General features: G+C 44.9%; 102 protein-coding genes and 2 pseudogenes (2 of these 104 cut by a window edge). 33 read left to right on the top strand and 71 right to left on the bottom strand.

The window, feature by feature from the left end; translation table 11 throughout:
- The 8 genes from ACAN54_RS14975 to ACAN54_RS14940 all read left to right on the top strand — a co-directional run.
- Positions 1–642: the 3' portion of an AIM24 family protein gene (locus ACAN54_RS14975; protein ID WP_379156358.1), read on the top strand. Its footprint begins 153 nt before the window's first position; only the last 642 of its 795 coding nucleotides appear in the window; the start codon falls outside the window, past its left edge; its stop codon occupies positions 640–642.
- A 120-nt stretch (positions 643–762) separates the two neighbouring features.
- Complete coding sequence (locus tag ACAN54_RS14970; protein ID WP_379156355.1) at positions 763–1,305, top strand: MerR family transcriptional regulator; 543 nt, start codon at positions 763–765, stop codon at positions 1,303–1,305.
- Positions 1,306–1,529: 224 nt separating this feature from the next.
- Complete coding sequence (locus ACAN54_RS14965; RefSeq protein ID WP_379156352.1) at positions 1,530–3,341, top strand: sensor histidine kinase; 1,812 nt, start codon at positions 1,530–1,532, stop codon at positions 3,339–3,341.
- A 5-nt stretch (positions 3,342–3,346) separates the two neighbouring features.
- The gene (locus ACAN54_RS14960) at positions 3,347–4,936 is read left to right on the top strand and encodes a response regulator (RefSeq protein ID WP_379156348.1); all 1,590 of its coding nucleotides are present in this window, start codon (positions 3,347–3,349) and stop codon (positions 4,934–4,936) included.
- A gap of 108 nt (positions 4,937–5,044) precedes the next feature.
- Complete coding sequence (locus ACAN54_RS14955) at positions 5,045–6,394, top strand: ABC transporter substrate-binding protein (protein ID WP_379156345.1); 1,350 nt, start codon at positions 5,045–5,047, stop codon at positions 6,392–6,394.
- A 105-nt stretch (positions 6,395–6,499) separates the two neighbouring features.
- Positions 6,500–7,381 carry a carbohydrate ABC transporter permease gene (locus tag ACAN54_RS14950; RefSeq protein WP_379156341.1) on the top strand — a complete coding sequence of 294 codons (882 nt, stop codon included), beginning with the start codon at positions 6,500–6,502 and terminating at the stop codon, positions 7,379–7,381.
- Positions 7,382–7,395: 14 nt separating this feature from the next.
- Positions 7,396–8,241 (top strand): carbohydrate ABC transporter permease, encoded by an 846-nt coding sequence (locus ACAN54_RS14945; protein WP_379156338.1) that lies wholly within the window; start codon positions 7,396–7,398, stop codon positions 8,239–8,241.
- 133 nt (positions 8,242–8,374) lie between these two features.
- A complete protein-coding gene (locus ACAN54_RS14940) occupies positions 8,375–9,742 on the top strand; it encodes an erythromycin esterase family protein (protein WP_379156335.1) in 1,368 nt (455 codons plus the stop codon).
- A 99-nt stretch (positions 9,743–9,841) separates the two neighbouring features.
- Here ACAN54_RS14940 and ACAN54_RS14935 read toward each other — a convergent pair whose 3' ends face one another.
- The 5 genes from ACAN54_RS14935 to ACAN54_RS14915 form a co-directional block, all read right to left on the bottom strand.
- Positions 9,842–13,147, bottom strand: coding sequence for a glycosyl hydrolase 53 family protein (locus ACAN54_RS14935; protein ID WP_379156331.1), 3,306 nt, complete (start codon positions 13,145–13,147; stop codon positions 9,842–9,844).
- Positions 13,148–13,385: 238 nt separating this feature from the next.
- Positions 13,386–14,303 (bottom strand): HPr(Ser) kinase/phosphatase, encoded by a 918-nt coding sequence (gene hprK, locus ACAN54_RS14930; RefSeq protein WP_379156328.1) that lies wholly within the window; start codon positions 14,301–14,303, stop codon positions 13,386–13,388.
- A 560-nt stretch (positions 14,304–14,863) separates the two neighbouring features.
- Entirely contained in the window at positions 14,864–16,051 is a 1,188-nt protein-coding gene (locus tag ACAN54_RS14925) for a glycosyltransferase family 8 protein (protein ID WP_379156325.1), read from the bottom strand.
- Positions 16,052–16,170: 119 nt separating this feature from the next.
- Positions 16,171–17,211, bottom strand: coding sequence for a sugar phosphate nucleotidyltransferase (locus ACAN54_RS14920; RefSeq protein ID WP_379156322.1), 1,041 nt, complete (start codon positions 17,209–17,211; stop codon positions 16,171–16,173).
- 249 nt (positions 17,212–17,460) lie between these two features.
- A complete protein-coding gene (locus ACAN54_RS14915) occupies positions 17,461–18,984 on the bottom strand; it encodes a malate:quinone oxidoreductase (protein WP_379156318.1) in 1,524 nt (507 codons plus the stop codon).
- 222 nt (positions 18,985–19,206) lie between these two features.
- Here ACAN54_RS14915 and ACAN54_RS14910 point away from each other — a divergent pair, with 222 nt between their 5' ends.
- Complete coding sequence (locus ACAN54_RS14910) at positions 19,207–20,076, top strand: GNAT family N-acetyltransferase (protein WP_379156315.1); 870 nt, start codon at positions 19,207–19,209, stop codon at positions 20,074–20,076.
- 85 nt (positions 20,077–20,161) lie between these two features.
- Here the strand turns inward: ACAN54_RS14910 and ACAN54_RS14905 are convergent, their stop codons facing one another.
- Both ACAN54_RS14905 and ACAN54_RS14900 read right to left on the bottom strand, forming a co-directional pair.
- Entirely contained in the window at positions 20,162–20,599 is a 438-nt protein-coding gene (locus ACAN54_RS14905; protein ID WP_379156312.1) for an EVE domain-containing protein, read from the bottom strand.
- Between the two features lie 40 nt (positions 20,600–20,639).
- Complete coding sequence (locus ACAN54_RS14900; protein WP_379156309.1) at positions 20,640–21,179, bottom strand: DinB family protein; 540 nt, start codon at positions 21,177–21,179, stop codon at positions 20,640–20,642.
- Between the two features lie 293 nt (positions 21,180–21,472).
- Between ACAN54_RS14900 and ACAN54_RS14895 the strand changes: the two genes are divergently transcribed.
- Complete coding sequence (locus ACAN54_RS14895; protein WP_379156306.1) at positions 21,473–22,399, top strand: helix-turn-helix transcriptional regulator; 927 nt, start codon at positions 21,473–21,475, stop codon at positions 22,397–22,399.
- 109 nt (positions 22,400–22,508) lie between these two features.
- Here ACAN54_RS14895 and araA read toward each other — a convergent pair whose 3' ends face one another.
- From araA to ACAN54_RS14880, 3 genes are read right to left on the bottom strand one after another with little or no spacing between them, the layout of a single operon-like run.
- Complete coding sequence (gene araA / locus ACAN54_RS14890; RefSeq protein ID WP_379156303.1) at positions 22,509–23,933, bottom strand: L-arabinose isomerase; 1,425 nt, start codon at positions 23,931–23,933, stop codon at positions 22,509–22,511.
- 36 nt (positions 23,934–23,969) lie between these two features.
- Positions 23,970–24,665 carry an L-ribulose-5-phosphate 4-epimerase gene (locus ACAN54_RS14885; protein WP_379156299.1) on the bottom strand — a complete coding sequence of 232 codons (696 nt, stop codon included), beginning with the start codon at positions 24,663–24,665 and terminating at the stop codon, positions 23,970–23,972.
- Between the two features lies 1 nt (position 24,666).
- Positions 24,667–26,280 carry a xylulokinase gene (locus ACAN54_RS14880; protein ID WP_379156296.1) on the bottom strand — a complete coding sequence of 538 codons (1,614 nt, stop codon included), beginning with the start codon at positions 26,278–26,280 and terminating at the stop codon, positions 24,667–24,669.
- A gap of 291 nt (positions 26,281–26,571) precedes the next feature.
- Here ACAN54_RS14880 and ACAN54_RS14875 point away from each other — a divergent pair, with 291 nt between their 5' ends.
- A complete protein-coding gene (locus ACAN54_RS14875) occupies positions 26,572–27,654 on the top strand; it encodes a GntR family transcriptional regulator (protein WP_379156293.1) in 1,083 nt (360 codons plus the stop codon).
- Positions 27,655–27,680: 26 nt separating this feature from the next.
- Here ACAN54_RS14875 and ACAN54_RS14870 read toward each other — a convergent pair whose 3' ends face one another.
- Entirely contained in the window at positions 27,681–28,976 is a 1,296-nt protein-coding gene (locus ACAN54_RS14870; protein ID WP_379156289.1) for an amidohydrolase family protein, read from the bottom strand.
- Positions 28,977–29,275: 299 nt separating this feature from the next.
- Here ACAN54_RS14870 and ACAN54_RS14865 point away from each other — a divergent pair, with 299 nt between their 5' ends.
- On the top strand, positions 29,276–30,799 hold the full coding sequence (locus ACAN54_RS14865; RefSeq protein WP_379156286.1) for a methyl-accepting chemotaxis protein: 1,524 nt from the start codon (positions 29,276–29,278) through the stop codon (positions 30,797–30,799).
- Between the two features lie 117 nt (positions 30,800–30,916).
- Here ACAN54_RS14865 and ACAN54_RS14860 read toward each other — a convergent pair whose 3' ends face one another.
- From ACAN54_RS14860 to cysC, 5 genes are all read right to left on the bottom strand, one after another.
- On the bottom strand, positions 30,917–31,420 hold the full coding sequence (locus ACAN54_RS14860; protein WP_379156283.1) for a hypothetical protein: 504 nt from the start codon (positions 31,418–31,420) through the stop codon (positions 30,917–30,919).
- A 182-nt stretch (positions 31,421–31,602) separates the two neighbouring features.
- The gene (locus tag ACAN54_RS14855; protein WP_379156280.1) at positions 31,603–35,394 is read right to left on the bottom strand and encodes a carboxypeptidase regulatory-like domain-containing protein; all 3,792 of its coding nucleotides are present in this window, start codon (positions 35,392–35,394) and stop codon (positions 31,603–31,605) included.
- 36 nt (positions 35,395–35,430) lie between these two features.
- Complete coding sequence (locus tag ACAN54_RS14850; protein WP_379156277.1) at positions 35,431–36,342, bottom strand: hypothetical protein; 912 nt, start codon at positions 36,340–36,342, stop codon at positions 35,431–35,433.
- Positions 36,335–38,551 (bottom strand): preprotein translocase subunit SecA, encoded by a 2,217-nt coding sequence (locus ACAN54_RS14845; RefSeq protein ID WP_379156274.1) that lies wholly within the window; start codon positions 38,549–38,551, stop codon positions 36,335–36,337. The genes ACAN54_RS14850 and ACAN54_RS14845 overlap by 8 nt, the downstream gene beginning before the upstream one ends.
- Positions 38,552–38,555: 4 nt before the next feature.
- A complete protein-coding gene (gene cysC, locus ACAN54_RS14840) occupies positions 38,556–39,080 on the bottom strand; it encodes an adenylyl-sulfate kinase (protein ID WP_379156270.1) in 525 nt (174 codons plus the stop codon).
- Positions 39,081–39,227: 147 nt separating this feature from the next.
- Between cysC and ACAN54_RS14835 the strand changes: the two genes are divergently transcribed.
- The 5 genes from ACAN54_RS14835 (at position 39,228) to ACAN54_RS14815 (ending at position 43,636) form a co-directional block, all read left to right on the top strand.
- Positions 39,228–40,094 carry an FRG domain-containing protein gene (locus tag ACAN54_RS14835; protein ID WP_379156267.1) on the top strand — a complete coding sequence of 289 codons (867 nt, stop codon included), beginning with the start codon at positions 39,228–39,230 and terminating at the stop codon, positions 40,092–40,094.
- A 95-nt stretch (positions 40,095–40,189) separates the two neighbouring features.
- Entirely contained in the window at positions 40,190–40,432 is a 243-nt protein-coding gene (locus ACAN54_RS14830; protein WP_379156264.1) for a hypothetical protein, read from the top strand.
- Between the two features lie 44 nt (positions 40,433–40,476).
- A complete protein-coding gene (locus ACAN54_RS14825; RefSeq protein WP_379156261.1) occupies positions 40,477–41,028 on the top strand; it encodes a DUF6143 family protein in 552 nt (183 codons plus the stop codon).
- 213 nt (positions 41,029–41,241) lie between these two features.
- Positions 41,242–41,928: a DUF6273 domain-containing protein gene (locus ACAN54_RS14820; protein WP_379156258.1), complete on the top strand. Its 687-nt coding sequence runs from the start codon at positions 41,242–41,244 to the stop codon at positions 41,926–41,928.
- A 214-nt stretch (positions 41,929–42,142) separates the two neighbouring features.
- The gene (locus tag ACAN54_RS14815; RefSeq protein WP_379156255.1) at positions 42,143–43,636 is read left to right on the top strand and encodes a peptide MFS transporter; all 1,494 of its coding nucleotides are present in this window, start codon (positions 42,143–42,145) and stop codon (positions 43,634–43,636) included.
- A 93-nt stretch (positions 43,637–43,729) separates the two neighbouring features.
- Here the strand turns inward: ACAN54_RS14815 and ACAN54_RS14810 are convergent.
- The 4 genes and pseudogenes from ACAN54_RS14810 to ACAN54_RS14795 all read right to left on the bottom strand — a co-directional run.
- Positions 43,730–43,867 (bottom strand): annotated as a pseudogene (locus ACAN54_RS14810) (ABC transporter permease); the annotation flags it as partial.
- A 63-nt stretch (positions 43,868–43,930) separates the two neighbouring features.
- Positions 43,931–44,497, bottom strand: coding sequence for a TetR/AcrR family transcriptional regulator (locus tag ACAN54_RS14805; protein ID WP_379156252.1), 567 nt, complete (start codon positions 44,495–44,497; stop codon positions 43,931–43,933).
- A gap of 394 nt (positions 44,498–44,891) precedes the next feature.
- Positions 44,892–45,728, bottom strand: coding sequence for an alpha/beta fold hydrolase (locus ACAN54_RS14800; RefSeq protein WP_379156249.1), 837 nt, complete (start codon positions 45,726–45,728; stop codon positions 44,892–44,894).
- Positions 45,729–46,083: 355 nt separating this feature from the next.
- The gene (locus ACAN54_RS14795) at positions 46,084–47,013 is read right to left on the bottom strand and encodes a DegV family protein (protein WP_379156246.1); all 930 of its coding nucleotides are present in this window, start codon (positions 47,011–47,013) and stop codon (positions 46,084–46,086) included.
- Between the two features lie 299 nt (positions 47,014–47,312).
- Between ACAN54_RS14795 and ACAN54_RS14790 the strand changes: the two genes are divergently transcribed.
- Genes ACAN54_RS14790 through ACAN54_RS14780 form a run of 3 tightly spaced genes read left to right on the top strand, consistent with a single transcriptional unit; the run spans position 47,313 to position 51,094 of the window.
- On the top strand, positions 47,313–48,983 hold the full coding sequence (locus ACAN54_RS14790) for a DUF6138 family protein (protein WP_379156242.1): 1,671 nt from the start codon (positions 47,313–47,315) through the stop codon (positions 48,981–48,983).
- 51 nt (positions 48,984–49,034) lie between these two features.
- On the top strand, positions 49,035–49,379 hold the full coding sequence (locus ACAN54_RS14785; RefSeq protein WP_379156239.1) for an AbrB/MazE/SpoVT family DNA-binding domain-containing protein: 345 nt from the start codon (positions 49,035–49,037) through the stop codon (positions 49,377–49,379).
- The gene (locus ACAN54_RS14780; protein WP_379156237.1) at positions 49,376–51,094 is read left to right on the top strand and encodes an ABC1 kinase family protein; all 1,719 of its coding nucleotides are present in this window, start codon (positions 49,376–49,378) and stop codon (positions 51,092–51,094) included. Before ACAN54_RS14785 ends, ACAN54_RS14780 begins: the two co-directional genes overlap by 4 nt.
- 45 nt (positions 51,095–51,139) lie before the next feature.
- On the opposite strand, the gene yjeM is transcribed toward ACAN54_RS14780, so the two are convergent.
- A complete protein-coding gene (yjeM, locus tag ACAN54_RS14775) occupies positions 51,140–52,672 on the bottom strand; it encodes a glutamate/gamma-aminobutyrate family transporter YjeM (protein WP_379156234.1) in 1,533 nt (510 codons plus the stop codon).
- A 234-nt stretch (positions 52,673–52,906) separates the two neighbouring features.
- Between yjeM and ACAN54_RS14770 the strand changes: the two genes are divergently transcribed.
- Positions 52,907–53,389: a pyridoxamine 5'-phosphate oxidase family protein gene (locus ACAN54_RS14770; RefSeq protein ID WP_379156231.1), complete on the top strand. Its 483-nt coding sequence runs from the start codon at positions 52,907–52,909 to the stop codon at positions 53,387–53,389.
- A 156-nt stretch (positions 53,390–53,545) separates the two neighbouring features.
- Here the strand turns inward: ACAN54_RS14770 and ACAN54_RS14765 are convergent, their stop codons facing one another.
- The gene (locus tag ACAN54_RS14765; protein ID WP_379156228.1) at positions 53,546–53,899 is read right to left on the bottom strand and encodes a winged helix-turn-helix transcriptional regulator; all 354 of its coding nucleotides are present in this window, start codon (positions 53,897–53,899) and stop codon (positions 53,546–53,548) included.
- A gap of 106 nt (positions 53,900–54,005) precedes the next feature.
- On the opposite strand from ACAN54_RS14765, the gene ACAN54_RS14760 reads away from it, so the two are divergent.
- Positions 54,006–54,395, top strand: coding sequence for a RidA family protein (locus tag ACAN54_RS14760; RefSeq protein ID WP_379156225.1), 390 nt, complete (start codon positions 54,006–54,008; stop codon positions 54,393–54,395).
- Between the two features lie 24 nt (positions 54,396–54,419).
- On the opposite strand, the gene ACAN54_RS14755 is transcribed toward ACAN54_RS14760, so the two are convergent.
- Entirely contained in the window at positions 54,420–54,974 is a 555-nt protein-coding gene (locus ACAN54_RS14755; RefSeq protein WP_379156222.1) for a TetR/AcrR family transcriptional regulator, read from the bottom strand.
- A gap of 158 nt (positions 54,975–55,132) precedes the next feature.
- On the opposite strand from ACAN54_RS14755, the gene ACAN54_RS14750 reads away from it, so the two are divergent.
- Positions 55,133–56,062, top strand: coding sequence for a ketopantoate reductase family protein (locus ACAN54_RS14750; protein ID WP_379156219.1), 930 nt, complete (start codon positions 55,133–55,135; stop codon positions 56,060–56,062).
- A gap of 184 nt (positions 56,063–56,246) precedes the next feature.
- Here ACAN54_RS14750 and csaA read toward each other — a convergent pair whose 3' ends face one another.
- The 10 genes and pseudogenes from csaA to ACAN54_RS14700 form a co-directional block, all read right to left on the bottom strand.
- The gene (gene csaA, locus ACAN54_RS14745) at positions 56,247–56,579 is read right to left on the bottom strand and encodes a chaperone CsaA (protein ID WP_379156216.1); all 333 of its coding nucleotides are present in this window, start codon (positions 56,577–56,579) and stop codon (positions 56,247–56,249) included.
- A gap of 95 nt (positions 56,580–56,674) precedes the next feature.
- Complete coding sequence (locus ACAN54_RS14740; RefSeq protein ID WP_379156214.1) at positions 56,675–56,998, bottom strand: putative quinol monooxygenase; 324 nt, start codon at positions 56,996–56,998, stop codon at positions 56,675–56,677.
- Between the two features lies 1 nt (position 56,999).
- The gene (locus tag ACAN54_RS14735) at positions 57,000–58,079 is read right to left on the bottom strand and encodes an FAD-dependent monooxygenase (RefSeq protein WP_379156211.1); all 1,080 of its coding nucleotides are present in this window, start codon (positions 58,077–58,079) and stop codon (positions 57,000–57,002) included.
- Positions 58,080–58,093: 14 nt separating this feature from the next.
- Positions 58,094–58,945 carry an SDR family NAD(P)-dependent oxidoreductase gene (locus ACAN54_RS14730; protein ID WP_379156209.1) on the bottom strand — a complete coding sequence of 284 codons (852 nt, stop codon included), beginning with the start codon at positions 58,943–58,945 and terminating at the stop codon, positions 58,094–58,096.
- 294 nt (positions 58,946–59,239) lie between these two features.
- Entirely contained in the window at positions 59,240–59,815 is a 576-nt protein-coding gene (locus ACAN54_RS14725) for a TetR/AcrR family transcriptional regulator (protein WP_379156206.1), read from the bottom strand.
- A 114-nt stretch (positions 59,816–59,929) separates the two neighbouring features.
- Positions 59,930–60,376, bottom strand: a complete 447-nt coding sequence (locus ACAN54_RS14720) for an SRPBCC family protein (protein ID WP_379156202.1) — start codon at positions 60,374–60,376, stop codon at positions 59,930–59,932.
- Positions 60,377–60,474: 98 nt separating this feature from the next.
- Positions 60,475–62,718, bottom strand: coding sequence for a U32 family peptidase (locus tag ACAN54_RS14715; protein WP_379156199.1), 2,244 nt, complete (start codon positions 62,716–62,718; stop codon positions 60,475–60,477).
- A gap of 169 nt (positions 62,719–62,887) precedes the next feature.
- A pseudogene (locus ACAN54_RS14710) lies at positions 62,888–63,390 on the bottom strand (DsbA family oxidoreductase).
- A gap of 249 nt (positions 63,391–63,639) precedes the next feature.
- On the bottom strand, positions 63,640–63,807 hold the full coding sequence (locus ACAN54_RS14705) for an NAD(P)H-binding protein (protein ID WP_379156196.1): 168 nt from the start codon (positions 63,805–63,807) through the stop codon (positions 63,640–63,642).
- A 36-nt stretch (positions 63,808–63,843) separates the two neighbouring features.
- The gene (locus ACAN54_RS14700) at positions 63,844–64,503 is read right to left on the bottom strand and encodes an SDR family NAD(P)-dependent oxidoreductase (RefSeq protein ID WP_379156193.1); all 660 of its coding nucleotides are present in this window, start codon (positions 64,501–64,503) and stop codon (positions 63,844–63,846) included.
- A gap of 197 nt (positions 64,504–64,700) precedes the next feature.
- Between ACAN54_RS14700 and ACAN54_RS14695 the strand changes: the two genes are divergently transcribed.
- Positions 64,701–65,294 carry a TetR/AcrR family transcriptional regulator gene (locus ACAN54_RS14695; protein ID WP_379156190.1) on the top strand — a complete coding sequence of 198 codons (594 nt, stop codon included), beginning with the start codon at positions 64,701–64,703 and terminating at the stop codon, positions 65,292–65,294.
- 361 nt (positions 65,295–65,655) lie between these two features.
- Here the strand turns inward: ACAN54_RS14695 and ACAN54_RS14690 are convergent, their stop codons facing one another.
- From ACAN54_RS14690 to ACAN54_RS14670, 5 genes are all read right to left on the bottom strand, one after another.
- A complete protein-coding gene (locus ACAN54_RS14690; protein WP_379156187.1) occupies positions 65,656–66,282 on the bottom strand; it encodes a DUF2306 domain-containing protein in 627 nt (208 codons plus the stop codon).
- A 121-nt stretch (positions 66,283–66,403) separates the two neighbouring features.
- A complete protein-coding gene (locus ACAN54_RS14685) occupies positions 66,404–66,622 on the bottom strand; it encodes a DUF3291 domain-containing protein (protein WP_379156183.1) in 219 nt (72 codons plus the stop codon).
- A 182-nt stretch (positions 66,623–66,804) separates the two neighbouring features.
- Positions 66,805–67,764, bottom strand: a complete 960-nt coding sequence (locus tag ACAN54_RS14680) for an SDR family oxidoreductase (RefSeq protein WP_379156180.1) — start codon at positions 67,762–67,764, stop codon at positions 66,805–66,807.
- A 181-nt stretch (positions 67,765–67,945) separates the two neighbouring features.
- Positions 67,946–68,908: an AraC family transcriptional regulator gene (locus ACAN54_RS14675; protein WP_379157505.1), complete on the bottom strand. Its 963-nt coding sequence runs from the start codon at positions 68,906–68,908 to the stop codon at positions 67,946–67,948.
- A 271-nt stretch (positions 68,909–69,179) separates the two neighbouring features.
- Positions 69,180–70,019: an SDR family NAD(P)-dependent oxidoreductase gene (locus ACAN54_RS14670; protein ID WP_379156177.1), complete on the bottom strand. Its 840-nt coding sequence runs from the start codon at positions 70,017–70,019 to the stop codon at positions 69,180–69,182.
- A gap of 196 nt (positions 70,020–70,215) precedes the next feature.
- Between ACAN54_RS14670 and ACAN54_RS14665 the strand changes: the two genes are divergently transcribed.
- Positions 70,216–71,118, top strand: coding sequence for an AraC family transcriptional regulator (locus ACAN54_RS14665; RefSeq protein WP_379156173.1), 903 nt, complete (start codon positions 70,216–70,218; stop codon positions 71,116–71,118).
- 75 nt (positions 71,119–71,193) lie between these two features.
- Positions 71,194–71,355: a hypothetical protein gene (locus ACAN54_RS14660; RefSeq protein WP_379156170.1), complete on the top strand. Its 162-nt coding sequence runs from the start codon at positions 71,194–71,196 to the stop codon at positions 71,353–71,355.
- A gap of 716 nt (positions 71,356–72,071) precedes the next feature.
- Here the strand turns inward: ACAN54_RS14660 and ACAN54_RS14655 are convergent.
- From ACAN54_RS14655 to ACAN54_RS14635, 5 genes are all read right to left on the bottom strand, one after another.
- The gene (locus tag ACAN54_RS14655) at positions 72,072–74,132 is read right to left on the bottom strand and encodes a serine hydrolase domain-containing protein (protein WP_379156168.1); all 2,061 of its coding nucleotides are present in this window, start codon (positions 74,130–74,132) and stop codon (positions 72,072–72,074) included.
- Positions 74,133–74,256: 124 nt separating this feature from the next.
- A complete protein-coding gene (locus tag ACAN54_RS14650) occupies positions 74,257–75,555 on the bottom strand; it encodes a GHKL domain-containing protein (protein ID WP_379156165.1) in 1,299 nt (432 codons plus the stop codon).
- Between the two features lies 1 nt (position 75,556).
- On the bottom strand, positions 75,557–76,297 hold the full coding sequence (locus ACAN54_RS14645; protein WP_379157502.1) for a LytR/AlgR family response regulator transcription factor: 741 nt from the start codon (positions 76,295–76,297) through the stop codon (positions 75,557–75,559).
- Positions 76,298–76,578: 281 nt separating this feature from the next.
- Complete coding sequence (locus ACAN54_RS14640; RefSeq protein WP_379156162.1) at positions 76,579–77,367, bottom strand: ABC transporter permease; 789 nt, start codon at positions 77,365–77,367, stop codon at positions 76,579–76,581.
- 15 nt (positions 77,368–77,382) lie between these two features.
- Positions 77,383–78,312 (bottom strand): ATP-binding cassette domain-containing protein, encoded by a 930-nt coding sequence (locus ACAN54_RS14635; RefSeq protein ID WP_379156159.1) that lies wholly within the window; start codon positions 78,310–78,312, stop codon positions 77,383–77,385.
- 144 nt (positions 78,313–78,456) lie between these two features.
- On the opposite strand from ACAN54_RS14635, the gene ACAN54_RS14630 reads away from it, so the two are divergent.
- Positions 78,457–78,918 carry a MarR family winged helix-turn-helix transcriptional regulator gene (locus tag ACAN54_RS14630; protein ID WP_379156156.1) on the top strand — a complete coding sequence of 154 codons (462 nt, stop codon included), beginning with the start codon at positions 78,457–78,459 and terminating at the stop codon, positions 78,916–78,918.
- A 423-nt stretch (positions 78,919–79,341) separates the two neighbouring features.
- Here ACAN54_RS14630 and ACAN54_RS14625 read toward each other — a convergent pair whose 3' ends face one another.
- Complete coding sequence (locus tag ACAN54_RS14625) at positions 79,342–80,583, bottom strand: PDDEXK-like family protein (RefSeq protein WP_076105151.1); 1,242 nt, start codon at positions 80,581–80,583, stop codon at positions 79,342–79,344.
- 94 nt (positions 80,584–80,677) lie between these two features.
- Positions 80,678–81,700 (bottom strand): AlbA family DNA-binding domain-containing protein, encoded by a 1,023-nt coding sequence (locus ACAN54_RS14620; protein WP_379156153.1) that lies wholly within the window; start codon positions 81,698–81,700, stop codon positions 80,678–80,680.
- 408 nt (positions 81,701–82,108) lie between these two features.
- Here ACAN54_RS14620 and ACAN54_RS14615 point away from each other — a divergent pair, with 408 nt between their 5' ends.
- Positions 82,109–82,774 carry a hypothetical protein gene (locus ACAN54_RS14615; protein ID WP_379156150.1) on the top strand — a complete coding sequence of 222 codons (666 nt, stop codon included), beginning with the start codon at positions 82,109–82,111 and terminating at the stop codon, positions 82,772–82,774.
- A gap of 92 nt (positions 82,775–82,866) precedes the next feature.
- On the opposite strand, the gene ACAN54_RS14610 is transcribed toward ACAN54_RS14615, so the two are convergent.
- The 15 genes from ACAN54_RS14610 to ACAN54_RS14540 all read right to left on the bottom strand — a co-directional run bounded on the left by ACAN54_RS14610 (position 82,867) and on the right by ACAN54_RS14540 (position 96,832).
- Complete coding sequence (locus ACAN54_RS14610; RefSeq protein ID WP_379156147.1) at positions 82,867–83,895, bottom strand: hypothetical protein; 1,029 nt, start codon at positions 83,893–83,895, stop codon at positions 82,867–82,869.
- Between the two features lie 235 nt (positions 83,896–84,130).
- Positions 84,131–85,792 carry a recombinase family protein gene (locus ACAN54_RS14605; RefSeq protein ID WP_379156144.1) on the bottom strand — a complete coding sequence of 554 codons (1,662 nt, stop codon included), beginning with the start codon at positions 85,790–85,792 and terminating at the stop codon, positions 84,131–84,133.
- A gap of 46 nt (positions 85,793–85,838) precedes the next feature.
- Positions 85,839–87,413, bottom strand: coding sequence for a recombinase family protein (locus ACAN54_RS14600; RefSeq protein ID WP_379156141.1), 1,575 nt, complete (start codon positions 87,411–87,413; stop codon positions 85,839–85,841).
- Between the two features lie 18 nt (positions 87,414–87,431).
- Positions 87,432–87,653, bottom strand: a complete 222-nt coding sequence (locus ACAN54_RS14595) for a hypothetical protein (RefSeq protein WP_094869774.1) — start codon at positions 87,651–87,653, stop codon at positions 87,432–87,434.
- Between the two features lie 166 nt (positions 87,654–87,819).
- On the bottom strand, positions 87,820–88,140 hold the full coding sequence (locus ACAN54_RS14590) for a DUF960 family protein (protein WP_379156137.1): 321 nt from the start codon (positions 88,138–88,140) through the stop codon (positions 87,820–87,822).
- Positions 88,141–88,608, bottom strand: coding sequence for a JAB domain-containing protein (locus tag ACAN54_RS14585; protein ID WP_375104397.1), 468 nt, complete (start codon positions 88,606–88,608; stop codon positions 88,141–88,143).
- Positions 88,605–89,021, bottom strand: a complete 417-nt coding sequence (locus tag ACAN54_RS14580) for a hypothetical protein (RefSeq protein ID WP_379156133.1) — start codon at positions 89,019–89,021, stop codon at positions 88,605–88,607. Before ACAN54_RS14580 ends, ACAN54_RS14585 begins: the two co-directional genes overlap by 4 nt.
- Before the next feature lie 97 nt (positions 89,022–89,118).
- Entirely contained in the window at positions 89,119–89,481 is a 363-nt protein-coding gene (locus ACAN54_RS14575) for a hypothetical protein (protein WP_379156130.1), read from the bottom strand.
- A gap of 4 nt (positions 89,482–89,485) precedes the next feature.
- A complete protein-coding gene (locus tag ACAN54_RS14570; RefSeq protein WP_379156127.1) occupies positions 89,486–90,067 on the bottom strand; it encodes a hypothetical protein in 582 nt (193 codons plus the stop codon).
- A gap of 280 nt (positions 90,068–90,347) precedes the next feature.
- Positions 90,348–91,739, bottom strand: coding sequence for a DNA primase family protein (locus tag ACAN54_RS14565; protein WP_379156124.1), 1,392 nt, complete (start codon positions 91,737–91,739; stop codon positions 90,348–90,350).
- 188 nt (positions 91,740–91,927) lie between these two features.
- The gene (locus tag ACAN54_RS14560; RefSeq protein ID WP_379156121.1) at positions 91,928–92,509 is read right to left on the bottom strand and encodes a hypothetical protein; all 582 of its coding nucleotides are present in this window, start codon (positions 92,507–92,509) and stop codon (positions 91,928–91,930) included.
- A gap of 12 nt (positions 92,510–92,521) precedes the next feature.
- Entirely contained in the window at positions 92,522–92,971 is a 450-nt protein-coding gene (locus ACAN54_RS14555; protein ID WP_379156118.1) for a hypothetical protein, read from the bottom strand.
- Between the two features lie 201 nt (positions 92,972–93,172).
- Positions 93,173–94,546, bottom strand: coding sequence for a hypothetical protein (locus tag ACAN54_RS14550; protein WP_379156115.1), 1,374 nt, complete (start codon positions 94,544–94,546; stop codon positions 93,173–93,175).
- Positions 94,547–94,881: 335 nt separating this feature from the next.
- Complete coding sequence (locus ACAN54_RS14545; RefSeq protein ID WP_379156111.1) at positions 94,882–95,412, bottom strand: hypothetical protein; 531 nt, start codon at positions 95,410–95,412, stop codon at positions 94,882–94,884.
- A gap of 22 nt (positions 95,413–95,434) precedes the next feature.
- Positions 95,435–96,832 carry a stalk domain-containing protein gene (locus ACAN54_RS14540; protein WP_379156108.1) on the bottom strand — a complete coding sequence of 466 codons (1,398 nt, stop codon included), beginning with the start codon at positions 96,830–96,832 and terminating at the stop codon, positions 95,435–95,437.
- A 229-nt stretch (positions 96,833–97,061) separates the two neighbouring features.
- Here ACAN54_RS14540 and ACAN54_RS14535 point away from each other — a divergent pair, with 229 nt between their 5' ends.
- Positions 97,062–97,394, top strand: a complete 333-nt coding sequence (locus ACAN54_RS14535) for a helix-turn-helix domain-containing protein (protein ID WP_379156105.1) — start codon at positions 97,062–97,064, stop codon at positions 97,392–97,394.
- 10 nt (positions 97,395–97,404) lie between these two features.
- Here the strand turns inward: ACAN54_RS14535 and ACAN54_RS14530 are convergent, their stop codons facing one another.
- The 6 genes from ACAN54_RS14530 to ACAN54_RS14505 all read right to left on the bottom strand — a co-directional run bounded on the left by ACAN54_RS14530 (position 97,405) and on the right by ACAN54_RS14505 (position 106,221).
- Positions 97,405–97,659 carry a hypothetical protein gene (locus ACAN54_RS14530; RefSeq protein WP_379156102.1) on the bottom strand — a complete coding sequence of 85 codons (255 nt, stop codon included), beginning with the start codon at positions 97,657–97,659 and terminating at the stop codon, positions 97,405–97,407.
- Positions 97,659–98,042 carry a hypothetical protein gene (locus ACAN54_RS14525; protein WP_379156099.1) on the bottom strand — a complete coding sequence of 128 codons (384 nt, stop codon included), beginning with the start codon at positions 98,040–98,042 and terminating at the stop codon, positions 97,659–97,661. The genes ACAN54_RS14530 and ACAN54_RS14525 overlap by 1 nt, the downstream gene beginning before the upstream one ends.
- Positions 98,043–98,445: 403 nt before the next feature.
- Positions 98,446–99,741, bottom strand: a complete 1,296-nt coding sequence (locus ACAN54_RS14520) for an IS110 family RNA-guided transposase (protein WP_379156096.1) — start codon at positions 99,739–99,741, stop codon at positions 98,446–98,448.
- A 307-nt stretch (positions 99,742–100,048) separates the two neighbouring features.
- On the bottom strand, positions 100,049–103,231 hold the full coding sequence (locus tag ACAN54_RS14515; protein WP_379156093.1) for a type I restriction endonuclease subunit R: 3,183 nt from the start codon (positions 103,229–103,231) through the stop codon (positions 100,049–100,051).
- Between the two features lie 90 nt (positions 103,232–103,321).
- Positions 103,322–104,524, bottom strand: a complete 1,203-nt coding sequence (locus ACAN54_RS14510; protein WP_379156089.1) for a restriction endonuclease subunit S — start codon at positions 104,522–104,524, stop codon at positions 103,322–103,324.
- Complete coding sequence (locus ACAN54_RS14505; protein WP_379156086.1) at positions 104,524–106,221, bottom strand: class I SAM-dependent DNA methyltransferase; 1,698 nt, start codon at positions 106,219–106,221, stop codon at positions 104,524–104,526. Before ACAN54_RS14505 ends, ACAN54_RS14510 begins: the two co-directional genes overlap by 1 nt.
- Before the next feature lie 285 nt (positions 106,222–106,506).
- Between ACAN54_RS14505 and kwaA the strand changes: the two genes are divergently transcribed.
- Positions 106,507–107,052 (top strand): anti-phage protein KwaA, encoded by a 546-nt coding sequence (kwaA, locus tag ACAN54_RS14500; RefSeq protein WP_379156083.1) that lies wholly within the window; start codon positions 106,507–106,509, stop codon positions 107,050–107,052.
- Positions 107,052–107,996: a Kiwa anti-phage protein KwaB-like domain-containing protein gene (locus ACAN54_RS14495; protein ID WP_379156081.1), complete on the top strand. Its 945-nt coding sequence runs from the start codon at positions 107,052–107,054 to the stop codon at positions 107,994–107,996. The genes kwaA and ACAN54_RS14495 overlap by 1 nt, the downstream gene beginning before the upstream one ends.
- A 135-nt stretch (positions 107,997–108,131) precedes the next feature.
- Here ACAN54_RS14495 and rlmH read toward each other — a convergent pair whose 3' ends face one another.
- A complete protein-coding gene (rlmH, locus tag ACAN54_RS14490) occupies positions 108,132–108,611 on the bottom strand; it encodes a 23S rRNA (pseudouridine(1915)-N(3))-methyltransferase RlmH (protein WP_379156078.1) in 480 nt (159 codons plus the stop codon).
- Between the two features lie 210 nt (positions 108,612–108,821).
- Here rlmH and infC point away from each other — a divergent pair, with 210 nt between their 5' ends.
- Entirely contained in the window at positions 108,822–109,340 is a 519-nt protein-coding gene (gene infC / locus ACAN54_RS14485; protein ID WP_379156074.1) for a translation initiation factor IF-3, read from the top strand.
- Between the two features lie 123 nt (positions 109,341–109,463).
- Here the strand turns inward: infC and ACAN54_RS14480 are convergent, their stop codons facing one another.
- Positions 109,464–109,814 carry an ArsR/SmtB family transcription factor gene (locus ACAN54_RS14480; protein WP_379156071.1) on the bottom strand — a complete coding sequence of 117 codons (351 nt, stop codon included), beginning with the start codon at positions 109,812–109,814 and terminating at the stop codon, positions 109,464–109,466.
- A gap of 138 nt (positions 109,815–109,952) precedes the next feature.
- Between ACAN54_RS14480 and ACAN54_RS14475 the strand changes: the two genes are divergently transcribed.
- On the top strand, positions 109,953–111,353 hold the full coding sequence (locus ACAN54_RS14475; protein WP_379156068.1) for an MFS transporter: 1,401 nt from the start codon (positions 109,953–109,955) through the stop codon (positions 111,351–111,353).
- Positions 111,354–111,517: 164 nt separating this feature from the next.
- Here the strand turns inward: ACAN54_RS14475 and ACAN54_RS14470 are convergent, their stop codons facing one another.
- From ACAN54_RS14470 to cydC, 3 genes are all read right to left on the bottom strand, one after another.
- Positions 111,518–111,685 carry a CxxH/CxxC protein gene (locus ACAN54_RS14470; protein ID WP_074086447.1) on the bottom strand — a complete coding sequence of 56 codons (168 nt, stop codon included), beginning with the start codon at positions 111,683–111,685 and terminating at the stop codon, positions 111,518–111,520.
- A gap of 93 nt (positions 111,686–111,778) precedes the next feature.
- Entirely contained in the window at positions 111,779–113,563 is a 1,785-nt protein-coding gene (locus ACAN54_RS14465; RefSeq protein ID WP_379156064.1) for a M3 family oligoendopeptidase, read from the bottom strand.
- A gap of 275 nt (positions 113,564–113,838) precedes the next feature.
- Positions 113,839–115,343, bottom strand: the 3' portion of a protein-coding gene (cydC, locus tag ACAN54_RS14460) for a thiol reductant ABC exporter subunit CydC (RefSeq protein ID WP_379156061.1). 292 nt of this gene lie beyond the right edge of the window; the window shows 1,505 of its 1,797 coding nt (coding positions 293–1,797); the start codon falls outside the window, past its right edge; its stop codon occupies positions 113,839–113,841.

Here is a 115,343-nt window from a genome sequence, read left to right as displayed (position 1 = left end):
CGTAACAAGCAGCTCATGATTGAGCTGAACAACAGCGAGGTTACGCTTAGCGCCGGAGCCATGCAGTATATGGTCGGGAATATTGAAATGACCTCAGGAGTCAAAGGGGTCGGCGGGCTGATGCGCAATATCGTGTCCAGTGCCGCAACCGGAACCAGTGCAGTCAAACCGCTCTACAAAGGCACGGGGACGATTCTGCTGGAGACCACCTATAAATATCTGTGGCTGATTGATGTCGACAACGATCATATTGTCATTGATGACGGCCTGTTCCTGGCTTGCGAGTCTTCCCTCCAGCTTGCCGTCACCGCGCGTAAGAATCTGTCCTCTGCGGCACTGGGTGGAGAAGGGCTGTTCAATCTGAGCGCCAAAGGCAAAGGGGTTCTGGCTCTGGAAGCACCTATCCCTTCCGAGGAAGCCGTTGTCGTTGAGCTGCAGAACGATGTGCTGAAGGTCGATGGCAACTTTGCCTTAATGTGGTCCAACACTCTGGACTTCACCGTCGAAAAGTCGGGTAAAACCCGTCTCGGCTCCGCCGCCTCCGGCGAGGGACTCGTCAATGTGTACCGGGGAACGGGTACCGTCTGGCTGGCTCCGCTTACCTCATACAGAAACAGCGTGTTTCAGCCGAACACGCCCTGAATAATTTCTCATAATAGCACTTTGTTTATCGAATCAGCACTTCCTTTGTCACCCATGCAGGGAGCCGCTTATGAAGGGCGAATTGTTCATAACAAGACTACCTGAACTGGAGGAATCGAAATGGAAATGCTGAAAACAAAGGATGCCGCAGAGCTGCTGTCCGTTAGCCAGACTACTATTAAGCGCTGGGCTGCCATGTTCCCTGATTTCTTTCCAAAGGACCGGTTTGGACATTATATATTCTCAGAGCAGGAAATTCGCCGGCTCACACATATTAAAGACCGCATCAATCACGGGGAAGCACTGGAATGCCTGAACCTGGATCCCGTTACTGACACCGCGCAGCCCGTGTCACAGCAGGAAAGCCCACTCCCCCGCACACCGGATGTACCTATGGAAGACATGCTGTCACGGATCGATTATATTGAGCGCTCACTAGAACATAAAGCTGACGAGGTGGTCTCGATACAGCTGCTCCAGCAGCGCGGAGAGCTTGAGGACCTGCGTCAAATGATCAAGCAATTGGCAGTCTCTCTGGAAACCATTCAGGAGCAGAGCGGCCCTTCCCTATCCCCGCTCCAAGAGCATCCCGCTGCAGCCGGGAGGATCCAGAATCCGCCGCGGAAGCGCGGGCTGCTGCGCACCTTTTTCTCATTCCTGTAACTCTACATGGCTGCTTGCAGGTCAAACAAAGAACGGTTGATTCCATGGATCATGGATCAACCGTTCTTTGTTGTAGCTGTCTAGAACAGGCTTTTAGCGGCTTCCATTCGTTGCTCTTTGGTTACTCATCAAAAAACCGTTCTCAGATTGTGTTTTCTTGTTATATACTCAATGGACATTCTATTCTTACACTCTGGTCCATCCATATAAAGGAGCATACATCCATGAGCAATATGCATTTCCGGGGACGCTTATATCCGGGTAAATGGTTCGACAAGCTATTGATCCGCAAAAAGATTATGTATGTCTACATTCCGCTGATTATCCTGCCCTTACTTATTCTAGGTTCTGTTTCGTATCGGGTCTATACGGATGCTATCGTCAAAAAAACAGTGAATAGTGTCTCCGACAATTCAACTCTGATTACCACTCTCATGAACAGCATGCTGACCAATACGGAAAGCGCTGCCAATATACTAACTTTGAATCTAAATAAAGTCATTGCCGAGAAATATTCAGAAGACGGCGGGCAGGTATCTAATCTGCAGCTCTACACCCAAATTACCAATCAGTTAAGCTATGCACTGCTGATCTTCCCGGATGTGGATGCAGCAGCCTATATTAGCCGGAGCGGTATGGTCTATGGCTCGAATCTTGAGATGGAAAGAAATGCTGAACAGCTCCGGGGAAGCGATATGCTGAGCACACTAGAGCATTCCCGCGGCTCCAACATTTGGTTCCCGATGGAGCGCCGCAGCTTTTTGGTCGCAAACCCGGATCAACCCGTACTCTCCCTCGGCAAACGGATTGTCAATATCAATACCGGAGAGACACTGGGCTACGTGATTCTGAATGTGCGGGAGGACGCCTTCTCAGCCATCTACCGCAATATCGGCTCCATCCAGGATGAATCCTTCATGATTGTAGACCCCAGCGGTCTGGTGGTCTCTGCACTGGAGGAGAGCCAGGTCTTACAGCCACTTCCCAAGGGTGCTCTAAGCGAATGGGTGATGGGATCAACGGAACAGAATCTGCTGCAGCCTTCCCCCTCAGGGAGGATGCTTCTGATCCGCGCAGATATTACAAAGCTGGGCTGGCAGCTTATCTCCATGGTTCCCTATAATCAGTTGAACGAAGACACCAAAACCATCACCCAGTTGATCTTCCTCATTGGTTTTATCTGCCTGTCCTTTGCAATTCTCGGAGCGGGCATGTTGTCCAATCTGATTGCGAAGCCGATTATCAACCTCTCCCGTCACATGAAGCATGTGAATGAAGGCAATCTGGACCCATACCTGGAGGTCAAGTCCAAGGACGAAATCGGAATTCTTGCCTCTGGATTTAATATGATGATGTACCGGGTTGAAGAGCTGCTGAGCAATATCAGCAAAGAGCAGCGGGAAAAGCGGGAGTACGAGCTCGCTTTGATTCAGGCGCAGATCAAACCTCATTTTTTATACAATACACTGGATGTCATTTATACGCTGTCGGACATGGGAAGAGCACGGGATGTACAACGGACCACGAAGGCACTGGCAGACTTCTACAGGGTAGTCTTGAGCAATGGCCGGGACCAGATCACGTTACAGGAAGAACTGAACAGCGTTCGGGATTATCTATCTATTCAACAGATCCGGTATTCCGATGTGTTCAATTTTAAAATCGAGGTCGCCCCGGATATTCTACCATGCATCATTCCTAAGCTTACCCTTCAGCCGCTTGTTGAGAATGCGATTTATCACGGACTTAAGACCAAGGGCTCCTTCGGTGAACTCGTAATCAATGGATATAGGGAAGAAAATAAAGTAATCTTGAAGATTACAGATGATGGCGTGGGGATGCCCGAAGAACGGCTGCACGCACTGGAAACCGCTATGAAAGGCCAGGAAAAGCCTGTTGGCTATGGAATAAGCAGTGTCCACGAAAGAATACGGCTGTATTTTGGCTATGAATATGGATTGCACATTACAAGTATACCGGGACAAGGGACAGAGATTGCTGTGAATCTCCCTTATCCGGGCAGAGCAGGAGAGTAATACACATGCAAACAGTAATGATCGTAGACGACGAGAGTATTTTCCGTGAATATTTACGCGGAGCGCTGGATTGGGACACCCTGGGTTTCGAGATTTCGGTCGAAGCGAGGAATGGAGTGGAGGCACTGGAGCTCTGTGCAGCACATCCGGTTGATATTGCGCTGATTGATATTACTATGCCGTTCATGGACGGATTGGAGCTTACCCGGAATCTGAAGAAGCAATACCCTGATATGAGCATCGTGCTCATTACGGGACATAATGAATTTGAATATGCGCGGACAGCACTCAAGCTGGGGGTAGAGGATTATATTCTGAAGCCCTTTTCCAAGGACGAGCTGATGCTGACCCTGCTCAAGCTGCAGCAGGAGCACCGGAAGGTCCAACAGGAGAATCTAACGTATAAGGAGAACCAGCAGCTTGTGAAGGAGAGCTTCCTGAATCAGCTCATCAGCGGAGACTGCATCTTAACCCATGAGGAAATTATAGCGCGCCTTGGGCAGTACAACATTCACATTCAGAGCCCGGTTTTTGTGGTTGCATGCATTGAAATAGACTATATTGACCGGAAATGGGAGAAAGTAAGCGAACGGCTCCTGATGAAATATGCGGTTACGAACATCCTTAACGAAACCCTGGATGACAGCTGGAAACATTATATCTTCAATGGTCCCGAAGGACGGATTGTGGGGCTGATTGAGCATGTGGACCATCATACTCAAATCGCATCTTATCTGGACGGGTACAGAAGACTCGGGGAACTAATTAAGAAATACCTGAATTTCACGATTACGATTGGGATTGGCCGCAGTAAGGAAGGGTTCAAAGATATTCACGATTCCTACAAGGAAGCGCTTGTGGCGCTGCAGAACAAGTTCGTCCTCGGCCATGACCGTGTGATCACTTATGAATCGGTGGCCGCCGAAGTCGGTAAGCAGGCTTTTTACCCCGTAGAGGTTAACGAAAAGCTGCTGATCCAGCTTCGGATGCGAAATTCGGAAGGGGTGCAGCACATACTGGACGGTGTGTTTGACTCCATTCGTGATAAACGGCTGTCGATTGAGCATGTGTATGTCATTTGCATTGGTCTGATAGCGGTGAATCTCGCCTATATCACAGAATCGGGGCATCCGGTTGAAGAGTGCTTCGGAGAGAATTTTTTTCCCTACAATGAAATCCGCAAGTTTGAATCGCTGGATATGACCTTTGAATGGATTAAAGAATTGTTCCATAAGGCCATCCGGTATACGGGCCAGTATAAAAATACAAGAGCCGCCAAAATCGCACAGTCGGCCAAAGCCTATATAGAGCAATGTTATCCCGATCCCGAGCTCCAGCTGGAGCAAGTCGCTCAGCATGTATTTATTAATGCCAGTTATCTAAGGGCTGTATTCAAAAAAGAGTTCGGCATGACACTGAGCGATTACATTACACAGTACCGCATGAAACAAGCTAAGGAACTGCTGAACCGGGGTGGACAGCGCTTATCGGATATCGCCGAGAGTGTCGGTTTTAGCGATGCTGGCTACTTCAGCAAAAGCTTCAAGAAATTCTACGGCTATTCCCCCAGCGAATACGAAAAAAATCGGACGTAGGTTTTTTTCTGCGCGGATTTTACCAGAAGCACTCAGTTTTTGCCTTATCATCGGGGCCTGCTCTAACTATACTTAAGTCAGAAAACAACATTGAAGGGGGTCACCCGAATGAAGAAAATCGCAACAGCTCTAGCGGGCTTAAGCTTGGTATTTGTAAGCGCATGCGGATCAGCGGGCAACAACAACACAGATAAAGCAGCAGACGCAGCCAATGGAGCAAATGCTGAAGCCACTGCTGTAACAGAAACTGCAAAGGCTGACACAGCAAAGGCAGTCAAACTTCGCATTTATGCTCAATATTCTGATGATGACACGAAGCTTCCTTATGATTATGCTGTCGCTGAACTTAAGAAAGAGATGCCAAATGTCGAACTGGAACTCGAGATCCAAGCTCAGGATGATGGGCAAAAGCTCAAAACCTACGCCGCAACCGGAAATCTTCCGGATATTTACCAGGCGGGCACGGACATTATTAATACATTCAAGAAATCCGGCAACATTCTAGAGCTGGATCCATACGCCGATCTATATGATTTTAAAAGCAAAATGTACCCAAGTACGATGAACACGCTAATCAGTGAAGACGGTCATATCTATGCCTATCCTTATGCTGGTAACGAATTCATGCTCCTATACTACAACAAAGAGCTGTTCGAGAAAAACAACGTTAAAGTTCCAACCACCTATGATGAGCTGATGACAGCTGTTGAAACCTTTAACAAAGCGGGAATTACTCCGCTGTCCCTGTTCGCCAAAGAGAAATGGCCAACCGTTGCACTCTATGATGTGTTCGCCACCCGCGCAGAGCCCCAAGGCATTCTGAAGCTTCAAAGCGGAGAGGCATCCCCGAGCGATCCGGCCTACAAGCAAGCAACTGAAGAATTATACAAGCTGATCCAGGCCGGTCTGCTGCCTAAAGGCGCAACCAACCTGAACTTCGATCAAGCGGCATCTTTGTTCTATGAAGGCAAAGCAGCAATGTTCCTGAACGGACAATGGGAAATCGCTACTTCCACAGAGAAGCTTGGAGACAAGGTAGGCTGGATGTACTTCCCGGGTGTTGACGCAGCTTCCTATGAGAAGAACAAATATGCTTTTGTAGGTGGAGGAAATCCTGGAGGATATGCAGTTAATCCGGATACCAAGGATCCTGAGCTGGCAGCCAAAGTTGCAGCTTTCATGTCCTTGAAATATGCCGAATTCAAGTACACCGAACGCGGAAATCCGCTGGTAGCCACCAAAGTGGATAAGCCTATTGTTAAAGAATACCCACCAATGATGAAGCAGCTGTCCGAAGACATTTCCAAGATCACCAGTACTACTGCCTTCGATTGGGGTCTGTCTGATGCTAAATTCAAAGCTGCCATTGAAGATGCAACCCAAGTATTGATGACCGGCGGCTACAGTGTTGATCAATTCATTAAAGATGTATCCAAAGCAGTACCAACCGCCAAATAAGCAGCCAAAGCCTGAATGGGACTCACCTGAGCTTATAACCGGGTGGGTCCTGGCTTTTTCTTCAAAGCTATGGATTGTGCAGCTACCAGCAAGGGATGTGAAGAGATGAAGAAATTTTTAGGGAACAAGATGGCAATTGCTTTATTTACACTGCCTGCGCTCCTATTGTATACAGTCATGGTGTTCTACCCGATCATGCAGACTTTCTTTCGCAGCTTATATGAATGGGACGGCTTAACGGCAGGTACTTTCATTTGGTTTGACAACTACAAGAATTTATTTGACGACAGTGTGTTCTATACCTCACTCTACAATGGGCTGATCTTTGCAGCGATCATTACGGTTACTCAGATCGGTATTGCCTCTATTCTGGCTTTTGTTATCGCTGATGGTGTGGTTAAGGGCCGCCGCCTGCTTAGAATCAGTTATTTCATCCCCGTTGTGCTATCGATTACCGTGGTCTGTCAATTATGGCTGTCGATCTATAACGGACAATATGGACTCATGAACAAACTGTTTGAGCTCCTGGGCATCCATTATCAACAAGACTGGCTGTCGAGCAGCAAGTCTGCCATCTTCGCCATTGCCTTTGTTAATGCCTGGCAGTACATGGGCTATCATTTTGCTCTGATCCTTGCGGGAGTAAGATCCGTACCCGAGCAATATATGGAAGCCGCCCGTATTGACGGTGCCACTAAACTGCAGGCCATCCGCAAAATCATGATTCCAATGATGGCTGAAACCTACAAGTTCTGTCTGGTCTTCGCAGTAACAGGGGGACTGAACGCTTTTGCAAACATGTATATTATGACCGGTGGTGGACCAGGAACTTCAACCTATACACTTACCTATTTGATGTATCGTTCCGCTTTCCGTGTAGGAGAGTTCGGTTATGGAAGTGCGGCTGCGGCTATGCTGGTCATTGAATGCCTGCTTGCAACACTAATCATCAACCGTCTGGTTGCCAGAGAACGAATCACTTATTAAAGGAAGTGTCCAATATGGCCTGGCTTATTAAGAAGGTGCGCAAAAACAACCTGCCCGTCACAGGCTTTATGTGGCTGTATGCAATCTTGTCGGTTTACCCGTTGATCTGGATGATTTTTTACTCGCTAAAAAATAATGACGAGATCTTCGTAACCAATCCCTTTGGATTCCCGACTCATCTGAGATTTGAAAATTATTCGAATGCCTGGTCCAAATACAATGTGCCGGTGTACTTCATGAATAGTGTAATCGTGGCAGGAGCCACTGTTATTGGAGCGATCATTCTGTCCGTCATGTTCTCCTATGCGGCGGCCCGGTTGCAATGGCGGCTGCGCGGCATCGCCCATACCTACATTATGATAGGCATGTTCATCCCTATCCAGGTTATTATGATCCCGCTCGCTATTCTCGTCAGAGATTTCCATCTCGCCAATACTTATGGTGCGCTGATTGTGCCGTATATCGCATTTAACCTGTCTTTTACCTCCATAGTATTCTATGGATTCTTCCGCAGTATTCCGAACGAACTGGAAGAGTCGGCGTGCATTGACGGAGCTTCGATCTACCGGACATTCTTTAGTATCATGCTGCCGATTATCAAACCGGCACTCGCCACGATGGTCATCTTTATCTTCCTGAACTCCTGGAACGAATTCACGATGGCTGTCATCCTGATTACCAAAGAAAGCCTGAAGACGTTGCCGCTGGGTCTGCTATTTTTCCAAGGTCAATTCACAACAGACTGGGGCGCGATGGGAGCAGCTATGACCATTGCCAGCTTACCTACGGTCTTGATCTACATGCTGTTCAGCGAGCAAGTCGAAAATGCACTTACTGTTGGATCAGCAGTTAAAGGTTAATATCTTCAACAACAAAAAGGTATCCTTCACAGGATGCCTTTTTTGTTGTCCCCTTAATCCTTATCAAATCTTTATAAACGGCTCCTATAATGAGGTCAAATGATATACGTAACCCATTTGAGGAGGAACACCCATGTCAATGAAGTTAAGATGGAACCGTAGGGTAATCACTCTATTATCAGCGCTGCTGGTGCTGTTGCCCAGCCAGAGCGCTCTAGCAGGGGATGCACCACAGGCCGTTTCGAAGCCGCTGGCCTATGCACACGAGATCAAGTCACTCCGCGGAGAGGATTATAGCGATTTGGCCTTTTTAAAGCCGCTGCTGGCAGGTAAAACGGTAGTCAGTCTGGGGGAGAACTTTCACCGGGTAGCCGAATATGCAAGTATGAAGACCAAAATGATTAAGTATCTGCACGAAGAGCTTGGATTTGATGTCATTGCCTTTGAATCAGGCCTGGGCGATGCCGAATTCATCAACAACCAGGCCGGTCAATTGACTGCCACCCAGATGATGATGTATTCCGTCCTGCCCGTCTGGCATTCCAAGGAGACGCTTGAGCTGTTCAACTATATCAAGAAGTCACACAAGACAGACAAACCGCTGGAATTGGCCGGTTTTGACAACCAGTTTACTTCGCCTATGTTAACCTACGGTGTGAGAGACTTTATCTCCACCCAGGATAAGGAGTACGGGAAGGCCTTTGAGCATTTTGATCTACAGGCAATTACCGACTTCTATGAGGTCATGAACCAATATGGCTTGAAACCGGAGAGTAAAGAGTATAAGCAGGGGATGGAACAAGTAAACCAGCGCAATGTACCAGAATATGAAAAGTATATCCAGTTCATCCAAGACCGGCGGCAGCAGTTGGCGGCGGCCTATCCCAATGATCCTTATCTCGTCGATGTTGTGCTGAAATCACTGGAGGATCGTGTGCAATTTTTGCAGAGTGGCATGATTGTGAATGTGCAGGAATCCTATGAGATGCGCGACCGGGCTATGGCCGAGCATGTGGAGTGGCTGATGAAGGTCAGATATCCAGGCAAGAAAATCATATTGTGGGCACATAACGACCACCTTGCCAAGAACACCTCTGACATCCGGGTGCTGGAGGGCGGTAAATGGGTGGGCAGCTTCAAGAGCATGGGAGAACTGCTGCACCAAAAGCTCAAAGATAAGATGTACGTGGTCGGCTTCTTTATGAACAGGGGCAAGACGGTTTCCATCACAACAATGAAGCCATTTTCAATTAACCCCATGCCAAAGGGCAGCCTGGAGTATACCATTATGAAGTCTGGTTATACAAATACTTTTGTCGACCTGTCCCACCACACCAAGGCGAAGGCTGCCAACAGTTGGATGTTCAAGCCGATATATGCTGCGGAAGACGGAATGACAAGCGAGGTCATTGCTCCAATGTCGATGAAGTTTGTACCGAAGGAGCAGTTCGATGGTCTGATGGTTATCGACCAGGTTCACCCTCCGACTCCTGCGTATTAGAAGAACGAAAGATCGACATCCTGGCAAAAAGAAAAGGTCATCCTTCAGCACTTTTTTCTGCTTGAAGGATGACCTTATAATACAGTCTACATGAATTGATTATTCAATAGATTCTAATAGTGTTTTAATTTCCAAGTTCGTTTGAAGTGCATGTAAAACAATTGTTAAAGCTTCTGCACGAGAAGAGGGTCTATTAGGCGCAAATTCTCCATTGCCTTCTCCACTAATGATGCCAATCTTTGCAGCTTTCTCAATTTGATCCTTGTTCCATGTACCATCAATATCTGAGAACGCAGATGCTGCAGCAACCTCTACATTATTAATGTTAACAATTTTAGAGATGATAGAAATAATCTCAGCACGGCTAATTTCTTTGTTTGGTTTAAATGTACCATCTGCGTATCCAGAAACAATTCCTTTATCAGTCAAAGCATGAATTGAGCCTGCAGCCCAATGACCGGAGATATCAGATAATGTGTTCCCAGTACCGCTACCGGAAATATCAAATACTTTTGCAATAATCGTAGCAAACTCCGCACGAGTAATTTTTGCGTTAGGTTGGAAGGTACCATCTGCATATCCATTAATTACTCCCAATTTAACGAAGATGTTAACTGTTGAACCGGCCCAATGAGAGGCAGTGTCCTTGAATTGGACCTTAGTAGGATTAGCGTTGGTTTCCTCTAATTTCTTATTAAGACTGGTTAATACTTTTTCAGCTTGGACAACCTTGCCATCAAACGTCACTTCTGGTGTCGCTGTTGGTGTTGCTGTCGGAACTACTGTTGGTACTGGTGTTGCTGTTGCTGTTGGTGTTGCTGTTGCTGTTGGTGTTGCTGTTGCTGCCGGAACCGGTACTGTTGGTTCCGGTGTTGGTGTTGCTGTTGGTGGAGTTCCCGGGGTTTCAGGATTTCCCGGAGTTTCAGGGTTTCCTGGGGTTCCCGGAGTTTCCGTCCCTGGATCCGGCTCCATTCCCTTGGCAAAGCTTAAGTAGAAATCATCGAGGGTTCCCCATGCGCCGCCATCAGCTTTGATATTGGCTCCGATGGTAAGCTTACCATCGGTAACAAGGATATTCCCAATTTCAGGATTATTCCATTGCGCCCACCCGTTAACCCCGGTGTCAGCCTTCACTTCTTGTGTACCAGTTACGGCGAAGAGATTCATCTCGGGATTAACAGCATCTCCCCCCTGAATGAACATGGAAAGATTGTAATATCCCGGCTTAAGCCCGTAGACGGTCTGCACTACACTGAAGTTAACTTTGCTTGCGGAGTAGAAATGAAGCGAATAATTACCTGTTTTCGCATCTGAAACCTTGTTCTGATAGTTCGTATGAGGTGTGCTTCCCTCTCCGTACGTAATCTTCCACATGCTTCTGTCGGTATTCTCAAAGCTTGCGTTAACGATGAAATTCTCTTTTTTAATTTCAAGAAGAGCCTTCACCGCATGCCCGCCTTCTCCGGTCCCGCCGATTACATAGCTGCCCGCACCCTGGCTAACGGCCTGATTAACCGCGGCTTGGTCCCATGTAACCTGCATCTTCCCGGTACTTCCATCATTGTAAGTAACACTTACCACAGTCGGTAAATCAATAGGTTCTCCGGCAATCGCAGTCACCGAGACATCCTGGATTTTATCAATGGCCAGTGGAGCAACGGCTCCTGTATCCACATATTTGAATACATTCAGCGATGAGAGAGGATGTCCGCTGAAATCAAATAATGCCTGGTTGTCGACCGCACTCCCGCCATACCATACTCCTGCATCTTTGGGATCATATTCCTTCGCATAGCTGGCAGCCCAACCTGAACCGTACTTTTCCCACAGCAGTTTATTCTGCTCAAGGTTTGCTTTCGGACCTACCGGAAGCCATGCAGGCTCCCAATAAAAGACACCAATTCCCTTAGTACCGACATTTGATACTGCCTCAATAACATTTCTGACCGAGGTGGCCTGACCTTGAACGCTAATAGGATAGTCTAGGGTCTGTCCGGAGCTCTGCGGCGCAGTGTTTCCATGCCCATCTCCATCCTCAGCGGTATACGCATACGAGGTTTCGGCTACCATTACTTCTTTGTTATAATTATCGGCAACCTGCTTCAGCACGGATGTCAGATTGCTTAATGTGCCATGCCAGAATGGATAATATGAACTCGCAAACACATCATAGTCTACATTATTGTTCTTCAGTGTTTGTGCATAGGATGCATATTTGCCCGCCGACTCCGGGTTCGTAAAATGCAGTGCGATCCGGATAGTAGGATCGACTTCTCTGATCGCTTTGCTGCCCGCGTTGAATAATGCACTCATCTTCACCCAATCGGATTCACCGACGAATTGTCCGTTGGTTTCATTACCTACCTGCACCATGCCAACATTAATCCCTTCATTGAGCAGGGCTTGCAGGCTTCCTTTGGTATAGGTGTACAATGCCGTCTTCTTGTCATCAAAACTTAAGTTTGCCCATGCCTTGGGCGTGTGCTGCTTGCCCGGGTCTGCCCAAAAGTCGGAATAATGGAAGTCCACCAGCAGCTTCATTCCATTCGCAGTGGCTCTTTTGCCGATTTCAATGGCAGTTGCCAGATCGTTATTACCGCCGCCATACCCATTTCCTGTTGAATCAAAAGGATCATTCCATATCCGTACCCGAACATAGTTCACTCCGGCTTCATGTACCGTTGTAAAAATATCCTGGACAGCACCAGCCTCATTGTAAAACTTGACCCCGCTGTTCTCCAAGGCAATGATGCTGGAGATATCCACGCCCTTAATAAAATCGGTCCGGAGTCCTTCCACCTTCTTCACAAAAATATCTGCCGCTACCGGCACGCTCGTCTGCTTCAGCGCAAAGCTGTCCAAATATCCCCATGCTTTGGCTGCGCCGCTGATATTCGCCCCGATCACAAGGTTCGAGGTATCCTGAGCCAATGTGAACTTCAGACTCACTGTGCCCCAGGCATTATAGCCGGTAGTGGCAGCCAAAGCTGATTTCCCATTTCCCGCAAATAATTCAACGTTACCTGCTTCCAATCCAGCGCCGCCCATCGATTTGACCGATAATTCATAACTTCCCGCCGGAAGAGACATGAGGGTCTGCTTCACCGTAATTACCTGGTTTGCAGGCGCTGTATCTTTAATCCAGTATTTGAATGCATAATTCCCTTGATCTGGTTTGATCCATGCATCACTAGAATATGCAAACTGGCTAGTCGTTACCTGATTCTTATCTGTTGCTTCTACACTCCATGAGTGATCGGTCCCGAAGTCCGTTTCGAAACCGCCATTCACGATATACGGACTACCCGAGGCTGCAGCTTTTGCCGCCCCCATCTGGAATGAAAATGAACTGAACATCAACAATACTGCCATTACCACAGATATACCCTTTACTCTAGTCCTCATGTTCTGATCACCTTTCTGCGCGTGTCTTTCGATGCTGATGAGTACTCCATCTTTGCGTAAGCACTTACATATAACTATATCAATGGATAAAATATTAGGTAACGGATGAAAAGATAACATTTTGTATGCTTAAGCAAGCATTTTGAACTTTTGCACGCATTCTCCCTCAGATGCCATTCCAAGCGCAACGCAAAAAGCCGCCTCCCGGTAAGGCCGGAAAACGGCTTTCTCTCACTCACTAAGACTCCATTCCATTCTCAATGCGCTGCATGAACTCTTCAACGGCGCTGTAACCGAGCTGCTTCAGATACCAGTTATTGGCCGCTGCTTCGATCAAGCCTGCCACATCGCGCCCCGGCTGAAGCTGAACTTCAATATGCGGAATCTGGACACCGAGGTACTCCGTGAACTGGGGCACCAGCTCCAGGTCGTTGTTGAGCGAATTCTCCCGCCATGGGCTCAGCTCAATATCGAGCACAATACGTGTCTCGTCCTGAAAGGCTTTGCGTCCATATTGGCGCACCACATTGATCAGGCCAATGCTGCGCAGCGCGAGGAATTCGCGCGTGGTCTCATTGTGTGTCCCGAGAAGCGTGGACGGACCCAGCTTCTTGAGCACCACAATATCATCTGCCACGAACCGGTGTCCTCTGCCGATGAGCGTGTGGGCGGTCTCGCTTTTGCCAATCCCGGACTTGCCTCTGAGCAGAATACCGATTCCTGATACATTCACACATACCCCATGGATCGATACCTCCGGCGCCAGCGCCTTCACCAGATAACTGTCCAGCTTGGCAATGAACTCCGTTGTGATATCGCTTGTCCGCAGTAGCGGAATTCCCTCCTGGTCACAGAAGAGAGTCAGGTAGGGGATCTCCTGCTGGCCCGAGGTCACGATAAAACACGGTGGATGATACTTCACGATATTCCCGATATGCAGCATGCGTTCTTCTACGCTTAGCGTCAATAAATAGTTGATTTCCTTACGGCCGAGCACCTGCACCCGCTCCATAGGAAAAAAATCAAAATAACCAACAAACTCCAGTCCCGGTCTATGCGTCCGTGGACGGCTGATCTCGCGGTCCATACGGCTGGAACCCGCCAGCACTTCCAAATGGAACTTCTCCGTAAGACCTTGAACAGTGATAGACTTCATTATGGTTCTCCTCCTGCGGTTAGGATGTATCCAGGATAAGCCTGTCATTAATCCTTTGCTTCCGGTTTATATTCAACGATTCAAGGGAGTATTCCTGCATGTAAATTGTAAGTTAAACCGCGGCTGGTTGGTATAATAAAATCTGATGTGGATATGCCGTTACCCCTACCTGCCTTTTACATATTTTAAAATAGGGTATAGATGCATACAGATAAGGGAGTGATGGAATGAAAGCTGGCTTAGGAAATTCTATAAAAAAACAGGGAGCATACCGTCAAGAAAACGAAATACAGCTACATTGCCAATTTGGATGATGATGGTTATTCTGCTTCCAGAAAACCAATGCCGACGTAATTGGAAAGCGAGCACATTATATGTAGTAAAAAACTGCTATTGCTTAAGGCTTTACGATTTATTCAGCAAGCAATCCAACTTTCTGGCGATTCGCAGGAGAAATATAAGCAAAAGCTAAACATACACACCCAGGAAATAGAGAAGCAGATCTGTCCGGGTAACCGGCAGATCTACTTCTTTTGCAGGACTATATTCATCAATCTGCTTTATGAGATACGCTTACGCTTCCGGGTGTATCTATTTTTTTTCAGAATGATCTGTTTGATCACATATCTACTCTTTCTTCTCACCGGCCGTAATTTTTTCCGTCTCAGCCGCAGCACCTTTCTCTTTCGGTACTTAATCAGCCTTGCCCGCTTGATAGAACGGTATCTGGCGCGGATCATTCTTCTTCTTCTCAGTCTGCGTATTAGCCGCAACGTTCTGCGGCGTTTTCGTCTGTGCCGTTTCACAGGAGTATCTGCGGGCGGCGCGGGCACTTCAGGGACCGGTATATCCAGAACTGTAGTTTCTGGAAGCTGAATTTCTGCAGCGGGCGGTTCAGCCGGGAGCTGAAATTCTGTAGCGGGTTCAGCCGGGATATCCGCCGGCGCCGGCTCGGAAACCGGCACTGGTGTGAACTCTCTAGCCCATGGAGTCATGGCAAGGTAATTATTGTATATCGGTGCATTGGGTGAATCTATATCCCACCATTTGTTGTCCCCGGCGAAATGAACAATTTTATTCTCTAAATCGAGCTCACTATGAGCAAACGTATTGAAACGCTGATCCATTTGCAAATAGTTGGAGCTATAAACAGCATTCAGAACATCCTGGTCAGGCATGGTCATCGTGGGGAAATTACGCAGAAAATCAAGCATTTGGCCATACCAGTTCTCTTTACCACGGATATTGTTCAGATGAAACAGAATGACCCCTGAGTTAAAATACAGCTCCGCACTTAACCCCATTGAGGTGAAGTACTCCAACAAATTTTCGCCCTGATCCAGTACTGCGCCCAAATAACGTTCTCCCAGGTCGATGCTCCATAATTCATTAATATCCATGTTAACTAAAATGTCGCAGTCGAGATAAATAACCCTGTCAGCCTGAATAATTATCGGAAGCAACAAACGGTACATACTGGCCATTGTCCAGTAGTCGATTTTATGCACACCAGCTGCAACTTCTTGCATATCCTCAGGAATTGTAACATGATAAAAAAAGATGTTGTGATGAAATGCATCCACCAATTGAATAAGCTTTAACTTGTTTTCTTCGCTTAGGGAATCATCATGCACAATGTGCACATTGATCATTTGCTGGGTGTTGAAAAAAACTGATGCAAGAACAACACCCGCATGCTCCGTATAGCTCCCGTCTTTATCGTTAATCGTTAAAACCAAATCAACCATTATCAAGGATCACCTACCTTTAAAGTATCTTTTTGCACAGTTGCCTGATGCATTCGACTACTTTAAGTGTATGTTTCCCCCCATGACTAGATTGGACTATTCCCTAGTACAGCTGCAATTTATTTTGAATCGTTCTGCGAATCCGCTTGAACTCTTGTGACGGATGCACGATCGCCCAGAATATAGCGGGCCGGCCGCTCCTGAATTTCTTGTTCAGCCAGATGAACATATGATCCAAAAACACTTCCTTCCGCATGAACATGGGACAATTCCACCTGATCAATTAAAATACTATTGGTTAGAACGCAATCTTGGACCACGCTATTCGGGCCAATATACACATAAGGTCCAACAACACTGTTCGTTACCCTTGCGGTCGGATCAATCCTAACCGGAGGAATCAACTGAGCAGATATGTGAATATCAGATGGGTTCATAAAGTTCTGTGGATCTTGATTCATCTTGTATCGGTTCGCTTCAAGCCATCGTTCGTGAGTCCCAATATCAAAAAACGGTGCCGTCGTAATGCTGTATGCAACATGCTTGCCCTCTGAGATTAACACCTGGATGGCGTCCGTCATCTCGTATTCTCCACGTGGGGAGGGCATCAGTCTATCTATTACCGGCCAGATAGCTTCAGTAATAGCATATGCGCCGACAATAGCCAGATTGGATTGAGGGTTGCAGGGCTTCTCTTCCAGATTGACAATTTGTCCATCATTGACAACGGCAACACCAAATTGACTAGGGTCCTTAACCTGTTGCAACAGGATCGAGGCCGCAGCCTTACCCGCGTCCAATGACCGGATGAATGGCAATAGATCACCTTCATACAAATTATCGCCAAGCATCAATAAAAAAGGGGAATCCGCCACAAAAGACCGCGCGCTTTTGACCGCATCCGCCAGTCCCTTTGCTTCTTGTTGCAGAAGAAAGGTTAACGAAGCATTCCACCGCTCCCCATCGCCGATCGTTTGCCGGATCTCTCCTTGCAAATGGTTCACTACGATTCCAATCTCGGTTATTCCGGCCGCAACAAGTTTCTCAATGATTGAAACAAGAATATACTTCCCGTTAACGGGTAACATGCACTTTGATTTGGTATACGTCGAAGGCTGAAGTCTAGTTCCTCGGCCGGCGCACAAGATTATTCCTTTCATAAACATACCTCCTTATAACAATATCTGCCACTCGGTTTAAATGAGCTCTTCATATTTTATGCACAAGCTATGAAGGAGCTTGGGTATATGTTAAGCAACAAAAACCTATTGAATCGGCAGATATACGATCGTATGAAAGGAGATTACTAGTTCCGATAAGTTCACATCGCAAACACCCGATTCCGCGTGAATTGGGAATCGGGTGTTCGCTGACTCATTCAAGAATGATACAGAATACCGGGAAATCGTCTATGAAGTAAATGCATGAGTCTGTGTCTCATATTCGCCCGCTTCATTCGTAAGGCCAAGAGACCGGTCTGTTAAGGTATGAATATCTTGAATCAGTTTGGGGTTCTCCAATAAGCGGGTGCCATAAGAAGGAACCATCTCTTTTATTTTCGCTTCCCACGACTTGATCTGCTGCGGGAAACATTTGGTGAGGACTTCAAGCATGACAGAAACAGCGGTAGATGCACCGGGAGACGCCCCCAATAGTGCTGCTATCGACCCATCGGCACTGCTTATCACTTCTGTACCAAATTGCAGTGTTCCTTTGCCGGCTGCGGTATCCTTAATAATCTGCACACGCTGGCCTGCCACCACCAACTCCCAATCCTCACTCTTGGCGTCCGGAACAAACTCCCGTAAAGCTTCAATCCGCTGCTCCTTCGATAACATCACCTGTCCAATGAGGTACTTGGTCAATTGAAGGTTTTTGGCCCCTGCTGCCAGCATCGTTGTCAGATTACCCGGCTTAACAGATGTGATCAGGTCAAACATCGAACCGGTTTTGAGGAACTTTGGCGAGAAGCCTGCAAACGGTCCAAAGAACAGGGATTCCTTATTATCGATCACTCTCGTGTCCAGATGCGGAACGGACATTGGGGGAGCTCCTACCGCAGCTTTTCCGTACACTTTGGCATGATGCTTCGCTACAATGTCCGGCTTCTGGCACACCATGAACAGTCCGCTCACCGGAAATCCACCAATTCCTTTCCCTTCCGGGATGCCGGACTTCTGCAGCAAGTGCAGGCTTCCTCCCCCGCCGCCGATAAAGACAAATTTGGCAGAATGATGCGAAGTGGTCCCGTCACCAAGATTCCGCACCTTCAACTCCCATGACCCGTCACGGGCACGAGTAATATCATCCACATTATGTCTGTACCGGATCTCCGTCTGATTCTTCTGCAGGTGGTCAAACAACATGCGTGTTAAGGCACCGAAGTTCACATCTGTACCTGATTCGATCCGGGTTGCCGCTATAGGTTGTGTTACTGTTCTGTCTTTCATCATTAGCGGAATCCAATTCATCAGCTGATCCGGGTCATCGGAGAATTCCATCCCCTGGAACAGCGGATTTTTCGAAAGCGCTTCATATCTTTTTTTCAAAAAAGCAACATCGGTTTTCCCTTGGACAAAGCTCATATGCGGCACAGCCACAATGAAATCCCGCGGGTTGTGTATCCGTTTGCTATTTACAAGATAAGACCAGAATTGCTTGGAGAACTGATACTCTTCATTTACCTTTATAGCTTTGCTGATATCGATCGATCCATCCGGCTCCTCTACGGTGTAATTCAACTCGCACAGTGAAGAATGCCCTGTTCCCGCATTATTCCATTCGTTAGAGCTCTCTTCACCTGCGCCTGCCAGCCGCTCAAATACGGTTATGGACCAGTCCGGCGCTAATTCTTTCAGCATTGAACCTAACGTCGCACTCATGATTCCGGCACCAATTAAAATAACATCTGTTTTTGTTTGTTGGTTGCTCATGTTTACCGTCCTTCTAACCTACGATTTGCAGGAAGATTCAGGCGCTCCTGCTTAGGCGCTATAACAGGCTAGGGCGCGACTTCGTCACACACCTTTTCTGGATCAATAATGACCTGATCTTAGTGTATCACTATTACCCATAAATTTTAATATTTATCTAGTTTTTTATACAAACATAGTGAAGCCCTTAAGCTTGGGGAGGAGGTGTGTTATATTTGAAACATGTCCACGAACAGAATCATTCCAATGCTCTATCATTCCCAAGAACAACTTGCAGCGATCATACGTCTTGAGCAGAAGTGCAATCAATTTGAGCCTATCCATATTAAAACCGGCATCGAACATCTCACCAAAAAAGACGGCGATCATGCCCTGCTCTACTATCACGGTGAACACTTAACCGGTCTTCTCAGTTGGCATGTTACGGATGGCAATACTGCACAAATCCATGCGATGGTACATCCGGAGCATCGCCGCCAAGGCGTTTTCCGCAGTTTATTACAACGGGCTGTAAAAGATATCGAACCTCTAGGCATACAAAGGCTCAGCTTCCGGATCCCCCAAGGTTCATTGGCTGGAACAAAAGCCGCCCTGACTATGGGCGCTATATTTGACCGTTCAGAGTACGCGATGACATTCAGCAATACCGTACTGCCAAGCCCGGATCCATCCGGGGTGTGCCTAATCCCCGCGTTACCGCAGGATTTTGAATTTATGGTGGCTTGCTCATCGCAGGCTTTCGGCGAATCCGAAATTTGGACACGGGATTATTTCAGCCAGACGAATGAGCCTAGCCGCGCCACCTTTGTTGCCTGGGCAGAGAACATTCGAGTCGGCCTAATCCGGGTAAACCATGTGAATACAGTCACGGCTTTTATTCATGATTTTTGCATTCTACCTTCCCATCAAGGCAAGGGGCTTGGCCAGCAAGTCCTGATGCTTGCGGTTGAACAGTTATTCCACCAATCCATCCCGCATATTCGCTTAAGTGTCGTCACGGAAAATGAACGGGCCTTACATCTGTATCGTAATGCTGGATTTGAGGTAACTTCTGAGTATCAGTATTACCTCCTTAACTCCGTTAGAGGATAAAGAAACGGCTGGATCAGATTCCCCTGATCCAGCCGTTTCTTTGATTGTTTTATGACCTATGATTCTAAGACTGGACCCCATCTGCTTATTCGCTTGTGGTATCCAGCATAGCACCCGCAATCGTCTGGAAATCCTCCGGGCTGATCTCGAAATGACCATAACGGAAGCTATATCCCCAGTTCTGATTCCCGCGTGTAAAGCTAAGCTGGTTCAATAGATTCGCAATCTTCACTTCCCGGCACGGCAAATAGCGGATATTCCGTCGGAAGGGTACAAAGGTTTCAGACATCTGATAGGGATAGACACTGTCATCTTCAACCTGTCCAATAGCAGTGAAGGCTTGAAGCGTCTCCCCCTTTGCCATATCCGTTCGTGGAGAATAGTAGATCAGCCAGTCGCCACAGCTCATCCGCCGCAAAGGTGCTGCCTTGCCATGGTTGAGCTGGGCGAATCCCCCCAGCACCCCCCGCTTCACATGAGAAGCGGAGACAACACCGATCCAGCAGCGGTTTTGCCCGCTCACTATATCCGTTGATTGGATTTCTATCCCCTCCTTGTTCATGCTATACATTGCACTCTAAAAATGTTTTTAACCGGTCCATCTGCAGAAGATGATGACGATAGTGCATTTCAATAAGCAAATACCATTCTTTTGCGTGTAATGGACCGAATCGCGGATGAGGGACCGTATTCTGCATGGGTGCCGTTTCGAGCTTGGGTAAGATTTCTTGCATCCGGCCAATCACGGTATGTAATCCCTGAATCAGCTGTTCCTTGTTCTCTGGTTGCACCGGGGTATACTGTGGGGAAGGCGGAACATGAACCCGTATTGGCGGAAAGCTTCCTTGGGCAAATATCGCTATACCGTCGCTTGTTTTCTCCGCTACAGGGGCAACAGAATCCTCGCCCCGCTCCAGACATTGATCAATATTACGAAGCTGCATATAAAGAGCGGATTGAATCAGATGCACATACATTTGCCCAAGCGACCACTCGCCTTCACTTGGCTGACGTCTCAACTGCTCCATGCTGAAATCCTCCAGTTCATGGAGATAGTAATTGGCCGTTTCTTCAAACCGCAATAATGCTTCTATAGTATTCATACTTTATAACAGCTCCTTTATTGATGTTCTACTATGACTATACAAAAACGCTACTGACAACGTTATGTCAGTAGCATTTTAATTCTTTTTCACATAGATCAGATTCCGGAAAGACCGTGTTGCTGCCTGGCCTACTTACTTGATGACTTCATACTTTAGCGACACCAATATATCCGTCCAGACTCATGGCAACATACAGCACGACTTTACTCATTGTTCATCGCTCCTCTCATACTTTCATGATACACTTGAATTATGACAACATACGTCGTAATTAAATGAGGTGCGTACAAATGAACGACCGGCGACTGGCTATGATGCAAATGATCGACTCCCGTAAAAAATTCACTGCCCGTGAGTTAGCCGAACGCTTTGGGGTGTCCCTGCGCACGATCCAGCGTGATCTCGACTATTTACAGCAGATTGGCTTCCCCTTATATGCCGAAGTAGGTGCCCATGGCGGTTACCGGGCTTTGCCTAACCGGATTCTGCCGCCGCTACGGCTCACGCCTAATGAAGCATTCGGCCTCTTCCTGATGCTTCAGGTCATGGAGCAAATCCAGAGCTTCCCCTACGACTCATTCCGGACTCACCTGGCCGAGCAATACTATGCCAGTCTGCCTCCTGATGTGAAGGATTCGATCGACCGGATGCGCAGCCACATTGCCGTCATCCAGCAGCAGCCTGCACAGGCCGCGCCATGTACAACAGCGATTCTGCAAGCGGCCATTGCCAAGAAGCCAATAACATTCACCTACCGCTCACGGAGCGGAACGAAGAACGTACAAGCAACACCTATCGGCATTTACTTGGAGAACGGCTATTGGTATATGCCCGCTAAGAAGGGCGACCGCATGATCCTGTACCGCGCCGATCGCATTCTGGAGTTGGAGGTGCTGGAACAACTTGATCTCTCCGTTCCAAATCTGCAGGAGTGGCTGAAGGCTACCGATGAGCGGCCGCGATTGGAGGTTAAGCTGTGGTTTACCGCCTTTGGCGCCCGGCTCGCAGAATCCGACCCAATGTATCACTCTCTGCAGCAGGCAGAGCTCCCGTCTGAGTATGCCTATCTTTGGGAGGGCAGCGTCCCTGTAGATGAATTCCCTTATACGGCGAGAGGGCTGCTGAAGTTCGGACCCGAGGTGAAGGTCGCGGAGCCGTCCCAGCTGCAGGAGACTGTCATCCAACTGCTGGAGCTCAGCTTGAAACCTTACCAGTGATTCACACTTTGACTAGATAAACCTTAGAGAGATGCCTAGCATGCCTGGGGGACAAAAAAAGCATTGGGTCCAGTTGGACCCAATGCTTTTATAGATGATTATCTCCGAATTATTTAATAATTACGTATTCCAGATTTACCAGTTTGGCATAAGTAACAATCTGGTCTGTAGTTAGATTCAAGGATACCACCGTATGGTGGCCGCCGCCGTTCTCAATCCATGCTTTAACTCCGTCTTGGAAGTTAGGCTTCACATTCCATAGTACACGGGCCACTGGAAGATTAGGAGCAGGAACTGTAGGTTCAAATGCAGTAACCTCATTGATCAGCAGTTTGTAATGTGTACCGAAGTCAGCCATGGATACAACCACACCGTCTCCTGCCTTGCCGTCAAATACCAGACGGGCCGGATCTTCACGGTCACCAATACCGAGCGGAGATACGAGGACTTTGGGCTTGTTGCTTGCCAGCGTCGGGTCAACTTCAAGCATATGGGATTGAAGGATCGATTCCTGACCTGCAGCCAGCTCATAAGTATAATCTTCCATGAAACCGGTGTTTTGGTTGTGGCTCATTACTTTCAGCAGACGATCCAGCGCTGCAGTCTTCCAGTCTCCTTCGCCAGCGAATCCATACCCTTGGGCCATCAAACGTTGAACGGCAAGACCAGGAAGCTGTTTCATACCATAGAGATCTTCGAAGTTCGTAGTAAAAGCAGTGTATCCGCCATTATCCAGGAAACGTTTAATGGCAATTTCATAGCTTGCTTGCACTCTTACACTGGCTTCCCAAGCTTCCTTGCTGTAAGAACCATATTCAAAGTCATAGAGTTCGGCGTATTCCGCGAACAAAGCATCAATCTCTTCTTCCTTCACAGCATTTACGTATCCGACAAGGTCACCAATTCCAAAGTAGTCAACGGTCCAGCCAAATTGAATCTGGGCTTCAACCTTATCGCCTTCGGTAACGCCAACGTTACGCATATTGTCGCCAAAGCGGGCTACTTTGATTGTGAAACTTTCGTTATAGGCAACCGCTACATCCATCCACTCTGCAATTTGCTTCTGAACTTCAGCGCGTCCCCAGTAACCTACGACCACTTTATTCTGTTTTTTCAGCCGGGCATTGATAAATCCATATTCACGGTCACCATGTGCGGCCTGGTTAAGGTTCATGAAGTCCATATCAATGGTTGCCCAAGGAATGCTCTCATTGAACTGTGTAGCCAGATGGAGCAAAGGCTTCTGCAGCATTTTAGTACCGCGAATCCACATTTTTGCAGGGGAGAAGGTATGCATCCAAGTGATGACACCGGCAACCTCGTCACGATAGTTAACTTCTTTCATGAGGGTGGTGATTTTGTCTGCAGTAACGGCTAGATCCTGAAGTACAAGCGGGTAAGGCAGAACGCCGCTCTTATTCAGGGCATCGGTCATTACTTGTGCATTTGCTTTCACTTCTGCTAAGGCTTCTTCACCGTACAGATGTTGCGAACCCACGACGAACCAGAACTCTTTTGCACTTGCTGTTGCCATTATATTCATCCTCTTTTCTTCACTGGTTAGTTTGTATTACTTTTGGCCGTAGTACGCATCTTTCCCGTGTTTGCGTAAATAGTGTTTATCCAGAATACGCTGCGGCAATTCTTCAGCAAAACTATTCAGCTGGCGTGCGAACAAATTCATTTTGGAGACTTCTTCGAGCACGACGGCATTCGTTACTGCGGATTTCGCATCTTTGCCCCAGGTGAACGGAGCGTGACCCTTAAGCAGAACACCAGGCACCGCCATAACATCCAGTCCGCGCTGTTCAAACGTTTCGATGATAACACGGCCGGTTTCCGCTTCGTAACCACGGTCAATCTCCTCTTGTGTCAAGAAACGGGCACAGGGAACTGAACCATAGAAGGTATCGGCATGAGTGGTCCCCATTACAGGTACGTCCAGACCCGCCTGAGCCCAAATGGTCGCCCAAGTCGAATGCGTATGCACAATGCCGCCAATCTCTGCGTAATGCTTATACAGTACTGCATGAGTCGGTGTATCGGATGAAGGTCTCATCTCTCCTTCAACCACATTGCCGTCAAAGTCCACAACCACCATATCGCTAGCCTTCATCGTGTCATAACTAACACCACTGGGTTTGATAACGAATAAGCGGCTTTCCCGATCCACAGCGCTTACGTTACCCCAGGTGTATTTCACGAGTCCATGTTTAGGCAGTTCCAGATTGGCTTGATATACTTCTTCCTTGAGTTGCTCTAACACATCAATTCCTCCAGTTCTCCACCAGATTATCTACAGCAGCCTGCTCAATCGCCAGACCTTGAGTGTAGCGCTCCATAAATACTTCAAATCCTCTAACGTCAGAACCGTCAGGATAAATTTTCTGTCCCTGAACATCCTTAAATACTTGTTGGTCGAGGAAATCGTCCAGACTTTCTTCCTGACCCTTGCTTGTCATGTACGAAGCCAGAATAGCCATGCCCCACGCCCCGCCTTCTCCAGCTGTATCCATTACTGATACCGGAACATTCATAGCAGCCGCAATGATCTTTTGGCCGACAATAGGCGTCTTGAATAGACCACCGTGAGCCAGAATGCTGTCAATCGCGACATTTTCCTTCTTGGTCAAAATATCCATGCCGATCTTCAGCGCACCAAAAGCCGTGAACAGATGAGTTCGCATGAAGTTAGCCAGATTGAACCGGCTCTCAGGAGAGCGGACAAACAAGGGCCGGCCTTTCTCAAGTCCGGTGATATTCTCACCTGAGAAGTAACCATAGCTTAGCAACCCGCCACCGTCTGGATCTGCTTCCAGAGCCTTATTGAACATCACACTATATAATTGACTCGCATCGACTGTTTGTCCCATGGCCTCAGAGAATTCACGGAACAATCCCAGCCAGGCATTGATATCACTTGAACAGTTGTTGGCATGAACCATTCCGACCGGATTCCCACTCGGTGTAGTTACCAGATCAATCTCCGGGTATACCGCTGAGAGATCCTTCTCAAGTACAAGCATGGCAAAAACTGAAGTTCCCACAGAGACATTGCCCGTCCGTTTTCTCACACTATTCGTAGCAACCATCCCGGTTCCTGCATCACCTTCCGGAGGACAGAGCGGAATACCTGGTTGCAGATTTTCGGATTTATCTAAGATCTTCGCACCCGCTTCGCTTAATACACCTGCCTGCTGACCTGAAATGTAGACTTTAGGCAAAATAGCCTTCAGATCCCACGGGTAAGCTCTGGGTGCAACCAGTTCAGCAAACTGCTGAACCATGGATTCATTGTAATCATGTGTAGTCTCATCAATGGGGAACATGCCCGAAGCGTCTCCGACCCCAATGGCTTTATCTCCAGTTAGCAGCCAGTGAATGTATCCAGAGAGCGTGGTCATAAAATCAATACGGGGAACATGTTCTTCTTCGTTCAATATAGCTTGATACAGGTGAGCAATACTCCAGCGCTCAGGAATGTTGAATTGAAATCTATCCGTTAATTCTTTTGCTGCAGCACCGGTTGTTGCATTCCGCCAAGTCCGGAACGGAACCAGCAGCTCACCCGCGCTGTCAAAAGCCATATACCCGTGCATCATTGCAGAGAATCCAATAGAACCCACCGTCCGAATGGTGACTCCATATTTCCGTTCAACCTCTTGCTTCATACCACTATAAGCCTCTTGCAGACCTGCGATAATACTCTCTAAGTTGTACGTCCAATACCCGTCTACCAGAAGGTTCTCCCACTCATAACTTCCAGATGCGATGGTCTCGAACCGATGGTCAATCAGCACTGCCTTGATACGTGTGGATCCAAATTCGATCCCAAGTGAGGTTTCTCCCTTGAGTATCGCTTGTTTGATGTCTTGATCCATGCACACGTTACTCCTCTCTGAACAACTGTTATAACCGCTATAATAGAAAGAATGCGCTTTCCCTTATTTACAGTTTCAGTATATTTTTTGTTCGTACATTTGTCAACGGATATTCATAGTTATACTTACAAATATGCAAGTCAAGCCGCGCTTTTCGGTTATAAAATCTGAATCATTCATCCATTTATGACGTTGGGATTATAAAATGGTTATAACTATGCTAAAATATGTACATACAACTATTACGGATAGGAAAATTAGTATTAGAACAACCATGAAAGAAGGCGTACAGTGAAACCAAAGTATCAGGTTATTCTTGAGGATATAAAAAGCAATATTCTTTCAGGTACATACAGCATAGGGAACCAGATTCCAACGGAATCCGCTTTGCAGGATATGTATCAGGTTAGTCGGCAGACGGTCCGGAAGGCTATTCTGGAACTATCCAATGAGGGTTTCTTGCGAAGTGAAAAAGGATCGGGGACTTATGTCAGCAATCAATTCCGTTCCAAAACGGGCGGGAATTCGAATAATAAAACCATCGGTGTAATCACGACCTATATTTCTGACTACATCTTTCCATCTATTATCCGCGGGATTGAATCGAGATTGAATGAAGATAATTATTCTTTGCTATTAGCCAGTACCAATAATGATGTCGAACAAGAAAAGAAAGCGCTGGAGATGATGCTGTCCTTCGGTGTGGAGGGGCTGATCATTGAGCCGACCAAAAGCAATCTGTACAACCCTAATATTGCTTACTACCTGTCGTTCAAGGAACAGGATGTTCCATTTATCATGATTAATGCCTATTATGAAGAACTGGAAGTTCCTTTCTTTTGTCTCGATGACGTACAGTCCAGCTACCTGGCTACCAAAGAATTGATCTCTAACGGACACACTCAAATCGGGATTATTGCCAAAATGGATGATTTACAGGGAAAGTATCGAATGAAGGGTTATATCAAAGCGCTAGGCGAAGCCAAACTCCGCTTTCTTCCTGAGCAGGTACTTTCCTTCTATACAGAGACCAAACAGGACCTGTCGGCCAACTTGAAGAAATTCCTAACTGATAATAGAGGCGGATTAACCGCGATTGTCTGCTATAACGACGAGGTAGGATTGGAAGTCGTACATGTATGCAGACAACTTGATATCTCTATTCCTGACGACCTCTCTATTATTGGTCAGGACAATTCCTATATCGCTAAAAATGCGAACATCAAATTGACGACACTAACGCACCCACAGGAACAAATGGGACGTGATGCCGCCGATTGGGTAATTAAGAAGCTGCAAGGGAAGAAAGATTTAAGAAACAGCACCTATTATCAACCTGTATTAATTGAAGGGGAGACGGTAAAGAAGAAATAGGATGTTCTCCCCAGCAGCCGTATCCATTAATGCGATGATGTATGCGCCTCTGCTGTTTTTCGAATACCGCGCTGCCATACTCCGCGAATCGATAATGTATCCGAGATATTCACTGTCGGGTCCCCTTCGACCAAGACCAGATCTGCCCTTGCACCCTCCACGATCTGTCCGCGATCGTTCAGGCCGAAACGGCGGGCTGTTTTTGAGGTAGCTGACTGTAAGGCTTCTATGGGGGTGAATCCCGCTTCTACTAGTAACTGCAGCTCGTGGTGTACGCTGACTCCATGGGCAAGTCCGCCCAGCGTTGGAACCGGTACGGAGACATCCGTTCCCACCAGGATGTCTACACCTGCACGATGAAGATCCATTACATTCCGGTAGTTGTCATCCATGCTGCCTTGCGGATACGTATTGAAGCTGGCATTCAGAGTATCGATCCATTCTGGACTGAGCTTGGAGTTCACACGTGGATCCTTTGCCAATTCCGATGCGGTGTGACCGATAATCGAGGAGTTCAAGACCAGACATGGCGTAACAAACGCGCCAGCCTCAGCAATCAATGTCACCAGATCCGGAGTAGTCTCAGGGCGGTCAATGAATAAGTGGGCAAGTCCCTCAACTCCAACCTCTATGGCTTGCCGGGCAGATTCAGCAGTCAATACATGGGCAATCGCAATCTTGTGATGATGATGCGCTTCCTCTACAGCTGCTCTTAGAATATCCTGGCTTAAGACAGGCAGGCCTGGTGCAGCTAACACCGTTCCTTCTTCGATCATAATCTTGATATAATCTGCTCCCCCTTTAACTTGTTCACCCACAAAGGCCAGTGCCTCATCCCGGTTCGTTACTGTGGGTGCCTCCCCATGATCATGCGCATGGGCGGCCAGCATAGCGTTACGGTCTTCCTCACTCATCTTCTCTAATTCCTTCAGTACAAAATCCGGTATTTCCCCGTCCCCCGGCATGAGCTCATCGGGGTGCCCGCCTGGAGGTGTGACCGCCATTCCGGCAGATCGTACGTCGGCAATATCGTCGATCCCTTTCAATTGCGCCTCACGGCCGCTTTTTGTGAATCCGCCCATCATTTCCAGTTCAGTTGTAACTCCGAATTTCAGTGCGTCGCGCAAGCCATCAACCGAAGTGTGAACGTGAGCATCAATCAGCCCCGGCAGCAAAGTCCCGCCTTCCGCATCAATAATGGTTGCATGCTTCGGTATTTCCCCGCCCACCGATAGGATCTGTTCGCCTTTGATAAGGATTGTTGTGGGTCTGATCACTTTCTCGCCATCAAATATACGTGCGTTGATAATTGCAGTAACCATTGTGTTACCTCCTGTATTCGATTTGGTTTATATTTGAAATATAACAGTTAGATATCTAACTGTCAATATATAAATTGATTGATATCTAATTATACCTCTGCATGAAGTTGTTATTCTTATCTCCGCACTTTAGCCCTTCATTAGCCCATATATTGGAGAAGAATGGCTCATCAAATTCAAGCCCGCTATACCGATAATAGGAATATAGACATATTCGAGGGATCCAATATTTTTATATAAATTTGAATGATTTATTAGGCCCATACTCACTCGTTAGGCACATGAAGGGATGATAAACAATGATTCAGCAAAAAAACAAATTAATGATCTGGATGTCCGCCGCAACTATTACTATCAGTTTTGTGATTCACCTGTTACATAGGCAATTTCATTTACTAAACCTCTTAATGGTTCACGGCGAAGGTGAAGCTCTTGCTATCACCCGTGACTTTGCATTTTCACTGAATGTGTTAATGGTGTTACCGGTCATTTTTCTGGGCATTAGCGTTTATTTATACCGGAAGCATACCGAGCACCGATATATCCCCTTAATGAACACCTTAGCTATAACCCTCAGCAGCTTCTCCATGATAGCTGGCGGGGGCGGAACGGTGGAGTTTCATTTCTCTATTTTCATGGTGATTGCGATTGTTGCCTATTACGAGGATATTAAGCTTATTCTGATCATGACCGTGTTGTTTGCACTGCAGCATATCCTTGGATTCCTCATCGTCCCGGAGCTGGTGTTCGGGGCGCCTAACTATCCTTTTACAATGATGCTTATTCATGCCGTATTCCTGCTTATGACCGCGGGGGCTACCAGCCTGCAGATCCTCTCTAAGAAAAAGATCACTGAAGAGCTAGAAGAGGAGAAATCAAAAAAACAAAACGAAGTTGCCGCACTCTTGGATACGGTGAAGCAGCTCTCGGATGAAATCGACCATACCTCATCTGCAGTCTCACAGCTATCACAAAGTAACATTCGTGTGAATACGGAGATGCTGCAATCATTCAAAGAGGTGTCTTCTGGACTGAATGATCAAAGCGAGTCGCTGGTCCATATGGAGAATTCCGTGCAGTCCATTACGGAGATGATCGAACAGACCTCCCTTACTTCCACGAAAATGCAAAAAAGGACTGTGGCTACCGAGCAAGCCTTGGCGAACAACCGGAATAACACGAGAGTCCTGTACGATCAAGTTTCCCTCGTATCTGATACGATCACGGCAGCCACTGAAACTATTGTAAGCCTGAATGAGTCGACTCAAAAAATTGAAGGGATCATCTCATTAATTCAGGATGTAGCTACCCAGACCAATCTATTGGCCCTGAATGCTTCCATTGAAGCAGCAAGAGCCGGGGAGCATGGCCAGGGATTTGCCGTGGTTGCCAGTGAAATCCGCAAGCTGGCTCAACGTAGCAACAATTCAACCGAAGAAATCAGGCTCATTCTTAACAAAGTACGTGAAGAAAGCACTACCTCCGTATCACAAATGGAGATTGGAAAACTTACATCGGAGGAGTCCGTTACCTCTGCAAAAGATTTCATGTCAGACTTTGACCTGGTCTATCAGACCATCAGCCAACTGGTGACAGCTATCAACGGCCTGAATGAATCCATTCAGAACATTGAAGTAGTCTCACAGGAAATATCTAAGGACATGACGAATATCTCGGCCGTAATTGAGGAGAATGTTGCTTCCATGGAGGAGTTGTTTGCAAGCAGTGAAGATCAAATGAGCTCTTCTCAACAGGTCAACGATAAAATTAAAGATTTAGAAGAACTCGCATATTCCCTTAAGAGGAAATTCACAACTAACTGATAAAGTGGAAAAAGGCGGCATATACAAGAAGTCTTGAACATACAAAGAGCGAACCTGCACTTACAGGTTCGCTCTTTTTGTATATCTGTCATTCGTATCTTATAGATTGCTCCACAGCTAAAGTGTGACCCGTTTCACTTCCGTTACATTTTTCCGGGTAACCACCTGGGGGACAAAGCTCTGATGGCCGTTGCCTTGCGAGGTAATATTGTAATGAGCGTACACAATGGTACTCGGTGGATTATTAGGATTGATCAGACAGGTGACCTTACCATCGTTTTGAATACCGTACAACAGCTTTCCGTTTTTTACGTCGAATGTATTGGATCCGGTTTTGAATTTTACAGCCACACAAGCCCCTGATTCGATCAAGCCTGCTTTTGCTTTACATGGGGAGGAATAATCAGGAGTCTTTTGGATGGATAATACGTTTTTCCTGGGGATCGACAAATTTTCAATTTTCATAGTTTTTGCATTTCCGACATGTCTTAATACCACATTCGTAGAGTTGCTAGGCTCTTTTTGAGCCAACTTTCCGTTATGAACCTTTAACTCACCTTTATTGTCTTTGTACAGTACACCCACGCATGCTCCTTTATTAATGCTTGGAACGCTTGGCACAGCAACTCCCCCTTTTAATCTGAAGGTCTTGCTACACTATATGTGCATGTGCAAAGACTCGAACTATGAAATCGCCCAAAATATATAAATAGGATAGGGAATCCTTATGTAAAATTGAAATGACTATAAAAAAACAGGCTGTCCATTATCAAAATGAACAACCTGTTTTTGTTGAAACAGATTTATTTCAAGGAATCCAATAGATTCTTCACTTGCGGGTCAAGGCTCAATGCATTCATAATGGTCGTCAATGCTTCCGCACGCGTGGTACTGCTCTTCGGATCGAACTTACCAATGGATTTACCGTTGATCATTCCCACTTGAGCGGCTACCTCTATTTCCTTTCCTGCAAAAGAATTGGACAAGTCGGTAAACCCGCCTTTCGTGCTGTCCTTAGAAATAGAGTCCAGATTCAGGATTCGAGTCAGTATGACCACCATCTCTTCGCGTGAAATGGATTGATCTGGACGGAAAGTGGAATCTGCATATCCTTTAACAACTCCCGCTTGAGCAAGCTTTAGAATTGCATCACTTCCCCAGTGACCTGTAATATCCGTGAAAGATGGAGAAGATACCGCCGTTCCGGTCTGGATATTAAACACTCGTGCCAGGATGATCGCGAACTCGGTTCGGGTAATATTGCCGTTCGGAACAAAGTCTCCACTTCCATTGCCTTGAATGGCACCAAGCTTCACGAAAGCCGTGATGGTCTGCTCAGCCCAATGACCTTTCGCATCCGAGAACTGCAGAGGCGCTGAGGATTGGCTCGCAAGTTCCACTTTATTCTCCAAGAATGAAATTAACTTGGTAGTATCGACAATGCCGCTATTGAACACATTAGCTCCTGCCGGTGCCGGTGTTGGTGTCGTTGGCGGTGTTGTTGGTGTTGGCGTCGGTATTGGTGTCGTTGGCGGTGTTGTTGGTGTTGGCGTCGGTATTGGTGTCGCTGGCGGCGTTGTTGGTGTTGGCGTCGGTATTGGTGTCGCTGGCGGCGTTGTTGGTGTTGGCGTCGGTATTGGTGTCGCTGGCGGCGTTGTTGGTGTTGGCGTCGGTATTGGTGTCGCTGGCGGCGTTGTTGGTGTTGGCGTCGGTATTGGTGTCGCTGGCGGCGTTGTTGGTGTTGGCGTCGGTATTGGTGTCGCTGGCGGCGTTGTTGGTGTTGGCGTCGGTATTGGTGTCGCTGGCGGCGTTGTTGGTGTTGGCGTCGGTATTGGTGTCGCTGGCGGCGTTGTTGGTGTTGGCGTCGGTATTGGTGTCGCTGGCGGCGTTGTTGGTGTTGGCGTCGGTATTGGTGTCGCTGGCGGCGTTGTTGGTGTTGGCGTCGGTATTGGTGTCGCTGGCGGCGTTGTTGGTGTTGGCGTCGGTATTGGTGTCGCTGGCGGCGTTGTTGGTGTTGGCGTCGGTATTGGTGTCGCTGGCGGCGTTGTTGGTGTTGGCGTCGGTATTGGTGTCGCTGGCGGCGTTGTTGGTGTTGGCGTCGGTATTGGTGTCGCTGGCGGCGTTGTTGGTGTTGGCGTCGGTATTGGTGTCGCTGGCGGCGTTGTTGGTGTTGGCGTCGGTATTGGTGTCGCTGGCGGCGTTGTTGGTGTTGGCGTCGGTATTGGTGTCGCTGGCGGCGTTGTTGGTGTTGGCGTCGGTATTGGTGTCGCTGGCGGCGTTGTTGGTGTTGGCGTCGGCGGTGTCGTTGGCGGTGTTGTTGGTGTTGGCGTCGGCGGTGTTGTTGGCGGCGTTACCGTCACCGCAGTAAGTGAAATGGTGCCCACGCTCACGCTCTGCCCCGCTGTTACCGTCACAGTTGCCAATCCGTCGTTATAACCCGCACTACTTACGGTCACCGTCTGACTTCCCGGCGGGATGTTGCTGAGCGTGAATTGACCCTGCACATCCGTAATATCACTGATTCCGCCGATCGATACGCTCGCTCCGCTAATCGGAGTATTGCCAAGTCCTTGCACAATGCCCGTTACGGATCCTGTTGTCTGCACTGGCGTCAGTGTTATGGTGCCCGCACTTACGCTCTGTCCAACCGTTACCGTCACAGCTGCCGTTCCATTGTTATAGCCCACGCTGCTTACAGTCACCGTCTGGCTTCCCGGCGGGATGTTGCTGAGCGTGAATTGACCCTGCGCATCCGTAACATCACTGATTCCGCCGATCGATACGCTTGCTCCGCTAATCGGAGTATTGCCAGGTCCATATACCCCACCGGTTACGGATCCTGTTGTCTGCACCGGCGTCAGTGTTATGGTGCCCGCGCTCACGCTCTGTCCAACCGTTACCGTCACATCTGCCGTTCCATTGTTATAGCCCACGCTGCTTACAGTCACCGTCTGGCTTCCCGGCGGGATGTTGCTGAGCGTGAAGTGACCCTGCGCATCCGTAATATCACTGATGCCGCCGATCGATACGCTCGCTCCGCTAATCGGAGTATTGCCAGGTCCATATATCACACCGGTTACAGATCCTGTTGTCTGCACTGGCGTCAGTGTTATGGTGCCCGCACTTACGCTCTGTCCAACCGTTACCGTCACAGCTGCCGTTCCATTGTTATAGCCCACGCTGCTTACAGTCACCGTCTGGCTTCCCGGCGGAATGTTGCTGAGCGTGAAGTGACCCTGCGCATCCGTGATGTCACTGATTCCGCCAATCGATACACTCGCTCCGCTAATCGGAGTATTTCCAGGTCCTTGCACGATGCCTGTTACCAGTCCCGCCGATGCTACCGTTACTACGAAGGAGTCTGTAACAATAGCTCCTTGCGAATTTACAGCCTTTGCTGTTACCGTTACCGTACCGTGTGCAACAGGCGTCAGCAATAGCTGATTCCCGCTCACTTGAGCCGTCAGCACGGTTGTATTGCTGGAGACTGCAGTAATCGTCAACGGATCGCCCGCAGGATCGGTGAATGAGGAGGTAAGATCGATGCTGTATGATCCATCTGCAATATTAATCGCTTTATCTGGAATCGCTTGGACGGTAGGCTGGTAGTTGCGTAAGAAGGGATACGTAACACCCTCTTGAATCGACCATACGTTAGTAAAGTCCCAACCCGAATAGTTCTGTTGACTCTTCATCTCTGCTGTACTCTTTGGAGTGCCTCCGGCGCCATTATTAAGCGATCCGCCAATTGTAGAATCCCAGAAAGTCGCAATAACGCTGCTAGAGGACCCAAACCCTACGCTACCGCCCGGATTATAGTAATCAATGGGGCTAGTGACCTGGTCTACTACAGTTCCTACAAAATAACTATTGGAAATACTCCCATCATTCCTCCCGGCAAGCCCACCAACTTTACCGTAATCATAGAAGGAACTACCGGATTGTGCTACGTCCACTTGTGCAAGAGTATTTGTAATCATACCCCCTTGTGCATTAAGACCGACCAATCCACCGTCCATTGTAATAGTATTAATATATGAATTACGAATACCCGAAATATTAACCCGACCGGACACATGGGAATTCTGGATAGTCCCCTGGTTCGTTCCAGCTATAATTCCTGCTCTAATGTTAACTTGTCCAGCTGAAGGAATAGCAATGTTCGCATACAGAATACCCAGATTTCGGACGACTCCGCCAGTTGCAAGGGTACTAAACAATCCAGCATCCGCGTTATATTGACTAATGTTCAAATTTTTAATATAATGTCCTGCTCCATCCAGCATTCCTGCGAAACTGCTGATCGGACTCCACTCATAATTGCTGAGATCAATGTTCGCTCCAAGCTTATAGTATCCGGTCCTCAGGGTATTCATATAGTACAGCTCTTGAGGGGTCGTAATGATATAGGGAGAGTTGTAAGTCCCATTACCGGTAGTAGGCACAGCACCTGTTATAGGCATTGCCTGTACGGCAGTTGGAACTAGAGCCACCATTGGGCTAACAAGCATCACTGCTGACAGGGTCTTTATGGCCCCTTTTTTCCAGAGCATGCCTGTCTTTTCTTTCTCTTCTGAACTAATAAATCTGATCATATCGATTCCTCCTCTACATTATTAACGCATTTTTTATCACATTTCCGAGAAAGAATAGTCTCTGCGATCCACTCTCCGCACCTCTTGAACCATTCCTGGAATAAGAAAGGAGGTGCGGCTCGTATAGTCCGAATGAAGCACGTACAGATGGCCGTTACCGTTATGCCTCTCCTCCCTTCTCATGAATACAGAGCCACCGATAACAATCTGATCGTCCGAGAGGGACAATCCTCTTGTAAAGTGCTGGGATTCGAACACGACCTTACCGTCTGCCTTCAACGACTGGTGGGTCGAATCGCAATGATAGCTGATACCTTGATGGACAATCAGATTATGTGCACAGGAGGATTCTGTAACGATCCGCTCCTTCACACGGAAATCAGAGTCTACCTTCAGAATTTCACTAGGCCTTCCGGTTTTGACCGTTTGGTTATGGCAGACCAGATGAATAGCTCCATCGTGCTTATATATGGAATTGATATGTCCATAATTGGAGGACTCTTCCTGATCGGCTAACTTGCCGAGAGGATAGTATTCCATCCAACACTCTCTTTCGAAGCTCCACTTAATAATCCGGTTATTGGGTGTATCGGTCATGAAGAGACTTCCGTCTATCATGTCGATCTGATGAATCCAACCTGGCAGATCAGCAAATACTACTTCTGCTGTTGTGTCCATTTCTTGTTGGAACCCCTCATCCAGCTTTAAGATTCTTCCGACCCTTCCAACCGACTCATAGATATACCACGATCGTCCATCACGGGTTATTCCGTAAAAATTGCCGCGTAACAATAACGTGAGTATACCCTCGCGGATAAGAAACAGTCCCCTATTCGTAGCAATCAGATATATTCCTTCGACATCCACTTCGGAATTAATGATTTGCCTCTCGGGCAACAGCATTTCAACCTTGCGATCGCTCACTTCTAACCGCTGTGCGTTAACCATCCCCCTGTCCTCCTTTCCCCTCCAGTAAATTCGGCAAGGCTTGACCAAGCATCCATTCCCCGATTTGTCTTGTCAGATGCCGCTGCATCTCGGCGAACTGCTCATAAGCTGCGTTACGGAACATACGAATGGGATCCTCTTGTGCGTATGTTTGGTAGTGGACGCTCCACATTAGATCTCTCAGTCTCTCCAAATGGTTTATCCAATGACGATCAAGCATCCTCAAGTACCGTTTGTGCCACACCGGGATGAAATGTTTTAGCCTCGGCGAAGTGAGCGCTGCATGCCAGTATGCTGGCCATCGTTCCAGATCAATGGTTTCATTTATAGAAGAATCTCGCATATCCGATTGGATATATTCAACAACATGCCGGTTCAAGGTGGCTCTGAGCGCGCCTTTCTGCCAAAGTTCATTCCGGTGGGCATAGATCTGTTCACGCTGCTCACCCACGACCGAGTCCATTCGCGAGAGATAAGTCCGAACCTCTTGATCGCGATTCTCTGCTCGTTGCTGGGCTTGCTTGAAGAGGAGCTCGGGTCTTTTTCGAAGCCTATCGTTTTCATTCGTGTAACGAAGGATCAGCTCATCTTCCAAAGACACAATGAACCTGGACTGCCCGGGTTCACCCTGTCGTCCCGCCCTTCCGCGCAGCTGATCGTCCACCCTTCTGCTCTCATGACGTTCCGTGCCGATAACACAGAGCCCTCCAACTTCTGCTACCCCTTCACCCATCCGGATATCCGTCCCTCTTCCAGCCATATTGGTGGCTACCGTAACCGCTCCATACTGTCCGGCATCTGCAATAATCTCCGCCTCCTCCCGCTCGTTCTTCGCATTCAACAACCGGAATGGAATGGCCTCCTGCTCTAACTTGTGAGCTAGTTCTTCAGATTGCACGATTGTCCTTGTGCCAACCAATACGGGTTGACCGGCCTGATGGCAGGTTTTGATTGCCTGGAGAACGGCTTCCCATTTTTCATCCCTCGATTGACAGATGAGATCTCGTCCGTCCTTCCGTCGAACCGGCTTTGCTGTTGGAATAGCAGCAACCTGTAATCCAAACCGGCGTCTAACCTCTTCTTCGTCCCGCTTGATCGTTCCCGTCATCCCGGTTACGCGTTCATATAGCGATAGGTATTGTTGGACTGAGATCTCCCCAAGTACACTGTTCTCCATGGACAGAGGAATTTGCTCTTTCGCTTCAATCGCCTGGTGGAGCCCCTCATTGAACAGCCGCCCTTCCAGGATTCTCCCTGTGAAAGAATCAATAATCTTCATCTGTTGACCTTCGATGATATAATCCGAATCGCGCTTCATGATAAAAAATGCCTGCAGACTTTGATCTAGTATATGTAACACCTGCGAATTCTTTAGATCATATAATGGACCGATGCCGAACGCCCTCTCCGCCCGTTCCATACCCGAATCCGTTAAACTTACCTGCTGTGTCTCGACATCTACTTCATAGTCATCATTGATGTTGAAATTGCAGACCAAATCGGCGCAGACTGTATACCATTCTGACGGCTCCTTGTTCCGGTCGGCAATAATCAACGGCGTCTTTCCTTCGTCAAGCATGATGCTGTCTGCTTCATCCACAATGGTATAAGATAAAGGACGCTGTACCCTCTGCCTACCGTCATATACCAGATGATCTCTTAAGTAATCGAACCCGAATTCGTTAAAGATTCCATAGGTAATCGCTTGCCGGTAGGCTAGTTTTTTGGATTCCACCTTCATACCGACTTCATTCAAACCAACACTTAAACCTAGCATTTCGTATACAGGCTTCATATGCCCGTAATCGCGTTCAGCGAGATAGGCATTTGTCGTCATTACATGTACACCTTTGTTCTGAAGAGCATACCAACTGGCTGGCAATGCCACAGTTACAGTCTTACCCTCACCCGTTGCCATCTCTACGATCTGTCCCTGTGCCATTCTGAGGCCTCCGGTAAGCTGCACATCATGCAATTCAAAACCGTGTACGCGTCTAACCGCTTCCTTCACCAGAGCGAATAATCGGTAAGTCCGGTCTTCCTCGTGTAATGCCACTTGGGCGTTTTCACGCAATTGATCTACGAAAAAGCTAAGCTCCTCATCCCGGCTCTGCTTCAGTGATTCACCGTATTGTCTGATTAAGTTCAGATGGGCATTCGCATCCGTTCGTTTCCACAACCCTCTTGTTAAGCTCCTGGTGAGTCCCATACGCTCATCCCCCAGATTCCGCTCTAAACGGCACAGGTGATGTGTGTTGAATGATCTTCAAGACACATTCATCTAAGGAGAATCTATCGGTCTCCACGATCACATCCGGGCAGTCAGGCTCCTCATAAGGAGAATCGATACCCGTAAAATACTTGATTTGTCCGGCTCTTGCTTGTTTATATAGGCCTTTCGGATCCCGATCCTCACACACTTCCAAAGGGCACCGGACATACACTTCTATGTAGGAGTCCCCGATGAGAGAGCGGACCTTATTACGTGTGGAGCGGTAAGGAGAGATCGAGGCGACGATCACATTCAGATTCGCATCAAGCAGAAGCTTGCCGATCTCACCAATTCTTCTACCTGCCTCCAACCGGTCTTCTTCACTGAATTGAAGATCCTGATTAATTCCTCTCCGCAGAGCATCGCCATCCAGGATATAGCAATTATTAAGAAGCGGCTTCAGTGCCTCTGCAAGAGTCGATTTACCTGAACCAGACAGACCGGTTAGCCATATCAATTGACTCATAGATCCCATCCTCCAGCGGCCTGTTATTTATTTCAATTATACCAATTTTAAATGACACAAAAATGACAAACTAAAATTTTATATGTTGAACCTCCATGGGCACATGCGCATATTTTGTGAAGTATAAGATTCTAGGAGGCCGCTATAATGACAAAACCCGCACAGCTTACCCGAATATCCGAGAATGGGATTTTTGAAATAACCGGGATTCAATCTGTAGAGCAATACTTAAAAGCCGTTGATCAAATTTTCCAGAAGATTTGCCCTCCCAATGAGCCTAAATCATGCGAGCTTTGGTACAGAGGGGTTAAGAGCACTACCTACGATCTTTCCCCCTCCATCGCAAGGGGCCTTGGTCCCCAAGCTGAGATTGTCTATTTGTCAAAATTCCGTTCGCTCGCTTATCCATACTTGGAGCCGGTGCCGTATTTTCCCTTTTCTGAAGATAAAAGCTCGTATTGGGGCTGGCTCTTTCTGATGCAGCATTACGGAGTGCCTACACGCCTTATGGATTGGTCCCGGGAGGCCTTAGTTGCCTTATTATTCGCCCTTGGAGAACCAACCAGGGAAGTGGAAAAGACGACTGACAAGGTAGTCTGGCTTTTAGACCCTGTCTCTTTGAATAAGTCCTTCCGTTTTTATAGTTTCCTTAAACCGGGCTATATCCCAAATGTAACTGAACCTGCTTTCACTGCACGCTTCGGCCCGATCAGCAAAAACGATAACGTAAAGGCGGCCGCCGCCATTGGCCCACTGAATAATCCGAGAATCATCAAGCAATCCGGCACCTTCACCGTCTTTCCAAAAACACAGAAAATCGTTCCGCTAGATAAGCTTCCTGATAGTTCAAGGTACTTATACAAAATTGTCATAAAAAACGATGCCCGCAAAGAAATGAATACTCAACTCCTGCATTACGGGTTAACTGAGCATGATTTATATCCGGGAATCGAAAATGTAGCTGCAGATATTACCCAAGAGCTCCAAGCGGAAGGTCTCCTTCCAAGCAACTAGAACTACCCGAAATATGAAATCCACTCCTGTCCATTACTAACAAACCTCAACTGACATAAAATACATTGCAATGAACGTACAGGAGGGAATGTGATATGCCGACTTTTCGTAATTACACTGTATCGAACCGGGTCTCCTTGGCTACCTTCGATAAGAACTGGAGACGGCAACGGGTAGCAGATGGGCATGTAGTCTACGTGGCAACCGCGAATAAAGCAACAGTAACTGCCATTGTTAGAGGGACTAAAAACCAAAAACTCATTTTCAAAAAAGGACAAAAAATCATTGTTGTTGGGGGAACCTTCCATTCCGCGCCTCATACCAGAGAATTTGTATAAAAGAACAGATCTGACCTAAATTCAAGAGGTTGAGGTGATATCCTATGAAATCCAAAAAGATTACTCCAAAAAGAGGAAGGTTTGGCCAAATCCCTAAAGTTGTCACTATCCCTAATCCATTATTTGAGTCGATGGAAGGCAAATATTTTGTGGGGCAGACACAATTATTGACTTTTGGCCGCGGGACAAACGCTTGGGGCGGGTTAATCAATCCCAAAGGTTCAGGCGTTAACCTATATGTTAATGTCTATACTGTCACAAATTTCTCTAACAAGACCTTTCCGGCCAAGATTTTCTTTAATACCTTCCCGCCCGGACACCCCCTCACATCGCGGCTGTTTAGTCCTGCCAATACCACACGCAGTTCCATCCCAAAAGTAAAAATACAATATGTCCGATCAACGGCGGGGATCCCGAGAGGGGGCACAAATGTGTTTCTCCGGGAGGCGCCACCACAATCAACGCTGGCCAGTGAGGAAGATGGGAAGTATATTATCCCGCCCGGAGGCTCGTTCATCCTATTTCTCTCCGGCCCCCTCTCCGGCATTGTTAAATCAAGGATTGCCTTCGGCTGGTGGGAGAAAAGAAGGAAGTAGGCGATTACCTACAATCTCACCCACAAGTCGTAAGCAATCCGAACAATCCTATTTATGCAAAAGAAGAGAGACCCGCAAATCGGGCTCTCTTTTTTATATAATAACGTATCTTAATTCCAATGCTCCTGGAGTTCTAGCCGCTTATTGAGGTAAAATTAGGCATTACCGATGAAAGCTGCCTTAGGTAAGCCAAGTAATCCGGAGGTGAACCATTTGGACAATAATAATCTTGCATTCACACCAAGCCCAAGCCTAAAGAACGGGGACATCATTACGTTTGGAACATACCCGCAGTCAGAGAAGGGTACAGTACTTCCAATACAATGGCGTGTTCTTCAAAATTCGGGCAATGCTCTGTTTGTTTTGAGCGAATATATTTTGGACTGCAAGCGGTACCACGGGAGTAGCGTGGATATATCATGGCGTGATGCAGTGGATATTACGTGGCGTGACTGTGATTTGCGCATGTGGCTCAACGATGAATTCTATAACACCGCATTCAATCCTGCCGAAAAAAAACATATAAAGACGACTCATTGTACGGACAACGGAGAAAGCAGCCCGGATACAGAGGACAACGTCTTCCTGCTTAGCGTTACCGAGTTAAAGGAATTATCTGAGATTCACGGTAAGGATTTCCGGCGCGCTGTGGGAACGGATTTTGCCAAAATGAAAAAAACCGACGGATGTAATTTATACGTATATGATAAAACAGACACCGATAATTATATCGTCAAAAACGGCGAGGAAGTTGGCTGTTCCTGGTGGTGGCTTCGAACACAGGGAAACAAGCCTTCACGCGCGTTTTTTGTCGGACCGGGTTGCAGTATTCGTAGCTATGCGAATGTCAGCCTTGCCCGTGACGGTGTTCGCCCTGCACTAAAAATTAATTTTCAATGATAATAAGCCACGTAATGATAGATAACACTAAAAAAGATCCGTGCACACTTCATTTTTTGAGGTAAATCACAGCCAACCTTCCACGAATGTTATATACTAATTTTTCTGCATCCGCAGTAGCATCTGATAAATTGAAAAGTCTCAGAATGGGTATTCTTACTAAAGGATGATATTTTGCAGAAATAGTGTTAACACCAAGGGAGGAAGTAGCCGCATGGCCGATTTAAACAAACAAAGAATTGTGGAGAGTGTTCCGCAACGGGGGTTTTTTGGACACCCTAAAGGGTTATTCACTCTGTTCTTCACAGAGTTTTGGGAGCGCTTTTCCTATTATGGAATGAAAGCCATCCTTGTTTATTATATGTATTACGAACTGAGTCAAGGCGGACTAGGCATGGAGGAGAGCACAGCTCTCGCTATTATGTCTATCTATGGTTCACTTGTCTATATGTCGGGGATTATTGGCGGTTGGTTAGCAGACCGGGTATTTGGAGCATCAAAAGCGGTGTTCTACGGGGGCATATTAATCATGCTGGGGCATATCTCCTTGGCCATTCCGGGAAGTATTTCATTATTTTTTGTATCCATGGTTCTGATTGTGCTAGGTACGGGCTTGCTGAAGCCTAATGTATCCAGCATTGTAGGTGAACTATACAGTGAACAGGATGGGCGCCGGGATGCAGGATTCAGTATATTCTACATGGGCATTAACCTGGGGGCATTCATCGCTCCGCTTATTGTAGGAACCATCGGTATGAATTATAATTTCCACCTGGGCTTCAGCATTGCCGCCGTCGGAATGTTCTTGGGATTACTTATCTTTATCTTTACCAAGAAAAAAAACCTCGGCCTTGCAGGCACTTTAGTAGCCAGTCCGTTATCACAGGCAGAACGAAAAAAAGTGTCCCTTATCTTCGGTATCAGTGCAGTACTTCTCGCTGTTATCGTTGCTATTACGGTTCCGTTAGGTCTGCTAACGTTTAAATCCTTTATAGTAATCGTAGGTATTCTGGGCATTCTGATCCCAACCTTATATTTTATAGTCATGTTCCGGAGTCCCCGAACAACAAGCGTTGAACGCTCAAGACTCATTGCCTATATTCCGCTGTTTATTGCTGCGATCATGTTCTGGGCTATTCAGGAACAAGGATCAACCATCCTTGCCAGTTATGCAGATAAACGTACGCAACTGGATTTTGCCGGACTGCATATTTCACCAGCCTGGTTTCAGTCTTTAAATCCTTTATTTGTTATCACTTTAGCTCCACTATTCGCCTGGTTATGGGTGAAACTTGGAAAAAGACAGCCCACGATACCGAAGAAATTCGCCTTAGGCTTGTTGTTTGCCGGCTTATCCTTCCTGGTTATCCTTTTACCTGCTTACTTTGGCGGTGAGAATTCCTTGGTTAATCCGTTATGGCTCGTCCTTAGCTATCTTGTAGTTGTACTGGGGGAATTGTGCTTGTCACCTGTAGGACTATCGGCTACGACAAAATTAGCACCCTCCGCCTTCTCAGCCCAGACCATGAGCTTATGGTTCTTATCGAACGCAGCCGCCCAAGCAATTAATGCCCAGATTGTCAGATTCTATTCGCCTTCCACCGAGATGGTATACTTTGGTGTCATTGGCGGATCGGCCATCCTTCTCAGCATTCTGCTCTACTTATTCTCCTCAAAAATACAGGGGTATATGAAAGGGATACAGTAAACCAATTCGTCAAGATTAGTGAGGAGCACCAGTATAATGGGGTGCTCCTTTTTTTGTTGGTTGTTTGATAAGGCGGATTCATATTCTTGATGTGTTCCCACTATTCATCGCAGCTAACGTAGATAACCCATTTCCCAAACCTGATACCAACCAAGCGATTAGCACAAAAATAATGATGATCATTAAAAACCTCATTTTACTATGCATCAATTCTTTCATAGCTAAAAAAATTCCCTTTCCCAACTCCTTATCTTTATTTTAGACACATGTGTCAAATTAAATCCAAGACTGCGGCTAGCTCTTGGCCCCTTCGATCCACATTTGGAACAATAGCTTTCCCCAATCAGGGGTAGGGATATTCAACATATTAGGCGTATCAATTAAGTTAAAGAAAACACCAATAAGTACAGGAAGCGGGATATCCTGCCGCAGGCCTTTATCCTGTTGTGCGCGTTCAAAGAGGCGTGATAATTGAATTTTAAGAGTCTTATGTGCTTCCTCAATAAATTCAAGATCTCTCGCTGCTGCAGAAGAATTAGCCGTATTAATTTTACTGGCATTTCCCAAAAGTTGATGGAGCGTAGACTCTTCTACGTACATGAGGAGTAACTGTTCGAGAGCGTGCATAGGGTCAGTCTCATCAATTGCTAATGCATTTTCTAATACCATTGCCATTACGCGCTTCATACAAGCAGCCACGATCTCTTCTTTATTAGCGTAATATTGATAAATAGTGCTTCGGGCTCCTGAAAGATGCTGTGAGAGCAACTTGAGATGAAAACCGTCGTATCCATACTCAAGCACTAATTTTTTGGTCATATCCAGTAGCTCGGTCTCAGTAAAAGATTGTTTTCTTCCCATCGAATCTCTTCCTTTTTATCATTTAAGATCTGTGTTAACAGTAGCGTGAATCCAGCCAATCCGTTCCGTATCCATTTCTGCTACGTAGAATTCTCACTAAAGATAAGAATAACTACATAGGACAAAATAATCTATAAAGAAATAGCTTAAGTCTAAAAAAACATCCGGTGGCACCGCAGTTTTGACTGACCGCAGAAACAGAACCAGATCGATTTCCTCGTTATGTATCAGCGCATCTTCTCCAATTAGATACATCCAAGCTTTCCTTTTTTAATCAAAAAAAGACGCCCAGGGGGCGCCATACATGTAACAAATAGTATGGACATTGGAGTAAGTTATATCTCGTCATAGAACCTTGTGCCACCCTCCTATGAAGTGTGGTTCGTCCTCACAATCAGCCGTTCAAGAAGTGCAACAAGGCATGGTTAAATTCCTTAGCGTGGGTAGCATTGAATCCATGGGGGCCGCCATCAATCAAGACTAACTGACTGCCCGGGATCCGCTCATGCGCTTTTTGACCACTGATCTCCACAGGAACGATAGCATCCGAGTCACCATGGAGAATAAGCGTTGGCAATTTAAATTTCTCCAGGTCCTCACGGAAATCGGTATAACTGAATGCGGAGATGCAATCAAGCGTACCCTTCGGCGATGCAAAAGCCGCAATATCGCGATTGTATAAGCGGAATGCTTCGTTTACCAAGTCCGTTCTGTCCCCAGCAGCGAAGAAATTGGTTGTGAACTCATCCAGGAACGCTAGACGATCCGCCTTTACCCCATCCTGAAACCCTTGAATAGTCGCATCGTCGAATCCGCCGTCCGGATTATCCGATGATTTGTACAGGTACGGAGGGATAGCACCGGCCAGCACCGCTTTCGATACCCGCTCCAATCCATAAGTACCAATGTAACGCGCTACTTCGCCCCCGCCCATGGAGAACCCGACCAATGTTACATCACGAAGATCCAGATGCACAATTAAGCCATGCAAATCCGCTGCGAGCGTATCATAGTCGTATCCGTTCCACGGCTGGGAGGACTGGCCGAACCCACGACGATCGTACGTGATCACCCGATAACCGGCTTCAACTAGTGCAGGTACTTGCTTCTCCCAGGACCTTCCGCTGAGCGGCCACCCATGGATCAATACAACCGGCTTGCCTGCTCCGACATCCTCATAGTGAAGCTCTATTGCAATTCCATTCTCGTGTCCAACTGTAACCATTGCCATTTCTATATCCCTCCATTTTGTGGCGCCTCCATGGGCTTCTATTATTTATGTTATTCGATTATTACTATGTTTTATCTGATAGAATTACCCTATTCACGAGCCCCCTTCCCTTGTTAAATTTATCTAAAATTCTTAACACCTGGAATATACTAATTAATAGTCAGGCTGTCAACTCCCTAAAATAATGGATTATTATGGCGTAACCATGAACCTCCATTCCTTTGCTGTTCAAACGACTATCTATTTGTATTATGGAACCAAGTATAGAACACCTATGCATGACAAAAAAACCAGCAGACCCGCTACGGGACCTGCTGGTTTCCTTGTATGAACAAGCAATTCCGGCGGACTTGGCTCAACCCTGAAGCACAGGCTCCAGTACTTTATCCTGTACAGTGAGACTGTTAATGGGTGTATTGTTAATCCACGAAAGCGCAAGCGTACCCTCACCCATATGAACACCTACGACCGGAACAAAGGTCATAATTTCTGTACGCACAGAAGGCGACATTTCCTTGATCACAGCCTCCAGGCTCAGCGCCTCTTCCATATTGTTGGCATGCATAATACAAATATCCTGAATCAGCTGGATATCCTGGACGAGTGTCTCCAGCAACTTTTGCTTCGTCTTCTTGAAGGTGCGGATTTTGTCCACGACGACAATTTTTCCTTTATCGAATTTCAGGAGCAGATGAATCCGCATCAGCTGGCCCAGCAGAAGCTGGGAGCCGGAGAGCCGCCCGCTGCGGTGCAGCTGGCTGAGACTGGCAGGGATCAGATAGAAAGACATCTCTTCAATGATATTATCGATTCTGCTCTTGATCTCCAGCGCTGAGCAGCCTGCCTGCTGCCAGTGAACACCGCGCACAATCATCTCACGGATCGGGTAAGCGCCTACCTTGGAATCAATGCCAATTACAGTAACGCCAGCAATGTCCGCTGCCTGCATCGAGGTATGGAAGGTCCCGCTAAGCTCAGAGGAACAATGTATCGCAATAATTTCGTCATAGTCTTCCTTCAGTCGCTCATATAATTCCACGAACTCACCGATTGGCGGCTGGGAGCTGCTGACCTTGTCATTCTGGCGCATTTTATCATAGAACTGATCGGCGGTAATATCGATATTTTCTTTATAACATTCATTATTGATTATTAGACGGAGAGGGACAATATAGATATGGTTATTCATGGCGAACTCAGAATCAATGGTGCTGGTGCTGTCGGTTACCCAGGCAATGGATTTCAAGGTTACAACTCTCTTTCGTGAGGGATTGGCTACGATCATTTAATCAACAGCTTTAACTATCTGCATATTCATAAATTATACAGGAAGCTAAGCTCCGGTATAGCGATTACGGGATAATCCCAGCACTTTTTTTCAACTTAATTCGACATAAATTCACATTATACATGATAGATATACCTATTAAAGAATAGACTGTGTATGGTATGTACGTGCGGAAAAATGGATGATCTTCGTACCTTGACATACAAGACACAACAGTTTACCTTATGTGTGAAATGCCACATTCCTGGCAATTAACGGATGAAGCCAGAATCAACTTGAAAGCAGGGGGTAAAACGGTGAACCAGGCTGTGAATGCTTTTCTAAATGATGTATGGACGGAAGTCACTTCGATTTATGCTAGAGAACATCAAAGGATAGACAGGATAAAGAATTTCAGTTCCCTGCAGGCAGGAATCAGAGATTATCTTCGTGTGGCGTGGAGAAGAAGCACTGCTTACGGAGAGCAGGGCAACATCCATATCGATATTGATGAACCGTTCTCCTGGAGCGACAGCTCTTACACCATTAAAGCAGGCCCTTACATCGAGGAGTTAACCGATGAACTGCTGTCCCAGGAGTTTTTCCCCGCTTTATGCGAGCTTGTCGATAACCTGTTTCGCTCTAACGATCTTGGGCCTCATTTTTTTGATTACAAGTTTGAAGTGGTGTTTGAATTTGAAGGTGAGCATTCTGAATTGAGGATTTGCCGCCGCCTGTTGCATGAACAAAAGCTTGTGAAGCTTCAAAAGTCGCTGGAACATTTCATCCAAATCAAAGTTCTCTCTGATCCGCCTGTGCTGCCCAAACCAGAGGACATGTTTTTCTTCGCTCAACACCTCATTAATCCCGATCTCATGAGACAGCAAGAGAAGGTCATTCAACCGATGATACAGCGCCTTTCCGATAAGCTACAGCAGAACCAAAAACGCAAACAAGAGTGGATCGGTCACTATACCTCAGCCTTCGATAATTGGGCTCAGGATCATTTTCTTCCACAGTATTTCGTTCGTCCCGATGATTATGGATACGACTATAAGCTAAAGGAAGAGTCTATTCGTCACGTTGTAGATACCGAGGAAATGGATTTCTTCCTATATGCCGCCTTGCAAATTGGGATTACCAAGCCGGATACCCGCCAGAAATATCTGGAACTCGCAGGACAGCTGGGTTCTAGCCAGGCTTTGCAGTATCTGAAAGTCGGCAGCGGTAAGTTTAGGAGTACGTATCAGGGTGAGCAGGTTAAAGGCAGCAACAATGACGTAACGCAGACGATTGAAATCCGGATCCTTTCTGAAGAGGCGAAGGCTTACGGTGAAGCGTTAGATTATATAGTCAACCTGTTGCGGCAAGGCTTTCCCAAGGGCTACCAGCTGAAGCTGAAAACTGCCCAAAAGCATTTTCTGCCGATGAACAATCTGGCGAAGTCCAAGCTGCATCAGTTTTTTGCCAATGCGCTTAACTACCCGGACCTCTTCCCCAAGATTGCCGAATATGCAGATACGGTAATGGAGGAATATGCATGGTACCGGGACGTAGAGCCGGGCGAGAAATCGGTAATGCCGGGTACCTACGCTGTATTAGGCCTTGGCTTATATAGCGAATCCTATTTCCCGTTAGTGTGCCGTTATATGGAGCTGGTGGATACGGAGCATCAGATGGTGCAGGACAGCTATGCAAAAGCGTTTGTTGATGCTCATGGCGTAAAGACGGAACATATTCCGGTAATCACCTCCATTCTACTAGGCGGTAATGAGGAAGCGAGACCGGTCAAAAACATAAACATCGACCGTCCCGAGCTAGCCGAAGCGCTTGTTCAAGTGCTGAAGAATAAAAAGAATCACGAGCGTGAGTTGGTGCTGTGCAGAATTTTCGGCAGCGCGGACAAGCTTGAGAGGGCCGTCCGACAAGCCTCCCCCCCGCTTAAGGAAGGATTGGAACAATTGTTGTCTTATTGTAAATATGAATAGTATGAAATATCATACTAATGAGTAGGTTGTCTATCAAAGGAGAGATTTATGATGAATCACAAAAAAGAAAATAGTCATGGATTCGGGCATGGCAAAGTGCTAGGAACCACATCAATGGGTGAGCGAGGACAAATTGTTATTCCTAGAGAAGCAAGGGAAGAACTTGAACTCAAGCCAGGTGAGAAATTCATCGTTTTCGGGAATAAGCGCAAGGGCGCTGTCATTCTGGTCAAAGCAGAAATGTTCAACAAATTTGCGGATTTCTTCATGAGCGCCTCTAAAAAGTTTGAAAGTATGGCCCAAGCAATCTTTGATAAAACCACTACTATTCCTGAAGATGAGGATACTGAACCTGAGGTCGATGAAAAAGGACCTGGGGCTGATGAAAAGGAATGAGCGAATTCTTTAAATTGATGAAGGATCCCCGGTTCAGAAGAACCATGCGAATGATTTTTAAGTTCGCTTGGGATTTCTGGTGGCTGAGCAAGCAAAAGAATTTTATTCCGAACCGGCGCTATGAAGCGAAAACAAAAGCATTATATCAAAAGCAGGCAACCTATTTTACGAAGACTGCTATGGATATGGGTGGATTAATTATCAAACTTGGGCAGCATGTTAGTGCGCAAGTGGATATTTTGCCGAAGGAAATTATTGATGAATTGTCCAAGCTTCAGGATTCCGTAGATTCTGTACATTTTTCCGAGATACAGCACAAAGTAGAGAGTGAACTCGGAGTATCCATTAGCGAGATTTTTGCTGAGTTTAGTACAACTCCCATCGCAGCGGCTTCCTTAGGACAGGTACATCGGGCGACACTACGGACAGGTGAAGACGTTGCAGTGAAGGTTATGCGTCCTGGGGTCGAGGATATTATTTCAATTGATTGGAAATCCATACAAGTTGCGATTTCGTTATTAAAACGCTGGACGAAGATTAGAGACTTCATGGACCTAGATGCAGTGTATGATGAGTTTTACGAGACCGTTATGGATGAGCTCGATTATCAAAAAGAGGGACACAATGCAGAACAATTTCATATGCAGCTTATCCATCGGGATGATATCGTGGTTCCAGCTATTCATTGGTCTTATACCACTTCAAAAGTGTTAACCATGGAGTTTTTGGAAGGTGTAAAAATCAACGATTTTACCCAGCTTGATGCTTGGGGTGTGGATCGGACTACACTCGCGAAGTCATTGCTGGAGATCTTCATAGAACAGATTCTAGTGGAAGGCTTCTTTCACGCAGACCCGCACCCGGGGAATGTTCTCGTGCAGCCTGACGGAACCATAGTATTAATCGATTTTGGAATGGTCGGACGGATTGCAGATGATATGAAAGCGCAAATGGTAGCCCTTCTAATGGCAGTGTATTTAAAAGATGCTCACGGCGCCATCGATGCCCTTAATCGTTTGAAATTTCTGAGACGGAATGTTGATTTAGAGGTTTTCTCAAGGAATCTCACATTATTATTTGAACAAATCAACGGTGATACGTTTGACCTCAATTTTGTGACGTCAGGTGACAATGCTGAAGAGTTACGTGATTTCCTCTTTTCTCAGCCTTTTCAGTTACCTGCATATACAACATTTTTGGGAAAAGCACTTGGCACAGTATATGGACTATGTCTAGGACTGGACCCGGAGTTTGATCTGATTGGGACCGCTAAGCCATATGTCGAAGAGGTTGTGCGTAGCGATTTACGGGGGAATGTCTTCTCCAACGTTGTAGATGAAGGCAAGAATATTCTCAAAGGAATTCTTCCTACGACAAAGAAGTTCATCTCTGCAGTAGATAAAATGGACAGCGGAAATTTACGGGTAAAGTTATCGAGTTCCTTCGAGAAGAAATTGATAGAGACGCAAAATAAGAATACAGAGCGAATGATCGCAACAATCATTGGCGCCGTATTCCTTCTGACTGCTGCAATCATGTGGGATGAAGTGAATCATATGGTTTCTTACGTGCTCGGCACTTTAGGACTCATCATTATGCTCAGCCAACTCAAATCAAGAGAAAGCCGCCGTGATGTAAGACATGCAAGGCAGATGAGAGCCATGCGTGAGCATAATCGATTGGAGAAATCGAAGTTTAATTCCACGCCGAAATAATTAGAGCCATCCTTAACGGGATGGCTCTTTCATTTTTTATAAATACTAGCTAATCTTTTTTTGAATCTGCATTTCTATACCGCGCTTTTTCTCATATTTGCTATACATTAACCATGCAACAACCGAGAAAATAATGGGTCCGGCCACGCTCCAAATGGTGGTTTGCAGATCCCCTTCTAAAGCCGGCTGTATAATACTAAAGAAATTCGCAAGCCCGATGGTTAGTACAACTACCCACGCCCAAAAATTAACGGCCCATTGACTTTTAATAATGATAAACGGCTTATGTATTTCTTTTCTTCTTCTGAAATATGGGAATGCAAGTGCTATAAATACATATGGGATCGTCATAGCCACATTAGTCATCGAGACAAGGATGTTAAAGAATGCGGCCATTGTGCTTCCACCAAAAGCAATAAGTGCGATCATCACACAAACAACGGTAGCTTGAATCCACATTGCGTTAACAGGCAGCCCATTCTTTGTTTCAGCGATTTTCCCAGGCCATATCTTGGCTGGCGTACCCTCAATCAATTGCTTTAGTGGCGAAAACATCAAGGTAAAGAACGCACCAGACAATGCTAGGAACATAGAGATTCCTACGAATCTTGCAACGCCAGCACCCAAAGCTGAAGCTGTCTCTTGACTTGCTCCAAAAGCTGAACCAAGGGATTGACCTAAATTAGCCATAACGATATAACTTGCGTTCCCCAGATTAACATTTTTGATACCCATTACAGTGGACCAGTTGGTAAATACGCCAACTAGCAGTATTCCTAATGAATATCCTACAGAAATGATGGCTGCCGTTATAAGAATTCCTTTGGGAAAAGTTTTTTCTGGATTTTCTGTTTCATCCACCAACCCCCCTACTGCTTCAAGCCCGCCATAAGCGAATAGAGCGTATACAACAAATGCTAATGCGGCAATCATATCTCCCGCATATTTAGGATTTGGTGTCTGAGTAAATGAATGTAATCCTTCAATCGGCTGTGCCAAATGTCCATGGTTGCCTATAAGGACTGCTATTGCACCAATCCATAGAAATACATTTAATGCCAAGACTGCAGTACCACCTATAGAAGTTACTTTCCTGATCTTATCCAGTCCCTTAGTTGATGTGTAAGTGACTAGAAGAATCCATGCCATTCCCAAGATACCTAAAGCCTGTGGTCCATGAAGGCTGAATATAGTCCAGTTTTGTGTCGTATCTTCTCCGAATATTGCATTTGATACAGGAACCCACATACCGGATGCGACATTAACCATCCAAGTGATATAAGAAAAATACCACATGAACGTTCCTACAAATGCAAATCTTGGACCAATGGATTTTTCCATCCATGAATGAATCCCTCCCTTCTCCTCTTTGAAGGCGGAACCAAATTCAGCTACCATTAATGCAAATGGAACAAAGAACGTAATTGCTGCAAGTATGTACCAGGGAATAGCCGCATAACCCATCTTATAGAACGATCTTGGGATGTTGTTGAATCCATAAACAGAAGTAAAAATCATTAAGACCAGAGACACTAAATTTAATTTTTTCGTTGTCTTTGTCTTTGTCTTTGATGCCATACTAATTCTCCCTTTTCATAACGTATCGTTGAGCTCCAACATGAAGTCAACCCTACGTAGTTTTACCATAATAACGCGTTCTCAACAAGACAAAGATAAACATTACCATCCCTAAGTCAGCGAAGGATTATGATAGCGCTTTAATATCTTATCGTATTATTCTTCACATGCACTAAGATTTTACAATGATATGCTTAATAATGTATGCCTTACGACATTTTAGGAGGTAATATAATGAGCAAGTATGACGAAGCCATGAAGCTGCTGGAAGAACAAGTGGGTAACAAGGACGGCCTGATCTCTCTGTCCACCATCGCGCTGGAACCGGGGCCCAATGGCAAGAGCCGTCCGGCTGCCCGCATTGTGGACGCCTATTATGAGGACGGCGCATTCTACACTGTCACCTACGCGACCTCAGGCAAGATGCAGCAGATCTCCCAAAACCCTGAAGTCGCCGTTTGCATCATCGTCGAGAACTTTACGGCTGATGGTATCGGTGAAAACCTGGGCTGGGTATGTGACGAGAAAAACGCGGAGATGATGACAAAGCTGCGCACAATATTCGCAGGGTGGTATAACGAAGCCAATAACGACGAAGACCCTAACACATGCCTGCTGCGCATTCGCCTGACAAAGGGCTTGTGGAATGACGCCCATAAAGGGATCAGAAATGAGATTGACTTTGTCAATAAGACGGTTGTTACCGTTGGGGGTTAAGCATACTGCGAAGTAGACATTTGATAACCGACAATATTAGCTCAAAGGGAGTGTCTGCACACTCCCTTTTTTTATCGTTATTTATGATACGGTGCAGCGTAACACCTGTATAGCGAACTCGAAAGGGACTCGATCGAATGCCTTTTACATTACTATTCAGGTGTTCTTACCCTTGCCCTGATTCTTGACTCCCCAGTCGCACAGCTGTTCCAGCACAGGCAACAGCGTCTCAGCCTTATCCGTAAGACGGTATTCCACTTTTGGCGGCACCTGTGGGTACTCCCTCCGCTTGACCATCCCATCCGCTTCCAGCTCCTTGAGTTGGGAGCTTAAGGTCTTGTACGTAATTGACCCAAGCTGTCTTTTCATTTCATTGAAGCGAACCGGCTGCCTCTCGGCCAAGAGGTAAAGAATGACCATTTTCCACTTTCCGCCGATGATAGACATTGTATAACCAAACGGTGTATCCTGAAGCCTTGTATCTTTGCCGTTTAAATCGGATATGCCCATGTCTCACACTATCCTTTCAGATAGTACCTATCTTTAAAGTGCGTACTACCTCTTTCTTTGTGCCAAGTCTATACTAGCATTACTTTGAAGTAAAGGAGACAATAACATGCCTACAATTAAAACTTATCATCATCAGCTCTGGGATCATGGCATCTCGCAAGGATACAGCGTAAACGGCACCCTCTACATCTCGGGTCAATTCTCTCACAATGCAGCGGGTGAATTTGTCGGGGCCGGCGATATCGAGAGCCAAACCCGTCAGACGTTGGATAATCTAGATCGCGTACTGGCAGAATTCGGCATCACCAAAACCAACCTAGCTTATGTCGAGGTATACCTAACCCATGCACAAGAGCATGGAGAAACAGTTATCGAGATATTCAAGGAGTACCTGGGAGATCATCACCGGCCCGCTGGCAGTCTTATCGGCGTTACCTACCTGGCCTTTCCCGAGCAATGGATTGAGATCAGAGCAGTAGCCCATGTAGATAAATAAAAGTGTACACAGTGGTAAATTAGATTAGAGTGATACAAGGTGCTTGGTGTATGGTTCTAGCATAAACATAAGTTGCTCAGTAATTTCCTGCACATTACAAGGCATAGAATTATTGATCCACCATTCCAGTACTCCAATAAACCCCGAAGTCAAAAAATGAGTGGTTACACCATTTGAATATGCGCTGTTTCCTGACTTTACACCGACAACCTCTGTTACTGTTTGCGCAATGATGTCATATAAGCGGTTGCGAAAAAATCCAAATCCCTCATTACTAAGAAGCAACTTGTATATTGTAAAATTTTTCTCCAAGTATTCAAATATGCTTTGAGATGCGTCTATGTTTAGATTGGGGTCAGCGCTATTGACACAGTGATCTAGCAGCAGCTCAACATATGTTTCAATGCACTTGTCCAGCAAGTCGAGTTTATCCACGTAATGAAGATAAACAGTCCCTCGGTTTATGTTTGCGCGTTCGGCAATGTCATTGATAGTTATTTTCTCAAATCCTTTTTCAGCCAACAGTTCGATGAAGGCATTCATAATTGACTGCCTTGTTTTTTGTATTCTTCTGTCCACACAGTTACCTCCCCGGATATTCAACAAATTAGCGCGATGTGTTGAGTTCTCAACAGTTGGAACAAATGTAACTATTGAAATGCTCTCCACAAATCAGTACGCTAAGGATATCAATCATTTGTTGAAAAATCAACACACGTTGATTAAGGGGAGGGTTTATGAAAATACTATTTTTTGGTCGCGGTACTATAGGAACGCTGTACGCCTGGGCGTTTGAAAATGCAGGCCATACTGTTGAGTTTTATGTTCGTGAAGGTAGGAAGATGCAATATGGCTCACATGTAAACTTAGAAATATGGGATGCACGACGGAGCAAAAGAGACCGGCTAGTCAAAGAAAAATGGCCTATTATAACACATGAAGAAATAAAGGAAAATCACGACTATGACCTCATTTTTATGAGTATCAACCCCGAGCAAGTATCAAGTGCAGTCCACTACCTTGCGCCACGAGTTGGAAGTGCTACTGTTCTGTTTTTCAATAACTTTTGGCAGGATCCCAAAGCCGCTGTTCAGCCGATTCCTGTCAGTCAAATTGTTTTTGGCTTCCCCGGTGGTGGCGGTGGATTCGAGGGAAACACTCTTTACGGTGGTGTTTACAAGATGGTTCAGTTTGGAACATTTGAATCTGAGCCTACCAAAAGAGATTTAGAGGTTCGCAAGCTTTTTGCTGAGGCAGGCTTCAAGATCATGGTTCAAAAGGATTTTCAAAGTTGGCTCTGGAATCATTTCGCATTAAACGTAGCAATGGAAGTCGAAGTATTAAAAAGTGGCAGTTTTGAAAAAGTAGCTTCTTCACCCGAAGCGCTAGCTGGAATAGGTCATAATATGAAAGAAATGATCCCTGTTCTGAAAGCAAAAGGCTCAAAACTTGATGTTTTGACAAGGGTATTGAGCTCCCTGCCACCGAGAGTTGTAGGACTTCTTATGAGTAAAGTAGTTTTTTCACCTAAAAGCATGGCCTATGCACTTGTGAAGCATAATCACTTTAAAGTTGGTTATGCCGTACAGGAAGTTATATCAGAAGCCAGAGAGCACGGCATAAAGACACCACGGCTTTGCGCTGTAGAAAGCCTAATTACGGAATAGAAAGAGCGGCTAGGTTTTCTCGCTTGCACTGTTGGACAATTTTAAAGCATGGCCGCACGGAGCTAAGCAACTTGCATCTATCTCAAATACTTCATCCGCCCTATGAATATAGCCAAAGCCTCGACTAAAGTCGTCCAAAACTTAAAGCGAGCTCCCAGAAGTGGAAGCTCGCTTAGTGGACCTTTTACGCAATAGGAGTACCATTAGGCATTTCCGTATCCGGCTTTAATAGAATAACATCTCCTTTTTCCACGACTCCTCCCAACACTAATACCTCCGATTTGAACCCCGCAATGCGCCGAGGAGGAAAATTGACGATTCCTATAATCTGCTTCCCTACAATTTCCTCAGCTTTGTAACGCTTAGTTATTTGTGCACTTGAGGATTTCATCCCGATCTCCGGTCCAAAATCAATCTTAAGCTTTATCGCAGGGATCTTTGCTTCTTCAAAAAACTCGGCTTCCTTAATCGTTCCGACACGAATATCTAGTGCTGCAAAATCATCGATCGTTGCCAACGTTTTACCTCCTCCACTAAAGTCTTTAAGCCCCTCACGAAAATATCTCTCACGCTTTCCGGATAGAATTTAATGAGTTCCGCTTGGTGTTGCATTTACTGCACCGGGCGGAAAGGCTGCAGGAGCCGAATCCCTTCCTCAATGGATCCCTCCATCAGTTCTAAGAGCTGGGGCACCAGTTCCTGCATCCGAGGGGCACTCAGGTGCCGATCAAGGGCATTCCGGTTTTCCCAGCGCTCGTAGATAATGAATGTACCCGGCTGGCCTTCCACCTCGTGAGCCTCATAGTCAATGTTGCCTAGGTCGTTGCGCGACGGGGTGACAGCAGCAGTCATGAATGCCTTCATCTCGGCTTCTCTTCCTGCCTTAGCTCTCGCCTCCCAGAGTACAGTAACGTAACGGTTCTTTGTATCGTTCATATTAATTCCTCCTATTGTATTGGCCCGCAAGAACATCTTGACGAACCACATCTAAACGGCGTGTTTGGTATTCACTCAAAGCTTCTGTTATCGAATTCGGATACTGCTTAATGGAGTCTACAATGGTAACGGTATCATCAAGTGAGTCATTAAAGCCTGCGCCCGTCATTGGTGACATGGTATGAGCTGCATCGCCGATCATGGCGATTCTTCCTTTTGACAATATATTAGGGATGTATTCATTAACAGGTGCCCCGATTAAACTGCGGTTCTTAATTGCGATTTGCAAAATGGCATCATCTTCTTTATTCCAATGGGCTTGGCTGGTTTGTGACAGTTCTTCCAGTAGCCAGTCCGGAATATCTTCACCGTATAAGGAGTGCTGGGCAACCCCGTCCTTTAACACCCCTAACTCAGACAGCAATTGATTATGCGAATGATCAAACCAGCAATAACCTATCCATCGCTGGCCAGGATTGGTTCCTCCTTCTTTACCTGGCATCACCGCAGTAGTCAATGTACCGGCAGCACTATTGTTGAAATAAGCGTTCGAAAGTTGCCGTTTTTTCCAGTCTTTCTTTGGCAGCAGTTCTTCGTCTACCTTCCCAACCCAAACCAGATAGCCAGCATAATCTGCAAATGGTTTGTCAGGATTTAAATAGCGGCGGACAATACTGCGATATCCATCTGCGCCAATCAATAAGTCCCCTTTAAACGTCTGCTCCTCTTCACTGGTAGCCCAAGCAGATGATTCATTTTGTCCCACACTAACAATTCGTGTATTGTGCCGAAGGGTAATACTAGATTCTTTAGCAACCGCATTGCGCAAACGTTCTTGAATGGCTGACCAGGCTTCCACATTGTTGTTACCACTAGATGCCAAGTGTCTTAATTCTCGTTCAATTTCACTATTACGATAAGGCTTTGTGTGTAGTCGAATAAAAGCACCATTTCTTAATGAGGAATCTGCACGTTCAAGAATGGTAACGGTATAACCAGAGCGAGATAACGCAAGCCCCATCATTAGACCACCTAAAGATCCACCTACAATAATGGCATGTTCCATCTGTTTGTGTGACATCGTTCATTCTTCCTTTACTGCAGGTTCATCTGGATACGGAGCATCCGGTCGAGGAGTCGATCTGGAAGAATACGGACCAGTCGGGTCAGCAGCGCCGAATCGTGACCAACCGTATAGCGGGTGTGCGGTTTACTGACGTGGATTGCTCGTGAAACCACTGCCGCCACTTTCTCGGGGCGGATACCGTCCGTTGCCCACGTATCAGCCTGAGCCTTCACGGCATCAAAAAGACGATCATGGCGCCTGTGCTGATCCGGCGTCATCAACTTGGCCAGCCGCTCGGCTGTCATAATCCCTTGCTCTGACAGGCCAGTGCTGACGCCACCCGGAGTGATCATGATTACCTTGAGGCCAAACGAGGACATCGCTCTGCGGAGACTGTCATTGATCGCTTCCATCGCATACTTGGCAGCCGAATAAATTCCGAAACCGGGCATGGAGACCTTACCCCCGAGCGAACCGATATTGACTACGCGCCCGCCGCTGTTCAGCAAGGCCGGGGTAAGCGCCTGAATAACCGCGACCTGTCCGATCACGCTGACTTCAATCTGGCGGCGGAATTCATCGAGGGGGACCATCTCAAGAGGTGCATTAACGGCGATGCCGGCATTGTTGACCACTGCCCGTAAAGGACGGCCAAGCGGATCTTGCTCCACCCGTTCGGCCAGCGCCTTGAGCGTGCCGATATTGGTAACATCGACAATTACCGGCTCGATATTTTTGCGTTTGATTTTGTCGGCGTCTTCCTGACGACGAACCCCCGCCAAAACGTGATATCCTTCAGTGGCGAGCTGCTCCGCGGTAGCCCTACCGATGCCGCTGGACGTACCTGTGACAACGACCAGTTCTTGAGTTTTGAATGACATAGTAAGCCTCCTAGGTTTGATAAGATATGGTTCACGCTATAGCACTGCTATACGGACATTATAGCACCGCTATACAAAGCTGTCTATAGCGGTGCTATACATTTTTTACGAAATGTTGTCCTACGGCCTGAACATCATTTTGGCGGGCGTTGCGTGAGGAGTGCGATCATCGACATCCTTCTGAAAATAAAAAAAAAGACCGCCATCCTGCTTGGATAGACGATCTCTCTTATGTGCCACTATTTGTGGGCCCTCATCTTTACCTGAAATCTTTACACTCTGTCATCGGATCCCTCATTTTGAATCGGCGTCCGGCTCTTGAATCAAAATGATCTGCATTACGCTTTCCCGAATGAGATTAACGACGTTGGGTTCGGGTAGGGGTGCCTTACGAATCTGGGCCGTCACATACAGCCAAGAGGCCGTATTGGCGGAAGCCCAGACCAGATCTGCCGCAGCTTGAGCTGACACAGCCAGTTTGCCTTCGGCAGCGACTCTCTGAACATTTTGCACTAGTACTTGGTGCGAATGCTCTGCCGCCTCAATATGTGCACCCTCGAGCAACCGCCCCATCATCGCCGCATAGATCCGAGGACGGGCTGCCGCGAAGCGGACATAGTCATCCCATCCTTGACGAAGAGCCATCTCTGGAATGGTGGACTCCACTGCGGCAATCTTGCTTTCAAATAACTGTTTGAACGCTTCCACTATAGCTGCACTCAGGAGTCCATCGGCATTGCCGAAATGATGATAGAGTGTAGGGGCCGTAACCTGCGCGATCGCAGTTACGGCTCGCGTCGAAAAATGGGCTCCGCCCTCCTCTTCGAGTACCTTAAGAGCAGCTGCTAATATTTTGTCATATGTGTTCATACGTCCATTATAGCAGTGCTATATGCGTATGTCCATGACGAAGGTTGCATGCTTGTGGCCATAATCCCTGTATTGGTGACTTTGCGGGATGACCCCTTCTTTGATCTTACTGCCTTATTCCGTCCTTCTTCCAAAATACTTCTTTATCATTCTTTCACGATCTTTAAACATGAAGATCAGGCCAACTTTTATTAACCAACTGGGCAGAGAGCTTTCAAACTCCACCCTGTCCGTCATAATCGTTTCACGAACGGACTTTGAAGCAAACTGATGGCGGTGCTTCCAAGAATGAAACGGAAATATGGGATCAATAAGGATATCTTCAAAACCTTCCTGTTCTTTCCACTCTGATATATACGACTTCCAGGAGATTTTCCAGAACCCAAAGTTTAGTTCCAACTGGATCATTTTTCCCGCAGCTGCTTCGGAAGGCCCCTTCACCGTCGTTTTGGGGAAGGATGTAATTCTGACTAAATTCTCAGCTGACTGAAAAAAGTCCCAAACCCGCTCCAAAGGTTGCATAAGAACGGTTTGATAAGTAAACGTCCCTTTCCATTTCACGACCAGTCACCTCACGCTATATGATCACCTATTGGATTTCTGGTTTCATTGCCCTAAGCTGAACGATTAATCTTCGCCAGAACCATCCCTTTGGCTACCTACACAATCTCTTTATTAAAATGTCCTCTTGTGTCTGTTTCCTGATTAAAGACAGCATTATTCATTGAGCCATTTAATTTGCCTGACGCCATATTAATGACTTTCACAACCTGCTCTTTGGATTCAACTGTGAAGTTTAATCTGAGCGCCTCGATTCCTTTGATGTTTGGTAGCTCATCTAAAAGATTAAGCGTCTTCCCATTAAGGAGAGTCGTTGTACAATCATTATGAGAAATGATAGGGAACGTTCCGTGCTCATCTTTTAACTCATAGCTCTTCGTTCTGCAAATTCTGCATTGATTCATTTTTTTCATCGGACAATATTTTGTAAACATCAAAGGAACCCTGCCATATACAATCATTTCCAGTGCAGGATAGCCGTCATTTTCTTCATAATAGGCATTCATTAAATCTTCAATTTGGCTCTTATTCAATTCATAAGATAAAGTGACTCGTTTGGCACCTAATTTATATAATTCATAGCAACTAGTAGCATTAACAACATTTAGAGAATAGTCCGTAACAAACGGATTCGTGTCTCTGTAGTGATAAATTCCACCATATCCTCCGATGAGTAGCTGCCCTTCTTTTTCCTTATAATCAATCTGATTTCTTCTAACAACGTTTTTAAAATAGATTTCCTTAATTCCACAGCTCACGCAAGCATCGTACTGCTCCTTAGTCGTTACAGAGGCCGTAAGGTATGGTTTTTCAGGGGCAAAGCTTATTTTTTCTTTTACCTTCAAAGCCTTGGTTCTTTTCTTTTGGCTGTTAAGCTTTAAGTCATATAAGCCCAGTACAATATCTCTTCTTGCTGCATTTAACAGTTTAGCTGGAATAAAGGCATTGCATTCTTCAAATTCTACATGATTAAGTTCGAATATCGTATCATTTAATCTCGAAAATTGCTTGATTACCTGGTCTTTTGTTGTTGGATTATTAATGGCTTCGCCTAGTATTTCCTCGCTTTCATATGAATAATTAAAGCCTAAGCCCTCCGCCTCTATGAAAAGCTTTGAATCTGGACATGCATATACTCTAATATCGAGGTTAAACCGCTTAAATTCTTTTTCCAGTGATGATTCTAATTCTTTGTTATAGAAATAATCCTTCGTTTTATATACTAAATCTCCCTTAGACACCTTTTCTTTGATTTTGATATAGCAGACATCGTCTGCTTTGTTGATTAATTCGCCCTCTTTATCGTACAGTTTGGCAACAGCTAGATTAACATCTTCATTGTTGTGACTTATTCTGATTGTATCGTTTTGATTTAAGGTACGTGAAAGTGTTATTTCATACCTATCTTTAACAATCTTGCTGATGGTCCCAATTTCATAACCGAAGTTATTAGGTCTTAAGATATTTGTAATATTTTTCTTATCTTCGTGAAACAAATACCCTTTAGTAAATGTTCTATTGAATGTTTTTTTCAGATTTTCTTTATCTTCTTCGGTTATTTTATGATCTAAGGCCGTGCGATATTTGGATACAACATTAGCAACATACGTAGGCACTTTCATTCGGCCTTCTATTTTTAAAGAATCGATTTCTTTTAAATCATGGATATAATCGATTGTGTTTAAGTCCTTAGTAGATAGAATATAGTTTTTCCCTAAAGATGTATCTGTTGTCTTATCCATTAGTTCATACTCCTTACGGCATGAACCCACACATCTTCCACGATTTGCGCATCGAAAGCCGATTAATCCTGACATTAGACAGTTTCCCGAGTAAGATACACATAAAGCACCGTGAACGAAAATTTCTAAAGGTATATCAGCTATTCTTCTGATCTCTTTTACTTTTTCAATCTCAACCTCACGGGACAGAACAACTCTTTTAGCACCAAGTTCTTTGAATAATAAAGTTCCGTCTAAATCGTCTATTCCCATTTGAGTTGAACAATGAGCTTCCATATCAAGAAAGTTATTAACGATATAATCGAAAGCAGCCAGGTCCTGGACGATAATGCCATCCACACCGATATCATTTAATTCGCGTATTTGCTCTTTCATCTCTTCAGCTTCGTTTTCGAAAACGATGGTATTCATTGTAACATAGAGTTTAACGTCCCTCAGGTGCGCATATGTAACAGCCTCTTTTAACGATTCAAAATCAAAATTAGATGAATATGCACGTGCACCAAATTTTTGCATTCCTAAGTATACTGCATCACAACCATTAGAAATTGCAGCTTTTAAAGCCTCCATATTTCCTGCTGGAGCTAATAATTCAGTCATTTTTTCCTCCTTATGACCCATAAGTTACACGCCAGTCAAACTCAGCACCATTGATCATAAAATAAGAACTACACTTAAGCTACGGCAAAAAGCACAAACCAATGGTTTGTGCTTTTGCATTCTTTCTTTGTCACTCGGCTCTCCTCTTGATGATTCGTGCGAGGCTTATTTATTGAGCTGCTTGGTTAAGGGTGCTTAAGAATATCTCAATGGGTTGTGCGCCGGAAATTGCATATTTTCTATCAATGACAAAGAAAGGGGCTCCTGTTATTCCCAAATCAGCTTGGCTTCCGTGTAATAGGAATAGAACAGCTTCTCGGATAATTCCCTATCTTTACCAACCAATTTAGCATATTGGGTTAGACGATGAGCATCAAACGTATTGGTGGGCTTCATTTGGTCGAAATTATACACCAGACCCATCATCGCCGCTTGTTGTCCAAGGTTAGCATTTGCCTCTTTCGCTTGCTCGATACTCATACCATGTTTCTCAGAAAGGATTTGATGCATATTTTTGCCTGAGTACATGGACCCTTGTGGGTTAAGTTCAAAGCTTCTATATTCAATCACCACTTCATTCTGATGAGCGAATTGCTCCAGTGCAGACTCCAATCGTCGTTTACCAATATAACAAAATGGACAAACATAATCTGACCATATCTCGATTTTGATTTTGAATCCTCCTTCACTAACCACTAATCGGTGAATACTGCATTTTTTTGAGCTTATTTGTTATAAACAATTGGCATTTTTCTAATCAATTGGTTGTCACGGGTGGCAGCGTACATGATTTTAGCAACATTTTCTCTGGAAACTGATAATTTAGCCGATTTATCTCCTAATGAATAGTCATAAGATTGCCCTTTGTGTTTAACATTGGGGTTAATAATTTGAACAACTGTCCAATCAAGGTTCGATTGTTTAATAATTTTTCGAAAGTTCCCCTTGTACAAAGCTCAAATTGGGATGTTTGAGGCTGATTTTGTGGGGGTTTCTAACATATGCCGTAACGAAATCCCCGTAATCTAGAGCTAATTGTGTCAGCAGCTGTCCGATTGCACCACTTGCACCAAAAATGGTGATATTCATTTTCTTGAACTATCTCCTTCATCTAAATTATTCAAATCACACGCGGTCTTCAGTTATAAATTCTTCTACTCTGTCTCTTTTGGTGTACATGTCGTACCAAATATCAGCGATTTTGTCTTGAACTCCTGAGTTCGGCTGCATCCAAATTCCGATCGCAAGGTGACCCGCATACACACCTTTGTCCGCTAATTCGCTGTTCAAATTAAAGATATAATTACGAAGTCCTGAAATTGCAATTCCGACATTACCCATCATCGGTACTGGGTGGATTGCAGCGCCTCCAGTCGTAAATAATAGAGCACCGCTTTGCTTATCCAACATTTCCGGCAGCACTTGTCGAACACTGGATAACGCACCTAAAACATTAAATTGAAATTGGTATAATGCATTTTCTTCTGTTACATCTAATGATGGTGCTACTGTATTGATGCTCGGCGTTGGACTGTATTCAAGAACATCAATAAATCCGTATCTTTCTTTAACAGCGGCGAATGCCATCTCAATTTGTTCTTTATTTAAAATATCTGCTTGAAATGAAGCCGCCTCAATGCCCAATTGTTCTAATTCAATAACCAGTCGGTTCAACTTTTCTTCATTTCGAGCAATAAGAGCTACGCGAAAGCCATTTTGTCCGAATTTTTTTGCAATGGACATTCCTAATCCTTCTCCTGCTCCAACGATTGCTATAGTTTTCATTTAATATCTCCCCTTCAAATAGAGTTAATTATCAATTCGATAAATAATGGTCATAGTGTTGTATATTTATCTTTTGTTTATTATGATTAATATACGATCCGCATTCAATATTTAATAATTTCGATTTTGAAAAATATAATACAAATTCAACTCCAATGTCGTTTAACTAACAAAAAAATATAAGGGAACGAGTCATAATGAACAAAAAAACTGATTTGCGTATCATTCGCTCCAAGCATTCGATTAAAAAGGCGTTTATAGAGCTTCTTAATGAGAAGGGATATGAAGGGATTACGATCCAAGATATTGCCGATAGGGCGATGATTAACCGGAATACATTTTACCTTCATTATCAGAACAAGCCCGATTTGTTAAATGCGTCTATGGATGAATTATTAGAAGAACTAAATAGTACACTCAATCTTTGTTCGAGCAGCAAATCTCCTGTAAGTGGCTCTATGTTTGAACAACTAATGCAAACCATATTGGAGAAAATCCTGGATAATATTCCCTTTTACAAAGCATTGTTACTTGATGAGAATAGAATTTATGGTTTTCAATCAAAAATGGAGGAAATTATAAAAAATACAGTGGAAGATGGCTTGGATGATACTCCCCTGAAGATTTCAAAGGAATTATTACTCCAATATATCGCATCTACTTTTATGGGCATTGTAATATGGTGGGTTAAAAATGATTTTTCTTATACTCCAAAGGAACTCGCTTCTCAATTCGGAAAAATTCTAACTCATGGACACTTAAAAGCCGCAGGTATTTCAATCGATGATTAAAGTGATAAATGTTTACGAACAGTAGCTGGGAAGATAGAAAAGAAAAGGAGCCCTCGAATGACTCGAATGCCGGCTCCTTTTCTGTTACTGCACTTTCAAAAAATAATATTGCACTACGTCCCCAATCGCATAGGTTTGGCCGCTAGCCATACTTCCTTCAAAGTCCACTTCCGTATCCTCCGTTTGAGCACTCCTCTCCCTTTCCTTTCGTCCAGTCGAGACGCTTTTCTTCCCATACTCACTTTTCATCGTGGAACCTGCGTCATTGGGGGCGCGGCACGAACACATTCCACCGTACGCAAAATAAAACCGCGCCATGGATGCGCGGTTTTACGGATTATTTGGGCATGGAAGTTGTGAATCATTGCCGCTGCCTCAACCTCATTCTGGAAATCACAGCTTCTATGACGAGCAGATTAGGAATCCAACAGACCCAGGCGACAACCCGAAAGGCCACCTCGAAATCGCCAAACAGAAGAGCCAGCGGTGCTAACCAGATGCGAAGCGTGACAGCTGCAAAAGTAAGCGCATAACTGCGAAGCATCCATGCTTTATGAGCTTGGATGTCTTTGGCCATAATTTTTCTCGTTGCAGTAAGCGTCGTCGCAACCCACAATACATCGAGCGACATGAACCCAAGAGTGGCAATCCAACCTCCTGTGGCAAAAAGGGATAAATACACACTCACGATCCCACTAACTGTAATTGAAAGAACATATCCATACCCCAATAGACGATGCCAACGTTTCCTAGCATTTGTTGGCTTCAAATATAGTTGAAAGGGTCCTATGATCAAGGCAAATACCGCGGTGAAAATATGAATATATAGTACATATATCCATGGTTTTAGTTCAAAATTCGGCTTTTGCAATTTGAAAGAGACAAGTCCTGCATCACTAGCTCTAAGCACGCCATACTGAACAATTGCGTATCCGGCAATCGAAAATGCGAGAATGAGAACGAGCGCCCGAATCATCTTATTTCTCATATGAATGATCCTCCTCCGTTGGTGCACCGTGAAGCTATTGCCCCTTTAAACCCTATGGCTAAAGTGTTAATACCGATCTTCTCGATTGAGGCACCAGCTAGGGTCGAAAGGGACGCAAAATTCACCACTTGTTCTGGTCAAGTTTTCTGCCATACTTTTGATGCAAACGGATCTTCGCTTCCTCCCAGCTCGGAATAGTATCGGCATCCCAGTGGACGGCCTCCACTTCATCGCCAATTCGGCGTGCGATCCGCATGGCCTTGGCGTGATTGCCGTGATTGCGGTATTCCAGCATGCGATCCTTGTTCTCCCATACCGACATCGTCCAGCTACTCTCCAACTGTCGCGTGTAAGGTCGGAATGCAGCAATCCGGCAGCCCTATTCAGTTGCTTCGTTGACCGGACGATGTGGTAAATAAAAAACGGAAGCGCCCACATGCCCTTTACTCGCACCCGTGTCACTGAAATCAACAACGAAATCGCCCCTTCCACGAAACACCCATTTTCGGTTTATTGTTAGTATTAGAAATAATACCCCTTCCGAATATCATCTAAAAGGGTAGGATGTACTGGATTCCATCCCAAACGCTCCTGAGTCAACGCACTGGACGCCGGATTATCTGTTTTCGTGAAGGGTGCAAGCCATCCGAAATGTTTACCTGCTTCTTCAACACCAATGCCTTGGACCGGCAAGTTCAGATGGAGGCCCAAAGCCGTGGCGATCTCTTGAAAAGAAATGCCCTCTTCGCTAACCGCATGAAACCGGGACCCTGCCGGAGCCTGTTCTAAGGCGAGTCTAAAAAGGTGCGCCGCATCCAGTAGATGCACGGATGGCCAGCGGTTGGTTCCGGAGCCTGTGTAGGCGGAAAAACCCTTCTTGCGAGCGATGTTCACCAGATTTGGGAACAAACCCGTCTTATCGCCTTCACCGTGTACGATCGGTGGGAGGCGTACAATCGAGGAACGTACCCCCCGATTCGCCAAGTCCAGGGTGGTATGTTCAGAAATGATGCGTAATCCACCTGGGGATTGAGGATCCCCAGCGCTATCCTCCGTTCCGAGACGGCCGGGAGTAAGCGTCATCGTAGGCATCGCGACGACAAGCGCCCGCTCACCGGTGGGTAAAGCGGTGCCAAGTGTCTCGATGGCTCGCCTGTCGGTCTCAATTGCAGCCTTCATAAATCGCATCGCCACATGACGAGGATTCCCGCCGAATAAAACCCTAAGCCGAGTTGAAGGGCCCGCATGGGAGAACTTGTGGAAGAAGGCCAAATGAATGACCCCCTCTACTGCAGCAGCCGCTTTGCGCAAGCCTGCTAAATCCTCAATCGAACCGATTTGAACCTGGGCACCCAATGCCGTAAGCCGTTTGCCGGCTTTTTCAGAACGGGCAAGACCAACCACTTGGTGACCGGCATCCAGCAGTTCGCGAACGACCGCCCCTCCGATGAAGCCTGTCGCCCCTGTAACCAATACACGCATTTTCAGAAAGCCCCTTTCCTATCGGTAGTATGTCTACTCTTAGTATAGGGGATTGGCCACTACGGTCTTTGCCTTTTCCGTCGGAGTTATTGCCTGATTCAACAGATTCCGCCGCTTAAAAAGGAAAAATCCGCTAGGCTCTATGCCCGCGGAAATTTGAAAAGCCGTTTACGTGTGCGTTTCACTTCAACTGTTGCTGGTCCTGACGCCACCTTGTGATATCTCTAGTTGGAGGGTACCCAAAAAATCGGCTGTAATCGCGGCTAAATTGGGAATCGCTTAAATAGCCTACAAGCCGGCTCGCCGTAGTTGCGTCAATGGAGCTCGATAACATTAGACGCCTCGCCTCTTGCAGGCGCAGCACCTTTTGATATTGCAAAGGGCTCATCGCAGTAGCCGATCTGAAATACTCGCGAAACGACGATTCGCTCATATGGACCAACTCCGCCAAATCCGCTACTTTCCACGGCTGGGAAAAGTTACTTTGGAGCCAATCAATCGCTTTTGCAACCTGCTGCATGCCCGATTCCGCCAGAACGGTCTCGGCAACATAAACACCGATTGGGCTGCGAAGGAGACGGATATAAATCTCGTCTTTTACCAACGGAGCCAGCATTTGAGCATCATCGGGAGAGGACAGACAATCCATCAATCTTGCAGCGGCGTTCATCATGGCCAAATCAGCTTCGATGACGTAGCACGCACTGCGATTGCGAACCTCCGGCAAACCATTAGGAAATACCATCGGCAGCAGCGAAGCAATCCTTTGCGGATCGAGGTATAAACCTATGCCCAAGAACGGTACTTGGGGGCTGGCCTGCATGATTTTCATCGCAACAGGCAAGGCAACGGGAGCAATATACATTCGCGAAGCACTATACTCATAAGCATCTTTGCCTACGGTAATTCGCTTGTTCCCTTGCGCTGCAATGCAGATTACCGGCGAGAACATGGTGTGAACATCATCCGCCGCTTCCACTTGCGAATATCGGTTCACATACAGGCCTTGGATCGGTGTGGCATAGGTCCCATCCTGCGAAGTATGCGTGTAAATCAAACTTGCCAACCGGGCTGCTTCACCATCTAGCGCTGACTTGGCCTCATCTGATACAGATACATCCTCATACTTATGGTAATTGGCCATGTTCACGAGCAACTTTTTCCCCCTCAGATGTAACGGGATGATAGGCATGTTCATGATACCACAGGCGCATCCAAAAAGCTTAAGCATTAAAGTTAAATTAGCATGGATATCTCAAGTCAGCATTTCTCGCTATCGCTTCTCAATGTGCTTACTTGTGATATGGTTCACCATGCTGTCTGTAACGGCAAGTTTTAAGGCCATCCTTCGGGGATGGCCTTTTCGTGGTTCACCTTATATTTCACAGCACATTGGCAGGATTGTGATCCCGCTCTTATTCATGGTCAGTCCGGAAGCTGATGTCCTTGTTCGCTTGCAGTTCTTCACGCAATTGATCCAGCTTCTCGGACGCTCTCCAATAAGCATCACTGCCCAGGAACAATTGAGCCGGAGGATTCGGTGATTCCGCCAGATCAATGAACACCTCTGCCGCTTTTTCAGGATCACCAAGCTGCTTGCCATCTTGCGCTACGAACTGCTTGTGTCCCGCATGAAGCTCGCTGTAATCCTCCATTTTATTGGCAGACAGAATTAGGGAATTCTCCTTATTGAACTCCGTTCTGAAGCCGCCCGGTGCTACAGCCGTCACTTTGATCCCCAGAGATTGCACATCCTGGGCAAGTACTTCCGTCATGCCCATTAGCGAGAACTTCGTTGCTGCATACACACTCCAGCCCATATGCGGAGCAAAGCCAGCGATAGACGCGATATTGATAATATGGCCTGATTGCTGCTTTCGCATATGGGGCAGTACACTTTGAATAACATGAATTGGACCAAATACATTGACTTCAAAGTTGGCCATGATTTCCTTCTCCGACAGCTCCTCGATCGCACCGCCGATGCCATAGCCTGCATTATTAACGGCTACATCTATTCGCCCAAACTGTTCATACGTTTTGTTCACGGATGCCTGAATCGATTCCGCCTGGGTCAGATCAACCGCTAATGGCAGAAATTGTCCTTCCGGCACTTCACCCACAGCTCGCTTTAAATCTTCTATATTGCGTGATGTTGCAGCGACTCTGTATCCGCAATCAATCAATCTTCTTACCAAGGACAACCCCAGTCCCTTCGAAGCACCAGTCACGTACCATACTTTATGATGTTGCATGCTTTTCCCCTCCAATGAATAATTACTATTGTATAATAGGCGATTGTCGCCCAACTGTAGCAACAACCTTATTATTATCCTGCCAAGCTAAATTCTGTTAGACAATTCTTCTCACGTTCTTGCCTATTGTTCTCACTCCACTTATCAAGCACAGTTCAAGAACTTATAATGGAACATAGTAATGGGAGGGATCCACATGCTCGATGACGCTCAAAAAACATACTATAAACAATTGGAACTTGCGCAACTCGTCGAGAAGTTCTCCGACGCTGATGGCGATCACGCTACCCTAATCCCCTCTCTGCATCTGGTTCGCGATTCCCGCTCCGAGGTTCCGATATGCAGAATTCAAAAGCCTTCGCTATGCATTGTTGCCCAAGGCGAGAAGGTTGTCATGCTCGCCAATGAGCACTACCGATACGGAATATCCGATTACCTCGCGGTGTCCCTGGATGTACCGATAACCGGCCGGGCTACGCAGCCCTCTCCTGAATCTCCCTTCTTAGCCATTCGTCTGGATTTAGAGTCCAGCCAAATCTATCAAATCATGAAGGAGACGGGATTGCTTCCCGACAACACCAATAGATATCACAGAGGGCTATTCGTAGGCAAAATGAATAATGCTCTTCTCGATGCTGTCGTCAGACTGGTAGGTCTGTTAGAGACGCCGAAGGACATTCCGGCACTGGCCCCCCTCGTCATACGTGAGATTATTTACAGACTCCTTTGCTATGATCAAGGGGAAGTTTTCAAGCAGATTGCTATGGCTGGAAGCAATTTCGCCTCCATTGCTGAGGTGGTCGAGCAGATTAAGCGGGATTACAACCAGCCGTTGCGCATCCAAGAACTTGCTGAGCTGGCAAACATGAGCTCCTCCTCATTATATCGGCACTTCAAAGAAGTCACCGCCATGACTCCGATACAGTATCAGAAGCAAATTCGACTGCAGGAAGCACGCCGTCGCCTGTTAACCAAATCTACCCATGTGGCAGATATCGCGTTCGAGGTAGGTTATGAGAGTCCTTCCCATTTCAGCCGGGAATATGCGCGCCTGTTTGGCTTCTCTCCGGTGAGTGATATCAAACGGTTCAGCCAATAAACTAAAGTTGCATACAGACTTCCTACAGTCGAGCCTTGAGGCTGCAGACGACATGATGAATTCCCTCATCGTCTCGTGGAAGGCCAGTCTACCAAGGTGATTACGCTCCAGCAGAATGACTTTCTCATAATACGTCTGAATGAGCTAAAGACGCGGCATGATGCTCATAGTAAGCGTAAGTCGGAAGCCAAACAGCTTGTCCAGAACACTGCCGACCCAATTCGCTTGTCCAAGTGAGGCAAGCGCTCGCCCAGTTCCACAAGATGTTCGCTGCCTCACCCGTTGAAATAAAAAAAATCTGCTCCAAACGCTCGTGAAGCAGATCTACGTCAAAATTTAGGATTAGCCCCTTCTAGCCAAACGGTGGCAGGTGCTGGCTGTTTCTCGGCAAAAGGTTCGCTGCTGCTTCCACCCTTACGTTCTGAGACGTCTTTCTACGACATTTTTTGGGCAGGTCAGACTGCAAAACTTGCCGTTACTTACGGTACGGTTCACCGTATCCTCTAACGGCGAAAAAAAAGGTTCCGAATTGGAACCCTTTTTTCCCTATCGACAAGCAATTAAATTATTCATCAATTACTAAATCTGATTTTAAAATTTATTTGTTAATATATTTTCAATTGGTGTATATAAGTTCGTTGCGGGTGTAGAAAGTGATACCATTAAAGAATATCTTATTTCTCTGTCCCATCGATTTAAACATGGCCATTTCGCCCACCATCCACTTATTGGGCATACACCAATTATATTACTTGTCGCAAGTTCTGAAGCAGTAGTTTCCCAGATATCACTATGAATGGATCCTTTATTTCGAGCATTTGGTCCTATTGTCCAATTGATACTACTTGACTGAAGTTTTCCTCTCCCCGACAAAGAAAGTGACGTTTCCAGGAAACGAGAGAGAGATGCCTCACCTCCCCCCTTACAGGTTCATATTCTAGTGCGCAATAAATTCACTTCTCACTCATTTTAATCTTAAATACATCCCCTGCCTTGCCTCCAAGAACGATTAACCCGCCTTCTGGCAAGAATATGGAGCGCTCATCACTTACAGCAGAGAAATGTACAACCTTGCCTTGTGCATCATACACAGCAAATCCTCCGCTAACTGGGACATCAACCGTCATCCTTTTATTCGCGGATTGTTCACCAATCTTGAACCAAACGGCATGACCATTAGAGGGAATCGTAACCTTGGATGATTTGCCTGCATAGATCGGTTTAACAGCCTCTTCACTAATATAAGAGAAGCCTTCGACTTTCAAATACTCCACATTGTTCACCTTGTAGAAATTCAGGTCGAACGCATCTCGACCGCTCATTACTGGAATTTCAGCGGCATTCAGCGCCTGGGTCGCATCTACAATACGAGCACCCGAGACATAGCCTTGATCCACCGTGATATTTTTCGTAAGAATCGAAGGTTCCATATACATGATTGATGTGATTTTCTCGTTCACCGCGTAATAATTTTTACCGTTTCTCTTCTCCCATGCCTTCTGTGTTGTTTGGTCTAAGGGATTGGAATTCAGCTTCTGATATTCATAGGTTACCATAACCATCTGGCCGATTCCCGGGATTGTTAAATATGCTTTGAGCTTCAAGTAAGTTTTGCCATTCTTCTGCTCGTCAAAGCTTACGGCTGCACTGCCATCCATGCTAGTAAATTGTCCATCACCTGTATACACATATTTCTGCGGAGGAATCAACCCTGCTAATGCAGGCAGTTCCAATTCTCCATCCTTGATCTCTATATTCGCTGTAGATCCCACAGCCCCATATCGTCCCGAGTAAGCTTGTAGTTGAGCGGGCATCTCCACTTTTACGGCAGGCTTGAAGGTCTTATCTGGTTGGATCTCTTTAATCTTCCCGGTGTCCTCCAAATATTCCAACAACACTTTCGATGCAAAAATCGTATTATAGATCGAGCTTCCGCCGGAAGTGAGTACTGCAATGCTAATGTCATATTCGGGGATCGTCGTTAAAGCGGCGTGGTACATCGTCGTATCTCCGCCCTTGTTTAGTGCCGTGATCCCATAATCACTGAATGGGGCCAAGCTTACTGCATCCCAGCCTAGACCGTAGTTAAACGCGTTCGTCTCCTCAGGCACCCACAGTCCTCTCCTGTATTCAGGATTCTGCATAGCCTTGGCTGATTGCTCCGATAGAATATCTGTCCGGTTGCCAATTAACACTTCTCCAAATGCCGTCAACTCCTCCGCAGTGGAGAAGATTCCTCCCGCTCCTAGGACGTTCGCATATTCCACGGGTAGAGCCTTTTCTATAGTTGGAAAATAGGTTTTGGCCAGCTGTTCTCTATCAAACTCGTCTAATGGGGTTTTCGTAGAGCTTAAATGTAATGGGCTGCTAATATATTGATCCAGAAATTCAGAATAGCTTAAACCGCTCACTCGTTCTACTAAGAGCTCCAGCAGTTGGAATCCATCATTACAATAGACGGAGTACTCACCTGGATCTGATTTCAATCGTTCAGATTGTAATCGTGACAGCAGCTCATCATGATTCTCCGTGTCGGTGTCGTCGAATAGCATACTGTTCCCGTAATGTGTGCCGAACAGACCTGAGGAGTGATTCATCAACATACGAGGTGTAATGTCCTTATAGCGTTCATCCGCCATCTTAAACTCTGGAATATAAGTAGTCAGCGGTTTATCGATATCAACCTTCTTGGCATCTGCTAGAATCATGGTTGCTGCAGATACATACATTTTGCTCACCGAGCCGATCCCAAACATGGTGTCTTCAGTAATCTGCTCTCTATTTGCTTTGTCAGACACCCCGGCACTATCGGATAGTACAATGGAGCCTTGATCCCGAATCGCATACTGTATCCCACTCACTCCATAAGAGGACACGATCTCCTCCGCCAACCGCTGCGCTTTGTCCTTGGCCGTTCCCTTCTCACTCTCGGCCGAGACTTGGGTCACCGGCACAACGAACATCGCAGCCGCGAGCACCGACATCATCATTTTCTTCAACATCAACTTCTTCATCATCATTCATTCCTCCTCAAATTCACCCATGGAATCTTTTACTAAATTCATCATACAAGGAAAAGACCTCTGCCTTTGGAAAAAACCCTGAAACGAAAAAAACAATCCCTAAACAACAAGTTGTCTAAGGATTGTTCGTGTGGAAAGGTAGCACCACCATATTGTTAAACACCTTATGCTCTGCCTCAATCGTCATGTTCCCACCATACTTCTCGCATATTCTTGCGATGTTGGTTAAGCCGATACCATGATACTCGGGGCTTGATTTCTGGCTGCGCAGCTGAACGACCTCATTCTCCATATGATTGACGATTTGAATGAAGATCGCGTTCTCATTGGAATGGATCTTAATACGAACGTACCGGTCCTCCGCCAGTTTGATCTTCTTAGAGGCTTCGATGGCATTGTCCAGCATATTCCCCAGAACGACGCACAAGTCATAACGGTCAATGTGGACATCCTGGGAGTACAACTGCAGCTTCATATCTATTCGAATTCCATTGGCTTGCCCAATATTAAGAGTATTCGTTACCAGAGCATCAATCGCGAGATTCCCCGTATTTACTCGTTGATAAGCCTCTTCTACTTTATTCTGTGTTACCTTGATATGCTCTAGTGCCGCTGCTGAATCATTACGTTTAATACACTCTTCAATATATAGAAACTGTTGGTTCGTATCATGAATGATTCTTTTAATCGATTTGAAGCTATGGACCGTCTTCTCGTAGTTCGCATCCTGATAATCCATCTGATCTTGCAGCTGAGCTTTCTCATGCAGCAATTGAAATTTATCCACGATATTATCGAAGAGATAGATGACCATCACATTCAAGAGAAGGAATCCAATAATCGCGATGAAATAGTAAATATTCTTCTCACTATAAGTAGTGAGTACATGAACCTGATACATGCTGATCAGAGGGACGAATAAGAATAAAAGATAATAACGATAATGCACAGAGAAGCTTCTGCGTTTCGCAATGAGTCTAATAATCTGAATGACAGCGAACATGATCATGCAGCTAAGCAAAATCGTCTTCGTAAAGATCAAACGGCCATTCTCGTTACTAGAATCAAGGGTGGTGAAGTCTATAGAATCTAATGAGGCGAAAATATATAACGAAATCATATTAGTCATCGTCACCAGAACTCCGTACAGAACTGTAAAAATCACCTTGTTTTTGATTTCTACCTTGTAAGAATGCGCAATAGTAAAAATCATAAGTAAAGCGACTAGCGAGGATAAGTAAGCGGACATCTGCACGACTAAATAGAGGTAATTAAGAATGCTATAAATGATAAAGTAACCGATTCTATTCGGCTTTCTAGTGGACTTATCAAATACGGAGTTAAAGAAGAAGTTGATCTGGAAGCACATCACTAGTATCACACAAATGATAATTGGTAAATGATATTGAATCATATTAGTTAACCTTCATAATCATATATTTGGTGTAGAAATCTTTAACCTCTTTAACCTTCGAACGACCAATCGGCAGCTCCATTCCATTAGACATGAGAACAACCCCGCTGGCGAACTTCTTCACATGCAGCAGGTTGATGAGGATCGAGCGATGGATTTGCAAGAAGTTGCTGTCTCTTAATGCAGTTGCATAATCCGTGATAATGCCTTTGCTCTCGTAGGTTTGACTGGTGGTAATAATGTTGAGTTTGCTTTTGATCGTTAAGCTTTTCGCAGCCTCAATCCCAATGATGTCATCATATCTTAAGACGACCTCTTCGTAACCTGACTTAATGACCATAAATTTCTTGTCTTGCGCTTGGAAGTATTGGTACAGTTTGATGATCTTCTCCTCTAGAATCTCAGGCGCAATAGGTTTAATCAGATATTGGAAGGTGATCACATCGAAGCTCTCTATCATGTATTCAGGATAACTCGTTAGAAACACGATTTGCTCGTCGAGGTGATTCAAGCTCCTGAGCTTTCGGGCGGTCTGAATCCCACTCATCCCCCCCATCTCTACATCCAGAATAAGAATATGGAAGGGAGCTTCATTACGCTCATAGTGGGACAGTAATTGCTCTCCTGAGCCGAACAGCTCGATTTCGAACTCTACATTTGTTTTGATAGATAAGGCAATGAGTATACTCTTAACCAGCTCTCTTTGAATCTCCTCATCATCGCATATCGCCACCCTATACATCCATGACACCTCGCTTTACAGCATTTCTCCTAGCCTTATTTTCCATCAGTATACAACAATTATTGAAGAGGAGATGAACACTTTTGGATTGAAATGCAGATTCTGATCCTTGAAATGCAGATGGCGCACCGCGGTATGGCGTAAATGAGGTCACCTACCAGGAGCTGCCGTTGTATTTCCGCTCTCCGAGCTATAGGTAATGAAAGTTTTAGGGCCATCCTTAGCCCCCCTCATCTATGAAGAAAGGACAGGGCGGTCGCCCCTGTCCTTTTTTACTTTAACTAAATTTTTCTGTTATATATTTGAACTGTAATTGGAGCGACAATCATAACAAGGAGTATGCCGATAAAGATGGTCATTGATGCGTTTGAAGTGAACTCTCCATGATTGGCTAAATCTTTAAAAGCCGTGACCAAATAAGTAATAGGATTATGTTCAGCTACGCTCCGCAAAAAATGGGGCAACGTATCAATAGGCACGAAGGCGTTGGATAGGAACGACATCATCATGGTGACCATTGTCGAAATACTAGAGATCGTTGCTGCGGATTTGGATAGCAAACCAATCAATGCAAACACCCAACTGATTGCGCATGCACCGAATATGGCCAAAAGCGAAGCGCCGATCAACCACCCAAACCCGGCTTCCGGACGCCATCCAAGAATAAAGCCCGTACCGATCGAGAAAAAAGCCGCCGCGACATATCGTAAAATATCTGATGCCACTAAACCAGCCAGTGGAGCAATCCGGACAATGGGTAATGACTTAAACCGATCAAAAACGCCAGTATCCAAATCTTCTCGTAATTGCGTACCCGTTGCCGCTGACGACATGACCAGTGTTTGAATTAGAATTCCCGGCACGATGATTGGCAAGTATCCTTGTACACCTCCAGCAATCGCACCTCCGAACAGATAAGAAAAAACGATCATGAAGAAAATAGGGATTACGGTTACATCGATCAATTTATCGGGATTATGTTTGATTTTCAGGATATTTCTTTTTGCCATTACAACAATATCATACAGAGCGCTCTTTAAGTTGTTTTGTTTGCTTATCATGGATTCCATGTTTATCACCCCTAATTATTTTGTTAGTTCCAAAAACACCTCATCAAGCGTTGGTTTTCTAACCGAAAACTCCTTGATTTCTATATTTTGCTGAGTTAAATCTAATAGTAATCTCGTCATCACTTTCGTGTCTGCCAGCTTAACGGTCAATTTGGTTCCTTCGGGTGAAATCATGGCCTCCTGAGCGATTTCCGCCTTGATTAATCCTTTGGCTCTTTCGGCATCCCTCATATGCTCCAGAATAATTTCAAAATGGGTATCGCTTAACAAAGACTTCAATTCATTCGGCGTTCCCTGAGAAATGATTCTTCCATGATTAATTATCGCTAGTCGATCTGCTAATTGATCCGCTTCCTCCAAATACTGAGTTGTCAGCAAGATCGTTGCCCCGTCGCTTGCCAAGTTGCGGATCACTTCCCACATCTCTCCTCGTGTGCGTGGGTCTAAGCCCGTTGTCGGTTCATCAAGAAAAATGAGTGGGGGCTTCACGATTAAACTCACCGATAAATCCAACCGTCTACGCATCCCGCCCGAAAATTCACGAATCGGTCGATCCTTTGCCTCGGTTAATGAAAACTGGTTGAGAAGTTCAAGAGCCCTCGCTTTGGATTGACTCGCTGATAAGCCATTCAATTGCCCGAAGAGCTTCAAGTTTTCCATCGCGGTCAATTCCTCATCAACGGTTGCATATTGGCCCGTCAAGCCAATCAAGCTTCGAACCTTTCGAGCGTCTTTGGTGACGTCTTTGCCAAAAATCATGGCTTTGCCTTTTGACACTTTAGTAATCGTTGCAAGCATTCGTAAGAAAGTTGTCTTTCCTGCACCATTTGGACCGAGAATACCAAAGATCTCTCCTTTCTTAATATCCAAAGAAATACCATCGACTGCTCGCTTGTTAGGAAATTCTTTAACGAGCTCTTTAGTTGAAACGGCTAGCTCTGTCATTCTGTTTTCTCCTTTGCACATTTAATAAGGGTACCTTACTAATAAAATAAGGTACCCTTATTAAAATGTCAACAACATATTTTGAATTACTTCGGTGACCTGATAAAATAGAGGGGTACGGAGAACAAATAAGGGGAAATTATTGTGGATGAAAAACAATTAAACGTCGATATAACCACTAACTTCATGAAATATAATGATTTACTTACGGCGTTCTTAAAAGAAAACATACTTAAAGGCAGCAGCGTGTTTACCTCTCTAAATCGAGGTCAAGGGAAAATATTGAGTATCCTTCATCAGACACCAAGTATTTCCCAAAAGGAACTAGTCAATCAATTGGATATGCGCCCGCAATCTGCTTCTGAAATGATTAAAAAGCTAGAAAAAAAGGGATTCATCGAGCGGTATAAATCTGAAGAGGACCAACGCGTGATGATGATTACGCTAACTAAAGCCGGCAAAGTAGTTTTAAATCAAGCTGGAGAATTTCAGCCTGTATTTTTAAATGTTCTAACGATGGATGAAAAACAACAATTTAATCGAATACTCGAAAAACTTGTATCCGAAATTGAACCCGAAGTCGCCAAATCTCGAAACAAGCAATAGGGGCGTCATCTATAGATGCCGAAGGGGGAGTTACCAGCTGCACGTCTGAATTTCCGGAGAAAGTAGGTTGCGAAAATCAAAGGGAGCCGTCCCTAAATCGATGATTTGGGGACGGCTCCCTTTACTGTTCACCTCACTTTTCGCTTGCTATTAATTTTTTTGGGACAATCTAACGTGTTGCAGCGAGTAAATTTCGCCCTACTTATGATACGGTTCACCTTACACGTTATAACGGCTAAATTTCGTCTTCGTAGAAGTTCACCCCATACACTCCATCTGTCACTTCTATGTGTAGTGTCAGTTGTATGGTAGTGAGATCTGCATTCGATGGTCTAACACTATCAGAAAGTTCAGAACACAAAAACCCCAGCTCAGTTAGCAGGGGAGTATTGTAGTTTGATTTTTTTGCTCTCTTTGTGGATTTTAGATTTTATCGTTCACTTGGCCTAGGTGAAATCCCTTTAGAATGCCCTCCAGTACATTGTTAACTTCGATAAACTGAAATTGATTCATCAGGGAATTCATTCGCTCAAATACATGATCAGCGTCGGACCAATCATCTATTTCGATATTTTTAGATCTTAATCTTGTAAACTTCACGTTCATATTCGTCAGCGCATTTGCCTTAATTCTAAATAAATTCCCAATATCATTTTGAACTATATGATTCATTAAATCTACTCTCAACTGGCCATCTTTTATCGGTCCAACTTCCAGGATCAGCAAGAGTCTTTTTTCTTCTGCAGCAAAGAAATATGAAAAAGGATACGGCGATTTCCATGAACCAACTATTTGTGGCATATTAACTTTTAATGAAGTGGGAATAAACCAAAACTCCTTATCACTCAAGTGAAAATCCGGATGATTAGAATGGTCTGTAATGGCTATGTTTATTTTGAGCATATCTGTTGCTTGGTTCAGCGTTGAGGTGGACACCACTCCATATTTAATAATTGCATCAATGGCTTCTCTATGATGTTTGTATAATTCTCGACATAGGCTAATTAACTGCTCATCCTGCATAGTTAACACCTCCAGCGTCTTAGTATAATAGGAGATAAAATCGAATATTTTCTCGTTCATCTTATCTTGATTCAATTCAAGAATGGCTCTTAGAATGGCTAATATATCTGTGTGGCTGAAGCTGTAGTATTCTGAATGGGGAGCTTCCTCACCACTCAATGTCAAGAACACTGGTATGACGTGTTGTATTGAAGGATATGACTCTCTGATGATGTTAAGATACTTTTGTAATTGATGATCTGCTAGCCCAGCATAGACCTTATTCTCAATGAAAAGAACCAGGTTATTCTTCTTGGAGATAACAACAATGTCTATGTTTCTCCATTCACGAAGAACATCAGCATCGTGAAAGCTTCCTAAAAGAACGTCAGTTATTTGCAAACCGTGATTTTTAATGATTACATCTCCACAGAGTATTTCTGCGAATATTTTTTTTAAGACCATATCTCCTAAATAATGATTTTCTTTAGGGTTAAGAAGCCACGCTAATATATTGGAATGTCTTATCTCGAACTGGTCCGCTTTCATCACTTTGATTGGGTTGAATTCATTAAGCGTAGAATCAAGTCGATCAAGAAGTTGATTATTTGCGACAAATCTTGTTATTTTCTGATATAATTCCTGAGGATTTTTATCAATCATAACCTAATCCTTCTTTCTCAATAGCAACTAATTTTATCTTTAGGAGCTCAACGAATTCACTGTGAGATTTAATAGAACTCAAATGTGGGAAGAACTAGTCATCGTTATCATCATTTATTATGTTGCTAGACCTCAGCGCTTCTATGACTTTAACAAATGGTATCTGGATAGTCTCTTTGAAACTAATGAAGTTCTCTGCGTATATCTCATAACTGATTTCGATATTCCCCCAATTGTTTTGATTTTTAATTAAATCTAAAATCCCAATTGGATATATATGAAAATGATAAATAGCAACTTCTAAAAGCGAATTCTGATGTATTACCTCATCTTTTGTACCTGCGAAAAGCACTCCATTCTTCAAAAGTTCATTGGTCTGTTTAACTTTTTTTATATTCCAGTTATAATTTCCATCCACTCCATAATCACTTAAGATAAAGCGTTTATCCATATCAATTAAAATGGAAGGGAATTTGGCTAGATATCTCCCAGTGTTTTTAATACCCATTACAAGTTCTAAGAACAGTCCATTATTTCCAGTTGTTCCACCGGATTGAAAATTATAATATAGTTCAACGTTTGGCTTTTGTCTTCGACCAAAGGCATCCGCCAGCATATAATGCTCCATAATAACGAAACTATCGCCAGCCCGAACATAGTATTTGTTTTCTTTGCACATTGCTCGATGAGGAGGAAGTTGACTTTCGGGGACATAAGTTACAATAAATCCGGTGTCATCTTCATCTGGCTTCATTATAAGGATATTCTGCACTCCTGGGTTAACCGGCACTAGAGCATCACTAATTAAGCTATTTAAATCAGTGAGAAATCTTTTCAATGAGGAGATTGGCTTTATATCATCCGCAGCGTCTGGTTCATTTCCTACTCTTTTGGTACTTATACCCCAAACTATTACTCCACCAGACGAATTGGAGTATCCTGAAAGTGCCTTAGCGAAATTCTTTCTATCATCATCGGAAAGCCCTACTCTTGAGGCCTCCTTTTTTTCTTTAAAGTCAAGAAATAGATGTTCTTCTTGCTTAGTCTCGATCATCTTGTTAATAAGGTCGTAACCTTCTTTTTCTAGTCTTCTAAAAAGAAACTCGGAGTTTTCCATCATACTTCCCCCTCTAGGCAGTTTACTGTTTGGTGCATATGTATTCATTTCCCATTATGATTCATTAAGCAGCAAGAAGAAAGATAATATAAATTAAATGATTACGATATTGCATCTTGTATTCCATAGATCAGTTTCCTGACTGAGAACCAATCCAACTACCTCACAACTCTCCATTGAAATGTCCATTATCCCACATGGGAAGGAAATATCTGTTACCTCGTCGAATGTAATTCAATCATACAAAACTTGCGAGGTGTCAAAATGCCTTCTTACATATGCCCAACGTGTAAAGAAATAAACGAGGAACATAGGAACTACTGTAAAGCTTGTGGAAACTGGTTGCTCAGTACGAATTACCCTGCTGTCGCCACTAAAGAAAAGGCAACTTCAATTCCAAAATGGTTCATGATAGTTCTAACTTCACTTTCCGGATTGTTCTTTCTTATTGCTCTTATAACCCTTACGGCAACGAAATCGATTGGTAACGGATTTTATAGTGTTATGATTTTCTTTGGGCTGAGTGGACTCATTACAGTTTTTGTTTGTTTTTTCATCGCTCTCTTTATCAAACATGTACGCAGATTAAAAAAACAGTTTTTCCTTTCAACGTTGGCCTTTATAGTCCTGCTAATATTCGGCGCATCAATGTTCAGTAATACCCAGTCCCAGCCTTCATCCTTGGCATCAGTTGCAAAAGTAGACTCCATTCCAACACTAGCAGAATATAAAGCACATTCAACCCAGCCAAATCCCAGAGATTTGGCCAGGTCAGCGGATGATTCCTATAAGGGTATGCAGGTTCAACTTAAAGGAACAATAGTTCAAGTAATTGGTAAGGAAGAGAATCAGCTTAGAGTCAATCTAAATGAGGATTTGGAACTTGGAACTTTTAAAGAGCCAATAACTATTTTTGTTACTCGTAAAGACGACTCAGGTAAGCTCCTTAATGGAGATGAAGTTGAGATTTTCGGTACTGTTCTGGGTTATCAAAGCTACAAAGCTTGGACCGGAGTGGAACAAACTATACCCTCCGTTGAATCCCATTATATTAATTTGATAGAGAAAAAATAGTCTCTCTGTGCCAATAAAGACTGCCTGCGTGTTCTGTCGCTACTGACGCTTTTTTAGGATGTAATATGGCTCGGAGCTACCGGCTGCCTCCATCAACCCGTTTTCACGTATTTCGGATTGATACTGACCTTCTCATCAAGGTATTTCTTCCAGCACGTATTATCCCTGGATGGATCGTTAGCCTGCTCTGTGAAGTACAGACCCAAGTTTCCATTCTCAAACGTGAAGTAATCTCTTCCCCTCTGATTTCCGAACAGAGCAACCAGCGCGTAATTGTAGCTGGAGCTAACCGCAATTCCTGTCTTTTGCATCGGTATTCTTTTCTGGATCTCTTCTATTGTATAGGTGACCCCATCGCCAATTCCATCTGCATCGAGTGATTGGAGTAGTAGAGCAAAGAGCAGATCTGCATTGGATCGTAAAGTGATTTTCCCTATGTCGAAGGTCTCTGATGAGAATGAGTTCCAGTCATGCTTTTTAGAAATTGCTGGAGCCACTTTAGAACGGGACACTGGAATACCCTTCACCTTATGCTTCCCAAACATCATGAGGAATTTATCCAGCTCACGCTTATTTCCCTTAGCCTCTTTAACCGCTGGAAGCAGGGATCGTAAGAATGTTGAAAAATCCGTAATGTCCTCATGGCTTACAGGCTTCCTCTTCCACACCCAATCCGGCCTTACAGTGGACATCAAATAGTTCATTGCCCGAAAATTATGCTGATCTATTAGCTCCACTTTCTTTGAGCATATTAGGTTTGATAAGAATGCTATTGTAATGAAGGATTGATGTCCTGCCAGTTTCTCTTCCCAGAAAGCAAAAATGTCGTCAAGCTCCAGCTTGCCTGCTTCAGCAAACTCAGACCAATACTTTTGTAACTTGGCAATAATGACTTTATGGGCGGGGACGTAATTTGGCTTCCCCCAATGTCCGTACTTCCATTCGAAAGCTCGACTTATTTCATCAGGTCCAACATTCTTAGGGTCAGAAAAGCTTTCCTTCCATTTCAGGTAAGGCTCTTCTGGATATTTCAATACCTCATACTTGGATGTATATTCTACAAAATGCTCTGAAATAGTCTTGGCTATCGTCTCGATTTCCTTCTTCGTCAATTGAGGCATTTACCATCCCTCCATATTCTCTTAGATTCAGTTTCCCACAAGCCTTTTGGAATGTCATCCGCTATGTCCTCTGAACACCCCCTACCGCTCACAGCATTGCATCCGCTACCCGCCCCCCTCTTTTGACCTGCATTTAGTGTCAGTGTTGTAAGAAGTGACCGTAGCAGCCTAAAAGGAAATTTTGAACCAACTGACGCAATTCTAGGCAGACAGTGGATTGCGGTCACCCGAACTGTCAAATTGCAATAGAAATGCTTCGACCCTGGATCTCTCGCTTCATCTGGACAGCAAAAGACCCTTCTGCATGATTCGTAGAAGGGTCAGCGCTTAAAAAATGGTGTATCGTATTCTCATCGAAGTGCATATCGATTTGGTCGATGGTTTTTGAATCCTTGATTGTAATTTGCTTGATGACCAAATGCATTAAGGTCTTTCGTTGGTCAAAGGATGACGAGTCCAGTAGCTTATCGAACTTGTTCAGAAGAGCGCGGACAACTTCGTAGGAGACGGGCTCCGCATGGTCGTCTTTCATTTCAGCAGCCAGCTCCGCCTTTTTGACATGTAGTCGTTCCAGTACTTCACCAATGTCATCAAGCCGCTTGGAGAACATCGTCTTATCTAAGCCGTTCATTTCATACATGTCAAAATACTTTCGCCGCTTCACCTCCAGCTCTGTTATCTTAACCAGAAGGTGCTCAAGTTCCTGCTGTAGGGGTTTGACACGCTTCGTTTTCCTCTCATTGATGTTTTTTACAATCGCCTTGAGTATTTGAGGCTTTGCTAATACTTCTTTAAGCCGTTCAATTACATAATTCTCTGCCTCCAGCTTCCGAATGCTGTTGGCGCTGCATACCTTGCTCCCCTTGTTACGGAAGTTGCTGCAAGAGTAGTATAGACGCATGACCTTACTGCCATCCTTCTTACGATTCTGAGTCCGATTAGCTACCATCGGCGCTCCGCACTTCGGACAACGGATAAGCCAGGTTAACAGGAACTCGCCATCGAACCGCTTCAGCGAGACCACTGATTTTTTCTTGCGTAAATACTGTACTTTGTTCCATAACTCTTCCGAAATAATAGCAGGATGAATTCCATCAAAAGTCTCCAGTGTGGTGTTAAGGCCCTTACGCCTTTTCTCACTCCAGTTTTCATACCTTCCATAACGTATCCTTCCAACAAAGAATGGATTGTCCAGAATCTCCTTCACACCGCTGATGGAGAAGGCTCCACCAGATCGAGTAACATAACCTTCATGGTTGAGTTCGTTCGCAATCGACTTAAATCCTCGTCCGGTAGCGAATCGTTCAAAAATCTTGAGAATAATGACTTCTTCCTCAGGAACAATCTCTACTTTTGATTCCCGACTCCGAACGCCATTCACGATGTCCTCTACACTTTGATACCCTAGCGGTAGCTTACCATTGTGCTTCCCTGTCCTAGCACGTTGTTTGTGACCCATCTTAACATTGTCAACTATGGTATCCCGTTCAAGCTGTCCTACAGCCCCCATGATATGCAACATGAATTTTCCGTGTGACGTTGAGGTATCGAACTGTTCAGTCATGGACATAAACGCGACGTTATTTTTATTCAGTATATTGACGATTTGTGAAAGATGCTCAGCATTTCTCGCCAATCTATTAAACTTCCACACCAAGACAGTATCAAATAAATTATTTTTAGCATCCTGAAGCATCTGCTGCAGCTCGAAGCGGTTATCCATGCTCTTACCACTGATACCTCTATCAACGTACTCGCGGTAGATTTCATAGTTATAGAGCTTAGAGTAGTCTGTCAGCGTTTTGAGTTGTGCATCGATGGAATAACCATGCTCCGCTTGCTCTTCCGTGCTTACACGAACGTATATAGCAACACGACGTATCTTATCCGCGATCATTAACATGAGAATGCTCGCTCTAGTTCCAGCACGACTCGGCCTTGATTTAAACGGATTGGCTGTTGGTTTTGCATTGAAATTCCTCCATGTTATTTGTGAATAGTATATGATTTAACGACGCACTGCCATGTACGACAGCTTTTGATATATCCTTGTCAGGGGGGAGCGTGATTTTATCAAATAAGCTCTTAAACAGCTTTTTTTGCTGTTCATGCGGGGAGGTTTGGATCATCGCCCACACATTCTTCAATACGGTAAGAATCTTATTGCTATCTACCAATTGCATCTGTTGATTGGCAAGTTTTTCTTCAACACCTCGCAGGGACTCCTGCTTAACAGCTTTCTTTTCTTCAAGTTCCTTAAGCCGCACCACTAGAGTTTCCTGAGGAATATGCTCCTCTTCAAATAACTCAAAGCATCTCTGCTGCCGCTGATCAAATGCAGCCAACTCCTTAATCAGACCTCTCTTTTCATCCTCAAGAGGTTTACGGCGTAGATCCCGCTTATCGTTCACCGTCGCGATGATTTGATTCAGTAAAGGAGGTTTAGTCACAAGCTCCTGAATTTGTTGAGAGAACCAACAATCCATATCATCTGCACGAATCGCGTTTAAGCTGCATGCAACGGAGCCCTTACTCCTATAGAGTGAGCATACATAGTAGTAGTTCTTCCGAATCGTCCCGTTTTTGTTATAGCTCTTCGTGTGTGCTGCAACCATGCTGCACCCGCACTCAGGACATTTGAGCAATCCTGACAATGGAAAATGCCGTTTGATCCTCTTCGATGGCGGGTTCGATCGACTGCGTAGCTTGGCTTGGACTTGTTCCCATAATTCCAAAGTAATGATTGCTTCTTGTTCGCCCTTTATCAGTTGTACCTCAATACCTGTATGACGCTGGCTTGTACCAATGCGTATTTTTCCTATGTAGTTAGGATTATTCAGGATGCCTCTCACCCCTGCGATTCCAAAAGCCAGACCTTTCTTGGTCAAATAGCCTGCAGCATTTAGTCGATTGGTGATTGCCTTGTACCCTAATCCATCTGCATACATGGTAAAAATAGTTCGGACTAGCTCAGCCTCAGGTTCCACAACTTCAAGCTGTTGCTGTCCAGGTTCAGGATTCTTATGCCACCGGTAACCGAGCACCATATTCCCGCTATTCCAGCACCCCTGCCGATTGCGCTCTTGCACAGCTAAACGGACATTGTCACAAATCTGTTCCCGTTCTAACTCAGCAATAGCACTCAGCACCTGTACAACAAAGCTGCCCATCGTCGTATCGGTATTAATATCTTCTGTCACGCTCTTTATTCCGACATTGCTCTTATTAAGAATTTTCACCATATGCAGCAAGTCACTATGGTTGCGTGAAAGCCGATTTAGCTTCCAGACTAAGACGTTTTGAAAACATCCCTGCTGTGCATCCACAAGTAACTGCTGCAAAAGGGGTCTGCCCTGAATCGACTTTGCTGATTTTCCTGCATCTATATATGCTTTATATAGAGTTAGATTGTGCCGTCTGCAGAATGCCTTAAGCATATCCATCTGACCATCTATGCTGTAACCATCCACCTGCTCATCTGTGGAGACCCGAATGTAGAGGGCTACTGTTGATACCATTAGGTTGACCTCCTATTCTCAGGCGACCATTTGGTAGTCTGCTGTCCCAAGAAGTTGTGAGGTCAGTTCATGGTTAGCGAGTTCTTCCATTTCCAGCAATTCAACTGGCTCCAGCCAGAGCATAACTTCTGCACGGTATGATGCCCTTTTCTCTTGCATGGAAATGTAGTTGATAACCATATCCGAGAGCAAATCAATAGCGGATTCAAATTCGTACTGTACATTAAAGCCGTCTCTCATAGCAGCTCCCCCTTTGAAGTATGTCATCGAAACAAGAGCCTACCGCCTTTATAAGCAGACTTGTTTACTCTATTTATGATTTCTGCTGCTTTTAATGATTTCGATTGTTATTTGAAGCGCTACGATAATGAGATTAATAACCCTTGGATTCATCTGTCCCACCCTCTCAATATTCTGATGGCAAGAGCATCGTCACGTACTCGCCGCTATCAATTATCCACACGATAATTCCATGCAGCGGCGTATTAACACCCGGATAACTATTGGATTTAATACGCTTCGGTTGCTCTTGAGAATGGAAGATCTTTTGAACCATATGACTTCCCTCGTTCTCAGTAGTCAAATCAAATACTTGAAGGTAGTCCATCTGTACGTTGCTTTGGATTTGTTCATCTAGTAACACCCATAGAAGCAGTTGCAGTTCAGGGTTGAGCTCATTATTTACGCCTCGCGTTACGTAACGCTGGGAATCAAATATATAAGACATCTACATCAATCCCCTTTCCTTCATGCTTGTAAATTGAATGCCTTCTCCAAGAATAAGATGGTCGAGTAGATCGATGCCAAGCAGGCAGCCGCTATCCCTCAGTCGCTCTGTTATCTCAATGTCCTCAGGGCTGGGATCTGGCTGGCCTGACGGATGATTATGGCATGCAATAATGGAAGCAGAGTTGGCAAGAATCGCAAGCTTGAACGTCTCCCTGGGATGGACAATAGAGGCATTCAGCGACCCGTAAGATACTTGATGCATAGCGGTAGGCTCATTTTTTGTATTGAGGCAAAGGATACAGAATGATTCCCGATCACAATCACCGATGAATTGGCGGAACAAGTCAACCGCATCTTGAGGTGAGCGAATCACACGATTGGGATAGAGCAGCGATGTTTTTTCACGTACCATTCTTAGAGAAATAACCTCAATACGCTTAGCTGGTTTAGGCTTAGAGTTAATCATTCGAAGTCCTCCTTAGCCAGGCATCCAGATTGCTCCGCAAACCACTGTTCCAATTCTGGCCTTAAAGCGCCCCTGAGCGCGTATATCAGCAGAAAGCACTCGTTGTCGGGCATCAGGCAGGCTCGGTACATACAAACTCCATCGGGCAGTTCTACCAGTTCCACGTACTCTGGAGTCGAATTCAGTAGGTCCAGACCGTGGGAACCATCAAATAGACTCTCGTTGCCTTCTTTAGATTCCAATACGGCCATACTGTACCCGTGAGTCTTCATTGAGTACGGCTGTTCTTCATCATAATGGAGCGCAGATTGCAATGATTCATATTCGGTTCTTAGGTATCCTTTCACAGCAGCAGGAAACTGGTCGCTTTCGAGCAGTTTGCCAATATGTTCGTGACTCGTAATGGTATGCATTGAACTCATCTCCTATAGAAGTTTTCCTGAAAGAATCAGGATTCTATAGGAATAATATAAGTTTATAACTTCTTTATTTACGATCATTATGATTCAATCACATTGGAAGAACTTCATCGACATAGCACCAATTTTGACCTGAGGCTAATTCTTTATGCTGAATTCTGATGTAACAATCCTTATCTATCAAAAGATCGCTATCAAAATGATCCGGCACATAGCCTAGTAATGAGTGAAGTACAGCGGCTAGTCGGCAGTTTTCGCGGTAAGGAAGAAAATATCTCTCCCTTACCGTTCGAAGGTACTGACCAACTGCTGCCTGATAAATGATAACCAACTGATCGCATAGATTAGACCCAACCCTCACTGCACGATCAACATAGACGGTATCAATAACCGCTTGATATATACCTTCGGAGATGTAGCTACCATTGTTTTGATTCCGCTGCAATCGAACCATATCTTTACTCCTCACTACCTTCCGATTCTTCATCTTCGAAAAGATATCCGGCATCAGAAGATGGCGAGTTCTTTATACCCGACCTTTTGGCAAGAACTGCTGCTATCGCAGCTGCAGGGGAGGGTTTCATTCTTTTCATTGTTTTTGTAGTAGGTGGAATTACTGGAGGTAAGGTCACTGTTGATGCATTATGACTTGGAGATACTACTTCCGTGTCATAACTGGGAGGCAGAACCGCCTTAACGCCATTCCAAGGTTTTCCATCAGAGAGTTGTCTCCGTTCGATTTCAACTCGGCATTCCAGACCAACGAGAATGTCAGTGTCGAATTCTTCAGGCACCTCTTCCAGAAAGACATCAAACACACTATGCAGCTTACTTCCTTCGGAATATTCAGCATCGTATCGTTCACTGACTGTTTGCTGGATACCGTTACAATCAATATCAAACGAGATTTTTAGCTTATCCCTAGGTCCATTCATGGTTTGGACGTTGTTAAGCAAGGATGTGCTTTTTACCATACCGTTATATATTCCCTCTGCTATCGTTACAGTTGCAGGTGTTTGAGCTTTTTTAACAATTGGCATTGAAGTTATCCTCTTTTCGGTTTGAGTGTAAAAAAAGTGTGGATCAAGCAATGAAAAAATAAAGATTTCGTTGCCATAGATGAAAAGGTGTAAAAGTGTAGAGTGAACTGGAATCTATCGCATTGCGTTTTTATTGAAATAAGTAAAAAAACGAATTTGGTTATCCGATGCACTACACTTTTACACTTTTCCTTGTGGAGCAAGGGTTTTTCATTCCGCTGCTTACCACTTAATCAACACTTACAGTACAAAATACTAAAGAAATCGTAATGATGTACAGCTACTTCCATTTCAAGCCCTTGAAGCGGTAGTTACCATTAAACTGCTTCTCTTCGTGTGGTAATCCCAATTCTGCAAGTACTGTTTTAAACAGCGGCCAAAACATTTGAGCAGACATTCTCAATAGCTCCTCTTCGCCGTTGTCCAAACACCAAGCTTTCAGTGTTTTGCGTATTTCACTTCGAAACAGCCCTTCTTTATTTGAGCCAGAATCGATAAACTCTGTTATGAAAACTTGTAATGGGTTCTGCTCTTGCTTATAGCGTCGTAAAAGAGCCCTTGACCTTTCAGAGTCAGTAAAGATAAAGTTATTTTCCCTTAATCGCTCTAAACCATCGAGGGCCCAGTTAAGAATGCCTGGTAGCTCAGCTTCTAGTTTTTCAATTAATCCCAAATCCTGCTTATCATCAGGAATTTCGAGATCAAAAGGAATTAGTTGTAATCTTCGGTACAGCCCATGTGAATGATCCGTATTCCGAGGTAGGGCATTTACTGAAAATAAAAATTTACAGATCGGCGTAAAGCTGTATGGCATTTCAAATTTGCGCTCTACGATAACATCATCACCAGCTACAAGCTGCTTGAACTTCTCACTTTGAAGTCCCCGCTGGCCAACTTCATTTTCAGATGCAATATTTACAGCTTTACCCACAAGATCGGCGATTCGGAAGCGGTCACCGAAATCGTTCAGCGTAAGGTTTGAAACGTTCCGCTGCCCTGCCAATTGGGTAATTATCTTTGTCAAAACGCCCTTTCCATTAGATCCGCCACCAACGAAAAAGAATGCTTTTTGAATTCGAGTCTCTGATGACAGAATATATCCGACAACTTCTTGCAGAAGAGCGATTAAGTCCTCATCATGCAGCATAATCTCGGCAATGAATTGATTAAACAGCTCTGCTTCTTCCTCAGGGGCATACTCTAAATCTAACTGTACGGTAGAGTAGTATTCAGGCGAATGAGGTATCAGCTCACCCGTTAGCATATTTAGCATCCCATTCTTTACATTAATAAGATGCTTGAATGAATCTAAAGAGTCCACTTGAGGTGTCTCAAGTTTGAGCACCTGCATGTATTCTCGGCTAAAATTGGTTTGGTATATATTTCCTTTAGCCTCATGAATAATTTGCCGAGTAATCCGGAGCAAATCATTTTCACTAGCTTCCTGATATTTCCCTATTCTCCGGAAAATATAATAGGCACCTTTATTGCGTACAAGCTTTACTCGCGATAGGAAATAAGCGGTGAACACGTTAGCATTAAAGCGAATTTTCCCATTAGCGTCATAATGAAAGCCACGCTCTTCAAGCCTACTTACTTCATCCCCTTCTAAGGGATTTATACCTAATGGAACGGTGCAATCTTCTAGCGTAATTTGAGATGTTTGATTCATGAAGTTTGATCTCACCTCCTTTCATTGGAGAAGAGATTACCTATCGGTACAACTGTTGTAGCTGCAAATAGCATCATAATGAAAGTGGCAACAATGTACCGACACTATTTGCAGCAATTTTCAGTGAAGAATAGATCTGAGAAAGAATCACCCAACCCATTCTTTTTGTACTTATTGAAAAATTAAATTCAAAAAGCAGGAATGCAGTTCTTTACGCGCCAAACAGTTAACAACGGTTCGTTATTCTCGGTTAGGAAACGTACAGAATACCATGTGCCTATATTAATATTTGATCGAATAAATCTTTCATTTGTTCGATATAATGCCTTGGAAATGGCTCTGTTAACCTCCAGTTCCATAACCAGAAGAAGACTTTCTAATTCGGTCAACTCATCTTTGACATACCAGTGTTTTGCGGTAGCCTTTATTGCTGAATCAGCCGCCAAGCGCACTCGATTGACTTTAGCTAAGTCACCTACAATTAGCTCAGGAATCTTGAATTTCACTCTGTAAAGCCCACAGATTCCATCTGGCTCTGTATCTATTCCTTCAACTTGAATCATAGAAGTCTCTGCAAATCGGGAGGGAGGGAACTGGTTTACGTCCTCCACGTAGCTTTCTAAGAAATGGTCCTTGTACCTTAGTAACCTCCGTTCCTTTTTCTCAAATATCTGGAGTTCCTTTGTGAGCTTGTCTAAATTGGTGCATTCGTTAACTACTTCCTTGGTTAATTCAAAAGTGGTAATGACGGTAACATTCATTTTGTGCATAGTTAAACCCTCCTAGTTATTGTAGTTTTGCATCGATAAAGGCTGTCTGACTTCAATATCGAAATCAATCATATAGTCTGAAATGCCAATTTGTTTCATGATCTTCACGATTGCAGGACCTCGATGATTGACGATTTCAAGAATATCTTTTATTTCAAAAACAATTGATCCTTCACCACGATAAGATGTAAAACGTAACTTATCATCGCTTTCTACATGTTCAAAAACTTCAAGGCTGTCATGTACCACACGTTTCATAGCAGCCTTATGCCCTTCTGTTTTCCCTGCTACATCGAGAGTGATTTGAAAATCCGCCATACAAAAAATGCTGTTAGCCTTAACCGTTCTAACGCCAAGCGACATAACACCAAGCCGATCAACAAGTTTCTTATTAATCTCTCGAAGTGCTACTTTGATACCCTTCTCACGAACGAGAATGTGTATGGACTTGCAGCCATCCAAGTTCTGTTCCTGTCGGCTTTGGTTGTTTTTATTTTTGATTTTGTCCTCGATGGTTTGGTTCCTCCTTTAATATTGGTGTGTTATTTGCTTGCTACCTAAATATAAGTTAGACAGGCTACTATCTCATTTTCCACCCATCATTCATTTAAAAGTTGGGGGCAAAAAAAATAAGGGCACAGTGAATGTGCCCTTAAAAAATACTTATTTATCTTTTCGTAGTTTAAAACTTGGTGCCATGATCAATTGACCTATGAAGGAACTACTTGCTTCTTTATATTGATGGGCATAAATTCCAACTTCATCGCAAAACTTCAGGTATTCGTTTTGGATTTCCTGTTCAAAGCTTGCCGCGTCCTTGATACTCGTATTACCGCTCTCTAGATTTGCAAGCTCTTCCTCACAATTGTTAATCACATCTTCAAGATACGCCTTGCGCCTCTCTATATAACCTCTTTTAGCTGCTTCAATTTGCTCTTCGCTGAAATTGTTAACTTCATTCTGGACACTTTGAATCGTAGCTCTAGCAGTCCGTTCAATATAACTGCAACTCTCAATTTTTAATTTCATCAAATCGATTTGGCCCATTTGGGTTTCGTTCAATAAAGATGTCTTTTCTAAAAACTGTTCGTATGCAAAGCGAAAGTTCTTTATCTCCTCAATAGTCTTTTTGTTTCGTTTTTTGCTTTCCTGATTTTGTAGGGATAGACTCTCAACTAATTCCAAGATATTCTGCTTCTCTTCCTTCTTTTTAATTTGAAGTTTAAGGCGCGACCGCTTTTCCTCAGCTGATAATTTGCCCTCGGGTTGGGGCATTTTATCGTTTGTAAGATAGCGTCGTAATATGTGAACAAGCAGAGAGTCAATTTGTGACTGTCTTGCTTCTACCCTTTTGTACTCTTCTTCTTGAAGCCATTGAGCTCTTAATGCTTCATTTTCCTCTTTGAAATCTGGATTTTTGCAATTGTCATCGCCGATCATTCGAGTTAATAGCTCTTGGTTATTATCATGATATCCCGAACGAGCAAGGTCCAGGGAATAATTATGCTTAAAAGCATTGTATGTCCACTCATCTAACTGCTGATAAATTTGAATCATAATATCTGCTCGCTCCTGCTTCGTGATGAGCTCGATCGCTGCAATAGATTCAGCAATCTTATTGGACAAATGATTGGCCGCATACGATTCCTTTAACGCATTTTGATACAAGGGGTGAGACATTATTTCATATTTTAAATGGTTTGGCATTTTTTCGATTTCATTGAAAAGACTTGTGTAGTAAGAGCCTATATCCTCCACATTAATATTATTAATTTGACGGTTTTCTCGAAAAAAGGGGTGTTCTGGGAGAGACTTCAATATTGCTCGGAAAAGAGGATACCACTCCCAACTAAACTCATACTCACTCAACTGATCTTCAGGGTCCTTTTTAAACATGTTATAATCCTGGTCTTCAAAACCATACACCTCACAGAATCGTTTGAATCTATTATCGAAGGATGAACTACCCCATCCCAAATCACTCAACAGTTCCTTTAAATCTGCATTTCCATAATGCTCTTTATTTCCACGACTCATGGGGCATCCTCCCAGTATGTTTTAATCAGTTCTTTAATAGCAGATGACTACTCAGCTTATTACAACAATAATAACACATACATTTATTGCGCTTACTTGTATTGAAATACTATGTAAGACTCTTCAGCATCTTCCTATAATCGATTAGAAGTTTATTTAACTTTTCTATAGGTTATGGATTCTTTAAACATTTGCATAAAGGGAATGGATTCTTATCCAAACGAGATACTTATTTCTTAAATTGAATTTGTTTCTATAAACTATATGTATTTTTTATCCATGTAATAAAGAAATATCCCTGAGTCTCAAAGGACTTAGGGATATTAGAATTGAGTTTAAGTTATTTTCTTAACCAATTTTAGTTTAACTTTTGGCTGTAATTCACCTTGTTCACTGGTTATTTGAATATCGGTATCGATATCGTAATTCTTGAATAATGCAACAACTAGAATAACGGCTAGGGCAATAATAGCGGTTATGACAACAGACTCCGTTATGCCGACAGCCGCTAAGGCTCCGGCCGACACTACTGCGGGAGTCTTCTCCAGCACAGCCAGTTTATGCTTGGCCTTGTAGGCTGAGCTGACATGTTTAGCTAGCTCTCCTACAACGATGATGGTACCGTATCTCTTGCTTATGGCATCCTCCAGCTCAGCCTTAGTGCTGATTGTGGCTTGCCGATCTGAGAACGTCTGTGCTTGCCGGAATCGCTTGTTGTCTAGTTTCTCTGCTCTTCTCACCGCTGCTTCCGCTTTTGTCGTGTCTATCTTGTTTCTCAGCATGTCAAAAAAAAGAATTGCCAAGTGATACGCCTCCATTCTACTACCTATTATTAAATGATTCCCCATGTCCTTTAGAAGCAACATGGGGATTATGATTAAAGGTTCGTTACTTCGTAGCAGCTTCCAGAAGCGTCAGGATGTCAGCATATCCATTATCCCTTGCCGTACTTAGAGCAAAGTCATTTGGGACTGCACCTGCTTGAAGCAGCAGCTTCACGGTTGAAGCTTTCCCGCTGTATGCTGCGGAGCTTAGCGGTGACGTAAAGGAATAGCCTAGGTTCGGGTCGGCTCCCAGGGACAGCAGATAAGTGACGATTTCGTCGTTGCCTTTAAGTGCTGCTGCCATCAGCGGAGTCCGATTGTCGGGTAGAGCGTTAGCATCGACATGGTTTGTTCCGACTAGACGCTGTACTTCGCTAAGCACTCCGTCCTCAGCCGCCTGCACGAGACCCATCTCGCCTGTGTAGCTCTTCACTGTTCCTTTATTCAGACGCGCCTGTGCCTCATCGTCAAACTCGATGGTCTCACCTTTGCCGCGTTCTGCCTGCAACTGATACTCTTCTAAAGCAGTAAAGATATTACCGGCTACGAAAACTGTTACGGGAGCGTCGTACTGGTTGCCTTGACGATTGATCACACTGATTTGAGACTTGCCTGCAGAAATTCCCACCATTTCGATAACATCTTCTTTCGCCAGCTTCTTAGAACCGGCGTAGAAAATCTGGAAGAACAGGCCACCGCTTTCACTCTCTCCATAGGCCATAGTGGTGGTTTGCCCACTTTTAGCAGTCAGTTCCTGGACATCAAAAATTCGGATTCGATTAACCTCAGCAATTGTAGAGCTGTACTGAGCTGGATTCTTTGACATATTAGCTGAACTTACCTGTTTAGCTTTGTCGTAGAGAGAGAACTTGTCCCGATTAGTCGCGAAGAACGCGTCACTGTTACTCTCTAGAATCTTATAGGTAGCGTCTGGCATCTTGACACCTGTCGACGTTTCGCTCTTTATCGCATCCCTCATGACAGTGGCATAGCCTTTATACACCCCGCTATCCGCTTTCGGAAGCTGCGATTTGTCAGTTGAAATGAGGACGGAACGAGAAGTGCTATCCCATTCGACCTTCTCACCAAGGGCTTCACCGATGAAGCGTAGCGGCACCATTGTACTGCCATTTATGATTTGTGGAGCAGCGTCCAATGCCACTTTGGTTTCCCCGATCCAAGCGCCTTTCCAACCAATCTGCAAGCGGATGACCTTGTCACCTTTTGTAGCGTCGATGATTTGCTGCTTGGCATCCCACTTGACCGTTGCGCCTAATGCCTCGAAAATAGCTCGCATGGGAACCAACGTTGATCCGTCCTTGATGATTGCCGATTGTTCGAAGGTTTGTAGTTTTCCTTTCAGATACACGTCGATTGCGCTGTCTGCAAGGGCGGTTCCAGCTTGTGTGAGTAACAAGGTAGCGACGGTAAGAGTGGTGATGATTCGGTTTTTCATTTGCATTGATAGATTCCCCCGTTAGGTCTGATAAAGTAGTATAAAATAATATAAAACATGATTCGGTAATACTTTAAAATATAGTTAGGACATTTTACCCACACTAAAAGATGTAATTTGTATCCTTTTCATTATCTATAGATGTTATATTTTAGTCAACTAACATTTGTAGTGTGTTAAGTCTAATAAGCCCTTCAGGTAAGCTTTTCTTGAGGTGGTATTTGTGTCTGATGTGGTGAAGAGAGTAGGAGATAGGATACGTCGGCTGCGTAAGGATAAAGGTTTATCCCAAGAGCAGTTAGCCGAGTTATCCGGTTTACATACGAATTATGTGGGTCAGGTGGAGCGCGGGGAGAAGAATCTAACGATCGAGACATTGCAGAAGGTTGTTGGTGGGTTAGGTGTGTCGTTAGAAGAGTTCTTTCGATACCTTGATCCGATGGATCGTAAGGATGCTTTGAGCCGGGTTGTAGAGATGCTGTTGGAGCGCTCTGTAGAAGATCAGACGATGGCGTTAAGCCTACTGAAGTCAGTCTTTGAATGGGAGCAGAAGAAGTATAATCTGTAGCGAGTGAAGTTCAGGAGGGTTTACAGTCTAAGCATCGGGCTGTGAGCCTTTTTTCTATTCGAACAAGTAGCAGTTCACGTTCCAACTTGACTTGGATTTCGTGCATGGCGACAACCACTTCATGGACGGTCAGGAGATGAATCGGACCATCCTTTTTGAAGAGCATCTGTAGCACAGCTTCTATGGTTTCTGAGCAGGTCTCGATGCGGTTAACCAGCATATCCTCACTCTCTACGAGTGATTCGTAATTCGTACTTTTCTGCATTAGATTTCACCCCCTTCCATTTGTGCTGCTTCATGTGCTTCCGTAGAAACATAGAACGGTACATTTAATTGAGAGACCCAGCCTAGCGCTAGTTCAATTGGGCTCCCCTCAATTATTGGAGGACAATCTGCCCACTCTTCCTCTCGGGTAAATTGAACTTCGGTCGGGGTCAATAAGACATACATATCGGTTCCGTCAAAGTATGGGTTAATGGATTGATCTTCTTCGTAGGTTAAGGCTACCCTTAATTTGATGATGGTAGGTTGAGAATGCTCTACTCTTTCCTGTTCCAGTGCAGCTACTGCTAAAAAGTGAATAGTACCCTCAGGATCATATGATGCTTTGAGAAAATCCAAAATCATTTGTTGCTGTTGCTTGTCCATAGTTATCCTCCCACTATAAATTAATAAATGCTCTTGTTTACTCACTCGTTCTTAGATTTTCAGCCATTGACAGCTTGAGAACTGGAGAAGTCATGAAAGGATTACATTATTTTCTGGTGGAGCCGGTGGCGGGAATAGAGATTGTAGGGAGTTATCCCCAAACCCACGGATCTTTTCTATGATCGCACATTGGATATCCACATCCTATTCTTGAGGGCTTACCCTCCCATGTCACACCGGGTCGTTGCCCTTAAATTCCTTCGTTCTGCCTCTCAAAAAGTGGACGCCGTTTCTTGCTCCTTTACCGGGTCGTTGCCCTTATGGAATTGAATCCTACGGCTGCTCCGTGCTTCCTTTGTCTTTGGTTATTCTAGCCTCATGAGAAACGTCAACTTGGTTTTTCTTAAGCGACCAACTGGATCTGAGCCTGACGTACCGGCCCTAACACGTCGTTTGCATTGTATGGAATGTGCTTGGTGCCCAGCGTATGCAGGACACGAATGAGCTTCCCGCACAGTGCCACAAGGGATTGCTTTTTCTTCAGTGGATTCTGGCTGCGTGTCGTGAAGTACTGGTGCAGTGCCTTGAACTCCGCGTTCTTGGCCACCATGGGCATGACCACACGGAACAGCAGGGCCCTTAAGCGTGCACGTCCACGTTTGGTGATACCCGTTTTGCCTTTTTTCTTTCCAGAACTATTCTCTTTGAGGTTTAGTCCCGCCAGCCGAATAATCTGCTGCCCATGCTCGTAACCGCTCAGATCCCCGACTTCCGCTAGAAACCCTGCCAAGGTGACCACAGCCACGCCCGGCACGGTGAGCATCTCTTTCGTTCCTGGAATTTGCGCGAGTAGACCTTCGACCTCGCTCAGAATCTCTTCAAGTTGTCTGGTGAACATATCGTACTGCTCCAGAAGCGTTTTGATCTCTATTTTAGCTGCGGGGAGCCCTTCGGTCAGACCGATGGAACGTGTCGCGGTTTCCATGAGATGCTGGGCTCGTTTCGTGCCTACAGCTCGTTTCACATCTTTCTTCCATCGCTTAACGATGCCTTCTGTACCGAGTGCGATGATCTCACCTGGCGTCGGAAACTCGCCTAGCGTAATGAGCGAGGCTTTGCCTTCCCAGTCCTTGAATACCTGGGCGTATTCCGGGAAAAAGCGATCCTGCCAGTTCTGAACCCGCCTCTGCACCTGTCCGAGATTCACCATGATCTTCTCTCGAAGATTCATGAGAATTCGCAGATCTGCATAGATACTCGTCGGCAGTTTAGGTTCGCTATACTTTCCGTTTCGCACCAAGTCTGCGATGACTTTTGCATCTTTATAGTCATTTTTCGTGGGTGAGTTATCTTCCAGTTCTTTGCTCTTGTGCACATGATGCGGATTAACAATGACCAGCGGGATGCCTTGCTGTCCCAAATACTCGGCCAGATTAAACCAGTAGTGTCCGGTGGGCTCAATGCCAAAGAGGACGTCGCTCTTGGCATACTCCCGCTGAAGCTCCTTCATCCACTGAACCAGTTGCTCGAGTCCGGTACGGGTATTAGAGAACACACAATCCTTTCCGAGTTCAATCCCCCGATAGTCGATGGCGCGAGCCACATGGGTTTCTTTGGCGATGTCTGCACCTACAACAAGGGTCTTGTCGGAAATCCGGGTAATCCGTTGATTCTGTTTCTTCGATTGTTTATACTTCATGTTGAGTGCCTCCTGTGCTGGAATTGTTCTTTGGCGGAACGTTTCCCAGTATACAGCTGGCGCTTTTTTCATTCAAACCTCAAATTAATTCATTACAGGAATGGCTCCATTTAGTAATTAGTTCTTAAAGAATGAGATACAAAACACCCCTATTCTCCGTTTAGAATAGGGGTGTTCGTTTTGACATAAGACTTTATTGTAGATGGTATTTCTGTTTTTGTTGGACTTTATTTACCTCCATTATAAATTTTATTGTTTCTATATTCATAATATCTAAATGAAAAATAGCTCAAAACGTTATTCTCGTCTAGCTTGCCATCCATCCAAAACCTGTGATTGCCTGGTCTATGATATGCTCATATATAATGTTGCTCTTTAATGTAAAGACATCTCTTTCGTAGCTGTCTGGTAAAAAGCTATTTAACACTCTTATTATCTCGCTCTTAACCTTTTCTTTTGGCTGAGGGTCATTATGCCAGCCGACTACAAAAAGCTCTGCCTTCTTTTGTATCAGGGTTTCATATAGCATTTTTGCCGCAAGCTTAACTTTCTTTTCCTCCGTTGCAGTTAACTTTTCTTTACATAGCAAGTCAAATATTTCGAGTTCTTCTTCGGTTAATTCTTCCTTTATATGCCGTTCCTCTTCTGCCCTTAAGCTTTCCATAAACTCTAATAGCTTTTCAAAGAAATCATCATTCGTTGAGCCACCAGCATTATAATTATCAATGATGTTCTGGAATATTTCAGCGAAGTTACTTCTTGTAATATTTTTCTTTAACATATGCTCAAGCTTTTTCGAGATGTAATCCCTTAGATTTGCAATTTCAATATTCTTATATTTAATCTTTTTAAATTGCCCTCTTAACTCGTCTATATTTAGCTTAGAAAGGTCAATCTCTTTAGATGTCTTTGCTATTTCATAAACAGCTGCTTGTTCTGCAACAACACTTTGGTCCAGCAGTGCATCGATTCTCTTACGTGCTTCTTCCAGTTTCTCAGGCCTTATTTTACCCTCAATAATTCCTCTTAAGTAGAGGATAGCTTCTTTCAGTGGATTGTTCCAATCCATCTTAAATATGTCGGGACGGAGGGACTCATATAATAATTCTACTGTATTGGAATATACTTTGAATTCATTTTTCCATTCATCATTTTGTAAAATAGTGTCTGCAAAGCAATCAAATAAGTCCAGCTTTTTGAAGGTATCATTTGTAGTAACTAATTCATTAATGTCTATTCCTAGGGCATCACAAAATATAGTGGTATTCTCAATGGCTTGGTTTAAAAGATCCACTAGCTTTTCAATATCTTTAACAGGCATGTCTTCTTCTTCTGATGTACCATAGTCCGCAAGAGCTCGCTTCATATATTTAAATACATCCAAATAATCAACAATAAAACCGTTATCCTTCCCTGGGAACACACGGTTTGCTCTTGCGATCGCTTGCATTAGAGTGTGCCCTTTCATCGGTTTGTCCAAATACATGGTAGATACACTAGGGGCATCAAAGCCGGTTAGCCACATAGAGCAGATAAATACAAGTTGGAACGGATGATTCTCATTCTTAAAATGATCTTCAATATCAAAGCCGTTCTCATCAACATCATTCATAACATCTCTATGTTTTTGAATAGATAGACCTTGAGCTGCAAATTTTTCTTCTTCTTTGTCTTCTTCACTAATAATAACTGCCATTTTTACAATTCGCATATAATCAACAATCCGTTTTAATTCAAGACGCTTTACCTCGTCTTTTTCTTTTGTAATTTCTTTATTGAGCTGTTTGATTTCTTCTTTCCAGTAGTAAGTTACTTTGTCGTACATTCTAACAGCTGTAAATTTATCGACGCAGATAACCATTCCCTTACCAAGAAAGCCCCGTCGTGGGAAATGGTACACAATATCTTTAGCGATAATTTCAAGTCTGTCATCACGCTTAATAACTTCGAGCTCTCTTGCATAGTGGTTCTCCAAACGCTTTTGTTCTTCATCCGTTAAATTGTCCTGTTCTAAGATTTCCGAGAAATCGGAATCCAGGAAATCATTGCTCAGTTCAACTGTTGGAACACGTTTCGTGTAATACAGCGGTACAGTTGCACCATCTTCAATCGATTGAGCAAAATTGTATTCGCTGACATAATCACCAAACCAGGAATTCGTTAAGCGCTTGCTTCCAAGTAACGGTGTTCCTGTAAATGCTATAAACTGTGCATTAGGCAGACCATTTCGCATATTCTCCGCAAGGTCTTTGTACTGCGTTCTGTGGGCCTCATCCACCATAACAATAATATCTTTTCGTTCAGATAATACAGGATATTGTTTGCCTTTATCGTATCTAAACTTATGAATTAGTGTAAACAAAATCGTCTTGTTTGTAGTGAGTTGTTCACGCAATTTAGTACTGTTGGCAGGACGAACATCTTCATCTTTCGCTATAAAATTCGTTCTTAAGAAGTTCTTATATATTTGGTCATCTAAGTCTTGACGGTCAGTAACGATCAAAAACGTAAAGTTCCCTTCGCACTTATGCTTTATCTTGCGTGCGAACATAACCATCGAATAGCTTTTACCGCTACCCTGTGTATGCCAGAACACACCAAGCTTACCCTTTAAGCTTTCACGATTGATGAAGGCATCAAACGCACTGTTAATGCCCAAGAACTGATGGTTCTTAGCTATTATTTTCGTTCGTTTACGATTAAACAGTATAAAGTTTTCTATGTAATCAATGAGTGTTTCTTTTTTTAATAATCCGTTGATCAAATACTCAAGACTAATGCCCTTCTCCTTAATCTGATCTCTGTCTGGCTTTTCTTTTTCACTGTCTACCTTTAACCATTCAAAAAAATGTTCATATCCTGCTTTAAAGCTGCCCACACGAGTCTCCATACCATTAGATAGCACACAAATCTGATTGTAGTTGAATAGGTAGGGAATATCCTTCAGATAGTCGGTCAAGTTCTTATCGTAAGCGTTCTTCACTAATATATTGGAGTTTTTAAGTTCAATAAACACAAGCGGCAAGCCATTGATAAAAATGATTAAGTCAGGCCGCCGCCAATGAACTTCACCTTTGATCCACATTTGTGAGACAACGGTGAAGTTATTATTTAGCGGTACTTTGTAATCAATGATGTTGAGGATATTGCTCTCTTGCTTGCCGTTCACTTCATATTGGACAGTGATGCCCGTTCTAAGCATTTGATAGTTTGCACAATTAATAGACATTAAATCAGTAGTAAAGGGGGTAACCTGCAGTGTACCAGCAACCGATCTGATCGTCTCCACAGGGATCGTAGGATTAATTTCACACAACGTACTAAAGAGTATATTCGGAAGTACAACCTGCTTCTTATTCTCTCTGCCAGAACCATCAGGTAAGGTCTCCCTTTCAGGTGTATAGCAATTCATTGTGTCGTATCCGTAAGATTCGACCAGCATTTTAATCGATGCCTGCTCAATCATATCCTCTGTAATAATGCGTGGCATATGCATGTTCCCCCTCGGCATTTCATATGGTTCCTAATTAAATACTACAATCGCTCAAAGTTCTCCTTCGTAGAATAATTCATTTATAATCTAAATCTCTAATTTTCCACTCATTAACCTTGAGCGTAATTGATCCCGTTGTTTGACTAGGTTTAGATTTTTAGTTTGTAGCACTGATTTTTCATTTAAGATTGGCTTGACGTGCACTACGAAATTTTCTAGCACTCTCGAATCTGGAATCAGAGCTTTATATTTCCTCATAAATCCAAGAGCAATAAACTGCTGTGAAGAACCGCCAGCTTGCTGCTTGAAAACTTCTTGTGTAGTAGTGTTTTTCAACAAGCAATACAAAAAACACGTACCTTCATCGTTAAAGGGTTTAATAATAATTACATTCTTTACACTAAAATCAGTATCGTCACCAATTATGCAAATAGAACCTATAGTTCCTATATTAGAAAATAGAATATTTCCTCTTTCCAATCCACTACGTTTGCTTATAGCAATATGGTCCTTTTCAGAGATGTAATACGCTGATGAAAAGTCAATAGTATCTTTGATAATGTGTTTACCTGTAACGAGATAATATCCTGTATCAACCGGCTTTGGCGTATCATGTGTTCCATCCGTAATGTCTGCGATTTGAGATATACTTTTCACTTCCCATCCATCAGGTATCCCCTTTGTGAAGTGGGTAGTTTCATAGCCAGGAAATCGAAACCGTACAAACCATTCTTTATATATTTGCTGTACAGCTTGCTCTAATATCTCTATTCTGCAGTTGTTGTTTTCAATAAGGTCATCATATGCGGATAATATATCTGCTATCTTATTTTGTGTTGGTAATTGTGGAATAATAAATTTTACGCTTAGCATTTTTTCAACACTAAAATTGTCTTGTGTGGCCCCTAATGATAATACTTGCATTTGTTTTTTGAATATATCGAAATAGTATTTTATATAACGAACATCCGCCCTATCTTCATAAGGAATAAAGCCAACAATACTATCAGGGAAACATGCCTCTATTCCAAGAATAGCCGTCTCTGCAATATTGGCAGCAATAGTAATGCACAACGTCCCTTTGCCCCACATTTTGCTCTGTTGGAGTCCCTTATCATTATATGTCTGAGTATACTTTGTTAAATAAAAATTAGCTCTTTTAATATCACCGGTTTGCACAAATGGGTACTCTCCACCATATAGAGAATTATCATCTCTAGGGCGATGCCGTGAACGACCTCTTTTTACTGTTCCTAAATCTGTCAAACTATAAGTCTCTGTTTCCCACATCACTCACTCACCAAAGACAACAGATTTTCCGTTATCTTCCTTTCAAGCTCCTGCGCGGTACTGTTCAGTACTGTCAATTCCTCATTAAGCCGTAGCATCTCTGCATTAAACTCTTCTTTCGTCATGCCATCTTCTTCGATAACTACGCCAACATAACGTCCGGGGTTCAGCGAATAATCCTGCTCAGCTATTCCGTCCTCCCCATCAATCTTCGCAACTTTGCAAAGTCCGATAACATCGCAATATTTACCCTCTGGAAAACGCTCTATTAGCCAGTCTACATTAGACTGCCAATATCTCTTGTCACTTTCCGTTTCAGCATTTTCAAGGTTAGTCTTATAATCATTAATAAGACTGTCAAAGGCTTCTGTCTTGCCCTCATATAATCTTGAGATGATACCGAGATTCTTTATTTGCTCATCACTGAATTTAACGTGCGCTCTATCAATGACAGTAAACACGTTTCTTGCATCAATGAATAGGATCTCATCCTTATTCATCTTCTGTCTGTCAAAGAACCACAGCGTGGCTGGTAAGCTTACTGTACTAAACATGTTCTTGGGCATGGTCAGCATTTGACTGATTAACCCTTCTTCAATGAGCTTCTTCCTAATATCCTTCTCGCTATGACCTGCATCAGATGCAGAGTTCGCCATAACAAGGGCTGCACGTCCTTTTTCATTAAGAGCTGTTGCGAACATATTAATCCAAAGGTAATTACCATTCGGTACGGTTTCGGATTGATCCTTTTGGGCCTTCTTCGTCTTGTTCTGTGGTACACCGTAGGTATTGAAGCGCGGCTGATTCTTAACCGAGTCAAGTTCTACTCCATCCACATTAAACGGAGGATTGGCCATCACATAATCAAAGGCACCCACACAATCATAAGGATCTACATAGTAAGAGTTAGCTTCGGTAATTGTACCTCTAATGTTATTAAGGGCAAGGTTCATTTTTGCAAGTTTAACGGTTGCTCCTGTCTTTTCTACACCATAGGCACGCAAATTGATGTCATTCCCATTTTGTTTATGCTCTTTGATGTAATGCGCTGTCTGGACAAACATCCCCCCAGAACCACAAGCAGGATCTAATATCTTCCCTCCTGTAGGGGCAAGAACCTCAACCATGTAACGCACAACACTTGATGGCGTAAAGAATTCCCCGCCGCCCTGACCTTCTGCAAGAGCAAAGTTACCAAGAAAGTATTCGTATATCTCACCAAATAGATCTATGCTAATGTCCTCTGGAATGTCCTTGAAATTCTTAAGTAGTTTTTTCAAAACGGTCTTGTCTTCCTTACCGTTAACGTTATAATACTCGTCCTTTGGTAAGGTTCCTTCAAGCTCTGATGTAAACTTCTCAACTGCCACCATAGCTTCTTTTACCTTCTGTGCTAAGTTCTCGCTCTCTGGTAAATTAAGAAGATGGTTGTATTTTGCTTCATCGGGAAGATAAAATCCGCATTTTTCAATCGCTATTTCATGTACCTCGCGCTCTATCCGGGTACCTTTTAGTCTATTGTATTCAGCATTAATCTCTTCTTCATATTGTAAATATTTGCTCTCGGCAAAACGCAGGAAGATAAGCCCCAAAATAGGAGTGGCATATTCTGTGGACTTTAGTCCGGAGTTCGCTCTAAGTTGATCCGCAGCTGACCATAAATCTGCTTTTAGTTTCTTGAATTCTTCGTTAGTCATTTGTAAGCCCCTTTGGTTTCAGTTGATGCAATGCAGTTCTTTTACTCCAATCCATAAACAGTAAATTACTTATTGATACCTCAAAACAGTTCATCATTTTTCCTCTAATGAGGGATGCTCATCTGTATTAACTTGCTTCATCTATTATATATCAACAATGTTAATATTTGCAGACTGACTTTACCATTAAGAGATCCTTCTAATAACCTAACATGAGTTTCAAATAATAATATAATTGTTGAAAGGTTACATCTATTACCATATTATTGAAACAGGGGTGAACAAATGCGTACTTGGGTAAAAGCTGTCTTGTTTCTAAGTTCAGTTTCACCGATGTTTTTCATTTTATTTGTACAGAACTTCAACTTTGAGAAAGTATTTGGGTTTTCTAATGCAAGGCCCTCATTATTTTTAATAAATCCTATTATCGAATGGACGTTTCTAGGGTTTATAGTTATACCCAATTTAGTTTTGTTCATTATTATGAGGAGGAGTACCGGAAATACACCATTGAGTTGTACAGTAAACACTATTCATACAAAAAGTAGCGAAGTTCTTAACTATTTTGCCACATATGTAATTCCTCTTCTTTCCTTTAAGACCGACAAAATAAACGACATTATAGTATTTGCTCTTCTACTTATCGTTTTAACTATTATCTACACGCATACCAATATGTTTTTTATAAATCCAGTTTTAATACTGTTCCGTTACCGTATCATTGAAATAAATCAATCCATTATTCTGATCACAAAATCAGATCTTCGTATAGGTGACACAGTTGAAATAAATAGTATCGACAATAAAATATATCTTGGGGTGAAAATATAGTGACGACACTGGGTGAACTGGAACAGCTAAAAAGACGTTTGGAGCAAGCAAATAATAAACGTGCTCATTTATATTTCATTCTTAAAGAAAGGAGAAATGCACCGATCCCGTTTTCCGTTTATAAGACTGTTCATACACCCACTCTTTCAACAGCCTTCTTTGACATGTTTAAACTTACACTTGATGAATTATTAGTTCATCAAGTAAACATTGTTCCCTATGATATAAACATGGATACAACTGAATCCTTTCAGTGCATTCCTGTGGAGAATGTTACTCATGCTCCCCAAATTAATCAGCCTATTTTAAATGATGAGACCACTGAAATATTCGAAAACGTGGATGAGACTACCTTAAAGAAAATGTGGGCATACGCAGTCAAAGTTAGTTTTGATAATGAGCATATTATCTACTATCGTAAATATAGTCCCGGAAAAATTTTACGTCCTGGTGTATTTAATGCAATTGCATATAACGGCGGTCGTTTTTCACGTGTGGAAGAGAACATTTTCCAGATACCCAACGATGTTGATGCATTTTGTTTTAATAACGACATTGTTATTATGCAACCCATGAATTTCGAACGTATCTTCGGATATGAGGAATTATATGAAGCCGCCTCTCAAAATGCACTACAGCAAATTGCCGCAACTCATAATTACGTTAATATGACTGACCTGAATACTTTTGTTGGTACTGATGGGCGAAAGAAGAGGAAGTTAGCTGCTATTCTAAACAACGGACTTATTCCACAAATGGGTTTCAATCAAATTTGCACAACAATTCAACACTATAATCTCGATATACAGATTGACCAAGCCAATCAAGAATTTACAATCACATCAAAAAATGCTTTTCTTTTTTTAAAAGCACTAAACGACGATTATCTGCGTTCAGAGATAACAACAAATCGATATGAAATCTCATCTAAGCGAAGAACCTGAGATTTATAAAAAAAGGACCACTCTGTTGAAGAGTAACCTTCGTACACTTGTCGAGCAATCGTTAATAAATTTAATATCATTGAAAGACCGCAATTACCCCAACCAAATAAATTATACTTACATAAAATTTAGCCGTCATTTATGATACGGTTCTCCCCGATTTATCTTCACCGCGCGATAAATCTGCTCTACCAGCACCAGCCGCATGAGCTGATGGGGCAGCGTCATGCGGCCGAAGCTCATGCGCTGCTGGGCGCGGCGCATCACGTCATCGGAGAGCCCGTGGCTCCCTCCGATGACGAAGACGACATGGCTCGTCCCATAGGTGCCGAGCCGGTCGATCTCGGCGGCAAGCTCTTCCGAGCTCCAGAGCTTGCCGTCGATCGCGAGCGCAATGACATGCGCCTCGCTCTTGATATGCGCGAGGATACGCTCGCCCTCGCGCACCTTCACCTGAACAACCTCAGCCGTGCTGAGGTTGTCAGGTGCCTTCTCATCCGCCACCTCAATCATCTGGAACTTGAGGTATGGCGTCAGCCGCTTGGCATACTCCGCGATGCCGAGAGTCAAATACTTTTCCTTCAATTTGCCTACTCCGATAATTTGTATGAACATAAATCCTCCATGGTCTGCATATGTGTTTGAGCCGTTTATTCTCTGCTATATCTGTCTGAACACATCTACGCTAAGTCTTTTGGACAGTTATACTCAGAATTATATCATTAATGCCAGATTCTCTGCTCCTTACCCGTAATCGAAATTGAACCCCCAGCGAGTTCCGTATATGATAGCTATAGATTATTATACCCAGGGGGTTCACTTATAATGGCAGTCTTAATCAATGAACAAATTAGAGCGTCTGAGGTTGTCCTTACCGGACTGAAGGGTGAGAAGCTGGGCGTAGTTACTAGAGAGGAGGCGTTGGCCATGGCCCGGTCCGCAGGAGCGGATCTGGTCTGTACCTCGCTGATGAGCAGCCCGCCGCCCTGCAGCCTCATGGCCAAGGGCAAAGCCAAATCGGCAGCGCAGAAAGATAACACCGCTCGCAAGCCAGCTTCAGGCCGAACACCAGCGGGTCCGGGCGGCAAGGAGAAGGTGAAAGAATTGCGCTTCACCGCTCATATTGAGGAGCATGACTATGATACGAAGCTACGTCAGGCGGACAAGCATCTGCGCTCCGGGAAGCCGGTGCTGCTGGTAGTCAAGGCCTCCGGCGCGAAGGAAGCCGCTGCATCCAAGGCCGTGATCGAACGGCTGCTCGCTGATCTGAAGGAAGTAGGTACTAAAGACACCGGCATCCAGTATGGCGGCAAGGGCTCGCAGGTGAAGGTGAATCCGCGCTGAAGCACTAGTTATATAAAAGAAGCAGCAAAAGACAAAGCCTACAGTGGCTTTGTCTTTTTTACACCCCAGGAATGTAGACGTTGTCTTGTTCTTTATCGTATACCCTTTTATTGAGTACCCGCCTTAGTGACTACTCTCCTCTGACTCCGTCACCCACACAGGCTGTTCTGCCGCCTCATAGGCACTGAGCACAGAATCCAGCAATCCTGGAAAACGTGCATTCAAATCCTCCGTACGCAAGGACAGCATACGCTGGGTACCTTGAACACGGGTATGGACAACCCCTGCTTCGCGCAGCGTCCGGGCATGATGGGACATCGTCGATTTGGCGACAGGCACATTGAAGCAGTTGCAGGCCTGTTCGCCGTTATGATGAATATCTGAAATGATGGACAAGCGAATTGGATCACTAAGTGCATACAGTACGGAGGCAAGCTGAATATCCTTACGCTCCGGATGAAAAAGTATCTTCATGGATCAATATCCCCTTTAGCATACCGATGGATGCTAGAAATAGTTGTGCTCCTAATTGCATTTTATATCAGCCCATGCTATATTTCAAATGTTCGATGATAATCGAAATATAAAATAATATATAGGAGTGGTCATCACATGGAATCAGTACCTAACATCTCCGCTACAGCGGAAAATAAAGATTCAGCAGTGGAAGCCACTCTTCCCAGAGAAGGGCTGTTGACGCTTCTATTCAGTGTTGCGGTTGTTCTTGTCATTATGAATACGGCGATGTTCAATCTGGCGCTGCCTGATGTGACAGAGTCTTTTGGTATCTCAGCCTCTGCCGCCTCATGGATCGTGACCGGGTATTCCATTATGTTCTCCATTGCATCGATTACCTACAGTAGACTATCTGACTTCCTGCCGATCCGCAGGCTGCTGACGATCGGCCTGCTGACACTCGGATTCGCAGCGATTGCCGGATTCCTCAGCACGAACTTCATCTTCCTCTTGATCGTCCGGATCGTGCAGGCTTCCGGGGCCGGAGCTGTCATGTCGCTGTCACTAGTTCTGTTCACCCGTTATGTTCCGTTGGACCGCCGCGGCAAGGCAATGGCTACCATAATGTCAGCTGTTTCGCTTGGCCTGGGACTCGGTCCCGTTGCAGGCGGTGCCATTACCCAGTACTTTGGCTGGAACTGGCTGTTTGCCGTTACTGCATTTATCCTGCTGCTTGTACCGCTGTTTCTGGTTCTGCTGCCGAAGGAGCTACCGAGTCGCGGTTCTTTTGACGCCGTTGGAGGGATCTTCCTCGGAATCGGCACCACCGGGCTTCTGCTGTTCCTAACCAGTGGGCTATGGATTGCTCTGATAGCCGGCATAGCCGCAATTATCTTGTTCGTCAGCCGGATACGGACCACTCCTGATCCGTTTGTCATGCCTGCTCTATTCAAGAACCGCTCCTACCTGGTACTTTCCCTGGTCGGGATCGCTTCATACCTATGCAGCTTTGCAACCTTGTTCCTGCTGCCACAGATTCTGGTTCACCGTTTTGGATTTAGCGCGAGCCATGCCGGATTCGTGATTTTCCCCGGTTCTCTGCTTGCCATTATTGTATCCCGGTCCGTAGGCCGGATCATTGACCGCTTCGGCAACGGAGGTATTCTGCGCTTTGTGCCGCTGCTTGTACTGACGGCTACCGTTTTATTTGCCCTCTTCGCCGGACATTCGTGGGTGGCGGTGATGTTCGTGTACATGATTATGAGTCTGGCCTTTACCACGCTCTCCAGTGGGGTATCCAACGAAATCTCTCGTATTTTGCCTTCCTCACAGATTGGTTCCGGGATGGGGCTGTTCCAGCTGCTGCAGTTCTTCAGTGGCGCGTTTGGCGTCGCCATGGCCGCCAGTGCGCTGGAGTGGCAGCGTGGCCTCTCCCTGTCAACGGCTTACTCCAACATTTACTGGGGGCTTTCCATTGCTGCACTCATTGCCATCGCCTCAGCCTTTATATACCGCCGGGGCAGCAGCAACGGGATGAAGGAAATATTTGAGGCGTAAGCCGATAGTACCACCATACAGTCTATATACCAAAATACCCTGCAGCTCACTTTCACAGCTGCAGGGTATACCTGATTAAGCGTGACCGATAACCCGGATGCGTGAACATCCGGCTATGGACATCTTTTGATTAGTTAATTGAATTGTCATGAAGCACACAGGCTCTAGACTACCAGAACCTCTGCATTCTTATCGCATTCCGCACATTTCGCCGGGGGATCCCAGTCAGAGAACTCAGTTTCCTTCAGGTCCACAATATCCGGTGCATCCTCGAACTCGTCCACAAATTTGTCGATGGCCAGTTCCACATGTTCCTTACACACTACATACATTCGATCAAGCATCCCTTTCTGTATCGCTGCGGTATATACTCCTTCTACTGTTCTACCACACTTCACCACAAAAAGGAACTCCCGCCGCAGAGTTTACACACTCTCCACAAACTTCTGAACATCTTCCGCGATCAATGCCAGCGCATCCCGCCAGAACTCTGGTGAATCAACATCAATATTCATGAGCTGTGCAGCGTCAGCAATGTTGTTTTTGCCGGTAGCTGCCAGGAAAGACCGGTAACGCTCCACGAATGGTTCCCCTTGCTTCTTATACTGTGCATACAGACCCTTAGAGAATAACAGACCGAAGGAATAGGGGAAATTCAGAAATTCATTACCTGCCATATAATACCCGGCTTTGCTGATCCACTGGTAAGGATGAATAGAGTCAGGGTCCACGCTATCGCCATAAGCAGCTGCCATCGATTCATGCATCAGGTCATTCAGTTCCTCGACGGACAGAGCACCGGATCGTCTCCGTTCGTACAGCTGGCTCTCGAATAAGTAGCGGGCATAGAAATCGACAATGTAATATCCCGCATCGGATAGGCTCCGTTCCAGAATGGACCGGGTCTCACTTTTTGGTGCCACCTTCCCCAGCTCCTGATGAATGAGACTTTCACAAAAAATCGACGCCGTTTCCGCGATCGGTATCGGATAATCAGTATTCACCATAGTCTCACCAGTAAGACAGCTGCTATGGTAGGCATGCCCGATTTCGTGCGCCAGTATACTGACATCGATATAATTCCCCGTAAAGCAGGTGATGATCCGGCTTTCTCCGATTGGAAAAATATCGACGCACAAGCCGAAATTCCCTTTGCCCGCTCTTGGCTCGGCATCGATCCAGCGCTGCTTGAACACTTTAGCAGCGAATTCACCTAATTCTGTGCTAAATGCACTGAAACCGGAGACAATCACGTCTCTTGCTTCCAGGTAGGTGATTTGGGCTGAACACTCTCCGACGATCGGAGCAAAAATATCATAAAACGGCAGCTGGCCGGAATGGCCGAGCAGCTCTGCCTTTTTCAAATAGTATTGATGAAAGACGGGTAGACTCTCCTCAATGGCGTTCAGCATGACGGTCAGTGTTTTCTGGTCCATTCTTGATGCCGTCAATACTTTGTGCAGCGGAGAATCATACCCTCTCAGCTCATAGACCGCAGCCGCTTCTCCGCTAACGGAGTTCAGACAGGCCGCACTCTGTTCCGCTACATTCCGGCACGCTTCATGCTCAGCTTCAGAAGCTGCTTTTCTCACCTGTGCGTCTCCGTCATAGACCAGATTCCGCAATTCTGCTAAGGACAAGCTCCGAGCTTCTTCACTGATCCTGATGTCCATGCGGAGTGTGGATAATGTCTGCATATACAGCCTCTCCCAGGCTTTGGAACCGGTACGCTGCAGCCTCGCAATAACTGCTTCCCCCTCTTCACCCAGCAAATGGACAGATTGCCGTTGCAGTCCGTACAGATAGAATTCATGCTCGGCAAGATAAGCGGACGAACCGATGGTAGAGTGCAGATCTGTGATATTTGCCAGCCACTTGCTGAAGTCTGCATGAACTTCTCCGGCCGCTGCTGCCGTGTCCTCGAGCTCATCCATTCTGTTAACGGCATCCATATTGCTGCTGTCCATGCTGAACCTTAGCTCCGCATAGCTGAATAGACGGAGGTAGATACTTTTATAATCATTATATTCCCGCAAAAATTGCTCCATTGCTTCCGCTGCAGCTCTGTCGTTATGTATACGGTTATGCAGATGTTCTGCACGCCATTGTTTTAATCTCTCAGCATACTCTACCAGAAGCTCAAGGTCCTGATGGAACTTCTCCGACTCAAAAGAAGGGTATATGCTTTCCAGCTCCCATGTTAAATCCATATTATTTTCTCCCCTTTTTTGAGATACGCGGATAATGTAATTTGGTATTTTTATAGAGCAGCCGAACTCACATGATTCCACCTCATCCGATAATATGGTTAATCCATCCAATTGTATCACAACTGATAATATTCTGATCACTCCATTACCTTAACCGCTGTTTCAGCGAGAATGATACGGATGATTGACAGCGTGCCTATAAATCCTCATTTTTTCAAAAAAAGGCCCCTTCCACCCATAGCCGGGCAAAAGGAGCCTTGTAAGATATATATGACTCAATCCCCTGTCCGCTTCGCAAGGAACTCTGCCGGACGGTCCAGCTCATACAATCTGCGGTAGCGTGCTTCACGGGCCATCAATTCCGCATGGGTGCCGCGCATCTCCACCACCCCATTCTCCATGAAAATCACCTCATCCATCTGCTCTGCACCCACCAGATGGTGTGTTACCCAGATCAGCGTCTTATCCGCCAACGCGTCGAACATGGTTGCCAGCAGTTCACGTTCTGTCCGCGGATCAAGCCCCACTGTCGGCTCATCAAGCACGACGACCGGAGTATTCTGCAGCAGAATACGGGCGAGTGCGATCCGCTGGCGTTCTCCGCCGGAGAAGCGCTGTCCGGCTTCGCGCACGGGAGTATCATACCCCTGAGGCAGTGAGGAGATCAGGTTATCCAGATGGGCCAGTTCTCCGGCCCCTTTGACCTCTGCATCCGAAGCGTCCGGGGCGCCTAGCCGGATATTATTCGCCACTGTTGTATCGAACAGATGGGGGGTCTGGTTAAGGACGGCAATCAACTTCGGAATGTTCTCCCCATAAGCAGAAGCATCGATGCCATTAATTACGGCAGAACCGATAGAAGGTCTGATCACACCTTGAATCACCTTCAGCAGCGTAGACTTGCCTGCTCCACTGCGGCCGATAATGGCAATCTTCCTGCCCTGCGGAATGGAAAGAGTCAGATCCTGAATGGACCAGTCATCTCCGGTAGTATAACGGTATCCTGCATTTTTTAACTGAATATGTGCCTGCCGGGTTTCCTTGATCGTCTTCACGGCAGCTTCTGCAAGGGCTCTCGCCTCCACACTGCTTGCTTCATCCGATTCGGAAGTAATCCCCCCCGCTGACTCCACTTGATTCAGCCGCTCCAGCGAGTTACGGTACTGTGGAATTTTCTCTACCGCATCCGAGACGGGCAGGAAAGCATCAGCCACCGGGAATACTACCAGCACGAACGCCGCAATGAGTGTGCCGGCGATAGCGCCACTCTGGTACTCTCCGGCAGCCCAATAGATAACGGACACAACGGCGATGCCGACAACCGCCTGTCCAAGGAACATCCGGATACGCGCCCATCTGCGGAGTGCTCCGTCGGTACGGGCAACCTCCTTCTCGTCGGCCTCATAAGTGGCCACGAACTGGTTCTGCCGTCCGCTAATCACCCAGTCTCCCATCCCCAGCACGGCATCGGTCAGCTTCTGGTAGAGCCGGTTGCGTTCCTGTTTGACCATCCGCTGCCGCGATTGTGTGAGCAGCAGCGAGATCAGCGGGAGGACAATTACAATCACCAGCATATAGAGCCCCATCAACAGTGCGAAGGCCACATCAAACGTACCGAGCGAAATAATAGCAGCCGCATAGATCAAGAGAGCAATAATACTTGGAAATACGGTACGCAAGTACACATTCTGCAAATATTCAATATCATCGGCGAGCATTCCCAGAATATCTCCGGTACGGAAGCGCGAAGAAAGGAAAAGTGCCTGTGGCTCCAAAATGT

The organism is Paenibacillus diazotrophicus (assembly GCF_042610465.1).
This window is presented reverse-complemented; position numbering and strand designations above follow the sequence as displayed.

What these genes read in the sequence shown, in the direction of transcription:
- ACAN54_RS14680 (WP_379156180.1), bottom strand. Translation starts at nt 67,764, where the DNA reads ATGCGTGTATTGGTTACAGGGGCGACAGGCTTCATCGGAGGGGCGGTC.
- ACAN54_RS14595 (WP_094869774.1), bottom strand. Translation starts at nt 87,653, where the DNA reads ATGAGAGACGGCTTTAATGTACAGTACGAATTTGAATCCGCTATTGAT.
- ACAN54_RS14580 (WP_379156133.1), bottom strand. Translation starts at nt 89,021, where the DNA reads ATGCATACCATTACGAGTCACGAACATATTGGCAAACTGCTCGAAAGC.
- ACAN54_RS14785 (WP_379156239.1), top strand. Translation starts at nt 49,035, where the DNA reads ATGAATCACAAAAAAGAAAATAGTCATGGATTCGGGCATGGCAAAGTG.
- kwaA (WP_379156083.1), top strand. Translation starts at nt 106,507, where the DNA reads ATGCGTACTTGGGTAAAAGCTGTCTTGTTTCTAAGTTCAGTTTCACCG.
- ACAN54_RS14850 (WP_379156277.1), bottom strand. Translation starts at nt 36,342, where the DNA reads ATGGTTAACGCACAGCGGTTAGAAGTGAGCGATCGCAAGGTTGAAATG.
- ACAN54_RS14880 (WP_379156296.1), bottom strand. Translation starts at nt 26,280, where the DNA reads ATGGATCAAGACATCAAACAAGCGATACTCAAGGGAGAAACCTCACTT.
- ACAN54_RS14505 (WP_379156086.1), bottom strand. Translation starts at nt 106,221, where the DNA reads ATGACTAACGAAGAATTCAAGAAACTAAAAGCAGATTTATGGTCAGCT.
- ACAN54_RS14730 (WP_379156209.1), bottom strand. Translation starts at nt 58,945, where the DNA reads ATGTCATTCAAAACTCAAGAACTGGTCGTTGTCACAGGTACGTCCAGC.
- ACAN54_RS14770 (WP_379156231.1), top strand. Translation starts at nt 52,907, where the DNA reads ATGAGCAAGTATGACGAAGCCATGAAGCTGCTGGAAGAACAAGTGGGT.
- ACAN54_RS14815 (WP_379156255.1), top strand. Translation starts at nt 42,143, where the DNA reads ATGGCCGATTTAAACAAACAAAGAATTGTGGAGAGTGTTCCGCAACGG.
- ACAN54_RS14895 (WP_379156306.1), top strand. Translation starts at nt 21,473, where the DNA reads ATGAACGACCGGCGACTGGCTATGATGCAAATGATCGACTCCCGTAAA.
- ACAN54_RS14610 (WP_379156147.1), bottom strand. Translation starts at nt 83,895, where the DNA reads ATGCCTCAATTGACGAAGAAGGAAATCGAGACGATAGCCAAGACTATT.
- ACAN54_RS14515 (WP_379156093.1), bottom strand. Translation starts at nt 103,231, where the DNA reads ATGCCACGCATTATTACAGAGGATATGATTGAGCAGGCATCGATTAAA.
- ACAN54_RS14855 (WP_379156280.1), bottom strand. Translation starts at nt 35,394, where the DNA reads ATGATCAGATTTATTAGTTCAGAAGAGAAAGAAAAGACAGGCATGCTC.
- ACAN54_RS14525 (WP_379156099.1), bottom strand. Translation starts at nt 98,042, where the DNA reads ATGGACAAGCAACAGCAACAAATGATTTTGGATTTTCTCAAAGCATCA.
- ACAN54_RS14670 (WP_379156177.1), bottom strand. Translation starts at nt 70,019, where the DNA reads ATGCAACATCATAAAGTATGGTACGTGACTGGTGCTTCGAAGGGACTG.
- ACAN54_RS14945 (WP_379156338.1), top strand. Translation starts at nt 7,396, where the DNA reads ATGGCCTGGCTTATTAAGAAGGTGCGCAAAAACAACCTGCCCGTCACA.
- ACAN54_RS14605 (WP_379156144.1), bottom strand. Translation starts at nt 85,792, where the DNA reads ATGATCGCGGATAAGATACGTCGTGTTGCTATATACGTTCGTGTAAGC.
- ACAN54_RS14845 (WP_379156274.1), bottom strand. Translation starts at nt 38,551, where the DNA reads ATGGGACTCACCAGGAGCTTAACAAGAGGGTTGTGGAAACGAACGGAT.
- ACAN54_RS14750 (WP_379156219.1), top strand. Translation starts at nt 55,133, where the DNA reads ATGAAAATACTATTTTTTGGTCGCGGTACTATAGGAACGCTGTACGCC.
- ACAN54_RS14780 (WP_379156237.1), top strand. Translation starts at nt 49,376, where the DNA reads ATGAGCGAATTCTTTAAATTGATGAAGGATCCCCGGTTCAGAAGAACC.
- ACAN54_RS14910 (WP_379156315.1), top strand. Translation starts at nt 19,207, where the DNA reads ATGTCCACGAACAGAATCATTCCAATGCTCTATCATTCCCAAGAACAA.
- ACAN54_RS14830 (WP_379156264.1), top strand. Translation starts at nt 40,190, where the DNA reads ATGCCGACTTTTCGTAATTACACTGTATCGAACCGGGTCTCCTTGGCT.
- yjeM (WP_379156234.1), bottom strand. Translation starts at nt 52,672, where the DNA reads ATGGCATCAAAGACAAAGACAAAGACAACGAAAAAATTAAATTTAGTG.
- ACAN54_RS14690 (WP_379156187.1), bottom strand. Translation starts at nt 66,282, where the DNA reads ATGAGAAATAAGATGATTCGGGCGCTCGTTCTCATTCTCGCATTTTCG.
- ACAN54_RS14950 (WP_379156341.1), top strand. Translation starts at nt 6,500, where the DNA reads ATGAAGAAATTTTTAGGGAACAAGATGGCAATTGCTTTATTTACACTG.
- ACAN54_RS14575 (WP_379156130.1), bottom strand. Translation starts at nt 89,481, where the DNA reads ATGGTTCGATTGCAGCGGAATCAAAACAATGGTAGCTACATCTCCGAA.
- ACAN54_RS14635 (WP_379156159.1), bottom strand. Translation starts at nt 78,312, where the DNA reads ATGACAGAGCTAGCCGTTTCAACTAAAGAGCTCGTTAAAGAATTTCCT.
- ACAN54_RS14825 (WP_379156261.1), top strand. Translation starts at nt 40,477, where the DNA reads ATGAAATCCAAAAAGATTACTCCAAAAAGAGGAAGGTTTGGCCAAATC.
- ACAN54_RS14965 (WP_379156352.1), top strand. Translation starts at nt 1,530, where the DNA reads ATGAGCAATATGCATTTCCGGGGACGCTTATATCCGGGTAAATGGTTC.
- ACAN54_RS14650 (WP_379156165.1), bottom strand. Translation starts at nt 75,555, where the DNA reads ATGATTCAATATCATTTACCAATTATCATTTGTGTGATACTAGTGATG.
- ACAN54_RS14765 (WP_379156228.1), bottom strand. Translation starts at nt 53,899, where the DNA reads ATGGGCATATCCGATTTAAACGGCAAAGATACAAGGCTTCAGGATACA.
- ACAN54_RS14760 (WP_379156225.1), top strand. Translation starts at nt 54,006, where the DNA reads ATGCCTACAATTAAAACTTATCATCATCAGCTCTGGGATCATGGCATC.
- ACAN54_RS14510 (WP_379156089.1), bottom strand. Translation starts at nt 104,524, where the DNA reads ATGTGGGAAACAGAGACTTATAGTTTGACAGATTTAGGAACAGTAAAA.
- ACAN54_RS14520 (WP_379156096.1), bottom strand. Translation starts at nt 99,741, where the DNA reads ATGAAGTATAAACAATCGAAGAAACAGAATCAACGGATTACCCGGATT.
- ACAN54_RS14560 (WP_379156121.1), bottom strand. Translation starts at nt 92,509, where the DNA reads ATGCACAAAATGAATGTTACCGTCATTACCACTTTTGAATTAACCAAG.
- ACAN54_RS14550 (WP_379156115.1), bottom strand. Translation starts at nt 94,546, where the DNA reads ATGAGTCGTGGAAATAAAGAGCATTATGGAAATGCAGATTTAAAGGAA.
- ACAN54_RS14480 (WP_379156071.1), bottom strand. Translation starts at nt 109,814, where the DNA reads ATGAAGATACTTTTTCATCCGGAGCGTAAGGATATTCAGCTTGCCTCC.
- ACAN54_RS14960 (WP_379156348.1), top strand. Translation starts at nt 3,347, where the DNA reads ATGCAAACAGTAATGATCGTAGACGACGAGAGTATTTTCCGTGAATAT.
- ACAN54_RS14900 (WP_379156309.1), bottom strand. Translation starts at nt 21,179, where the DNA reads ATGAATACTATAGAAGCATTATTGCGGTTTGAAGAAACGGCCAATTAC.
- ACAN54_RS14715 (WP_379156199.1), bottom strand. Translation starts at nt 62,718, where the DNA reads ATGACTGAATTATTAGCTCCAGCAGGAAATATGGAGGCTTTAAAAGCT.
- ACAN54_RS14655 (WP_379156168.1), bottom strand. Translation starts at nt 74,132, where the DNA reads ATGAAGAAGTTGATGTTGAAGAAAATGATGATGTCGGTGCTCGCGGCT.
- ACAN54_RS14695 (WP_379156190.1), top strand. Translation starts at nt 64,701, where the DNA reads ATGAACAAAAAAACTGATTTGCGTATCATTCGCTCCAAGCATTCGATT.
- ACAN54_RS14675 (WP_379157505.1), bottom strand. Translation starts at nt 68,908, where the DNA reads ATGGCCAATTACCATAAGTATGAGGATGTATCTGTATCAGATGAGGCC.
- ACAN54_RS14915 (WP_379156318.1), bottom strand. Translation starts at nt 18,984, where the DNA reads ATGAGCAACCAACAAACAAAAACAGATGTTATTTTAATTGGTGCCGGA.
- cysC (WP_379156270.1), bottom strand. Translation starts at nt 39,080, where the DNA reads ATGAGTCAATTGATATGGCTAACCGGTCTGTCTGGTTCAGGTAAATCG.
- ACAN54_RS14470 (WP_074086447.1), bottom strand. Translation starts at nt 111,685, where the DNA reads ATGTATGTAGTGTGTAAGGAACATGTGGAACTGGCCATCGACAAATTT.
- ACAN54_RS14600 (WP_379156141.1), bottom strand. Translation starts at nt 87,413, where the DNA reads ATGGTATCAACAGTAGCCCTCTACATTCGGGTCTCCACAGATGAGCAG.
- ACAN54_RS14530 (WP_379156102.1), bottom strand. Translation starts at nt 97,659, where the DNA reads ATGCAGAAAAGTACGAATTACGAATCACTCGTAGAGAGTGAGGATATG.
- ACAN54_RS14570 (WP_379156127.1), bottom strand. Translation starts at nt 90,067, where the DNA reads ATGCCAATTGTTAAAAAAGCTCAAACACCTGCAACTGTAACGATAGCA.
- ACAN54_RS14585 (WP_375104397.1), bottom strand. Translation starts at nt 88,608, where the DNA reads ATGATTAACTCTAAGCCTAAACCAGCTAAGCGTATTGAGGTTATTTCT.
- ACAN54_RS14565 (WP_379156124.1), bottom strand. Translation starts at nt 91,739, where the DNA reads ATGAATCAAACATCTCAAATTACGCTAGAAGATTGCACCGTTCCATTA.
- araA (WP_379156303.1), bottom strand. Translation starts at nt 23,933, where the DNA reads ATGGCAACAGCAAGTGCAAAAGAGTTCTGGTTCGTCGTGGGTTCGCAA.
- ACAN54_RS14620 (WP_379156153.1), bottom strand. Translation starts at nt 81,700, where the DNA reads ATGGAAAACTCCGAGTTTCTTTTTAGAAGACTAGAAAAAGAAGGTTAC.
- ACAN54_RS14970 (WP_379156355.1), top strand. Translation starts at nt 763, where the DNA reads ATGGAAATGCTGAAAACAAAGGATGCCGCAGAGCTGCTGTCCGTTAGC.
- rlmH (WP_379156078.1), bottom strand. Translation starts at nt 108,611, where the DNA reads ATGTTCATACAAATTATCGGAGTAGGCAAATTGAAGGAAAAGTATTTG.
- ACAN54_RS14795 (WP_379156246.1), bottom strand. Translation starts at nt 47,013, where the DNA reads ATGATCGTAGCCAATCCCTCACGAAAGAGAGTTGTAACCTTGAAATCC.
- ACAN54_RS14640 (WP_379156162.1), bottom strand. Translation starts at nt 77,367, where the DNA reads ATGGAATCCATGATAAGCAAACAAAACAACTTAAAGAGCGCTCTGTAT.
- ACAN54_RS14665 (WP_379156173.1), top strand. Translation starts at nt 70,216, where the DNA reads ATGCTCGATGACGCTCAAAAAACATACTATAAACAATTGGAACTTGCG.
- ACAN54_RS14465 (WP_379156064.1), bottom strand. Translation starts at nt 113,563, where the DNA reads ATGGATTTAACATGGGAGCTGGAAAGCATATACCCTTCTTTTGAGTCG.
- ACAN54_RS14725 (WP_379156206.1), bottom strand. Translation starts at nt 59,815, where the DNA reads ATGAACACATATGACAAAATATTAGCAGCTGCTCTTAAGGTACTCGAA.
- ACAN54_RS14700 (WP_379156193.1), bottom strand. Translation starts at nt 64,503, where the DNA reads ATGAAAACTATAGCAATCGTTGGAGCAGGAGAAGGATTAGGAATGTCC.
- ACAN54_RS14925 (WP_379156325.1), bottom strand. Translation starts at nt 16,051, where the DNA reads ATGGTTGATTTGGTTTTAACGATTAACGATAAAGACGGGAGCTATACG.
- ACAN54_RS14835 (WP_379156267.1), top strand. Translation starts at nt 39,228, where the DNA reads ATGACAAAACCCGCACAGCTTACCCGAATATCCGAGAATGGGATTTTT.
- hprK (WP_379156328.1), bottom strand. Translation starts at nt 14,303, where the DNA reads ATGAAGTCTATCACTGTTCAAGGTCTTACGGAGAAGTTCCATTTGGAA.
- ACAN54_RS14940 (WP_379156335.1), top strand. Translation starts at nt 8,375, where the DNA reads ATGTCAATGAAGTTAAGATGGAACCGTAGGGTAATCACTCTATTATCA.
- ACAN54_RS14740 (WP_379156214.1), bottom strand. Translation starts at nt 56,998, where the DNA reads ATGAACGATACAAAGAACCGTTACGTTACTGTACTCTGGGAGGCGAGA.
- ACAN54_RS14935 (WP_379156331.1), bottom strand. Translation starts at nt 13,147, where the DNA reads ATGAGGACTAGAGTAAAGGGTATATCTGTGGTAATGGCAGTATTGTTG.
- ACAN54_RS14625 (WP_076105151.1), bottom strand. Translation starts at nt 80,583, where the DNA reads ATGATTGATAAAAATCCTCAGGAATTATATCAGAAAATAACAAGATTT.
- ACAN54_RS14870 (WP_379156289.1), bottom strand. Translation starts at nt 28,976, where the DNA reads ATGGTTACTGCAATTATCAACGCACGTATATTTGATGGCGAGAAAGTG.
- ACAN54_RS14865 (WP_379156286.1), top strand. Translation starts at nt 29,276, where the DNA reads ATGATTCAGCAAAAAAACAAATTAATGATCTGGATGTCCGCCGCAACT.
- infC (WP_379156074.1), top strand. Translation starts at nt 108,822, where the DNA reads ATGGCAGTCTTAATCAATGAACAAATTAGAGCGTCTGAGGTTGTCCTT.
- ACAN54_RS14645 (WP_379157502.1), bottom strand. Translation starts at nt 76,297, where the DNA reads ATGTATAGGGTGGCGATATGCGATGATGAGGAGATTCAAAGAGAGCTG.
- ACAN54_RS14705 (WP_379156196.1), bottom strand. Translation starts at nt 63,807, where the DNA reads ATGAATATCACCATTTTTGGTGCAAGTGGTGCAATCGGACAGCTGCTG.
- ACAN54_RS14590 (WP_379156137.1), bottom strand. Translation starts at nt 88,140, where the DNA reads ATGTCTTATATATTTGATTCCCAGCGTTACGTAACGCGAGGCGTAAAT.
- ACAN54_RS14545 (WP_379156111.1), bottom strand. Translation starts at nt 95,412, where the DNA reads ATGTTGCTTCTAAAGGACATGGGGAATCATTTAATAATAGGTAGTAGA.
- ACAN54_RS14920 (WP_379156322.1), bottom strand. Translation starts at nt 17,211, where the DNA reads ATGAAAGGAATAATCTTGTGCGCCGGCCGAGGAACTAGACTTCAGCCT.
- ACAN54_RS14615 (WP_379156150.1), top strand. Translation starts at nt 82,109, where the DNA reads ATGATAGTTCTAACTTCACTTTCCGGATTGTTCTTTCTTATTGCTCTT.
- ACAN54_RS14805 (WP_379156252.1), bottom strand. Translation starts at nt 44,497, where the DNA reads ATGGGAAGAAAACAATCTTTTACTGAGACCGAGCTACTGGATATGACC.
- ACAN54_RS14540 (WP_379156108.1), bottom strand. Translation starts at nt 96,832, where the DNA reads ATGCAAATGAAAAACCGAATCATCACCACTCTTACCGTCGCTACCTTG.
- ACAN54_RS14800 (WP_379156249.1), bottom strand. Translation starts at nt 45,728, where the DNA reads ATGGCAATGGTTACAGTTGGACACGAGAATGGAATTGCAATAGAGCTT.
- ACAN54_RS14955 (WP_379156345.1), top strand. Translation starts at nt 5,045, where the DNA reads ATGAAGAAAATCGCAACAGCTCTAGCGGGCTTAAGCTTGGTATTTGTA.
- ACAN54_RS14735 (WP_379156211.1), bottom strand. Translation starts at nt 58,079, where the DNA reads ATGTCACACAAACAGATGGAACATGCCATTATTGTAGGTGGATCTTTA.
- ACAN54_RS14475 (WP_379156068.1), top strand. Translation starts at nt 109,953, where the DNA reads ATGGAATCAGTACCTAACATCTCCGCTACAGCGGAAAATAAAGATTCA.